Genomic DNA, 110,668 nt, shown 5'->3' on the forward strand with positions numbered 1-110,668 from the left:
CGGTGGAGCTGGCGGCCCCGGGGGCGACGTACGAGATCTGAGCCGCCGCGGCGGTACGACGACGGAGGGCCCGGAACCGATCGGTTCCGGGCCCTCCGTGTCAGGCAGAGGTGCGGCTCACGCCTTCGTGAGGTCCTCGATCTCCTCCTCGGGCTCGCGGCCCGGGGTGGGGATGTTGAACCTGACGATCGCGAAGCGGAAGACCACGTAGTAGACCGCCGCGAACACCAGGCCGATCGGGATGATCATCCAGGGCTTCTCGGCGAACTTCCAGTTCAGTACGTAGTCGATGGCGCCGGCCGAGAACGTGAAGCCGTGGTGCACCCCCAGGGCCCAGGTGACCGTCATGGCGATGGCGGTCAGCACCGCGTGGATCACGTACAGGACCGGGGCGATGAACATGAACGCGAACTCGATCGGCTCGGTGATGCCGGTGACGAACGAGGTGAGCGCGAGCGACATCATCATGCCGCCGACGACCTTGCGGCGCTCGGGCCGGGCCGTGTGCGTGATGGCCAGGGCCACGGCGGGCAGCGCGAACATCATGATCGGGAAGAAGCCGGACATGAACTGTCCCGCCGTCGGGTCGCCGTGCATGAAGCGCTGGATGTCGCCGTGCCAGACGGCGCCCGCGGAGTCCGTGAAGGAGCCGATCTCCTGCCAGGCGACGGTGTTCACGAACTGGTGCATGCCGACCGGAAGGAGCGCGCGGTTGACCACGCCGAAGATGCCCGCGCCGACCGAGCCGAGGTCGGTCATCCACTCGCCGAAGCTGGTGATCGCGTCGCCGACCGGCCCCCAGGCGAGACCGAAGAGGACGCCCATGCCGGTGCCGATGAAGGCCATGATGATCGGGACGAGGCGGCGGCCGTTGAAGAAGCCGAGCCAGTCCACCAGCTTGGTGCGGTGGAACCGCTGCCAGACCACGGCGGATATCAGGCCCATGATGATGCCGCCGAAGACCTTGGGGTCGTTGTAGGTCGCGGCGATGTCGGCACCCTTGGTGATCTTCGCCTCGGTGACCGGGAACGCCTTGAGGACGTTCGTGTAGACCAGGAAGCCGACGAGGGCGGCGAGGGCCGTGGAGCCGTCCGCCTTCTTCGCGAAGCCGATCGCGACACCGATGCAGAACAGCAGCGGCATGTTGGCGAACACGGCGTCACCGGCGTTGGCGAAGACCGTGGCGACCTTGCCCCAGCCGAGGCCGTCGGCGCCGAACACGTCCGGCTGGCCGAGGCGGAGCAGAATGCCGGCCGCGGGCAGCACGGCGATGGGCAGCTGCAGGCTGCGGCCCACCTTCTGCAGACCCTGCAACAGACCGGAGCCCCGCTTCTTCGCGGGCGCCGCCGAGGCGGTGGCCGTACTCATGACTTCCTCCATGTGCGGGTGCTGTCAGGGGGACAGTTGGGGGGTGCGACAGCAACCAGGTGGTCTACACCACTCACTGGTGTAGACCTGTTGTAACACGGTCAAGGCGACATAAGGAACCCACGATTCCTGTGGGGTCGGCCATAACGCCGCATCCACCACGAAAAGCCCCCGGACCACAGGGTCCGAGGGCCTGGCAATCGTATCGCGGAAGGTTCCGCTTCCGTGCCTACGCCTTGGTCTGCTCCTCGTCCAACGCCTCTGCCACTTCCTCCGGTTCACGTCCCGGAGTGGCCAGGTCGAACTTCTTGATCACGAAGAGGAACAAGAAGTAATAAACCACCGCGAAAGCGAGCCCGATCGGAATGATCAGCCAGGGTTTCGTCGCCAGGCTCCAGTTGATGACGTAGTCGATGAGGCCCGCGGAGAAGCTGAAGCCGTCCTTGACGCCGAGGCCCCAGGTGACCGCCATCGAGACGCCGGTGAGCAGCGCGTGGATCACGTACAGCGCGGGCGCGATGAACAGGAAGGAGAACTCGATCGGTTCGGTGATGCCGGTGACGAACGACGTCAGGCCGACCGAGAGCATCATGCCGCCGACGACCTTGCGGCGCTCCGGACGGGCCGCGTGCGTGATCGCGAGGGCCGCGGCCGGCAGCGCGAACATCATGATCGGGAAGAAGCCGCTGGTGAACTGGCCCGCGGTCGGGTCCCCGGCCAGGAATCGGTTGATGTCACCGTGCACGACCGTGCCGTCCGGCTTGGTGTAGTCGCCGAACTGGAACCAGACGAAGGTGTTCAGGAACTGGTGCAGGCCGACGGTGAGCAGCGCGCGGTTGGCCACGCCGAAGATGCCCGAGCCCAGCCAGCCGAGGTCCACCAGCCACTTGGAGAAGCTGGTGAGCCCGTCACCGATGGGCGGCCAGATCCACACGCACAGCCCGGCGAAGACCAGGCCGATGAAGGCCATGATGATCGGCACCAGGCGCCGCCCGTTGAAGAAGCCGAGCCAGTCCACCAGCTTCACGCGGTGGTAGCGCTGCCAGAACCAGGCGGACAGCAGCCCCATGACGATGCCGCCGAACACCCCCGGGTTCTGGTACGCGGCCTGGGCCGGCGTCCCGTCCTCGGCGACGCACACCCCGCTCCACATCCCCGCGCCCGCGAAGTCGGCGCCCGCCGGGCAGTCGTCGGGAAACGCGCGCAGGACCGCGTAGTAGACGAGGAAGCCCGCCACCGCCGCGAGCGCCGTCGACCCGTCCGCCTTCTTCGCCATGCCGATCGCGACGCCGATGCAGAACAGCAGGGGCAGGCCGAGCGAGGAGTCGAGCAGGGCGCCGCCCGCGGCCGCGAAGACCTTGGCCACGTTCGTCCAGCCGAGCCCGTCGTCGCCGAAGACGTCCGGCTGACCGAGCCGGTTGAGGATGCCGGCGGCGGGCAGGACGGCGATGGGGAGCTGGAGGCTGCGGCCCATCTTCTGCAAGCCCTGGAAGAAGCTGTTCCACCACTTCTTCCGCGGCACCGCGGCGGCGTCGGAACTCATCTGCGTTCCTCCCGGAACCAGCCAGGTTTGGCGGTCGTTGAAAACTGGTGTAGACCAGTCGCGGACGGGTAATCGGCACGCCCCCACGAGGGGTCGCACCTTGATCGTCATGATTGGGTACGGCTGCGGTGACCGCCCGCGAAGATGGGCCAACCGTGCGTTAACGTGACAAAGCGGACCTACGGTGTCGTGGCCGCGTCCTTTTCAGAGCAGGGAGAACACCATGGCCAGCAAGGCTGAGAAGATCGTTGCCGGGCTCGGCGGCATCGACAACATCGAAGAGGTCGAGGGCTGCATCACCCGCCTCCGCACGGAGGTCAACGACCCGAGCCTGGTCGACGAGGCGGCCCTGAAGGCCGCGGGCGCGCACGGCGTCGTGAAGATGGGCACCGCGATTCAGGTTGTCATCGGGACGGATGCGGATCCGATTGCCGCGGACATTGAGGACATGATGTAACGCTGCGCTGCGCTGCGCGTGCGTTGAGGGCCCTGTTCTGCTTGCCGGAACGGGGCCCTCACGCGTGCGTGGGCGCCGCAGATCGCGCTGCCGCGCTCGTCCTCAAGCGCCGGACGGGCTATTTCCCACCCACCCGCCCTTCCTGGGGCTCCGCCCCAGACCCCGCTCCTCAAACGCCGGAGGGGCTATTTTTCCCGCCCACCCACCCCATCACGCCCGAAGGGCGAAGCCCCGCCGGCCCCCACTCCGCCCGGAGGACGCAGTCCCACCCTCCCCCCCCACTCCGCCCGAAGGGCGAAAAGGGCGGGCGGGTGGGAAAAAGCCCGTCCGGCGATTGAGGACGAGCCGCGGAGCGGCGATCGGCGGGGGGCCGTCCCACCCGCGCGGGACACCCACCCCCGGCGGGGTCTGTCCCACCCGCACGGGACACCCACCCCAGCGGGGGTCCAGGGGACGGCAGCCGCCCACCCGCGGCGGAGCCGATGATCGATGTGGCGGGAAGGGGCGCCCGCGCGCGGAGCGTGCTGATGGATACAGCGGGGAAGGCCCCGGCAGGGCCCGATAGGCTCGCCCGCATGTCCAGAATTGACGGCCGTACCCCCGAACAGCTTCGCCCGATCACCATCGAACGCGGGTGGAGCAAGCACGCCGAGGGCTCCGTCCTCATTTCCTTCGGCGACACCAAGGTCTTCTGCACGGCCTCCGTGACGGAGGGCGTGCCCCGCTGGCGCAAGGGCAGCGGCGAGGGGTGGGTCACCGCCGAGTACTCGATGCTCCCGCGCTCCACGAACACCCGCGGCGACCGCGAGTCCGTCCGCGGCAAGATCGGCGGCCGCACGCACGAGATCAGCCGCCTCATCGGCCGCTCCCTGCGCGCCGTCATCGACTACAAGGCGCTCGGCGAGAACACCATCGTCCTGGACTGCGACGTCCTGCAGGCCGACGGCGGCACCCGCACCGCGGCCATCACGGGCGCGTACGTCGCGCTCGCCGACGCCGTCGCCTGGGCCCAGGGCAAGAAGCTGATCAAGGCCGGGCGCAAGCCGCTCACGGGCACGGTCAGCGCGGTCTCCGTCGGGATCGTGGGCGGCGTACCGCTGCTCGATCTCTGCTACGAGGAGGACGTGAAGGCCGACACCGACATGAACGTCGTGTGCACCGGCGACGGCCGCTTCGTCGAGGTCCAGGGCACCGCCGAGGCCGAGCCGTTCGCCCGTGAGGAGCTGAACGCGCTGCTCGACCTCGCCGTCGGCGGCTGCGTGGACCTCGCCACGTACCAGCGCGAAGCGCTCGAAGCGATCAAGTAGCGCAGCGCGCGGCCAAGTTGCGGTTTCGGCCGTTCGGCGGGGGAAGGCAACCGTCGAGGCCCGGACGGGCGTTCTTACGAGTGCGGGCGTACGGGCCAAGCCGTGCGCCCGTCCGCACCGGGGAGGGATTTACGCATGGCCGCGCGCCACCGCCGTACCGTTACCGCCATCGCCACCGCTCTGATCGCTGTCACGGCAGGCGCCGGCCTCGTGGCCTGCGACCCCGTCGACAAGGCCATCGACTGCGCCAAGACCGCCGACGACATCCACGACAACATCCAGGACATGCGGGAAGCCGTCCAGGACGCGGCCCTTGAGCCCAAGGACGCCGACAAGTCGCTCGACGACATCGAGGACAACCTCGACGACATCCGCGACAAGTCCGACGACACCGACGTGGACAAGGCCGTCGACCACCTGGAGAAGGCCGTCGACAACATCCGCGACGCCACCAAGGACGGCGGCGACAGGACGCCCGACATGAGCCCGGTCGGCGACGCGGCCAAGGAGCTGACGAACGTCTGCACCGACTGACCCGGACCGGCCGGGCCTCCGGCACGCCGTCACCTGTCACGCCGACGGGACGCGGGGCACGGCGAACAGGGCGGTGATGGGGCCCGATACTGGTCCCATGACCCGCCTCATCCTCGCCACCCGCAACACCGGCAAGCTCACCGAGCTCAAGGCGATCCTCGCCGACGCCGGGCTCGACCACGAGCTCGTCGGCGCGGACGCCTACCCCGACATCCCCGACGTCAAGGAGACCGGCGTCACCTTCGCCGAGAACGCGCTCCTCAAGGCGCACGCCCTGGCCGAGGCCACCGGACTGCCCGCCGTCGCCGACGACTCGGGCCTGTGCGTCGACGTGCTCGGCGGCGCCCCCGGCATCTTCTCCGCGCGCTGGGCGGGCCGGCACGGCGACGACCGCGCCAACCTGGAGCTGCTCCTCGCCCAGCTCGGCGACATCGACGATCCGCACCGCGGCGCCCACTTCGCGTGCGCGGCCGCCCTCGCGCTGCCGGACGGCACCGAGCGCGTCGTCGAGGGCCGACTGTCCGGCACCCTGCGGCACACCCCGTCCGGCACCGGCGGCTTCGGCTACGACCCGATCCTCCAGCCCGACGGCGACACCCGCACCTGCGCCGAGCTCACGCCGGACGAGAAGAACGCGATCAGCCACCGCGGCAAGGCGTTCCGCGCGCTGGCACCAGTGGTCCGCGAACTCCTCGGCTGACCCGGACAGAAAGTGTCCTGAACTCGGCAGGACCGCGATCGGCACATGTCCGGACACGGCGAAGGGCGCCCCACCCGGGGCGCCCTTCGTGCGTGTGCGGCCGGAGGGACTCGAACCCTCACGGGTGTTACCCCACTGGGACCTAAACCCAGCGTGACTGCCAGTTCCACCACGGCCGCGTGCCGGGCCCATCGTAATGGCCGCCCGGCCGAGCCTGCCCGGAGAGTCGGAACTTGCAAGCCACCGCGGCGGGTGGGGTGGTGGGCGGGGAAGGAGTCAGACGCCCAGATCCTTGATGATCTTCGCCACGTGGCCCGTCGCCTTCACGTTGTAGAAGGCGTGCTCCACCTTGCCGGCCTCGTCCACGACGACCGTCGAGCGGATCACGCCGGTCACGGTCTTGCCGTACAGCTTCTTCTCGCCGAAGGCGCCGTACGCCTCCAGGGTCTCCTTGGACGGGTCGCCGACCAGCGTGACCTTGAGGTTCTCCTTCTCGCGGAACTTCGCGAGCTTCTCCGGCTTGTCGGGGGAGACGCCGATGACGTCGTAGCCGGCGGCCGCGAGCACGTCCAGGTTGTCCGTGAAGTCGCAGGCCTGCTTGGTGCAGCCGGGGGTGAGCGCGGCGGGGTAGAAGTACACGATGACCTTGCGGCCCTTGTGGTCCGCCAGGGAGACGTCCTTGCCGTCGGCGTCGGGCAGGGTGAAGGCGGGGGCGGTGTCCCCGGGCTGCAGTCGCTCGCTCATTTACGGTCTCCTCGGGCGCCACGTGCGCGGGCGCGCACGCATAGGGATGTGGTGACGGAGTCGAGCGTAATAGGGGTGCCGTGGGGTGCGGCGAGGGCGGAGCTGACAGACTGTGGAACGACCGGAACGTCCGGGACCAGCACACACCCACGGAGGCAGCGCGGTGGCGGAAGCGGATGCCAGGACCCCTGCGCAGATCGAGGCGGACATCAAGCGCCGGCGCGACCAGCTCGCCGAGACCCTCGACGAGATCGGGGTGAGGGTCCACCCGAAGACGATCGTCGGCGACGCCAGGGCCAAGGTCGCCTCGAAGGTGGACCACTCGCTCGGCCGGGCCTACGTCGGGGCGAATCGCTTCGTCTCCGACGTGCGGCGCCAGCTCGTCGGAGAGGACGGGCAACCGCGCCTGGAGCGGATCGTGCCGGTGGCCCTGGTGGTGGTGGGCGTCGTGGGGTTCTTCACGGTGGGCTCCAAGCGCCGCAAGGGCTGACCCGGGGGCGTACAGGGCGCTCGCGGGCAGGTAGGTTCGGGGCGTGAGTGCCAACACACATGAACCAAGGACCCACGACGACAAGCTGCCGATCCGGATGCTGCACGACCGCGTGCTCGTCCGTCAGGACACCGCGGAGGGCGAGCGGCGCTCCGGCGGCGGCATCCTGATCCCCGCGACGGCAGCCGTCGGCAAGCGCCTGGCCTGGGCCGAGGTCGTCGCCGTGGGGCAGAACGTGCGCACGGTCGAGCCGGGCGACCGGGTCCTGTACGACCCGGAGGACCGGGCCGAGGTCGAGGTGCGGGGCGTGGCGTACGTCCTGATGCGCGAGCGCGACCTGCACGCCGTCGCCGCGGACCGCTTCGAGGGGTCCGAGGACTCGACGGGGCTGTATCTGTAGCCGTGACCTGTGGGGCTGGTGACCATCGTCACCAGCCCCTTTTGCGTGCCTTTTGCTACCTTGGAAGGACCCCGACGAGACGCGCCGTACCGGGATCCGCAAAGACGACGCACCCCTGAAGTCCAGTTTTCGGAGGTGCCGTCATGGCCTGGGTCCTGCTCGTCGTCGCCGGTCTGCTCGAGGTCGGCTGGTCGATCGGCATGAAGTTCACCGACGGGTTCACCCGCCTGTGGCCGAGTGTGTTCACCGGCGCGGGCATCGTCGCCAGCATGTTCCTGCTGTCGTACGCCGCCAAGTCCCTGCCGATCGGCACGGCCTACGGCGTCTGGGTCGGCATCGGCGCCGCCGGTGCCGCGGTCGTCGGCATGCTCGCGCTCGGCGAGCCCGCCACCGCGGCCCGGATCTTCTTCGTGGGCCTGCTCCTGGTCGCCGTCGTGGGCCTGAAGGCGACTTCGGGCCACTGAGCCCGGGGCGGGGCGAGGGCGCGGCGTCAGTCGCCGTTCCGGGCGCCCCGCCCCGTGTTCGTGCCCTGCGTGAGACCGCCCAGGGCGCCCTGCTGCCCGCCGTCGGCCGCCCCGCCGTCCGCGGTGCCGCCGTCGGCCGTGCCTCCGTCGGCGCCTCCGGTCGGCCCCTGGGTCTGGCCCTCGGTCGGCCCCTGGACCTGTCCCTGGTCCTGGCCCTGGGTCGGGCCCTGCGTCTGTCCCTGGTCCTGGCCTTGGGTCTGGCCCTGGTCCTGGCCCTGTGTCTGGCCGCCCTGGTCCTGCCCCGGCGTGGCGCCGCCGTCCGTGGCGCCGCCGTCGGCCGTGCCTCCGGTGTCCTCGTCGCCGGTCGCGCCGCCCGTGTCCTCCTCGCCGGTGTCCGGCTCCTCGGCGCTGCCCGACGGGTCCGGCTCCACCGGCACGTCCGCGCCGGCCTCCAGCTCCAGGTCGAACTCCTTGACGGGCTTGCCCTCCAGGGCGTCCTTGGTGAACTGCGCCCAGACGCGCGCCGGATAGCCGCCGCCGTTCATGCGCGTCTCGCCGAGCGCCCCGTACAGCGGGGTCTGCTTGGCCGTCGTCGGGTCCGCGCCCATGATCGAGACGACGGTCGCCAGCTCCGGCGTGTAGCCCGCGAACCAGGCCGCCTTGTCCTCCTCCGCCGTGCCGGTCTTGCCGGCCGCCGGGCGGCCCGCGGCGAGCGCCGCCGTGCCCGTGCCGGAGTCGACGACGCTGCGCAGCACTGACGTCGTGGTGTCCGCGGCCTCGCGGCTCACCGCGGTCTTCTCGCCGCGCTCCGGCAGCGCGACGTCCTCGCCGTCCTTGGTGATCTTCTCGACGATCGTGTACGAGCCGTGCTGGCCGTGGTTCGCGAGCGTCGCGTACGCCTCCGTCATGTCGAGCACGGACGCCGTGGACGGGCCGAGCGCGATCGACGGGGACGCGGTGAGGTCCGGGGTCTTCTCCGGGACGCCGAGCGCGACCGCGGTGTCCTTGACCTTGTCGGAGCCCACGTCGACGGCCATCTGCGCGTACACCGAGTTCACGGACTTGTCGGTGGCCTGGCGCACGGAGATGTCGCCGTAGTCGACGTCGTCCTCGTTGGCGGGCGCGTACTGGCCGCCGTCCCAGCCCTGCACCGGTCGGCGGTTGTTGCCGTCGTACACCGTGTTCGGCGTGATCGGCTGGCCGGACTGCGTGGTCGAGCCGTTCTGCACGGCCGAGGTGAACACGAACGGCTTGAAGGTCGAGCCGACCTGGTAGTCGCGCCGGGTCGCGTTGTTGACGAACTGCTTGGTGTAGTCGATGCCGCCGTACATCGCGACGACCTTGCCGGTCTTCGGGTCCACGGACGCGCCGCCCACCCGCACGTTCCGGTCGATCTTGCGGGCCTTCTTGTCGACCTTCGACATCACCTGGTCGTCGACGGCCTCCACGAAGGCGTCCTGCTTCGGCTTCTGCAGGGTGGTGGTGATGCGGTAGCCGCCCCGGCTGAGGTCCTTCTCATCGATGATCTTGTTCTCGATGAGGTAGTCGTTGACGGCGTCCTTCACATAGCCGCGCTGCCCGGACAGGCCCGCCGCGCCCTTCGCCTGCTTCGGCATCGGGAACTTCTGCTTCTGCCGGTCGGTGGAGGACAGCCAGCCCTCCTTGACCATGCCGTTCAGGACGTAGTTCCAGCGGCCCTCGGCGTTGGCCTTGTTCTCCGGGTGCGTCGCCACGTCGTACGCGTTCGGGGAGTTCACGAGCGTGGCGAGGTAGGCGCCCTGGGCCACGGACAGGTCCTCGATGTCCTTGCCGTAGTACGCCTGGGCGGCGGCCTGCACGCCGTACGCGTTGCGGCCGAAGTAGCTGGTGTTCAGGTAGCCCTGGAGGATGTCGTCCTTGCTCACCTCGCGGTCCAGCTTGATCGAGATGAAGAACTCCTTCACCTTGCGGGTGACGGTCTGCTCCTGACCCAGGTAGTAGTTCTTCACGTACTGCTGCGTGATCGTCGAGCCGGACTGCTTGCCCTTGCCGGTGACGGTGTTCCAGGCGGCGCGGAGCATCGCCTTCGGGTCGACGGCGGACTCCCCGTAGAAGTCCCGGTCCTCGGCGGCGAGCACGGCGTGCTGCACGTGCTTGGGGACCTTGGACAGCGGGACGTTCTCGCGGTTCGCGCCCTTGCTGTCGCGGGCGAGCTCGGTGCCGTCGGCGTACAGGTAGACGTTGGCCTGCTTGGTGGCCATGGCGTTCGCCGGCGGGATGTCGATGAGCAGATAGCCCGCGGTGAACCCGCCCGCCAGCAGCAGGACCACGAAGATGAACCCGGCGAGCACCATCCGCCAGGTCGGGAAGAGCCGCCGCCAGCCCTTGCGCTTGGGCCGCTTCTTCTTGCCGTTCTTGCCCGGGGGAGTGCCGGGGGGTGTTCCGGGTGCGCCGCCCGCGCCGCTCGGAGCGCCCTCGGACATCGCCGCGCTCGCGCCGGGGCCGTCCTCCGGCTCGCGGGGCGCCCACCCGGGGCGCGGCCGCCCCTGCGCGGCGGCGACGGGCCGGAGCTGCTGGGTGGAGGGGTCGGGGGCGCCCTGCGCCGAGGCGGCGCGGCCCTGCGGTGCGGCGGGCGGCCGGGTGCCGCCGAGAGGCGTGCCCGGGCCGGCGCCGGGGCCGGGCGGCGGGGGAGTGGGGGTGCCCTTGCCGAGGGCGGGGCCGCCCTGCCGGTCGGAGGCGCCGTTCTGCCGCGGCGCGGCACCGCTCGGCCGCCCGCTGGGGCGGAGCTGCTGCGTGGAGGGGCCGCCGTCCTTCGGGGCCGGGGGGCCGCTCGGCCGGTCCTGCGGGGTCGGGGAGCCGCTCGGCCGGTCCTGCGGGGCAGGGGCGCCGCTCGGCCGGTCCTTCGGGGCCGCCGGGCCGTCCTGCGCGGGCCGGGCCCGGTCCTCGCCGGACGCGTGGGATGTGTGGGACGCACGGGGCTCGTGGGACTTGCGAGACGTGCCAGATGCGCCGGACGCATGGGACGCGCCAGACGCGCCAGCCGCATTGGACGCGCCGGATGCACCGGATGTACGGGCCTCGCCGCCGGAAGCAGGGTCGCTCGGCTCCGGCCGGGAGGTCCGCTCGTCCGGACCGCCGGCGGGCCCGTCCTGCCGCGCGGCGGGTTCCCCCCGCCGGGCGGCGGGCTCCTCCTGCCCGTCGCCCGGCTGCCGCTGTGGCTCGTCGCTGCTCATGTCTCGCGGAACTCCCGGTTCGCGTCGTACATCTCGTACGCCTCATACATCCAGTACGCCTCGTACGACCCATTGCACACTGTCACCGCATGCCTTACTGACCAGGCACGCACCGCGCGGCGAAATTGCCTGGCACGGGCGGCCCCGCTCGCACTAGGCTCCTGCGCTTCGGTCCGGATTCGGACCGGGCGCGGTGGCCTTGCACGGGACGAGGCTCTCTGAAAGGGATGTTCGTGGGAACTGGACGGTTCCGCCTGTATGCGGCCGTCGCCGCAGGCAGCTTCCGGCGCTTCGCTACGTACCGGATCGCGACCGTGGCGGGTGTGTTCACCAACACCGTCTTCGGAGTGATCCTGACCTACACCTATATTGCCCTGTGGGACGAGAAGCCTGGACTTGGAGGATACGACCAGGCGCAGGCTCTCACGTACGTGTGGCTCGGGCAGGCCCTCCTGACGACCGTCGCGGTGATGGGCGGCGGCTTCGAGGACGAGCTGATGGCGCGCATCCGCACCGGCGACGTCGCCATCGATCTCTACCGCCCCGCCGATCTTCAGGCCTGGTGGCTCGCGGGCGACCTGGGCCGGGCGCTGTTCCAGCTCCTCGCGCGCGGCGCGGTCCCGATGGCGGTCGGCGGGCTCTGCTTCCAACTGGCCCTGCCGGGGGACCTGTTGACCTGGCTGGCCGCGACGGTCGCCGTGCTGCTCGGGGTGGTGGTCAGCTTCGCGCTGCGCTTCCTGGTGGCGCTCAGCGCCTTCTGGCTGCTCGACGGGGCGGGTGTGGCGCAGATGGCCTGGCTGGCGAGCCTGTTCTTCTCCGGGATGCTGCTGCCCCTGAACGTCTTCCCGGGCACGCTCGGCGAGATCGCCCGCGCGCTGCCCTGGTCCGCGCTGATCCAGGTCCCGGCCGACGTGTTCCTCGGCAAACACCAGGGGGCGGACCTGCTGGCGACGTACGCGTTCCAGGCTGGATGGGCGGCCGTGCTGCTCACGGCCGGGCGGCTGCTGCAGGCCGTCGCGACCCGGAGGGTGGTGGTGCAGGGTGGCTGAGCTGCTGCGACCCGATGAGCAGCGCCCCGATGAGCAGCGGGCCGAGCGGGCCGGGGACCGACCGGGGCCGCGCGGCCTGGCCGACGGCACCCCCGACCGCCCGCTGGCCCGGGCGCGGGACGGCCTGCGCGCCTACCGCATGATCAGCGCGATGTGGATCCGCTCCACCATGGCCTACCGCGCGTCCTTCGCGATGACGGCCCTCGGCAACTTCGCGGCGACCGCGCTCGACTTCGCCGCGATCCTGCTGATGTTCTCCCAGGTCGACGCGCTCGGCGGCTACCGGCTGCCCGAGGTCGCCTTCCTGTACGGCGCCGCGGCCACCGCCTTCGGCCTCGCCGACCTGGCGATCGGCTCGATGGACCGGCTCGGCAGGCGGGTGCGCGACGGCACCCTGGACACCCTCCTGGTGCGGCCCGCGCCGGTGCTCGCGCAGGTCGCGGCGGACCGGTTCGCGCTGCGCAGGCTGGGGCGGGTCACGCAGGGCCTGCTGACCCTCGGGTACGCCCTCCTCGCCCTCGACCTGACGTGGACGCCCCTGAGGGTCCTGCTGATCCCGCTGATGCTGGTCAGCGGCGCGGGCATCTTCATGGCCGTCTTCGTCGTCGGCGGGGCCTTCCAGTTCCTCGCGCAGGACGCCTCCGAGGTGCAGAACGCGTTCACCTACGGCGGCAACACGCTCCTGCAGTACCCGCCGTCCGTCTTCGGCAAGGACCTGGTGCGGGGCGTCACCTTCCTCGTGCCCATCGCCTTCGTGAACTGGCTGCCCGGCCTGTACGTGCTCGGCCGCCCCTATCCGCTCGGCCTGCCGTCGTGGGCCGCCTTCACGCCGCCGCTGGTGGCCGTCGCGTGCTGCGCGCTCGCGGGCCTCGCGTGGCGCGCGGGACTCCGCTCGTACCGCAGCACAGGGAGCTGATACGCCATGGCGACCATGGAGAACAGGGGCGATGGCGTGGTGGACGCCGACTTCATCGCGCTCGACGGCATCGAGAAGGTCTTCGACGTACGCAAGAAGACCGGCTTCCTGCGCCGCGAGCGGCACCAGGTGCGGGCCGTCGACGGGATCACCTTCCGGGTGCCGCGCGGCGAGATGGTCGGCTACATCGGGCCGAACGGCGCCGGCAAGTCGACCACGATCAAGATGCTGACCGGCATCCTCACGCCAAGCGGCGGCCGCCTGCGGGTCGCGGGCATCGACCCGGCGCGCGAGCGCACCCGGCTCGCCCGCCGCATCGGCGTCGTCTTCGGCCAGCGCACCACCCTGTGGTGGGACCTGCCGCTCATCGACTCGTACCGCCTGATGCACCGCATGTACCGGATCCCCGACCGGCGGTACGCCGAGAACCTCGACCGCTGCGTCCAACTCCTCGACCTGGGCGCCCTGCTGGACGTCCCCGTACGCCAGCTCTCGCTCGGGCAGCGGATGCGCGGCGACATCGCGGCGGCGCTCCTGCACGACCCCGAGGTGCTGTATCTGGACGAGCCGACGATCGGCCTCGACGTGGTCAGCAAGGCGAAGGTCCGTGAGTTCCTGCGCGACTTGAACGCAGAGTCGGGCACGACGGTGCTGCTGACCACGCACGACCTCACCGACATCGAGCAGTTGTGCAAGCGCGTGATGGTCATCGACCACGGGCGCCTGATGTACGACGGGCCGCTGGCCGGGCTGCACGAGGTGGGCGAGAGCGAGCGCACCCTCGTCGTCGACCTGGAACGCGAACTGCCGCCCCTGGAGGTCGAGTCGGCGCGGGTCGTGAAGGTGGAGGGGCCGCGGCAGTGGCTGGCGTTCCCGGCGGCGGCGTCGGCCGCGCCGCTGGTCGCCGCCGTGGCGGCGCGCTATCCCCTCGTCGACCTGTCCGTGCGCGAGCCCGACATCGAGGCCGTGATTGCCAAGATGTACGCGGACCGGGCGACCTCGTAGGCTGCCGGTATGACGGACGCCGAGCCCACGCCACCGCCGGAGGAGCCGCCCGCCGCCGGACGGGACGCCTCCGGGCCGCCCGCCGCCCGGCCCGGTCATGCCGAGCCGATCCACACCGAGCCGAGCCACGCCGAGCTGCGGGCCTCCGACGCCGACCGCGAGCGGGTCGCCGAGGTGCTGCGCGAGGCGATGGCCGAGGGGCGGCTCGACCTGGAGGAGTTCGGCGAGCGCCTCGACGCGGTGTATCAGGCCCGTACGTACGGCGATCTCGCGCCCCTCACCCGCGATCTGCCCTCCGCCGTGCCGCCCGGGTCCAAGGTGTCCATGGTCAAGCACGCCGAGGGCGAGGGCTCCGGGGAGATCGACTGGCGCGAGCGGATCGTCGGCGGCGAGCCCTCGTCCACGGGGGCGTTCGCGTTCTGGAGCGGGTTCACCCGCAAGGGCGGGTGGACGATCGGGCGGCTGTTCACGTCGTTCGCGATGTGGGGCGGCGGGGAGATCGATCTGCGCGAGGCGCGGTTCGCGGAGCGGGACGTCGTCATCCGGTGCTTCGCGCTCATGGGCGGCATCCAGGTCACCGTGCCGCCCGAGCTGAACGTCAACGTCAAGGGTTTCGGGATCATGGGCGGCTTCGGGGACGACGCCACCGGGGTGGGCACGCCCGGCTCGCCCCGCGTCACGGTCACCGGGTTCGCCCTGATGGGCGGGGTGAACGTCGAGCGGAAGCTGCGCAAGGCGGTGCGGGCGCGGCAGCGGGCGGAGCGGCGGCGGCTGCATTAGCCCTGCCGGGAGGCTCCCCGCTGCGTCCATTAGCGCGCTCCGCGCGCGGGCGCCCCTTCCCGTAACCAGGGGGCTGCCGCCCCCAGACCCCCGCTGATCGCCGCTTCGCGGCTCGTCCTCAATCGCCGGACGGGCTAAAACTCTGCCGCACCGGCGAAGTAATCAGCCCCTCCGGCGTTTGAGGAGCGGGGGTCTGGGGGCAGAGCCCCCAGTTTCGGGAAGGGGTGGGACTGGGGAAGCCCCCGGCAGGGACAGAACCTCACAGCTCCGCGGCCGACGTGCCCTTCAGGTCGGACAAGTTGAAGGTCTCCGCCATCCGGCGGAACCCGGCGTCGCTGGGGTGGAGGTGGTCCCCGGAGTCGTACCGACGCAGCAGGGCCCGGGGATCGTACGGATCGCGCAGCGCCTTGTCGAAGTCGACGACCTCGTCGAAGACCTTGCCGGCGCGGATCTCGTCGTTGACGGCGCGCCGCACGCCCTCCAGGGCGGGCGTATAACCCCGGTGCCCGCCGAACGGCGTGAGCGTCGCCCCGACGACCCGCAGCCCGCGGGCATGCGCCTGCCGGGTCAGCTCCCGCAGCCCGTCGGCGATACGCCGGGCGTCGGTCTCCTGATTGCGCAGGATGTCGTTGATGCCGAGGGCGATGACGACGGCCTTCACGCCGGTGCGGCTGAGCACGTCGCGGTCGAAGCGGGAGAGACCGCTCGGGTTGGCGCCGGGCCCGCCCCGCACGCCGGGCCTCCCGTCGGACAGGACGCGGTTGCCGCTGATGCCCTGGTTCACGACGCTGTAGCGCGGCGCGCCGGACTCCGCGCGCAGCCGGTCGGCGAGGACGTCGGTCCAGCGGCGGTTGGCGCCCATGGTGGAGGAGATGCCGTCGGTGATGGAGTCACCGATGACGACGACGGTGCCGTCGCTCTCGCTGCTGAGGACGTCGACGGCGGAGAGATAGCGCCAGTACGGGGTCTGCTCGTGGTACGCCGACCCGCTCGGGTCCTCGGTGTGGTCGCCGTCGGCGACGTACGAGATCTGGCGGGCGTGCGGGTGGTACGTCACCGGCCCGGACGCGGCCGGGGAGAACGTCGTGACCAGCAGGTCCGCGTCGTGCGGCACGCGCAGCCGGGCGGCGTCGCTGACGATCTGCCGTCCCGGCGGGATGACCACCGAGGTGTCGCCGCGGAAGGTGAGGCGGCGCAGGCTGTCGACGGCCGCGGCCGGGTTGTTCGAGGCGGCGGCCACGGCGACGGAGGCGTGCGTGATGGTCAGCGGCTGCGTGCCGTACAGGTTCGACAGGGTGATGCGGACGCTCTCGCCGCCGACGCTGGTGTGCACCACGTTGCGCACAGAGCGGCCCGCCATGCCGCGCGTCTCGGTGCCGGGCTCGGCCCCCGCCGGTGAGGCGGACCAGGTGCCGACCCAGGTGCCCGCCGAGGCCGGTGCCGCGGAGTTGCGGGGCCCGCGCGGACTGGCGCTGAGCTGGTCCTTCGCGTCGTCGTCGGCGCCCGTGACGCCGATGTATATGGCGGCCGAAACGGCCACGATGACCGCGAGCAGTGCGGCCAGCAGTGCATAACCGTGACGCTTGGTCATGCGGGCTGTGTCTCCTCGGGCAGGGGGAGCCCGAGGCTCCGGTGTGAACACCCCATGATGCGTCATGGGCCGCGAGGGAGCCGACAGTGCCCCCCTCCGCTCACTCAGACGCCGGGAACTTGTGGTTCGTTCCGGGAGTCGGACTAGAAGGACGGCTGGAAGGACAATGCGTACGAGGGATACGTACGTACGAGCAGCACGGAACGCGACACGAAGACGGGGCGCCAGGGATGGAACGTACGAAGGCGGAGGAATCGGCCGGGACGGGCAGGGAACAGCATGCCCGCGCCGGCCACTCCCCAAGCGCGGCCGGCGGACCGCTCGGCCCCGGCGGCTTCAGCGAGGCGGACGAGGAGAAGCAGCGCGGCGTACGCCGGATGAAGCTGACCGCGACGGGCCTGCTGCTTTTCGTCGCGGTCGTGTACGTGCTCGCGAAGTGGGCGCAGAACACGGGCGCCGGCGCCTGGGCCGGATATGTCGCGGCGGCGGCCGAGGCGGGCATGGTCGGCGCGCTCGCCGACTGGTTCGCGGTGACGGCGCTGTTCCGTCACCCCCTGGGCATCCCCATCCCGCACACGGCGATCATCCCGAAGAAGAAGGACCAGCTCGGCGCGTCCCTGGGCGATTTCGTGGGCGAGAACTTCCTCTCCCAGAACGTCGTCCGCCAGCGGCTGCGCGCCGTCGGCATCGGCAGCCGCCTCGGCGCCTGGCTGGCCGAGCCGCAGCACGCCGACCGCGTGACCGCCGAGCTCGCCACCGCGCTGCGCGGCGCGCTCACCGTCCTGCGCGACTCGGACGTGCAGGCCGTCGTCGGCGAGGCCATCACGCGCCGCGCGGACGCCCAGGAGGTCGCGCCGGGCATCGGCAAGATGCTGGAGAAGGTCGTCGCGGACGGCGGCCACAAGCGGGTCGTGGACCTGGTGTGCGTGCGCGCCCACGACTGGCTGGTGCTGCACGGGGACTCGGTGATGGTCGCGGTGCAGGGCGGCGCGCCCGGCTGGACGCCACGCTTCGTGGACAAAAGAGTCGGCGAGCGCGTCTACAAAGAACTCCTCCGCTTCGTCACCGAGATGCGGGACATGCCCGAGCACCCCGCCCGCGGCGCCCTCGACCGCTTCCTCACCGACTTCGCCTCCGACCTCCAGTCCGACACGGACACCCGCGCGCGCGTGGAGCGCCTCAAGCGCGAGGTGCTCGCCCGCGGCGAGGTCCAGGACCTGATCGCCTCCGCCTGGTCCGCGGTCCGCCAGATGATCGTGGCCGCCGCCGAGGACGAACGCAGCGAACTCCGCCTGCGCGTCCGCGCCTCCCTCCTCTCCCTCGGCGCCCGCATGTCCACCGACGCCCGCCTCCAGGACAAGGTCGACGGCTGGGTCGAGGGCGCGGCGGTGTACGTCGTGACGACGTACCGCAACGAGATCACGTCCCTCATCACGGACACCGTCGCGGGCTGGGACGCCGAACACACCTCGAAGAAGATCGAGGCCCACATCGGGCGCGACCTCCAGTTCATCCGGATCAACGGCACGGTGGTGGGGTCGTTGGCGGGGTTGGTGATCTATACGGTTTCGCGGGCGCTGGGGGGTTAGCCGACCCGCGCGGACCGCGCCGGGGGAGGGGAAGCCCTGTCCGGTTGAACTTGCACAGCTAGGCCGGAAGGGAGAAGCCCTCGGGCGGCGAGCCCTCGACGAACAGCATCCCCACCTGAGCCTTTCCCTCTCGTATCTCCCGGGCCCGGCGGTACTCGGGGGAGTCGTACCACTCCCGGATCCGGTCCATGTCGGGAAACTCGATGACCATGAACCGGGAGGAGTCCCAGGTGCCTTCGACGGGCTCGGGCGTGGAGCCCGCGACCAGGTATCGGCCGCCGTGGCTGAGGATGGACTTCTGGGCCACGGATGCGTAGGCCAGGCCGGCCTCCTCGTCGAGCACATCGACGTTGACAATGACGTAAGCAGGCATGGGATTCCCCGTTCCGTTGGACACGGCGTGTACGTGTCACGGTAGAGACTATGGACACCGCTGCCCTGCTCGGCGGCGCGGGCACCGCCGCCTGGCAGTAGAGCTCAACTGCTCGACTGAGTACGCGTACTCATGCCCGGCCCCACCGGAACCGCCATCGTCGTACACATGAACGCACTGAGCCCTCTGCTGAGCGCATCGAGCCCGCTGCGGAACGCGCTGAGCCCGCTGCGCGGCCGCCCGCCCGCCGAGCGCTGGGCGACGCGCCTGCTCGGCGCGGGTCTGGCCGCCGCCGCGTACCTCCTCTTCCTGCCCTGGGACCTGCGCAACCGCCCCGAGACGCCGGGCGCGATCAACGAGACTTCGCCGGTGACCGACACGGGCATCACGCTCGTGGTGATCACCGTGCTGGCGCTCGCCGCCTATTTCGGCTTCCGCGACCGCCTGCGCTGGACGCTCCCCGTGGTGACCGTCCCGCCCGCCGCCCTCCTCCTTGCTTCCTTCCTCACGCACGAGGAGCAGGACGCCTCGCTCTGGCCGCTGGCGTGGCTGGTCTTCGTGATGGCCGGGGGCGGCGTGGTGCTGGCGGTGGCGGGGTTCGCGCGGCAATTCAGGGGGCACGGTCTTTCGGCATAGTCAGCCGCCGGACGGGGCGGGGGTGTGGCCGCCGGGGGGCGTACGGGGCGTACGGATTGCGGCAGTTGAGGGAGCGGGCGCCGTCGCCCCTGCCGCCCCCGCCACGCCGGTGCCGTACCCACTGCCCTCCCGCACCAGGAAAAGAACCGGCCCCGGCGAGGTGGGAGCGCTCCCGCTCTCCTCACACCTGCTCGCGCGCCGATGGCTGAATAGCAGGACATGCAGCGCGATGACCCAGCCGTCCCAAAGCCCTGCTTTACGACCGGAAGAGCCCGTTACGTCGAGGACAGGCGCCGCCTACGTTGAGGTCCGCCCGATGGCCGGTTGCCCGCTTGGGCACCGCCCCTCTCTCGTACGGAGGTTGACGCATGGCTCCGATCATTCCGGACGGCGAATACTGGATCAAGAACGCGGCGTTCGAGGACCTGTACGTGGACCTGAGCGGGGGCTCCACCTCCCCGAACACCCCGATCATCGGCTGGGATCTGCACAAGGGCACCAACCAGAAGTGGCGCATCACGACCACCAACGGCGTGAACCAGTACGTCATCAAGAGCGCCGCGGGCGACTCGTACGTCTCGCAGGCCGACGTCCGCATCTACCCGCCCCTGATCGCGGGCCAGACCGTCCCGCTCCAGTGGTCGATCGAGCCGGTCGGCGACAACCTGTTCCGCATCGCCTTCGTCTACGCCAACGGCGTCATCAGCCTCCCGTCGGACAGGAGGGGCACGCAGCTCAACCTGGAGGAGTGGATCGGGGAGCGGAACCAGAAGTGGGTGTTCGAGTCGGCGTGACGGTTTGAGTCCCTGGGGGAGCCGACAGGCTGAGGTCCTGGGGAAAGCTCGGCCCCGTGCACCGGGTTGGTGTACGGGGCCGTTTGCGCGTACCGAGTGGGGCCTCGGTCGTAGAGGGCGGCCGAGGGCCGCTGTTGGCGTCAGCCGCGGCGGCGGTCGACGGCCACCCAAGAGGCGAGCGCCACGCTCCCGGCGACGCCGAGGACGGCGGGCCAGGCGCCGACCTTCTTGGCGAGAGGATGCGACCCGGCGAACCCGGCGACGTACGCGGCGCTGAGCGCGGCAGCCGTCTTCGCCCCGGCTTGCTGCCGCCACTGCTGCGCGGCGGCGGCTCCGGCTACGGCGAGGACGGCTCCGCCGAGGGGGCGCTTCTTGGTGAACCGGGCGGTGGCGTAGCCCCCGACGAGGCCGCTCGCGGCCACCGCTGCTGCCGGAATCTTCGCCATGATGGGTCCGCCTCTCGGTGACACGCCCTTGATGTTCCTTGGCCAGAGGCTAACGCGGGGCGATGAGCCGCCGGGCACTGGGATCAGAGCTTCGGCTTCACCGGGGACGGCAGTGCGGCCGCCCACTCGGTGAGGGCGCCAGCCGCGGTCGAGCGCAGCTTGCCCTCGACGGATACCTCGGCCAGGAGTCGGCGTTCGCCGTTCGGAAGGGCCAACTCCCGGTAGTACTGGAGGTCTTCGAAGCCGCTGACCGCGACGTCGTGACTGGTCGCCGCGTACACGAGACGGGGGAGCCGTGCCCAGTAGCAGGCGGTGAGGCGCATCGAGCACGGCTCGCTGCTCGAATACATCACGCCGTCCTCCATGAGGTGGCGCCCGAGGCTCTGGCCCGCGTCGCGCAGGGCCATGACCTCGGCGTGGGCGGTCGGGTCATGCAGCTCGACGACGGAACTCGTCCCTGTGCCGACGGTCTCGCCGTCCACCACCACGAGGGCGCCGAAGGGCGTCTTGCCCTCGTCCTCGAGTGCGCGGCGGGAGAGGTCGATGGCTTGTTCCAGGAACGTGCGGTCCTGCTCGCTCTCCGGGGCATAAGGCAACGGAATCTCCCTCACATGTGGACCGACGGATCCGCATCGCTGAACGGCCCGTCCAGGTTCACGTCGTAGCTGGTCAGTGACGGCCAGTACACGTTACGCGGCCGAAGAATTCGCAAGCGCCTATGTCAGTTCGCGCATGCCTTCATTCCTGTGATCCGGGGGAAGCTTCCGATTTACACTAATGACAGCTCGGAAGAGCTCAGGGGTCAGCCCATAGTACTCCCAAGCGTCATCGATATTGCGCTCTGCAATCTTCGCTGCAAAAGAGCCCCAGCATTGATTCTCGAGCGAGTCGCCAAGCGGAACTTTGCGCTCGCTGATCGCATCAGCAAGCTGCCGAAGTCTATCGGCGTGAACGGCCGTCATGGTTGGCTCCTTAGCGATGCCGTCCTACCTGGGCATCTGAGCGAGCTGACGAACGATGCAATCTCAGCTTCCGCCGTGTTGAGATCGCCTGCAACTCAAGCAACAACGGGATTTGGCGAGATCTCTGTGGTGCAGGAGAGAATGTGCAGCAACATGGGCAACCGATAATACCCGGCACGCCAAGTAAAATGGTTCGGGCGAGAACTGCGCGCCGGGTGGACAGCCCGCCGCGCGTCAGGCCGGTGCTGGACTGGCCGCCGATGGCCCCAAGGCACCCCTGCTCACACGGGACGGAACGATCGATCCACTGCCCACCCGGATTGCGATCCGTCGGACAAGTTGTAGGCCGCCGGGCCAGGTAGTGGATCCGGCCCGGGATGCCGGTGCTACCGCCTGAGGGCTGGGCATTCGGCACACGGAAACGGCGGAGCTCCGGCGCCGCCAGAGCTTCGTCGCTCACCCTGATACTCGGAGAATCCCCCGGTCTCATTCCGGTATATGACGCCGACATCATGTTCCTCGAGGAGTTCGCGAATGTCCGCATCGGGAAGCTCGGGCGAGAGAACCATGAGCCGGAGTGGCTGGCTGTGTTCCAACAAGCGTAGGTATCTGCCCAAGTCCAAGAGTTGTGCGAGGGCGCCTCTGACAGCTTCACGCGACGTACTGTCCGCGGGTTCGTAGAGGGTGTTTTCGCTTTCGTCGTAAAGATCGCTGATGAGTGTGGACGTCTTGTCTTTGACCTCTACCTGTAGATAGCCAACTGAGTGGCCTGCATCGCTCAGTTCACTCTCGTAGCTCTCGCTCAACTCCTCGCGCCGCTGCTCGGCGATGTCCTCGGGTGTGAGGTTGCGATGTTGGTTCCTCCGCTGTCTTCGTTGCACCCTGGCTAGCCGAGTGGCTTCCCTAGCGCGAAAGAAGATGGGTCTAGTCGCTCTTGCCCGAGGGAGCAGGTGGGCTTCGGATCGATGGAACTGGCCAGTTGGGCGCAAGCGAAAGACTATGACGCTTCGCTCTGCCCCGTCCTCATCGAGGGCTTGTCGCAGCTGGTAAGGCTCGCGCTCATCCACCTTGAAGGGACCGACATAGCGATGCGTCCTAGTGCCGGATCCCGGAACCTTCCCTTCGGCGACGAACAAGTGAAGGGTGCGCCCGCGCGAGGCGTGATTGAGCACCGCAGAGTTGCCCTTGCCGTAGAGCCCTCCAAAGGTTTGGTCACCCCGGGTCCCCGCTCCGGTGTACGTGAATATGGGGCCAAGGTCGTCCTCCTCGGCGAGCCAACCGTCGCGGTAGCCGTACGGCTCACCGGCTTTGATGTCAGAGAAGAGGAGTACGGTCGGCGTGGACCTAGATGGACATATCCCGCCTTGGGGACTACCTCCTAGTTTTTGACCGATCTCCGCACGTGTACGGATGACTCCGGGTTCGAATGCGGGTGCGGTTGTCGTCATGACGTAGAGGCTAGTTCGCGTGCTCAACGACGGTGCAGTGAGGGCAACGGCAATGCAGCGTTGCGCTTTGGCTGGCACCGCGAGGCGGGAGACGATGTGGGGCATGGATCAGGGAATAGCCGCGGTGCTGGCAGGTGGCTTCGGCCTAGTGGGAGCTATCGCTGGGGCCTTCGCCGGTGGGATTTGGGCTGTACGAGGGGCCAGGATCGGTGGCACAAAGGCAGTTGAGGCAGCACGCTTGCAAGTTGAAGGCCAGGCCGTTGCTGAGCATCTTCAGTGGGTACGTGGGCAGCGACAGCAGGCCTATGGGCGGTTGCTCGATGCTCAATCTGCGGTCGAGGACACATTGGCCCGAGCGGCGCCGGGGATACGCACAGGCGGTCGGCTATCGGATGAAGCACGCGACGAACTTGCGGAGCGAAGCCTGGCCCTGCAGACGTGTACGAGGCAAATTGCCCTATGGGGACCCGAAGAGGTGATTCGTCTAGCGCATGAACTTGCGGTCACCACGATCGAGGCGACACAAGCTCTCAGGCTCGCGCAAGGAGGCAGTGCTTCAGCTTCAGGAGGTCAGGGTCAGGGGTGGGCCCGCTGGGAGCGCGCTAGCCGGCAGATGACGGAGGCTCACTCCGTGTTCCTAGCGCGAGCAGGGGCGATCATCCGCGACCCCAACCAACCGGTCAACTAGCCCAAGCTCGCTGATTGCATCGCTCCCACAAATATCTGCCAAGCGGGAGCGCTCATGGTGATCTGCGGCCCGAGCGGGGCCTTGGAGTCCCGCACGGCAATACGTTCGGTGTCTGCGGCGACCTCGACGCACTCCCCTCCCATGCCGTTGCTGTAACTGCTCCTGTGCCATCGGACACTTGAGGCGAACCTCATTGGGAGTGCTCCTCCATAACTCTCTTGATCAGCACGGCTGATCGCTGCGGGCTCAATGCCAGCGCCCTGAGGTGATCGAACGCCTTCGTGTAGAGGTCCACGTCCTTGGGGTCCTCGAGATAGACGGAGTCGGTCAAACCCTCCCGATACACCACATCCGGGTCCTCTTGCTCTGGGAAACCAAGAACAGTGAACGACCCCGTCGTGGGATAGGCACCTGCATCGAACGGCAGCACCTGGATCGTTACTGTCCTCAGCTTCGCCATTTCCAGCATACGTTCGAGCTGGCCCGCCATGACCTGTCGACTTCCCACGGCATGCATCAGAGCACCCTGGTGCACGACGGTCCACAAGTCAGGGGCACTGTTGCTCATCAGGAGGCTCTGGCGTCGCATCCGTACATCGACCATGCCCTGGATCTCATCGGCGGTGTGGTCGACCCACGCACGGCTCTGCTCCGAGGCGTACTCAGGTGTCTGGAGCAATCCAGGGACGAACTCGCTGTGGTAGCTGCGCAGGCTAGAGGCGGCCTGCTCCAGACCCACGTACACGGAGAACCATGAAGGCACTGCGTTTCCGTGAGCGTGCCACCAGCCCTTGGTCTTTGACTCCTTCGCCAAGGACTTGAGGAGATCACGCAGTTCATCAGATGTTCCATAGAAGCGACACAGTGCGTCCACGTCAGACGGCTGGACTCGGCCCCGACCCGTCTCCATTCGGTTGACCTTCGAACTGCTCCAGTCCAGCTCCTTGCCTACGTGGCTGCAGGTGAAGCCGTTGTCTTCGCGCAGCTTCCTGAGCTCGATCGCCAGTCGGCGACGGCGCGCGGTCGGGGAACCAGGCATGGCAACTCCTCGTGCTGTAGCGGAAGTTCTATCTCATCGGAAGCAGCGAGGGACGCCAATCACCCCTTAGGGGGAATCCCTTCGTGCATGTTGCACAACGGGATCCGCACTGGGACTCTCTCACTGAGAGTGATGGGCAATCACACAGCGCGGTGTGGCGTGGCGCGCGGGAAGTAGGTGGCGATGATCTGCGTGAGCGAAGGTGCCCGGCGGGAGCCCTGGATGCAGCACTTCTCTGCTGAGCCGCGCGAAGTCGCCGGGCTGCGCCGCACTTTGAAGCTTCGGCTGACTCTGTGGGGGCTGCCGGAGCTGGTCGAAGCGGCCCAGACATGCGTCACGGAGTTGGCGTCTAATGTCATTCGTCATGTGGGCGTCGGCACCGCCGCGTCCCTCACGGTGACCATGCGGGACCCCTACCTCCGGATCGAAATGCGCGACTCCGATGCTCGGGCGCTTCCGACACTCCTTGATGCTGCCCCTGATGGGGAGTCGGGACGGGGAATGACTGTCGTCGACGCGGTGTCCGAGCAGCGGTGGGGTGTCATTCTCTGTGGTGACTCGAAAATCGTGTGGTGCGAGCTGGCGAACGAACCGGGCACCTCTGATGGGCCCGCTGAATCCACGAGAGTGGGGCGAGCGGAAGAACACTTGTTGCTCTACGGCGGCGTTAGTCGGGGGTGGGCGCCAGCTTCAGGGCGTGTCGGTGTCGCGGTGGCGGAGGAGGTCGCGATCGATCTGATCGCCGACCTCCTCCACTGGCTCCGGGCGCATGGGTGTGACCCCGATGAGGCGTTGGATCGGGCGCAGATGCACTTCGAGACAGAGAGCGGAATTGGCGAAGCGGCCAACCACCGGCTCTAGGCGGCTAGTTCGAGGCGATCGCCGAGTACGTCCACACATCAGCCGGCATCTCCTGCTCGAGTTCCCACGTGATCGCCATGGGCTTGGTTCCTTCATGGGAAACGTAGCGGGCCGGTCCGAGGAGCATCCACGGCTCGGCGCCCCCGATATCTGTGTTCTTGTATCGGCGAACAAAGAGCAGGATGTGGCTCCCGCGTTGTGCATGCTCGCGGTACCTGAGACCCGTCGTGGAGTCCTCGTCGGTTGTGCTCTGTGACTCCCAATGGAACCTGGTCGGACTCATCGCGTAGTCCTTGTACCGGACCGTTGGTGAAAAGTCCTTCTCGTCCTTCTCTAGCGTGATGAGCAGTGCGTCAGAGTTAATCTCCTTGGCGTCAACCACACCCTGCGCGAAGGACCCCGGCATCTGCCCCCCGAAGCGGGCCACCCCGAGCGCCGCAAGTATCTCGGAGCGGTTGTAGGAGCTGTGGATTTTCATGGGGAGGTCGCTGTGCGGGCCTTCCAGCGGGAGGGGGAAGTGATCTGCAGTAGCCAGACAGTGGTCGAGGACTTGATGGAGTTCCTCTCTGACAGCCTTGTGCTCACGCAAGGCTGTCAACCCGTCCTGGTATGACGAGTAACCACCAGCCTTGTCCCAGAAGTTGAAGAACAGCATGCGGGCGTAGCCTTGCTCCACTGGACTCAAGGAGTCGTAGGACGGAGCGTCATTGGCTAGCAGCCGCTGGTACATCTCGATACGCTCGCGGTCGTTCACGTGAAGAAAAGAAGGGATGCGCTTCAGCAGTTCCGACTCGCCTTCGGGAGCGGCGTCGGCGAGCAGGTTGGCGCGGCGCAGCAGATTGGTCCACGAGTTGCCGTTGCCTCCGCGGTAGAGCTCCTTGATCTCGCGACCGCTCTCCTCTAGGTAGGCGGCAAGGCGAGTCTCAGCGTACGTGGAGACCTCGCGGGCTAGTGCCGTCACGTTGACGTTCAGCTGCTCCTTGATGTTCTTGATGATGGCCTGCTTGGCCTTGGCTTCCAGGATGATCTGGCAGCCCGACGGAAGCATGGGGAAGTCGTGGGTCAGGTTGTCGAGGAGACGCTTCCTGGTGAGGTTCGTCAGGGCGCGGAACTGGTTCTCGAAGCGGAATTCCTTACGGTGCTGTCCGATGAAGTCGAGAACCGTGAGAACGGCCTTGTCCTCGGTACGGCGTAGCCCGCGCCCCAACTGCTGCAGGAAGACTGTGGCGCTCGCGGTGGGGCGGAGCAAGAGCAGAGTGTCAACATCAGGAATGTCGAGACCCTCGTTGAAAAGGTCGACGGAGAAGATCACTTGAATCTTGCCGACCTTGAGGTCGGTGAGTGCTTGTTCTCGCTCATCTCGACGGCTTTCACCGGAGAGCGCGACGGCGTTGATCTCAGCCCTTTGGAAGTAGCGAGCCATGAAGTGCGCGTGTGCGACAGACACGCAGAACCCGAGCGCGCGCATGGAGCTTGGGGAAGCGATCTTCTCCTGTACGGCCTTCACCACGAGTCGGGCACGTACGTCGTTTCCGGTCAAGACGTTGCTGAGGGAAGCCGAGTCGTAAGAGCCGCGCTTCCACTCCACGGAGCTCAAATCGGTGTTGTCACTAATCCCGAAGTAGTGGAATGGGCTGAGCAAGTCGTTCTCCAGGGCTTCCCACAGCCGCATCTCGGCCGCGATGTGTCCCTCAAAGAACTCATCCTGGATGTTCTTTCCATCCATACGCTCGGGCGTAGCTGTCAGACCAAGCAGCTCGCTCGGTGTGAAGTGATCGATGATCTTTCGGTACGTAGGAGACGTCCCGTGGTGAAACTCATCGATGACGATGACATCAAAATGGTCGTGGGAAAGTCTCTCCAGCGCCCGGGAGTTGAGGGACTGGACGCTTGCGAAGACATGGGTCCAGTCCCTCGGGATCTCGCCGCTGTAGAAGAGCTCGCCAAAGTTCGCATCATTGAGCACGCCCTGATACGTCCGCAGCGACTGGTCCAGGATTTCCTTGCGATGGGCGACGAAGAGGAGTCGTAGATCGCGCCCCATCTGGCGACGGAGCCGCTTGTAGTCGAGCGCCGCCATCACGGTCTTGCCGGTTCCGGTCGCGGCAACTAGGAGGTTGCGGTGGCGGCCACGTACCGAGCGCTCAACTTCCAAGCGCTCCAACATGTCCTTCTGGTGCGGGTAGGCGGTGACTTCAAGGCCGGAGAGAGTGATGGTATTCCTTCCAGTTCCGTGAGTACGCCCACTGGCTTGAGCTAGCGCGCCGTCAAGCCGAGCTGCATCGCCCTCAGGGTCGTACCTCTCGAATGCGGGCTCGCTCCAGTAGGAGTCGAACGTCGCCTCAAACTTCCGCAGGACAGCAGGCGTAGCCACTGATGACATGCGGACATTCCATTCGAGGCCGTCAAGAAGCGCAGCCCTGGAGAGGTTGGAGCTGCCCACGTAAGCGGTGTCGTACCCACTGTTGCGGCGGAAGAGCCATGCTTTGGCGTGCAGTCGAGTGGAGCGCAGTTCGTAGTTGACCTTTACTTGGGCGCCGAACTCGCTGGCCAGGCGGTCAAGTGCCTGCCGCTCTGTCGCACCGATGTATGTGGTGGTGATGACTCGGATGGGAACCCCGCGGTTATGGGCAGCGCGAAGTGACTGCTCAAGAACGCGGATGCCATGCCATTTCACGAAAGCACAGAGGAGGTCAATGCGGTCCGCTGTCGCAATCTCGGCGCGCAACTCGAAGCCGAGGTTGGGGTCTTCGGGGGAGTTGGTGATCAGCGTGGCCTCGGAGAGTGGCGTCTCGGGACGGATCGCGTAAACATCCGGGGCTTCCTGCTCGGCGATAGCGAGCAGTTGGCGTGGGCTTTCGGCTACGAGGTCGACCCACTCGCGCGCGCCAGCCAGAGTGCCGACTGATTCCAAGATGTGGTTGGCCGCGTGCACTCGTTCAGCCTCGGGGAGGTCCTGGAGTACACGGCGCACGGTCTCGGCCACATGCCGAGCGAGGACGTGCGGGGCCGACTCGGACCCGACCACACCGTCGATGGCCCTCCGGCCGTCTCTGCCGAGTTCCTTCAAGCGGTCTTCAAGCCGCAGGGTGATGAGCTGCTCGTACAGTCCAGAGGCCGGCTTGTTGTGACCTGCCACATCAGTCATGCTCTCGTCCCTCTCGTGGAAGACACCACGTTGAAGTTCTACGTCGACGAATTGCTCGCCCTGAATTGCAGCAGCCCGGTGTTCGGCTCGATTGCTGATGCTGGTGCCACTAGGGAGAACACCATCGCCACCTTGGAGGGCTGGAGGGTTCCTTGACTGGATATGGCTGTTTTGGGGTCCTCCTCGATGACCGGGTAGAGGAGGATGGCCCCGCGACGTGGTGTGGCGAACTTCTCTGTCACTGGGTCGGATGTTGGTGGCAGCGCTCCCGCAATGCGGAGAGCCGTTGCTCGGTGCTTCGGGTCACTGATGCTGCCGAAGAGTTCAACACGACGGCGCTGACGGTGTGAGATGGCGAGCGTTCTGCTTCCGCTGATCGAGGCCTCAACGCGGCGCCCAGATGTCTGCTGCGGCGCGATCAGTAACCAGTCGTCGATCAAGTGAGGGGTCTGGCTTAGACCCTTCAGATATTCGAGGTTCGGCCGAAAGGTAGCCGGGTTCCACCACTTGAGTTCACTCAGTACACCCATGAGTGAGCTGTGACTGAGTGAGGCGACGAGCGCGGAAAGTCGGTATGTGCGGCCGCGAGCCTCGTGGTGGTAACTGAACTCCTCAGGGCTGTCGCTGAGTTGATCGAGGAGAGGCAGCCATAGGTTGGTGTTGTGTCTGAGGTCTTGTGGCGCGACCGGGTGTGCGGTCGGTTCGACGATCTGTCCTGGAGAACGTTCCTGCACCAACTCGGCATTGAACATCTTGTTGCGCGCAGACGGTTTGATCCACGGAAGGCGTTGTTCCACAAGGGGAACGATCTCCCTGGGAGTCACCTGGGGGCGTCCATCAACCATCTCGGCGTACAGCGAAAGCTGTTTGCGGAACGCCTCCTCGTCCTGGCAGACGGCCTCAAATGCCTCGTAGAGGTCGGCTGGCTTCCCGCGTCCGTACATCTCCTCGCGCCCGATATAGAGACGAACCAGATCCCGATACCCCGGCCGGAAGCCGAACCACCGACCCATCTGCATCAGGGTGTCCGCCTGCTGTGTCGTGCGCCGGTAATACGTGATTGTGAGCCCCTCCACCGTGAACCCCCGGGACAGCTTCGTGCCGCCCACCAGGATTTTCCAGACGTGCGGAGTGCGGTCGAAATCGAGGTCGAGTTGGGCGAAGTACCGGTCGGTGTCGCCGTTCACCACTACTACGGGGCTACCACCAGAGTTGATCAACTGGCGAGCCCGGCTGACGTAGGGGCGGAGTTCGTCGTACGAAGAGGGGGCGGGGAAGTCTGCGGCCTGGGCCAAGGACACCGCCGCGAAGTCCGCCTCGAAGAGGGCCGCCAAGCGGTCGTGACCCGCCGTGCCCGTGTAACCCGCCTCGTGCCACATGGAGTTGAGGCGGAGAGCCAGGGCGCTGTGGTCGTCCATCTTGACCGACTCGTGGACCAGCATCGTGTGGTGGCGAAACGGGCCGTCCGGAACACCACGGTCTGCGCGGTACAGCTTCAGCGCACCCGACAGAACGAAGGCGTCTATCGCTTCCTGCATGCGGTCGCCCGTGGAGTCGTAGATGCCGCGGACGTGGGCCTTCTCCTGCGAGTTGGCGTTCGTCCTTTCCTCCACCGGGATGACCGAATCGAGGTCGTGGAAGTCCTGGACGCCCATGTACTCGGCTGGACGGGGAAGCGAGATCAGGAAGTCACGGGGGAAGATGTCGTCATCGTCGCCCGGGTCGATGAAGACGTTCGCGAAGGGTGTGGCCGTGTAGCCGACGTACTGGGCTCGGGGAAGCAGGCCCAGGAGGTCGGTTATCAGGCCGTTGATGGCGGTGCGTTTGACCTTGCCCGCTGCCCACTTCTTCGGATCGGTGGTGTTCACCGATGCCTGGTCCGACTCGTCGTCGATGATGAGAGTAGGGATCTCGCCGAGGATGGGGCCGATCTTCTTGAGGTCCTTGACCAGCTTCGTGAGGACCGACTTGTTCTTCTTGACGACCATGACGCGGGCCGCCGCATGGTGCAGGTTCTGCGGATCGTGGAGCGGCCGTGTGCGGTCGCGTTTCTCGAATTCGAGGGCACTGATGCCGCGGGCCAGGCTCTTGTAATCCTCGTCGCGCGAGGTGAGCCGCTCGATGTCGAAGGCGTGCAGGGCGGAGGGGCGGGCGCCATGCGAAACGAACTTGGCCGGCCAGTCCTCGTCGTCCTGATAGTCGATACCGACCAGCGCGTCGGGATCGTTCGGGTCGGCGGCGCCCAGGATGTTCTCCCGGCCGATCAGCTCCATGTCGAGACGCCGCTGGGTCTGGCCGCGCAGCAGGTTCAGGGTGCCGCCGAGGACGATCACCAGGCGGTAGCCCGCGTCGATCGCTTTGGCTGTGACGCCTGTGAAGTTCGCGGTTTTGCCGGACTGGACGTAACCAACCACCAGGCCGCGCGCACCATAGGCCTCCTCGCGGGTGGGATCGGAGAGGCGCTCGACGACGGCGTGTGTGGCCTCGTCGAGCCCGGACACCGCAGTGGCGCTCCAGCCCTTGCGGCGCAGCAGATTCTCGTACGCGGTCCAGTAAAAGGAGCGATTGGCCGAGCTCTCACGCGAGTACCAGGGCTTGAAGTCCCTGCTGATGGTGGCCGGGCCTGGCTCCTTGAAGACCGGGACCGCCGCGTCCAGCGCCTTGCGCAGATCAGCGCCGAAGCCGAGGCGGGTATAGGCATCGGACCGGCGCTCGTCGGTGCGGGCGGGGGCCTCCGACCACGTGGGGTGCGGCTCGAAGTCCCAGGCGCTGAGCCTTCTGCTCCAGAGCGTGATGAGTTCATCGCCGGGGGCGGCGGCGAGCAGCCGGTCGAGGAAGTGGGCCAGTGCGGTGTCGGCGGGCTCGTCGGCTTCAGCGAGCGCAAAGGCCAATTTGGAAAAGTCCTTGGGGCCTCGGCGGCTCATGGCGTCAAGGACTTCGCCGTGCAGGTCGATCAGGGAGTCGCAGGTCACAACGAGATCCTTCAGCGGGCGAGTTCGGAACGGGCTGCGGTCACGAGCACGCTGTTCCACAGCGCGATCTTGTCGGTCTGGTTCGCCCAGACCCGCTCCTTCTGGAAGATCTCGTTGAGCATCAGGTAGAGCATGCTCTTGACGACGGGTGCGTCATTGGAGCCGCCACGCTTACCGCCGTTGAAGGCGTGCCGGTACTCCTTGTTGAGGGTGACGGAGCGGTCCTTGTGGTCGATCTCGAAAAACGAGTCTGCGGAGTCGAGAGCGGCCCAGCGGAAAGTGATCGGATCCTCACCCTCCAACTGTGGGAGTTCGTCCCGGAGGGTCCGCTTCAGCTTCGGGTCCATGCCCTTACCCGGGGGGATGACCGCCTTGCGCTTGACTTCGGTGCGGCGGCGGGCGGCTTCCCGATAGGTGGCTTCGGCCTCCTGGAGGTATGTGGTGAAGCTGTGGCCCTCGGCGTCGATGGCCTTTTCCAGGCCGCGGGCGAAGGCTGGGGTGACCCGCACGCCGTCCTTCTTGACTGTGAGGCTGAAGACGTCATTCGGCTCGGCTGGCAGGTCGATGGCGATCCGGGCGAGGCTGAGGTGGCCCTCGGCGCTGCGCGTCTCATTCCAGCTACCGGCCTGGACGAGCCGGTCGTGCCGGTAGATGTAGAAGCCTTGCCGCTCGGCGAGCGGTCCGATGCCGCGGAAGCTGACCAGTGGGGACTTGGGCGGCCATATGTGCGCGGTGAGTGTGACGTCGCCGATGCCTTCCACGGGCGCGGCGTACTCGCGGGGATAGCCCGCACGGCCGGGTATCCGGTATCCGAAGGGATCGATGGGCTCGACGCCGCGGTGGTCCAGTACTTCCCTGGTCCGGACGTCCTCGACAGCGATGTCGACGTGGAAATCCTCGCGCGCGAGGAATCGGTGGAGATAGAGACCCAGGTGGGTCTCCAGCTTCTCGATAGTGTCGTTGAGGTAGCGGTCGGCCTGGCCCGCGGTGATCGTTTCAAAGGCGCGGACCTGATCCCAGCGCACGATGGTGCCGTTCCAGCCAATGACGCCGTCGTAGCGGTCGACGAGATCCTGGCAGTACGTTGGCTCGACGATGTCGCAGCTGAAGTCAGCCTTCGCACGGGCGGTCAGCCAGCGGCGGCCCGCCGACGGGCTGATTTTAGTGCGGCTGATCACGGTGAGCGCGTCGGCGTGGGAAAGGGAGGCGGCTTTCAGGCCCGCACCGAAGTGGCCGAGGGCAGTGTCCGTGTAGCCTTCGCGGCCGCCAACGGTCATCGCGGTGTCGAGAGTCGCGTCGTTCATGCCGTGGCCGTCGTCGATGACCAGCAGGCTGACCAGCCTGTCGGCGTCACGGAGAAAGCTGACGACGACGTTGCGTGCGCCTGCGTCAATGGAGTTGTCGACTAGGTCGGCGATGGCCGCCTCGAAGCCATAGCCCTGGTGGGTCAGCGATTCGACGGAGCGCGGTGCGGGTGGCAGCCGCTTACTGCCGCTCGTCGGTACATCGAACTGCCAGTCAGCGGACTGCTGGTAGGGCATGGAATTCCTTGGGCGCATACGGGGCATGACCGCGACTGCAGTCGCGGTCATGCCAGGTCAACCTTTTGATTCTGACCGTAGCGCAGCGGCTACGTACAGAGGAGTCAGGCCCGAATACGCGGGGATATTCGGCCTGAAAGAGCGGGCAGGAACTCCCGACGGTTTGGTCAGGTGCGTGATCTCGGGTGAGTAATGCGACCGCCATCAGGCGCTGCCGTCACCGCCGTGGCACTCCCCGTACGCCACCCCCGACCCACACCAACACCCAGCCCCCCGCTCCGGCGGCCACCCCACCGCCCGCCCCCGCGCAGCCAACGTCGTCGCGTACTGCGGCAACAGCGACGGATCGTCCGGGGAAGCGCCCTCCGAAGCCGCGAAGGCTTCGTAGGACGGGACCGTTCCCGTCACGATGCCCAAGTTGGGGGTGCCGGACGCGGCGAGTTCCCGCAGGGAGGACTCTATGGTCGCCAAGTGGGCCTCGTGGGACGGGTATTCGGCCGACAGGGACGGGTACGCCGCCAGGAGTTCGGTGAGTTCTGTCGACGGCCAGTGGAGGACCGCCACCGGGAACGGGCGGGAGAGGGCCTCGCGGTAGGAGCCCAACTCTGCCTGGAGGCGGGTGATTTCGGCTCGGAGTTCGTCCGGGTTCTCCGAGCCCAGGGCCCAGATCCGCTTCGGGTCGTGGAGTTCGTCCAGGGGGACCGGCGTGCGGCCCGCCGCCGCTGCGCGCGAGCGGTGGACGCGGTCCGCCAGGGCGTCCCACGCGTCGTGGGCCTCGCCCAGGAGGCGGCGTACGCGGTGGCGGCCGAAGAGGAGCGGGTGGGCGGGGTACGGGGGTTCGCCGCCGTCGCCCACGGCGGCCTCGCCCGCCGGCAGCAACCGCCCCAACCCCTGCGTGAACGTCTCGTGCGCCTGGTCCAGCTCGTCGTGGGCCTCCAGGGCCTCCGCCACGATCACCCACGGCGCCGCGTCCGCCGGTGCCGTGCCGCGGACTCCCTCGATGATCGCCCTGGCCTCCGCCTCGTGGCCGTACTCCCAGAGGTTCGCGGCCTTCAGGGCGCGGATCAGGGTCGGGTTCTCCGGCGGGTGCGGGGCCGAGGGTGAGATCAGGCGGTCGTAGAGCGTCGTCGCGCGGTCGCGGGCGTCGGCCAGCTCCAAGTGGGCCGCGGCCTGCAGCAGCAGGTGTTCCGCGTCCTCCGGGTAGAGGCCCGCGGTGCGCTCCAGGCGCTCCGCTTCGGCGATGTGGTCGACGTGGTCGGCAGGCGTGTCGGGGCGCATGGGTGACACCGTACTGCCGTTCCCGGGGTGGGGTGTATGGCGTGCAGCGCGGTCGCGTCGGCGCGGGTCCGGTCTGGGTCTGCGTCTGAGGCGCGCGTCTGGCCTGGGACTGGTCCCCGGGTCTGGTCCGGGTCTGGTGCGGGTCTGGTCTGTTGAGGGCTCTGCCCTTATCTTGCGGGCCTCTGCTGGAGGTGGTGGTCCGGTGTCTCGTGTACGGGGGCACGTTCCCGTTGTCGTTCATGGGCTGCGCTCCGCCCGGCGGCGGCCCGTCGTCCGTGCCCTCTGGTACGCCGCCGAACTCACCCTCACCCTCGGCCTCGTCCTGCTCCTCCTCGTCGTCCATCAGCTCTGGTGGACCAACCGCCAGGCCCGCGCCGCCGCCGAGGAGAAGGTCGACACCCTGGAGCGGGAGTGGGGAGAGGGGGAGGGTGAGGGGGAGGGGAGCGGCCAGGGCTCTTCGTCCGGTGGTGGCGGGGCCGGTGCCGTCGGCGACAGCGGGTCCGGCCATGGTGACACCGGCGCCCCCCAGCCCCGGCGCACCCCCGGCCAACGCCCCGCCCAAGGCGCCCCCGCCAGACCCCCTACAGACCACGCCTACGCAGTCCTCCGCATCCCCCGCCTCGGCCTCCGCGCCCCCATCGCCGAAGGCGTCGCCAAGGGCGGGGTGCTCAACAAGGGGTACGTCGGCCACTACCCCCGCACCGCCCAGCCCGGCCGCCCCGGCAACTTCGCGCTTGCCGGGCACCGGAACACGCACGGCGAGCCGTTCCGGTACATCAACCGGCTGCGCCCCGGCGACCGGCTCACCGTCGGGACCCGGGACGCCGTCTACACGTACACCGTCGACAAGACCCTCGACCGGACCTCCCCGCGCGACGGCGGCGTCATCGCGCCCGTGCCGCGCAGCGCCGTCCGACCGGGGCACGGGTACGACCAGGCCGGGTACTACCTCACCCTCACCACCTGCACCCCGGAGTACACCTCCAAGTACCGGCTCGTGGTGTGGGGGAAGCTGACGTCCATGCGGCCCCGCTGAGCGGCCCGGCTAGGCTGCTGCCCCGTGATCAAGCGCCGCCCCCACCTCCTGTGGCTCCTCGTGCCCTTCGTGCTGTACGTGGGGGCGTTGCCCTTCGTCAACCGCGTACGGCCCCTCGTCCTCGGGCTGCCCTTCCTGTTCGCGTGGCTGCTCGCGGCCACGCTTCTCACGCCCATCACCGTCTGGCTCGCCTACCGCGGTGACCAGAAGCAGCGGCGGGCCTCATGAACGCCAACGCCACCGTCGCCACCACCATCTTCGCCGTCTTCATGGTCGCCACCGTCGGCCTCGGGCTGCTCGCCGTACGGGGGAGGAAGGGAGGGGCCCGGGAGAGCTCCCCGAAGGGCGCGCTCGCCGAGTGGTCCGTGGGCGGGCGGTCCCTCGGGACCGTGCTCATCTGGGTGCTGATGGCGGGCGAGGGCTACACCAGTTTCAGCTATCTGGGTGCCGCGGGCTGGGGGTACAACTACGGCGCGCCCGTCCTCTACGTCGTCGCCTACATGTCGTGCGGGTACGCGGTGGGGTACGTCGTAGGCCCAATGCTCTGGGCCTACGCCCGCCGCCACGGGCTCGTCGGCATCACCGACATGGTGGCCCACCGCTACGGCCGCCCCTGGCTCGGCGCGGGAGTCGCCGTGCTCGTGACCGTCTTCCTGCTGCCGTACATCCAGTTGCAGATCACGGGCATGGGCGTCGTCGTCTCGACGATCTCGTACGGCGCCATCAGCCTCAACTGGGCCTATTTCATCGGCTTCGCCGTCACCACGGGGTTCGTCGTCGTGAGCGGGCTGCGCGGCAGCGCCTGGGTGTCGGTCCTGAAGGACGTCCTCGTGATCGGCACGCTCGCCTTCCTCGTCGTGTACGTGCCGCTGCACTACTTCGACGGGTACGGGGACTTCCTCGACCGGGTCGTGCGGGAGAAGGGGGAGTGGCTGACGCTGCCCGGCAGCGGCGGCAGCCCGTACGGCGGGGCCTGGTTCGCGACCACGACCTTCCTCAACGCCCTCACGGTCTGCATTTTCCCGACCACCGTCGCCGGGTACCTCGGCGCCCGCAGCGCCGACGGCCTGCGCCGCAACGCCGTCCTGCTGCCCGCCTACAACATCCTGCTGTTCGTCCCCATGCTGCTCGGCATGGCCGCCCTGTTCGTGGTGCCGGGGCTCACCGGGGCCGGGTCGAACCTGGCGCTGTTCAAGCTGGTCGTGGACTCCCTGCCCGCCTGGGTCGTCGGCCTCGTCGGAGTCGCCGCCGCGCTGTCGTCCATCGTGCCGATGGCCGTGTTCATGCTGGTCATCGGCACGATGTGGGGCAGGAGTGTGCTGTCGCTGCTGCCGCGGTGGGGCGAGCCCGCGCGGCAGAAGCGGGCCTCGCAGGCGGTGGTCGTGGCGGCGGGCGCGGTCGCGCTCGTCATGACGTACACCGCGCCCAACACCCTCGTACGGCTCTCCCTCATCTCGTACGAGGGGATGGCGCAGCTCGTCCCGATGCTGCTGCTCGGCCTGGTGTGGCGGAAGCTGAGCCTGGCGGGGGCCGTGAGCGGGCTCGTGGTGGGGGTGGCGATCGTGTGCGGGCTCGTCTTCACCGAGCACGACCCGGTGTTCGGCGTGAACGCGGGGATCCTCGCGCTCGTGGCCAATCTGGCGGTGGCGCTCGCCGTTTCGTACGCCGGGCCCGCCGACCGGGACAGCCGGCCGGACGCGGACGTGCTCGCGCGGGACCCGATCGAGGCCGAGGCCGAGGCCGAGGGCGGGGATGTCAGCGCGGCGTCCGGCGCGGCTCCCGCGGCAGTACGACGCTAGCCCGGCGTCCCGCGCCGCTCCCGCAGCAGTACGACACTGACCGCCGCGAGCACGGCGAGCCCCGCCGCCACCACCAGCGCCACGTCCGCGCCGTGCGCGAGGTCGCCCGGTGCCGAGCCCGACGCCGTCGCCACCGCGATCATCAGGGCCACGCCCGCCGCCGAACCGATGTAGCGCGCCGTGTTGTTGGCGCCCGAGCCCATCGCGGCCCGCTCGGCCGGCACGGACTCGACCGCGAGCCGGGGCAGGGCCGCGTTCAGCAGGCCGCTGCCCACGCCCGAGAGGAACAGGCCGGGCAGCAGGCGGGTCCAGGAGTCCGCGGCCACCGCGCCGAGCATCGTCAGGAGGGCGACGGCGTGCAGGCCGAAGCCGACGGCCAGTTGGTGCCGCGCGGAGACCTTGCCCGCGAGGCGCCTGGCCTGGAGGGCGACCACCAGGGAGATGCCGGCCCAGTACGCGAACAGCCAGGCCGCGCCCATCGCGGACATGCCGTCGGCCTGCTGCAGAAGCGTCGGCAGGTAGCTGAAGAGCCCGATGACGGAGAAGCCGGTGAACAGGCCGCCCGCGGTCGCCGCGAGGAACGGCGGGCGGCGCAGCAGGCCGAGGTCCAGCATGGGCGTGGCCGAGCGGCGCTCCACGTACGCGAAGGCGCCGGTCAGGAGCACGGCGAGCAGGAGCAGCGCGCCGACGGGCGCGCGCAGCCAGCCGTCGCGGCCCAGCGTGAGCGCGGCGAGCAGCGCCACCAGCGCGAGGCCGAAGGTCAGCGCGCCCGCCAGGTCCGGGCGCCCGTCGCGCGGCGCGCGGGACTCGGTGAGGGCGCGCGGGGACAGGGCGGCGACGGCGAGCCCGAGCAGGCCGAGCGCCAGGTACGGCAGCCGCCAGTTCGCGAGGGTCGCGAGGCTCCCCGCGAACGGCGAGGCCACCGCGATGCCGCCGCTGACGCACGCGCCCCACACGCCCATCGCGCGGATCCGCCCGGGCCCCGCCGGGTACGCGTGCGCGATCAGGCCGAGGCTGCTGGCGAGGATCGCCGCGCTCGCCGCGCCCTGGGCGACGCGCGTGAGCGTGAAGACGAGGGTGGAGTCCGCGAGCGCGCCGAGCGCCGTGGTGAGGCCGAGCGCGACGATCCCGGAGAGGAAGACCCGCCGTCGCCCGTAGTCGTCGGCGAGGCTGCCCGCGACCAGGAGCAGGGCGGCGAGGCCGAGCGGGGCGCCGTTCAGGAGCCAGGCCTGGGCGGAGAGCGGGGTGCCGAGGGCGGCCGCCGTGTCGGAGAGCGTGACCATCGGGGCGCTGTACGTCATCAGCGTCAGGGCGGTCGCGGCGCCGGTGACGGCGAGGGTCGCGGCGGGGCGGCCTCCGGCCCGGGGAGCGGGATGGCCTCCGGCCCGGTGGGCGGGGTGGCCTCCGGCCCGGTGGGTGGGAAGCGTTGACGAGGAGTTAAGTTCATTCATTGAACCTGTTGGCATGCGGACGACCGTAGCATTTGAAGTTCAATGAATGAACCTCATCTCGGTAAAGTGGCTACAGTGGGGGCCATGGCTCTCGGCAAGGACTACGCGGCGCAGCAGTGCTCCGTCGCCCGCGCACTGGAGGTCGTCGGCGAGCGCTGGACGCTGCTCGTCGTCCGTGACGCGCTCTACGGCGTGCGGCGGTACAACGACTTCCTCGTCCACCTCGGCATCCCCCGCGCGGTCCTCGCCGCCCGGCTGCAGACGCTTGTCGACGCGGGCGTCCTGGAGAAGCGGCCCTGCGCGGACGCCCCCCGGCGCCACGAGTACGTGGTGACCGAGCGCGGCCGCGCCCTGTGGCCCACGGTGCGCGCGCTCGCCGCCTGGGGGCGCGACACCTTCGCCGACGGCGTGCCGCTGCGCTACTACCGGCACGCCCAGTGCGGTACGGAGGTCGGCCTCGCGGGGGAGTGCCCGGCGTGCGGACTCCTCGTACCGCTGGAGGACGTGGAGGTGCTGCCCGGCCCCGGGCTCGATATGGACCCGGCCGATCCGGTCAGCCGGGCGCTGCTCGGGCCCCGCAGGCTCCTTCAGCCGCTCCGGCTCGATCCTGTATAAACGGCAGCAGCACATTCGTACGCATACGGCGTACACGTACAAGGACCATGGCAGGAGGTGGTGGTGACGTGAGCGGGAACCCGGTCAAGAACATGATCGGCAAGTGGACCGCCGCGCTGCGCCCCGCCGCCCTGTTCCTCTTCCTCCTCGTCGAGACCGTCCTCGCCGACACGGGCAGCCTCTCCGCCGCCGTCGCGTTCGCCGCGACCGCCGCCGCGGGCTCCGCCCTCGCCCTGTGCTCGCTGCTGTCCGCGCGCTGCGCGCCCGCCGTGCCGCGCACCCGCGTGCGGACCGCCATCCGCGACCGTGAGCAGCGCACCGCGTTCCTGCCGCAGCGCGATCCCGACGCCCGTGGGCGCACCCGCCCGCGAGCACCCGGCCGTCCCCTCCTGACGGCCGCGTAGGGACTCTCAGCAGCTCCGTTCTCTGACCCCGCGCGGGTCGTCATGCCGCCCCCCACGCCTCCGTTGAGGCATTCCCGGCACGACGAGACCCCCGGAGGGCTCACCCATGTCCGTCTTCGCCAGCCTGGTCGCCGACCTCGCCGACCTGCTCGCGCCGCTCTTCCACGGCGCCGCGATGGCCGCCGCCATCGTCCTGGTCACCGCCTGCGTACGCCTCCTCGTCCACCCCCTGTCGCGGGCCGCCGCCCGCGGCCAGAAGGCCCGCGCCAAGCTCTCGCCGCAGATCGCCGAGCTGCGCAAGAAGCACGCCAAGAACCCGGAGAAGTTCCAGAAGGCGCTCATGGAGCTGCACCGCAAGGAGCAGGTGTCCCCGCTGTCCGGCTGCCTGCCAGGCCTCTTCCAGCTGCCCGCCTTCTTCCTGCTCTACCACCTGTTCTCCAGCTCGAGCATCGGCGGCAAGGCCAACGAACTCCTCGACCACAAGCTGTTCGCGGCACCGCTCGGCGGACGCTGGGCGGACGCGCTCGGCGACGGCGGCCCCTTCGGCGCCGCCGGGCTGCTCTACCTCGCGCTCTTCGCCCTCGTCGCCGCCGTCGCGACCTTCAACTACCGGCGTACGAAGCGGCAGATGGCGGGGTCCGCCCTGCCGACGGGGGACGCGCAGGCGCCCGGCGCGAACGCCATGGCCGCCATGACCAAGTACATGCCGTTCATGTCCTTCATGACCCTCTTCACGGTGGCCGTGGTGCCGCTGGCGGCCGCGCTGTACGTCGTGACCAGTACGACATGGAGCGCGGTGGAGCGGGCCGTGCTGTACCGGGACATGCCGACCGGGGCCGGTGCGGTGGGGACCGCCGCCGCGATGTGACGGTCCCCGACGACGCGATGTGACGGTCCAGTACGTGAACGGGGTCTTGCGGAGCGGACGTCCAGCTTGGAGGATCGGCCAAACCTCCGATGGCCGCACCCCGTCGGAGCACCTCCGAACCGGCCGGGCCCCAGCTCGACCAGAGGGAGTCAGACCATGAAGCTGCTGCGAGTCGGTACGGCGGGCGCCGAGCGCCCGGCGCTGCTCGACGCCGGGGGCACCCTGCGCGACCTGTCCGGCACGGTCACCGACATCGACGGCGCGCTGCTCGCCGACGACACCGCGCTCGGCCGCGTCCGCGCCGCCGCCGACGCGGGCACCCTGCCCGCCCTGGACCCGGCCGGGCTGCGCGTTGGGCCGCCGCTCGCCCGGATCGGCAAGGTCGTGTGCATCGGCCTGAACTACCACGACCACGCGGCCGAGACCGGCGCCGAGCCGCCCGCCGAGCCCGTCGTGTTCTTCAAGGCGGCGGACACCGTGGTCGGGCCGAACGACACCGTGCTCGTGCCGCGCGGCTCGGTGAAGACCGACTGGGAGGTCGAGCTCGCCGTCGTCATCGGGCGCACCGCGCGCTACCTGGAGTCGCACGAGGAGGCGCTCGCGCACGTCGCGGGGTACGCGGTCGCGCACGACGTCTCCGAGCGCGAGTTCCAGATCGAGCGCGGCGGCACCTGGGACAAGGGCAAGAACTGCGAGACGTTCAACCCGCTCGGCCCCTGGCTCGTGACGGCCGACGAGGTGCCGGACCCGCAGGCGCTCGGCCTGAGGCTGTGGGTCAACGGCGAGCTGAAGCAGGACGGCACGACGGACCGGCAGATCTTCCCGGTCGCGGAAGTGGTGCGCTACGTAAGCCAGTTCATGACGCTGTACCCGGGCGACGTGATCAACACCGGTACGCCGGCGGGGGTCGCCCTCGGGCAGCCCGAGCCGAAGCCGTTCCTGCGGGCCGGGGACGTGGTGGAGCTGGAGATCGACGGGCTCGGGCGGCAGCGGCAGGAGCTGAAGGGGGCCTGACGCCCCCCGATGGGGGAGGCGGTGAGCGTGTCGCCCGCTACTTTTGTCTGAATTACGCATATTTCCGTGTATGCGAAGAAAACGTTCAGCGTATGTGGCGGCGGCTGTCACCGTCGCGGCCGCCGCCGTCGTCGGCGGTCTGGCCGGGCCGGGGGTCGCCGACCCGCTGCCCGGCGGCCTCGGCCCCTGCAAGGGAACGGCCTGCCCGGAGACGTACCCGGAAACGAACAACGGCCCCGTGACGGGCCGCGACGAGAACATCAACGTGTTCGTCGGCGAGAACATGCTGGTGCGCGAGGCCGCCGCGGAGGCCGAGGGCAAGGTCGTCGTGCTCGGCGACTTCGACATGAACAAGCGCGCCGGGGCCTCCCAGGTCTACAACGTGGGCGTGGCCGGCGTCGGCTCCCGGGTGCCGCCGCCCAACGGCTCCGACTTCCTCACCGCGGGCGGCGACCTGAGAGTCGCCGCCGGGCAGCGGCTGCTCGCGGAGGAGGGCTCGGTCTCCGGAGTCGTACGGTACGGGGACATGCTCACCGGCACGGTCAGGCCGCCCGCGGTCCACGACCCGGACGCGGCCGACGCGTACGCCACCCTGCCCGACCGGCTGACGGCCGCCAGCCAGTGCTACGCGTACGACAACGGGTCGCCCCGCGAGGTCACGGGCTCGGCGGTCAACAACGGCAGCGAGACCGTGTTCACCGGCGACGGCACGTCCGAGATCCAGGTCTTCAACGTCGACTTCGACATGGTCAGCAGGAGCGGCGGCGACCAGGGCATCGTGTTCCGGAACATCCCGGCCGGCGCCACCGTGCTCGTGAACCTCTTCGGCGACGCCCGCACGGTCCGCACCTACAGCGGATCGCTGCCGGGCGGCCTGCGCGAGCGGCTCCTGTGGAACGTGCCCGACGCGAGCTCCGTGCGGTTCGCGGGCAGCGGGCAGTTCCAGGGGAGCGTGCTCGTGGGGTCGCCGGGGAGCGCGACGACGGTGACGCTGCCCGGCATGAACGGCCGCTTCTTCACGGTGGGTTCGCTCACCCACACCTCGCTGGTGGGCGGCGGCCAGGAGATCCACGCGTACCCGTTCAACGGCGACCTGCCGTCGTGCGCGTCACCGTCCCCCACGCCGACGGTGTCTCCAACGGAGTCCCCGGACCCGTCTCCGGACCCGTCGGACAGCGACGATCCCGAGCCTTCTCCGGACCCGTCGGACAGCGACGATCCCGAGCCTTCTCCGGACCCGTCGGACAGCGACGGCCCGGACCCGTCCCCCGACCCGGACCCGGACCCGTCGGACAGCGATGGTCCTGAGCCGTCCCCGGACCCGGACCCGTCTGACAGCGACGGCCCCGAGCCGTCCCCGGACCCGTCCGACAGTGACGATCCTTGGCCCGACCCGGACCCGGACCCGGATCCTTCCGACAGTGACGACCCGTGGCCCGACCCCGACCCGGACCCGTCCGACAGCGACGACCCCTGGCCGAGCCCGGAGCCGTCCAAGTCGTCCGCGCATCCGCATCCGCATCCGCATCCGCACCCGTCCAAGACCCACCACGGCGGTCACCACGACGGTCACCACGACGAGATGGCCGACACGGGCTCGGACACCTCGTCGGGTGAGCTCGCCCTCGTGGGGGCGATCGCCGCGGCCCTCGTCGGCACGGGTGTCGGGTTCGTGGTGATGATGCGCCGCCGCGCCGAGGACCAGTCCGACTGAGCGGATCCGCAGTCGGTGTCAGGACGCGGTGAACCGCTCCAGGGCCGCCACCACCAGCGCGTGATCCGCGACCTGGGGGAGGCCCGAGACGACCACCGTGCCGATGACGCCCGCGCCCTCGACCGCGATCGGGAACGCGCCGCCGTGCGCCGCGTACCGGTCGGGGTCGAGGCGCGAGGACTCCTCGAACGTGCTGCCCTTGGCCCGGAACCGGCTGCCCACCAGGTACGACGAGCAGCCGTACCGCTCGACGACGCGGCGTTTGCGGTCGATCCACGCGTCGTTGTCGGGCGTCGAGCCGGGCAGCGCGGCGTGGAAGAGCTGCTGGCCGCCGCGCCGGATGTCGACGGCGACTGGCGCCGCGCGCTCGCGCGCCATCTCCACGAGGAGACAGCCGAGCGCCCACGCGTCCTCGTACGTGAAGTGAGGGAGCGTCAGACGGCGCTCCTGCTCCTCCAGTTCGGAGATGGAGGGGGCGGCGGGTGCCGCCGGGGCGGTGACGGCTGCCTGCTCGGCGGGGGCCGTCTGCTGTGCGGGCTGCTCTGCCGTCTGCTCTGCGGGCCCCGCGCTCACAGTGTCACCGCCACGCCTTCGTCGGCCGAGCGGCGCGCGGCCTCGATCACGTCGAGCGCCGCGGCGGCCTCGTGCGCGGTGACGGGGTTGGCGCCCTCGCCGCGCAGGGCGGCGGCCACGGCGGCGTAGTACGCGGGATAGTCGCCGGGGAGGGTGGGCTCGGGGCGGCCGCCGCCGGTCAGCGGGGACTCGCCGGCGCCGACGCGGCCCCACAGCGCCTCGGGCTCCACGCCCCACGGTCCTTCGTCCGTGGGCCGCTTGCCCTCGCGCAGCGCGGCCTCCTGCGGGTCGAGGCCGTACTTCACATAGCCCGCGGACGAGCCGAGCGCGCGGAAACGCGGGCCGAGCTGCGCGGTCGTCGCGCTCACGTACAGGTGCGAGCGGACGCCGCCTGCGTGCGTGACGGCGATGAACGTGTCGTCGTCGGCCTGCGCGCCGGGGCGGCGGACGTCCGCCTCCGCGTACACCCGCACCGCCGGGCCGAAGAGGACCAGGGCCTGGTCGACCACATGGCTCCCCAGGTCGTACAGCAGGCCGCCGATCTCCTCGGGGTCGCCGGACTCGCGCCAGCCGCCCTTGGGCTGCGGGCGCCAGCGTTCGAAGCGGGACTCGAAGCGCCATACGTCGCCGAGCTCGCCGTCGGCGACGAGCCTCTGCAGCGTACGGAAGTCGTTGTCCCAGCGGCGGTTCTGGAACACGGAGAGGAGCAGGCCGCGCTCGTCCGCGAGGGCGGCGAGCTCGCGGGCCTCGGCGGCGGTGCCCGCCAGCGGCTTGTCCACGACCACCGGCAGGCCCGCCTTGAGCGCGGCGGTCGCGAGCGGTACGTGCGTCTTGTTCGGGGACGCGACGACGATCAGGTCGAGCTCGTCCGCGCGGGCCCACAGCTCGTCGGCGTCGGCCGCGCAGCGCAGGCCGTCGCCGAACTCGGCGCGGGCCTGGGCCTGCCGCTCGGTGTTCGACGTGACGACCGTGTCCAGGGTCAGGCCCCCGGTGGCGGCGATCAGGGGGGCGTGGAAGACGGAGCCCGCGAGGCCGTAGCCGATCAGGCCCACGCGGAGGTCGTTCTTGCCTTCAGTCATGCTCTCTACTTTGGCAACGGTGTTGCCAAAGTGCAAGCGGTGGCGACAATGGGGGTGTGAACAGGGAGAACAGGCCGGGGGCCGGGGTGAATCTGCCGGGGTTGCGTGGGCACAATGCGGCGCTGGTGCTCGATCTTCTGCGGGGCGCCGGGGGCGCGGGGGTCGGGCGGCCTGAGCTTGCCGAGCGGACTGGGCTTACGCCGCAGGCCGTCAGCAAGATTGTTGCGCGGCTGCGCGGGGACGGGTTGGTGGCCGACGCGGGGCGTCGGGCTTCCACTGGGGGGAAGCCCCAGACGCTGCTTCGGCTTGTCCCTGATGCGGGGTACGCGGTGGGGGTGCACCTGGACCGGGACGCTTTGGTTGCCGTTCTGGTCGACCTGTCGGGGGTCGTCGTCGCCGAGCGGCGGGCTTCGCTGGACTTCGCGGCCGGGGTCGACGCCGTCGTGGAGGCTGCTGTGGGGGCGGTGACCCTGCTGGTCGGGGCACCTTTGGCTGGTGTTGCAGCAGGGGCGCCCGGCACCGGGGGCTGTGCCCACCCGTTCCGCCGTGCGGAACGCCTGCCCACAGCGGTGAGCGGGGATGTCGGCGGGGCGTCGCCCGCAGCGGGGGCGGGGGCGGAAGCGGGGGCCGCAGGTGGGACGCCACTAGCGGGAGCGGGAGCGGTCGGCGGGGCGTCGCCCGCAGGGGGAGCAGGAGTGGTCGGTGGGGTGCCTGTGGCGGGGGCTGCTGTTCTCGGCGTAGGCGTCGCCCTGCCCGGGCCGCTTGACCATGAGGCCGGGGTGTTGCATCGCGTTACTGGGTTTCCGGAGTGGGACGGGTACCCCCTGCGGGACGCCCTCGCCTCGCGGCTCGGGTTGCCCGTTGCCGTGGACAAGGACACCAATGCTGCCGCGCTCGGGCTTGCGCTCGGTGGGGCCGCGGAGTCGTTTGCGTATCTGCATCTTGGGACCGGGCTCGGGGCGGGGCTCGTGCTCGGCGGTGGGCTGTATCGCGGGGCCCGTACCGGGGCCGGGGAGTTCGGGCATCAGGTGCTGCAACTGGACGGGCCGCCGTGCGAGTGCGGTGATCGCGGGTGCGTCGAGGCGCTGTGCCTGGCCGCCGTCGCGCGGGGCGACCTCGACGAGGCCGCGCGCGTGCTCGGCACCGCCGCCGGGAACCTGGTCGCGCTGCTCGACATCGACCTCGTCCTGCTCGGCGGGCGGACCGTCGCCGCCGCCGAGGACCTGTTCGTACGCGGCGTCGGGGCCGTCGTCGCCGAGCGCGCCCGGCGCGAGGGCGCCCGCGCGGCCGTCGGCGTCGCGGTCGCGCCCGGCGGGGAGCGGGTGGTCGCGGAAGGTGCCGCGCAGCTGGTCCTCGCCCCGCTGTTCGGCCGCGCGAGCGTCGCCTTTCCCGCCAATCGGACTTGACGAAGAGTCGGAAGAATCGGCTGTTAGGGGGGAATCGGCCAGCCGAACGGGTCCCTGGGGGCGGCGAGCCCTGTGCGGGGTCGCGCGCGCGTGGCAGGGTCTGGGCCGCGACCCGTTGCTTCCCGGCCCCGCGCCGAGAACCCCAACGGGCCTTGTCCCGCCGTCAGTTCGGCCGTACGGGGTGGAGCAACACCTCCGGCCGGCCGCCAGCAAGGGCCCTCCATGCGACTTCGCAGTTCTCTCGCGGCAGGCGTCGCCGTCGCCGCCACCGTCACCCTCGCGCCCGCCGTGGCCGGGGTGCCGGCGGCCGCGGGCGACCGGCCGGGCGAGAGCGGGCCCGCCGCCCTCCGGCCCACCTGCGCCACCGCCGCGGGCGACGACTTCCCGATCGGTACGCGCATCAGCGGCGGCCCCGCCACCTACGAGCCGGGCGGCGGCTTCCGGCGCTGGTCGCTGGAGTTGACCAACACCACGGGCGAGACCTGCGGCAACGTCCACCCCGTCGTCGTACTCGTCGACGGCAGGAAGGCGCTGCGGCCCCGCCAGATCCTGCTGGAGTTCGACGACGGGGAGCGGCGGCGGCCGGTGCGGTTCGAGCGGACGGACCGGGACGAGCACGTCGGCGTCCTCGGCGACGGGGGCGGTGGCGGTGCGACGGGCGGAGCCCACGGCGGCGACGCGGCCGATGGTGCCCACGAGTCCGGCGCCCCCCACGACCCCGCCGCCTTCCCCGGCTTCACCATCGCCCCCGGCCGCACCGTCACCGTCGGCCTCCGCCTCGCCTTCACCTCCGACACCGCGCCCGACCGGGTCGTGGCGAGCGCCGCCGTCGTGCGGCGCCGTGACGGCGACGGGGACTGGGTGGGCGCGTCCAACGACTACGCGTTCGACATCGTCGAGGCGGGCGGGCCCACCGGTCCGTCCGCCGGCGAACTCGCGAAGACCGGCCCGGGGCGACTGCCCGGGCTCGGGGCCACCGCCGCCGTCTTCCTCCTCGGCGGCACGGCCCTTGTGGTGGGATCTCGGCGCCTTCGGGCCAGAAGGAGCTGAACCAGCCGGTCCCGCCCATCCGGAAAGGCCGAGTCCGTGCCGCCACCAGCCGAAGCAAGTCCGGCGGCACGGGCCCGGCCTTCCCCGTACCGGCAGCTCGTACGGGGTCCCGACGTGCGAACATCGGGCCCGTGGACAACCCCAACGCCGCCCCGCCCGACCACCTGCGCGACCAGGCCCCCGGAGCCCCGATCCGCTCCGGCATCCCCGAGCACGGGCGCATCCCGAAGTACTACGCCGTCAAGGCCCGCATCGCGGAGCTGATCGACGAGCTGGGCGACGGGCAGACCCTGCCGACCGAGCGGGACCTGGCCGAGCGGTACGAGGTCGCGCGCGAGACCGTGCGGCAGGCGCTGCGGGAACTGCTCCTCGAAGGGCGGCTGCGCCGCCAGGGCCGCGGCACCGTCGTCGCCGGGCCCAAGCTGGAGCAGCCCCTGTCGCTCGCCAGCTACACCGAGGGTGTCCGCAGGCAGGGCCGCACCCCGGGCCGCAATCTCATCTCGCTCGACCGCTTCCCCTGCACGGCCGCGCTCGCCGCCGACATAGGGGTCCCGGTCGGTGAGCCCGTCTGGCACATGGAGCGCGTGCTGCTCGCGGACGACGAGCGGGTGGGCCTGGAGTCCACGTACGTGTCCGTGGAGCGGGTGCCGCGCCTGGACCGGGACTTCGAGCCCGACTCGTCCTTCTACGCCTACCTGCGCGAACGGCTCGGCATCTCCTTCGGCGACGCCGACGAGCGCATCGAGACGGTCCTCGCCACCCCGCGCGAGGCGCTGCTCATCGGGACGCCGCCCGCGCTGCCCATGCTGCTGATCCACCGCGTCTCGCGCGACACCGAGGGGCGGCCCTTGGAGCGCGTGCGCACCCTCTACCGCGGCGACCGCTTCTCCTTCACGACGCACCTGGCCGGCGAGGGCTGAACCCAGGGCTGAACCAGGGCGGCTGAACCCGCCCGAACTCCCCCTTCCCGTACGCCCGTCGACCCCTCGTGATTACGGGATGATAACGGGTCTGGGCCAAGCTTGAGCGGCCGTTCACCGTCCCGTTGCCGACCGGCCCCCGCCGGGTCACCCGTCGACAGGAGCGTTGCCGTCGTGAGAGTCATCGTCGTAGGAGCCGGCGTGGTGGGAACCATGCACGCCTGGCACGCAGTGGAGCGCGGCCACGAGGTCGTACAGATCGAGCGCGAGAGCGAGGCCCGCGGGGCGTCGCTCCGCAACTTCGGGCAGATATGGGTCAGCGGCCGCGCGGGCGGCGAGGAGCTGGACACGGCCCTGCGCGCCCGCGAGCTGTGGGAGGAGATCGGCGCCCGCGTGCCGGGCCTGGGCTTCCGCGCCAACGGCTCGCTGACCCTCGTACGGAACGAGCACGAGCGGGCCGTCGCCGAAGCCGCGCTCGGCCGCCCGGACGCCGCCGCCCGCGGCTACAAGCTGCTCGGCGCCGACGAGGCCCGCGCGCTCAACCCGGCGCTGCGCGGCGAGTTCACCGCCGCCCTGTGGTGCGAGCGCGACGCGGCGGTCGAGCCGCGCACGGCCCAACTGCGGCTCCGCGAAGCCCTGTTGGCGTCCCCGCGCTACACGTTCCTGCCGGGGCGCGAGGTCCGCGAGGTCGTCGGTGAGTGCGCGGTGCGCGACGACCACGGCGACGTGCACACCGGTGACGTCGTGGTGCTGTGCACCGGCGCCTGGCTCGGCGGCCTGGTGCGGGAACTCGCCCCCGAACTGCCCGTGCGCCGCGTCCGCCTGCAGATGATGCAGACCGACCCGCTGGGCGAGCCGCTCACCACCTCGGTCGCCGACGCCGACAGCTTCCGCTACTACCCGGCGTACAAGTCGCCGGAGTTGGACGCCCTCAACGCCGGGCAGGCCCAGGAGCCGACCGCCGCCGCCCACAAGATGCAGCTGCTCATGGTGCAGCGCGCCGACGGCGGCCTGACCATCGGCGACACCCACGAATACGAGCACCCCTTCGCCTTCGACACCCTCGAAGACCCCTACGACCACCTCACCGCGGTCGTCGAGGGCTTCCTGGGACGGCCGCTGCCGAAGATCCGGCGGCGCTGGGCGGGGGTGTACGCGCAGTGCGTCGACACCAGCCGGGTCGTCCACCGCGAGCGCGTGCGCGACGGCGTCTGGCTGGTCACCGGGCCCGGCGGGCGCGGCATGACCTGCTCGCCCGCGATCGCCGAGAAGACCGCCGACGAGCTGGGATGGTGACCGAAGTGACTGGAATGACCGACAAGCCGACTGAGAACGTACGACTTGTGGTGCTCGACATGGCCGGGACCACCGTCGCCGACGGGGGCCTGGTCGAGCAGGCCTTCTCCGCCGCCGCGCGCGAGCTCGGCGTCGAGGAGGGCTCGGCCGACCACGCCGCGAAGCTGGAGTACGTCCGCGCCACCATGGGCGAGTCGAAGATCTCCGTCTTCCGGCACCTGTTCGGCGAGGAGGCGCTCGCGCGGCAGGCGAACGTGGCCTTCGAGAAGGCGTACGGGGAGCTGGTGGACGGCGGGCGCATCGCGCCCGTCCCCGGGGCCCGCGAAGCCATCGAGGAGCTGAAGGCCGCGGGCCTGACCGTGGCGCTGAGCACCGGCTTCGCCCGCGTCACCCAGGACGCCATCCTCGACGCCCTCGGCTGGCGCGACCTCGTCGCCCTCACCCTGTGCCCCGCCGACGCGGGCGGCCGTGGGCGGCCCTACCCCGACATGGTGCTCGCCGCGTTCCTGCGCACCGGCGCCGCCGACTCCGTGCGCGAGATCGCCGTGGCCGGGGACACCGCGTACGACATGCGCAGCGGGGTGCGCGCCGGGGCCGGGGTCGTCGCCGGTGTCCTCACCGGCGCCCACGACGCGGCGGCGCTCGCGGACGCCGGGGCCACCCACGTGCTCGGCTCGGTGGCCGAACTGCCCGCGCTGCTGCGGGGCTTCGGGCGATGAGCAGCGGCATACGCTTCGAGTCCGTCTCCGTCGCGTACGGCAAGAACGTCGTGCTCGACGGCCTCGACCTCACGGTGGAGCCCGGCGAGGTCATGGCGCTGCTCGGGCCGTCCGGGTCCGGGAAGACCACCGCGCTGCGGGCCGTCGCCGGATTCGTGCGGCCCGTGTCCGGGCGGGTGTTCATCGGCGGCCGGGACGTCACCGCGCTGCCGCCGCACGGGCGCGGCATCGGCATGGTCGTCCAGCAGTACGCGCTGTTCCCGCACATGCGGGTCGAGGAGAACGTGGCCTTCGGCCTGAAGGCGCAGAAGGCCGCCAAGGCCGAGGTCCCCGGGCGGGTGGCCGACGCCTTGGAGATGACCGGGATGGCCGCGTACGCCAAGCGGTATCCCCGTGAGCTGTCCGGCGGGCAGCAGCAGCGTGTCGCCATCGCGCGGGCGTTGGCCATCCGGCCCGGTGTGCTGCTGCTCGACGAGCCGCTGTCCGCGCTCGACGCGCAGCTGCGGTCCGGGATGCTGGCCGAACTCGCCCGGCTGCACCGGGAGTTGCCCGACGTGTCGATTCTGTACGTCACCCATGACCAAGTCGAGGCGCTCACCCTCGCTGACCGGATCGCCGTGATGGATCGGGCTCGGTTGCGGGACTGCGGGACTCCGCAGGAGCTGTACCGGGCGCCGCGGACCGCGTTCACCGCCTCGTTCGTCGGCAACGCGAATCTGCTTCCGGTTTCTGTGGGGGTCGGCTCGGTTTCCCTGGGTGGGGCCGAGTTGAAGGTGGACACCGGGGAGGTGGCCGCCGGGGTTTCGGCCACGCTGTGCGTGCGGCCGCATCTGGTGGGGCTCGGGCCGGGGCCCAACTCCCTGACCGGGTCGGTCACCGAGGTGCAGTGGCGTGGGGCCACGCATCGGCTGTACGTCGATGTGAGGGGTCACGCCGTGAAGGCGGATGTCCGGGAGCTGCGGGAGCCGCCTGTTCTTGGGGGCGAGGTTACGTTGCACTTTGCGCCGGAGGACGCGGTGCTGTTGGCCGCTGGGGTGACCGATGGGTAGGCCTGCTGAGCGCTTGATTGACGGTGAACCTGGTCGTGGGGCTGTGCCCACCCGTGCCGCCCTGCGGCACGATTGCCCACAGCGGGAGCGGGAACAGGACGGCGGCCCACAGCCGGGACAGACAGGGCAGCCGGGACAGCGGGAACGGCGGGAAGAGCCGCAAAGGCGAGTTCGTGTCCCGGCGTTTGTGTGGGCGTTGCCGCCCGTCGCCCTGCTTGGGCTTGTGTTTCTTTACCCCCTCGCCCTTGTCGTGCAGCAGTCCGTGCAGCCCGACGCCGGGGGGACCTCGCTGCAGCCGTACGCCGATGTCTTCGCCTCCGAGTCGTTTCGGGAGGCGTTGGGGACGACGGTGTGGTTGGCCGTGGGGGCCACCGTCGGGTGTCTGGTGCTGGGGTTCGCGCTCGCGTTGGTCATCGCGTTCGTGCCGTTTCCGGGCGGGAAGGCCGTCGCCAAGTTCATCGACGTCTTCCTGTCCTTCCCGTCGTTCCTGATCACGCTCGCGTTGCTGTTCATCTACGGCACCAAGGGCATGGCCAACGGGTTGTGGACGGACGCGACGGGGGCGGGCGGGGACGGGCCGTTCCAGTTCCTGACCACGCCGTGGGGCGTGCTGCTCGCCGAGATCACGTACTTCACGCCGTTCGTGATGCGGCCGCTGCTCGCCGCGTTCTCCCAGATCGACACGGCACAGCTGGAGGTCGCCTCCTCGCTGGGCGCGCGGCCCCTGCGGGTCGTACGGAAGGTGATCCTGCCGGAGGCGCTGCCCGCGCTCGCCGCCGGCGGCAGCCTCGTCCTCGTCATGTGCCTGAACGAGTTCGGGATCGTCCTGTTCACCGGGGCCAAGGACGTCACGACGCTGCCGATGCTCGTCTACAGCAAGGCGATGCTGGAGTCCGACTACCCGGCGGCCTGCGTCGTCGCCGTCGTCAACATCGCGATCTCCGTGGGCCTCTACGGCCTGTACCGGGTGGTGAGCCGTCGTGCTGGTGCATAGCCGCAAGGGCAAGTGGGCGACCTGGGCGGTCTTCTTCGTCCTGTTCCTGCCGCTGTTCGCGCTGCCGCTGCTCGTGATCGTCGCGGCGTCGTTCGCCGGGCACTGGTCGGGGGCGTTCCCCTCCGACTTCACCGGCGAGCACTACTCCGCCGCCACCCGCGGCGAATCCCTCCAGGCCCTCACCACCAGCCTGCTCACCGCGCTCGGCGCCAGCCTCATCGCGCTAGCCGCGGGCACCTGGGCGGCGCTGGCCGCCGCCGGGCTGAAGCGGCACGGGGACGGCACGTCACGGCTTTCGCGGCTGTGCGGCCGGACCCTGGACACCCTGTTCATGCTGCCCGTCGCCGTGCCGTCGGTGGTCGTGGGCCTCGCGGTCCTCGTCGCCTTCAGCAAGCCGCCGATGATCCTCAACGGCACGTCCACGATCGTCGTCCTGGCGCATGCCATTCTTGTCACGGCGTTCGCCTACCAGTCGGTCTCGGCCGCCATCCTGCGTCTCGACCCGGCGTACGAGCAGGCCGCGGCGTCCCTCGGCGCCCGGCCCGCGTACGTCCTGTGGCGGGTCAAGCTGCCGCTCCTGCTGCCGTCCCTGACCGCGGCCGCGGGCCTCTGCTTCGCCCTGTCCATGGGCGAGCTGAGCGCCACGATGATGCTCTACCCGCCGGACTGGACCCCGCTCCCCGTGCGGATCTACGCGGCCACCGACCGCGGCGCCACCTTCACCGGCGCCGCCCTGGCCGTGGTCCTCATGGCGGCGACGCTGCTCGTCCTCTTCGCCGTCTCCCGGATCCGTACGAAGGCCTCCTACCGCTGACCTCCCCAACTCCCGTCCCCCTGTGTCCCGTTACGACCCGTCAGGAGTACGACACGTCATGTCCCGTCACCCCCGCGTCCCCGTCCGGGCGCTCGCCGCCGTCTCCGGCAGCCTCGTCCTCGCCGGCACCCTCACCGCCTGCGGCGGCGACTCCGCCGCCTCCGACGCCAAGGTCGTCACCGTCTACAGCGCCGACGGCCTCAAGGGCGAGAACGGCGACGGCTGGTACGACAAGGTCTTCAAGGACTTCGAGAAGAAGACCGGCATCAAGGTCAAGTACGTCGAGGGTGGCTCCGGCGAGATGGTGCAGCGCGCCGTCCGCGAGAAGTCCAACACGCAGGCCGACGTCATCATCACGCTCCCGCCCTTCATCCAGCAGGCCGACGAGAAGGGCCTGCTCAAGGCGTACGAGCCGAAGGGGTCCGAGCAGGTCGACGGCGCGAACAAGGCGCCCGACGGCAAGTGGACCTCCGTCGTGAACAACTACTTCGGGTTCATCTACAACAAGAAGGAACTGGGCGGCTCCAAGGCGCCCAAGACCTGGGACGAGCTGACCGACGGCTCGTACAAGAACAAGCTCCAGTACTCCACGCCCGGCGTCGCGGGCGACGGCACCGCCGTGCTCATCAAGGCGATGCACGACTTCGGCGGCAAGGAGCCCGCCATGAAGTACCTGGAGAAGCTCCAGTCCAACAACGTCGGCCCGTCCGCCTCCACCGGCAAGCTCGCCCCCAAGGTCGACAAGGGCGAACTGCTCGTGGCCAACGGCGACGTACAGATGAACTACGCCCAGTCCAAGGACATGCCGAACCTCGGCATCTGGTTCCCGGCGAAGGAGGGCAAGAAGCCCACCACCTTCGCGCTGCCCTACGCGGCCGGGCTGGTGAACAACGCGCCGCACGACGCCAACGCGAAGAAGTTCCTGGACTACCTGCTCAGCCAGAAGGCACAGCAGCAGGTCAGCGCGATCGGCGGCGGCTTCGCCGCGCGCAAGGACATCAAGGCCACCGACGCCAACGCCATCGCCCTCGACAAGCTCATCGACGGCGTCGAGGTCTTCGAGCCGGACTGGGACGACATCTCCGAGAACCTCACGTCGTACGTCGAGGACTGGAAGTCGGCCACCGGCAGCTGAGCACCGTCGCGCCGCCCGCCCGCCTGCTCAGACGGGCGGTAACGAGTCTGGACCAACGCCCCTGCACCGCCAGGGGCGTTGGCATGCCCGCACGCCCTTTCCCTGTCTCCTTCTCCGTTGCGACTTCCCTGGAGGAACCGTGTCCCACGGCCCGTCCCGCCGCTCGCTCCTCGTCTCCGCCGCGTCCCTCGGGGCCGCCCTCGCCGTCTCCGCCGGACCCCTCACCGCCGTCGCCCACGCCGCCGCCAAGAAGCCCAAGGTCCTGATCATCGGGCTCGACGGTGCGCTCCTGAACCGGATCAAGGACGCCGCCGCGCCCGCCCTCAAGTCCCTGATGGCGGACGGGCTCACCGCCCCCAGCGCCCTCTACGCGAACCCCCTCGCGCCCACCTCGTCCGGACCCGGCTGGTCCACCCTCCTCACCGGCGTCTGGCCCGACAAGCACAAGGTGCTCAGCAACGACTTCACCGGCCACGACCTCGCCCGCTACCCGGACTTCATGACCCGGATCGAGGCCGCGAAGCCGTCCCTGAACACGTACGCCGTCTCGTCCTGGGCGCCGATCACGGACACGATCTTCTCGCCGAAGGTCGACGCCCGGGTGTCCACGCCGTCCGCGGAGTACGACACCGGGACCACCGCGCGTGCCGTCGCCCGACTCAAGGACGCCGACCTGGACGCCGTGTTCGTACAGCTCGACAACATCGACCACGCCGGGCACAGCCACGGCGCCGCGAGCCAGGAGTACCTGGACGCCATCCGGACCGCCGACGGCCAGGTCGGCCGGATGGTGGCCGCGGTCACCTCCCGCGCCACGTACGGCGACGAGGACTGGCTGATCTTGGTCACCGCCGACCACGGGCACACCGACGCGGGCGGTCACGGAGGGTCGAGCTGGCCCGAGCGGCAGACCTTCCTCATCGCGCGCGGCGGCGGGGCGACGGCCGGGTCGGTGCGGCACGACGTGCGGATGCCCGACGTCGCCGTCAGCGCGCTCGTCCATCTCGGTGTCCCGGTCGACCCGGCCTGGGGGCTCGACGGCCGCGCGTTCCAGCAGCCGTCGCCGGACGACTTCGATGCGCTGCGGGCGGATCTGAAACCGCCCGTCGACGAGACCGGCGTCGGCGCGGGCGTCATCGGCTTCACGCACACCCCGCCGAGCGGTTGGTCCGTCGACAACACGCGGATGGGCGGCGGCGGCATGACCGAGTGGCGCGGCTGGTCCTTCACGACGGATGAATTCTGGACCAAGACCCAGCGCGACCAGCAGCGCGAACTCAACATCCGCGCGCGGAACGTCTTCGCCGTCGCCGACGGCGACGAGTGGTCCGACAAGTCCTTCACCGGCACCTTCGACTCGACGCTGATCAGCCCCGCGTACGAGGTGCGGGGCGGGGCCGCGGCGACCCTCACGTACACGACGTTCTACCGCCATGAGGCGCCGCAGAAGGGCGAAGTGCTCGTCGCGTACGACGGCGGGGCTCCGGTCGTCGTGAAGACGTACGCCGCCGACACGCCCTCCGTGGTCGAGTCCCTGCGGCTCCGGGTCCCGGCGGGCGCGCGGACCGCTCAGGTGCGGTTCCGCTACACCGGAGGCAACAACTGGTTCTGGGTGATCGACGGGGTGAAGATCAGCGCTTCGTGATTACGCTGGGGGCGCCCGGACACTGGCGTCCCGGCGCCCCCAGCAGCTTCAGTCCGCGCAGACCGCAGGAGTGCACCCCATGGCAGAGCGCAAGCCCATCGAATCGTGGCTCACCGACATGGACGGCGTGCTCATCCACGAAGGCGTGCCGATCCCCGGCGCCGACGCGTTCATCAAGAAGCTCCGCGACTCCGGCAAGCCGTTCCTGGTCCTCACGAACAACTCCATCTACACCGCACGTGACCTCCAGGCCCGGCTGACCCGCATGGGTCTCGAAGTCCCCGTCGACAACATCTGGACGTCCGCGCTCGCCACCGCGAAGTTCCTCGACGACCAGCGGCCGGGCGGTACTGCGTACGTCATCGGGGAGGCCGGTCTCACCACGGCCCTGCACGACATCGGGTACGTGCTGACTGACCACGCGCCCGATTACGTCGTCCTCGGCGAGACGCGGACGTACTCGTTCGAGGCCATGACGAAGGCTGTCCGGCTGATCAACGGCGGCGCGCGCTTCATCTGTACGAACCCCGACGAGACCGGGCCCTCGACGGAGGGGCCGCTGCCCGCCACCGGGGCCGTCGCCGCGCTCATCACCAAGGCGACCGGCAAGCAGCCGTACTTCGCCGGCAAGCCGAATCCGCTGATGATGCGGACCGGGTTGAACGCGATCGGGGCGCATTCCGAGACCAGCGCGATGATCGGTGACCGGATGGACACGGATGTCCTCGCCGGTCTTGAAGCCGGCATGGAGACCTTCCTCGTCCTCACCGGCCTCACGACCCGCGCCGACATCGACCGCCATCCGTTCCGGCCGTCCAACATCGTCGACTCGATCGCGGACCTGGTCGACCGGGTCTGACCCTGCCGGGTGGGCCCCGCGCTGCCTCCGTCCCACCGCGGGTTCCCCACCCGCCCGCCCGTAACTGTCGAACCAGCCGCACCCACCGGCCACGGGCCCCATCCCCCCGCAGGCCCCGGCCCTCGGTCAGGCTGCCTCCGCCCCCGCCCGCCCGTTGCTGTGGGACCGTCGCAACCCAGCGGGAACGTCCACGCAAGTGCCGATCAGTGTTCCTGGCCCCATCCCAACGGGCGGGCGGGGAGCACGCCGCTCGGCGGCGGGAGCGCAGCAGCGCAGGCCGTGGTTGCAGGTGGCCGGGGGCGCGTGGCCTACCGGCCACCGGCCCACCCTCCTGCGCAGCCGCGCAAGCACCACCGAGTACCCCTGGTCCGACAGTCACGGGTGGGTGGGTGGGAAACCCGCCGCGGAGCGGCGGGGCGGTTGCAGCGCGGGCGGTCGTCCCACCTGGTCCCACCCGCTCGGACGGGCGCGTCGGGGATGCGGTGGGCGGTGGGGGGCGGGAACCTGCTGGTACAGGAGGTTCACGATGTGCATACGTTTGCTCGCGGTGCGTGGCGCAGGCGGCATGGCCCTCGCGGCCGCGCTCACCGCGGCCCCCGCGCCCGCGGCCGCCCACGACCAGGATCAGGTGAAGGCCCAGGTCACCCCGGCGAACGCGACGCCGGGCGGTCAGGTGGACGTGCGGGTCACGGGCTGCGAGGGCACCACTGGGGCGGCGGGCTCCGGGGCGTTCACCCGGGACGCCGAGCTGACCGGCCGCGACGGCAAGCAGAACACCCTCTCCGGGACCACCCGCGTCAAGCGGGGCGTCTCGGGGACGTACGAGATCACCGTGACCTGCGACGGCCACCCGCACCAGGGCGTCGGCACCGTCCAGGTCACCGCGGCCCAGCAGACACCCACGGCCCCGGTACACGCCGGAGGCGGCGGCACCGCCCCCCTCACCTCGGCGGCCGCCGAGGTGGAGGAGACCGGCCCGGGCACCCGGCACGCGGTCGTCGGCCTGGTCCTCGCGGGCGTCGCGGCCGTGGCGGTGGCGCTGCGCAGCGCCCGCCGACGCCGCCCGGAGTGACGCCGTGACTCCGCGAGGAGTGCGGCCCGGGGCCCCGCGAGGAGCGAGATCCGCGGCTGCGCCAGGAGTGAAACCCGCGGCCCCGCGACGTGCGAAACCCACGCCCCCGCAAGGCATGAAGCCCGCGGCCCCGCGAGGAGCGAGATCCGCGGCTGCGCCGGGAGTGAGGCCCACGGCCCCGCGACGTGCGAAACCCACGCTCCCGCAAGGCATGAAGCCCGCGCCCCCGCGAGGAGCGATACCGTGACCGGCCCGGACCCGGACAGCGTCCCGCCCCCGCCCGCCCCCGGCGGCACCAGCCGTCTCGTCATGGGTGTCGCCTGGGCCGTCCTGCTGGTCGGCCTGTGGCTGTGGGGCAACGAGCTCACCGACGTACGCGGCGGCCTCTCCGACCCCACGACCGGCGACGTCGCCGCCGTCGGCCGCCCCGCGGGCGTCGATCTGCCGCCCGCGCGCGAGCCCCTGGCCGCGGCCCGCCCGCAGCGCGTGGACGTACCGGCCCTCGGCGTGCGGGCCCCCGTCGTCGCGCGCGGCCTGGACCCCGCGGGCGCCATCGACCCGCCGCCGTACACGCAGCCCGGCGTCGTCGGCTGGTACGGAGGCGGGGTGCGCCCCGGCGCGAAGGGCACCTCCCTGTTCGTCGGCCATGTGGACACCGAGAGCAGACCCGCCGTCTTCTACCACCTCAGCGCCCTGCGCCCGGGCGAGAAGGTGCGTGTGACCAGGGACGACGGGTCACTCGCGGAGTTCACGGTGGACGACGTGCAGGTGCTCGGCCGGGACGACTTCAGCGCGCGGAAGGCCTACGGCCCCCGCGAGGAGGGCCGGGCCGAGCTCCGCCTGATCACCTGCGGCGGCACCTTCGACCGCACCAGCCGCACCTACTCGGCCAATGTGGTCGTGTCCGCCTATCTCACCGGCGCGACCGAACCGTAGTCCGCCGTCTCGCCGGTCCCACTTGTCTCACCCGCCGCAGTCGGCGCCTGCGCGCGGACGGCCGCGCGCAGCCCGAGGCCGCCGAAGACCGCCGCGAACACCGCCCACAGCAGCACGTGCGACGCCAGCGACAGCATCCGGAAGTCCCACAGCAGGGTCGCGCTGACCGGGACCGGATCCGGGTTGTCGGGCAGCGCCCACAGCAGGACGAGGACCGCCACCGCCGTCGCGGCCGCCGCCCCCTGCCGCAGCGGCACGGGACGCGGTGCGAGACGTACGTACACCTGCCACACCAGGAACATGCCGAGTACGCCGATGACGACCGCGCCGAACCACATCTGCTGCCGGTCGCCCACCGTGCCCGCGTCCCCGACCCCGGGCGGGGCCGCCGGATAGCGCAGGGCGGGGAACAGCGAGACGGCACAGAACGCGGCCGCGCAGAACGCGAGGGCCCGCGGCCACGGGTTGCCGCGCGGATCGCGCCGGTGCACGAGGGCGTACGCGACGGCGAACAGCACGCCGATCGCGAGGCCCGCCACGACCAGCGCGACGACCAGGCCCGCGTGCTGCGTGGAGCGCGAGAACAGCTCCTCGTGGTGCTGGACGGCGCCGCCCGCGGGCTCGTGCTCGTGCGAACGGGCCTCCTCCGCGCGGATCGCCCGGTCCATCAGCGGCTCGGCGAGCAGCAGCGAGAACAGGCCCGCGGCGAGCCCGCCGAGCCCCCCGGCCGCGAGACCGCGGCCGAGCAGGGCGAGCACGGGGGAGGGGGAAGGGGACGAGGGAGGAGAGGAAGAAGTTCTGGGAGCGGTTGGGGAGTTCGTGGTCTTCGGGGAATCCGGGGACTGCGGGGACGACTTCGACATGGTGCGTGCGGCCCCGATCAGTGGCAGGGGGCACCGAAGAGGTGCCGGCCGTCGTGCGCGAACTCGTGCAGATAGTCGCCGGTCGCCGAGATCAGCGAGCCGTTGTCCATGAAGACGGCGTACAGCGCGATCAGCGCCACGATCGCCGCGGCCGCGGCGATCAGCCAGTCGCGGGTCTGGATCGTCGCGGACTGTATCGCCGTGCTGTCGCTGTGTGGTGCGCCGTGCGCAGACGTGACAGACATGCCGGTGGGCCTCCTTCTGGGGTTTCCACGCCCCATGGCAGGAGGACGACGGGTCAGTTCCTGACTTCCGTGCGCGCGTGAGCGGTTCGCGCGTACGGTCACAGTGGCGGGACCGTCCCGGGCTCGCACCGGGTTCCTGACAACCGTCGCCTCGATGTATGGACTTGTCGCCCGGAGAGTCCCAGTTGGTCATGGACACTGTCAACCAGTCCGGGCGCCCCTGACGTGGGTACTCGTGTGCACGGCGCGCACTCCGGCGCACGGCGGTCGCGGGCACAACCTGGCCCGGCCAACGACCCGCTCCCCCCGGAGCCGTCGACCGGGCTGGTCCTCGACCGCGCGCGCTCGAGCTGCGGGAGAAACCCGGCGCCGGCACGGGAGGCCTTGGGATGTGGCGGAATGGTCAACTCAGGCCGGGGGCTTGGGCCGTAGAACTGACTCTAGAACGGAAGGCGGCCGCGGCCTAGAGGGGTTTTGACGCCAAGTCGCCTTTTGCATCCGCTGCGTTATTGCCGCAGGTCGCATGGTTACGCATGCTCGCGCACCATTGCGTTCTCGTCGCCTTCTCGTTGCGTTCCCTACGTGCCTTCCCGGGCGCCCCGCGGCGGCTGCGGCCCGCTGCCGCGCAGCGTCGCGTCGTCCAGCGTCCCCTTGATCACCATTCCGGCGGCCACGTCCATCACGAGCCGTTCCCGCCGCGCGTACCTCCGCAGTGCCTCGAAGGCCACGTCAAGTCCGGTTCCCCAGCGCTCGGCCAGTATCCCCTTGGCCTGCTCGATCCGGATCCGGCTGGTCAGCGCGGCCTGCAGCTGCCGGGAGAGGTTGCGATATCCGGTGTACGCGCGGTGGTTGTGCAGCCCGACCGCGGCGGCGTCGGCGAGCGCCTGCGTGAGCGCCAACGCGCTGTCGGCTTCGCCCTCTTGCGGGCCGCCGTCGGACCGTGCCGCGTTCGTCCAGTCCGCCGCGAAGACGTTGAGCACGCCGAGCACCCGCTCCCGGGCCCGCAGCGGCACCGCGAACGTGGCGCCCACACCCCGCGCGCGGGCCCGCTCGGTGAAGGCCGGCCAGCGGGTGCGCGCGTCGGCCGAGGCCAGCCGGACGGGGCGCACGGGGCGGCCGGTGTAGGAGTCCACGCAGGGCCCGCCCAGGTGCTGGGCTTCGAGGAGGTCCCGGGCCAGCTCACCGCCCCGGGCGCTCGCGGCGATGCGGACGCTGCTGCCGCCGTCGGTGTACATCACGCCGGCGGCAAGGGCGTCGAGGAGCTCGGCGCAGTGCTGGGAGACGCGGCGCAGATGGCGATCGGTGTCGAAGTCGTCGGCGACGGTGTCCACGGCTTCCACAAGGACCTGTGCCAGCCTGAGCGCAGAGGTGCGGTCTTGCATGGCACTCCCCTTCTTGGCCGCCCCCCTACGGCCCCACGCCTACCCCGCTTCGGCGTGCTGTAACAGGTCTTCTACAGGTGGGTCGCCCAGATGGGCGGGCCTCGTGGGCCGCACGTAGTTATGTCAGGATTGAGCACCGGACAGTGCACCCAAGGGGGAGTGGATGTACCGCAGAAACACAGGTCGCGGGCGAGGCTTCGCGGCCAGGGGGGTGACGGCGACGGTCGCGCTCGCGGGAGCGGCGCTGCTGCTGTCCGGTTGCTCGTCCTCCGACGGCGACGGCAAGGACGACGAGAGTTCCGGCAGCGGGGTGAGTCAACAGCCCAAGGGCAAGGACCCGTTCTGGGTGAACCCCGAGGGGAACGCCGCCAAGCAGGTCTCCGCGTACGAGAAGGACGGCAAGAAGGACGACGCCGAGCAGATCCGCAAGATCGCCGAGCAGCCGGTGGCCGAGTGGGTCCTCCCCGAGGACCCGGAGAAGCAGACCCGCGGGTACACGGAAGCGGCCGCGAAGGCCGACCGGGACGCCCTGCTGGTGCTCTACAACATCCCGCACCGCGACTGCGGCCAGTTCTCCAAGGGCGGCGCGGCCGACGGCAACGCGTACCGCGCGTGGATCGACGGCGTGGCCAAGGGCATCGGCGACCGCCCCGCCACGGTCATCCTGGAGCCGGACGCGGTGCTGCACATGGTCGACCAGTGCACGCCCCCGGAGTTCCACGAGGAGCGGTACGACCTCCTCAAGGGCGCCGTCGCCAAGCTCAAGTCCCTGAAGAACACGAAGGTCTATCTGGACGCGGGCAACGCGGGCTGGTCGAAGCCGGATTCGCTGTACGACCCCCTGAAGCGCTCGGGCGTCGAGCAGGCCGACGGCTTTTCCGTGAACGTCTCCAACTTCCAGACCACCGAGGCCAGCAAGGCGTACGGCAAGACGTTGTCGGCGAAGGTCGGCAACAAGCCGTTCGTCATCGACACCAGCCGTAACGGCAACGGCCCCTACACCGGGGGTGACGAGAAGGAACGCTGGTGCAATCCGCCGGGGCGGGCCCTTGGCGAGGCGCCCACCACCAAGACGGGTGACGATCTGGTCGACGCCTATGTGTGGGTCAAGCGCCCCGGCGAGTCCGACGGCACCTGCAAGGGTGGCCCTCCGGCCGGGCAGTGGTGGCCTGAGTACGCCTTGGGTCTCGCCAAGTCCAGCGACTAGGAAAGCCCACCTAAGGGGCGCGGGGAACTGCGCGACCGGCCACAACAAAGCCGCAGACGCGTCTGCCGAGTTACTGAGCAGACACGTCTGCGGCTTTTCTAGGGCTGATCGCGCAGTTCCCCGCGCCCCTAACGGGGCTCAGGGAACATGCACCCACTGCGCCTTGCTGGGCGTTCCCTGGTCGTCCGTCACGAAAAGCATGTACCAGCCGGACTCGACCAGGCTGCGGTTCTTCGGGACGGTCACCGTCACCTTGTCGCCGGACTTCTTCATGTCGAGGGCGATGGACGTCTGATCGATGTCCGTCACGTGCGTCGTGGCGCTCGGCCGGATGAGCCGGGCCTTCTTGATCGACGAGGCATGACTCGTCGGGAACGTACCGGAGCCGCCCCGCTTGATCGTCTTGGGGCCCTCGCCCAGCGTCGGCTGGGAGCCGTGGTACAGGTACGGCGGCGTGTAGATCTCCACCCGCTGCTCGAAGACACCGGGCTTCGTGTTGGCCTTGTCGGAGTACAGGGAGTCCGAGCCGAAGAACATCACGCGGCCGTCGGGCAGCAGGATCGAGCCCGAGTGGTAGTTCCGGCCCACGTGCGGGTCGGCGACCTTGTCGAAGGTCTTCGTCCGCGGGTCGTAGAGCCGCGCCTGGTGGATGTTGGAGTCGCCGCGCCCGCGGTAGTCCTCGGAGCCGCCGGAGACCAGGACGGAGTCGTCGGGCAGGACGGACGCCTGCGGATAGCGGGTGCCCTTCTCCAGCTCCGGGCCGTCCTTGAACCTCGGGTCGGCGTCCTTCAGGTCCACGATGCGGGTCTTCGTGGAGGATTCCTTGGACTCGCCGACGCCACCGCCGCCGATCACCATGTAGCGCTGGTCCTGCGCGGGCGGCAGCTCCACGGTGTTGGAGGTCTCCAGGAGATCCGGGTCGCTCATGCCCGGGATCTTCTTGAACTTGTTGGTCTTCAGGTTCCAGATGCCCGGGTCACGGCCGACGTCGTCGGGGCCGTAGCCCGCGTTCGAGCCGGAGTAGAAGAGCCGCCCGTCGGCCATCTGGAAGATCGCCGGGTAGGTCGGGAACTGCCGGATGCCCTTGGTGTACGTCCACTTCTTCGTCTTGGGGTCGTACACCTCGTTCTTGCCCGGCACCAACTGCCCGATCTCGTCCAGGCCGGAGAGGCTCAGCACCTTGCCGTCGGTGAGCGTGGTCAGCGTGGGATACCAGCGGGCCTCGTTCATCGGGTCGACCTTGATGTACTTCTCGGCGACCGGGTCGAACTCGAAGGTGTCCTTGATGCCCTGGAAGTCCTTCTTGTCCAGGGCGAGTTTCTGCGCGATGCCGTACGTGTTGCGGGTGTCGGCGCCGCTGAGGCCCTGCACGCGGTAGTTGTCCTGCGTGCCGGTCTCGTACTTCGCGCCGCTCTGCTGCGCCTCGACGTAGATCCGGCCGAGGCCGGGGTCGTTGCGCAGGAACTTGCCGGTCTGCTTGTCGAAGACCTTCTTCGCGCGCTCGACGACCACCGAGTCCTTCGACACGAACGTCTTGCCGTTCTTCTTGCCGGTGAACTTGGTGCCCGCGGGCAGCGTGATCGGCTTGTCCGGGTTCTCGTTGTGCACGATCATCAGGCCGCCGGCCTTGGTGACGTCACCCTTGAGCTTCTCGTAGCGCTTGGTGCCGCCCGCGATCAGGAGCTTGCCGTCGGCGAGCTGGGTGTGGCCCGTGCAGAACAGGTCGACCGGCGTCGGGATCTTCTTGATGGTGTTGTTGACCGGGTCCCACAGCCGCGTGTCGAACTTCTTGTCGTCGAAGTTCTTCTGGTTGTTGCCCGATCCGGCCACCATCAGGATCTTGCCGGTGTGCAGCAGCGACGCGTGGATCGTGTTCTGCCGGTACTCCTCCGGGAAGTCGATCACCTTCCAGTGGCCGTTGTCGGCCTTGTACTCCGGCTGGTTGATCTTGTAGTTGTGGTACTTCTCGGAGCCCACGCGCCACAGCCAGGGTCCGTTCATTCCGGCCAGGGCTATGACCACCGCCGCGCCTATCGCGATGCGGCGGGCGCGGCGGCGGCTGGACGGGTCTTTCATTGTTCGTGGCTCCCGAGGGCGATCTGCATGGTCTCGTCATTCGAGGCCCAACTGGGCTTCTGCTGCGGCGCGTGCGGCGCCGGCCGCGCGTGCTGCGGCGCGGAGTGCGGCGGGTACTCCTGGGGCGGCTGTTGCTGCGGATGCGGCTGCGCGCCCGGCTGGGCGCCCGCCTGGGCGTGCTGCTGGGCGGCGTGTTGCGGCATCGGCTGCGGCGCGGGCGCGGAGGCGGTCGGCGCGGCGTGCCGCGGCTGCGGGACGTTCTCGGACGGGCCCGCGCCGCCGGAGGCGCCCGCGGGCACGGCGGCCTTCTTCTTCTCCTGCCGCATGCCGTGCCGCCAGGCGAAGATGGGCGCGGCCGTGATGAGCAGCGCGAACGTGGCCCAGATGATCATCGCGGGATGCGCGTGGTCGTACACGTACGCCGCCGCTATGGAACCGGCGAAGACCAGGATGAAGAACAAGTGGATGCGGAACGTGCCGAACAGCGTGTCCGGGCTCGCCGAGTCGCCCTTGGGCGTGACGACGAACTTGGACTTGCGGCGCAGCGCGGCGTCCATCAGGGAGCGCGCGTAGATCGGCGCGGACAGCGCCGACATCACCATGCCCGCGACGCCGCCGGAGCCCTCGGGCTCGTGCGGCGAGACGTTGTGGCGGCGGTTCCAGATGTACAGGCCGATCTGCAGCGCCGAGGCGTTGCCGTACAGCATCAGCCAGATCGTCGGGTCGATGTTCACGCCGGACGCCCCGAGACCCAGGAACAGGGCGCAGCTCAGCGCCGCCAGGATCCAGTTCATCGCGGACATCGGGTAGAAGATGACCATCATCGTGTAGTTGAAGAGGCGGCCCGGCGGCAGCGAGAACGGTGCCTTCCAGAACTGCTTCAGGATGGTCTCGTACGTCCCGCGCGACCAGCGGAGCTGCTGGGTGAAGAAGTCCGTCCAGGCGTTGGGGCCCTCGCCGACGGCCAGCACGTCCGGGGTGTAGACCGACTTCCACTTCTTGCCCGTGGCCGGGTTCTTGGCGCGGTGGATCTCGAAGCCCGTCGCCATGTCCTCGGTGATCGAGTCGTACAGACCGCCGATCTGCTTGAGCGCGCTGATGCGTACGGCGTTGGAGGTGCCGACGAACATCGGGGAGCCGTAGGCGTTGCCGGCGCGCTGGATCAGGGCGTGGAAGAGGAACTGCTGGGACTCGGCGGCCTTGGTGACGAACGTGTCGTAGTTGCCGTACACCTGCGGGCCGATGACGAAGCCCACGTCCGGGTCGCGGAAGAAGCCGAGCATCCGCTCCAGGTAGTTGGGCATCGGGACGTGGTCGGTGTCGACGGAGGCGAAGTAGTCGTAGTTGTCGCCGTGCGCGTCCAGCCAGGCGTTGTAGTTGCCGTGCTTGGTCTTGGCGCGGTGCGGGCCCTTGGCCTGGTTCCACTTCGCGACGCCCTTGCGGGAGAAGTGGTGCACGCCGAGACGCGCGCAGACCGCCTTGACCTCGGGGTCGTCGCCCTCGTCGAGCAGCCAGACGTGCAGGAGCCCGCGGTGGCGCAATTTCACCGCCGCTTCCAGGGTCTTCGTCACCATTTCGATCGGCTCCTTGCCGGGCACGAACGAGGTGAGGAAGGCGACGCGGGTGCCCGTCTCGGGCACCACGGGGACCGGGTCGCGGGCCACGAGGGTGGCGTGCGCGTTGGAAAGGACGTTCATGCAGCGGAAGAACTCGATCAGGCCGATCGAGACGAGCATGACAATGTCGAGCACCGGCAGCCAGTCGTTCGCGACGTAGTCACGCTCCGTCCAGTGCTCGGGCTGGAGCAGCCAGGCGAGCAGGACGAGGGAGAGCAGCGGGGCCGCGCCGAGCATCAGGGCGGCGCGGATGCGGTGGGGTTCCTGGGACAGCAGCGAGCGGTACTGGACCTTGTACGGCTTCGCGGGGTCCGGCTGGGTGAGGGGGCCGGCCAGTCGGCTGTAGTGCTCGTAGTCGTAGCGTGGCAGCGACTTCTTGATGCGTCTGAAGCCGCCCGTCCGGTGCGACGGCACCCGCAACTGGGTCGTCTGAGACGGATCGCTGTTCCGCTGAGACGGGTCGCTGTGCCGCTCGCCGGCCGGCGTCGACGTCATGAGTCATCCCCCCGCACGCGGCCGCCCGCGTGTTCGTCGGTCCTTGTCGCCCGCCCGGTCCCCCTCGACCTTCGCGGACGCATCAGTGGCAGGTCACCCTCGCGTAAGACAGCGAAAGGCGACCTTCCGGTTGCATGATGCCCCCCTCGACATCCGTTCATGAACGCGGGGACCCCCGTCCAGGCGTTCACACGGGCTCTCTGCGGCCGGCGTCCAAGCCCCCCAACTGCCCTGTACCGCGCGCCTCATGAGAGCCGGGCCGTGCCCAGGCTTCCCGTCAGGGTTCTACGCGCCTATGCATGATCGCAAGAGCGAAACAAGCAGTTTACCGGTCATAAGCGGGATGGGGGAGGGCTGTTGAGGCGGGAGCGCTCAGCCGGGTGCGAATGTTACCGAAGTGTTCCCGTATCGCCCGCTCGGCCCGAAGTACGTCCGAGGAGCGCACGGCGTCGAGGATCTCGCGGTGCTGGCGGCAGGTGACCTTGGGGTCCTGCGGCACGTCCACCAGGTCGGTGCGGACCCGGTGGAAGGCGTCCCAGAACGCCTCCAGGACCTCGCTGAGCAGGCGGTTTCCCAGGCACCTGTAGAGGGCGGCATGGAAGGCGCGGTCGGTGTCGGCGCGCACGGCGCCGTCGGGCCCCGCGGCCTCGGCGTCCATGCGGTCCACGAGGGCGTCGAGGTCGGCGAGGTCCGCGGCGGGTATGGAGCCGGCGAGGCGGGCGATGAGGCCGGTCTCGACGGCCTCGCGCAGTTCGAGGAGCTGCAGCAGGCTGTCCTCGCCGCGGTAGTGGCCCGCGACGGTGCGGAACGTGAGGCCCTCGATCATGGGCGCCATCGACATCGGCCCGACATAGGTGCCGAAGCCGTGCCGGATCTCGACGATGCCCATCGCCTGCAGCGCCTTCAGTGCCTCGCGCACCGAGTTCCTGCTGACGCCGAGCCGCTCCATCAGTTCCGGCTCGGTGGGCAGCGGGGACCCGGAGGGCAGCCGCTGGTCGATGATGAGCTTCTTGATCCGCTCCTGGAGGTCGCGTGCCATGGCGCAACCGTAGCGCTCGCGCCCGGCGGGACCCAGGGGTGCGCGGGGGCGCTGGCGGCATCGGGGAGTCGCGTGAACAGTACGAAAAGGCCCTCCGTCGGAACGGAGGGCCTTTCGGTGTCTGTGCGCCGCCAGGGACTCGAACCCCGGACCCGCTGATTAAGAGTCAGCTGCTCTAACCAACTGAGCTAGCGGCGCCTGCTGACCTGGACAACTCTACCGGACTCCCAGGGGTGGTTCTGACCACGGCCGGTCTGCCCCGGTCCGCCCCCGGGGAGCGCCGGGGCGTGCGCCGGAGGGTTCCGGGGCGGGTGCGGGGGATGCCACTCCATCATTCGGACCGTCAACATGCGGTATCCCCGGACAGTTGAGAAGCTGACGGATGTACAGATGCGCTCAGAGCCTTTTCCGGGTCCCTTCACCGACTCCGTCGGGAAAGGCCCGGAGTGTGAGGGGAATCGCATGGAGGCTGCTCCGGTATTCGAGGAATTCGAGCCCGCGAGCGACTGCGGCTGTCCGGGCTGTGTCCACCGGCGGCGCTCCGGCGCGCACGCCCTGCCGCCCCGGCTCGGCGGTCACCCGGCCGCCCACGGCGCGCGCCGGGCGCTCGTCCTCGCGGCCGCCGCGAGCTCCGTCATCGGCCCCGGCCAGATCCTGCCCGCGGTGGCATCCGAGCAGGTGGGAGGGCCAATAGGAGGGCAGGCGGAGGCGCGGGCGGGAGGCGTGGGGCAGCGCCCCGCGCAGCCGGGTGACGCGGTGCGGGCGGGCGGTGCCGCGGCCCGGGCCGGGCTGCCCGGAGCGGACGGCCCCGACACTCCGCAAGGCGGCCGGAGCGCCCTGCACGGAGCGCCCGGCAAGAGCGCCGCGCCCCGCCCCATCACCCGCGCCGAGATCATCGCCCGGGCCAAGCTGTGGGTCGAGGCGAAGGTGCCGTACAGCATGCAGAAGTTCTGGTCCGACGGATACCGGCAGGACTGCTCGGGCTATGTCTCGATGGCCTGGAATCTCGGCGGAAACGAATGGACGGGCAGCCTCGGCCAGTACGCGACGCGCATCTCCAAGGACGAGCTGAAACCCGGCGACATTCTCCTTTTCCACAATCCGGTGAACCCGGAGAGAGGGTCGCACGTGACGCTATTCGGCGGCTGGACCGACTACACCCGCACCCATTACCTCGCCTACGAACAGGCCCGCCCGCACACCCGCAGGCAGGCCACCCCGTACGCGTACTGGACCGACAGCGACCGCTATCTGGCGTACCGCTACAAGGGGCTGCGCCCGACCGGCGACTCCGGGGCCGGGCAGCCCGGCTCCGGCGCGGGCACCGCGGCGCGGTACCCGGGCGCCGGGTACTTCGGCCCCGGCGCCGACAACAAGTACGTCACCCGGCTCGGCGAGATGCTGATCGCCCGCGGCGGCGGCCGCTTCTACCGCACGGGCCCCGGCCCGCGCTGGAGCGACGCCGACCGCAGGGCGACGCGGGCGTTCCAGCGGGCGCAGGGCTGGACCGGCGCCGACGCGGACGGCCTGCCGGGCCCGAAGACGTGGTCGTACCTGGTGGGCGGCAAGGGAAAGGACATTCCGGGCGGAGCGGAAGGTGCCCCGGGTGGCGGCCGGGACGACGGTCGGCCCGGGTCGGCCGGCGCCCCGTCCTTCCCCGGCAAGGCGCACTTCCGGCCGGGCCGGTCCAACGCGTACGTGACGCAGCTCGGCCGGCAGCTCGTCCGCAGGGGCTTCGGCAAGTACTACGCCCAGGGGCCCGGGCCGCGCTGGGGCGAGGCGGACCGGCGCGCGGTCGAGGCGTTCCAGCGGGCGCAGGGATGGCGGGGCGGGGCGGCCGACGGGATGCCGGGGCCGGAGACGTGGCGGCGGCTGTTCGCGTGAGAGGTCCTGGTCTGCGCGTGTGGGGGTCTTGGCCTTCGCGCGCGGGGTCCTCGCGCGGTACGGAACTCATGACGGAGGCACGGATGAGGATGAGGACGAGGCACGGATGAGTACGACGACACAACGGGCGCCGGACTCCGGCGAGGGGGTCGGTCCGGCCGGTCCGTCCGGCCCCTCCGGTCCGTCCGGTCTGCCCGGTCCTTCCGGCTTCTCCGGGCGCCCGCCGCGCCTGATCCACAGCGAGGCCACGACGGAGATCCCCGTCCACCTGCTCTTCCGCGACGATCCCCAGGACATGGGGGCGGTGTCCGTCGGGCCCGCGGTGGTGCGGCGGCGGGAGGCGGTGCTGTCGGGTGGAGGGGGACGTGTGGGGGGTGGCGGTGGCGGGTCGCGGGCGGGCTCTGCGGCTGCGGGTCCGGCGGGTCCGGCGTCCGCGGCGTCCTCGTCCTCCGCGGCGCCCGTCCCCGATGTCGCGGACGCCGGGCTCGTCGAGCGTCGTGCGCGGGTGCTGCCCGGGGCGGCCGGGGTGATCGGTGGCGGTGCGGGCGCGGCCGGGTGTGTGCTCGCGTTGTGGTGGGCGGGCGTGCTGCCCGAGCCGGTGGTGCGCCTGGCCGGGCTGCCCGGGCGCGGCGGGGCCGGGGCGGCCGGGATCTCCGTCGCGCAGTGGGCCGCGCTCGCCGGGGCGGGGGCGCTCGCGCTCTTCGGGTTCGGCGGGCTCGCGCGGGGGCGGGTCGGCGGGGCATGGGTGCTCTCGCTGTTCGGCCGGTACCGGGGGAGCGTGCGGCGCACCGGGCTGCTGTGGGTGAACCCGCTGCTGCTGCGGCGCCGCGTCGACGTACGCCTGCGGCACTGGCGCAGCGAGCCCATGCCCGCCGTGGACCGCGCCGGGGTGGCGCTGCGTGTCGTGGTCCTCGTGGTGTGGCGGGTCAGGGACACCGCGCGGGCGACGCTCGCCGTCGAGGACCACGAGGAGTATCTGCGCGAGTGCGTCGAGGCGAGCACCGCGCGGGTCCTCTCCCGGCTGCCCGCCGACGCGTTCCATGACGACGCGCCGACGCTGCGGGACGCGGAGGCCGTCGGCGCGGCGCTGACGCGGGCGCTCGCGGCGCAGGCGGGGCCGGTGGGCGTGGAGATCTTCTCCGTGCAGCCGACGCGCATCGAGTACGCGCCGGAGGTCGCCGCCGCCATGCACCGCCGCCGGATCGCCGCGCTCGACGCGCGCCACCGCGACAGCGTGCTCACGTCGGTGGTGGACTCCGTGGAGGACACGGTGACCCGGCTGACCACACGGGGCCTCGTCGAACTCGACGACTACGAGCGCAAGGCGCTGGTGAAGGACCTGACGGTGGCGTTCTACACGGGGCGGGGCGGCGACGGCTCCTAGGCGTGCGCGGGGCACGCCGTCGGGTTCCGTGCGCCGGGCCGCCCTGGAGTTCCGTGCGCGACGTCGTCGTAGAGTCCCCGCCCATGACGAAGCTGACGAGACTGGCGGCGGACGCCTGGAAGCTGACCGCACGCGGCCCCCGCGTCGTCCTGGGGCTCGCGGGCCCGCCAGGCGCCGGGAAGTCCACGCTCGCCCGCGCACTGGTCGCCGAGATCGGCGAGGGCGCCGCCTATCTGCCCCTCGACGGCTTCCACCTCTCCAACGCCCAGTTGGAGCGCCTCGGCCTGACGTCCCGCAAGGGCTCGGAGCCGAGCTTCGACGTGCACGGGTACGTGGCCCTGCTGCGCCGGGTCGTCGACGACACCGCGAGTGACATCTACGTACCCGACTACGACCGCACCCTCCACGAGCCCGTAGCGGCGCGCCACCGCGTCCCGCCCGCCGCGCGGCTCGTGGTCACCGAGGGCAACTACCTGGCCTGCGACCTGCCGGGATGGCGGGCGGCGCGGGAGCTGATGGCGGCCTGCTGGTACGTCGACGCGCCACGGGACATACGCCAGGCGCGGCTGGTGGAGCGGCAGTTGGCCGGTGGTCGAGGGGCGGCGGAGGCGCGGGCGTGGGTGGCGGACAACGACGCTCCGAACGGCGAACTTGTGGAGGAATCGCGCGGGCGGTGCGACCGGATCCTCTCCACGATTGGTATGGACATGTTCAACTGCTCGCCATAATCTGAGACTTGGTCTAGACCGCACTTCCCCGCATCACCAGCACATGACACACCCCCCAACCGCCCCAGAGGTACGCAGCAGTCTCGGGAACCGACGGTGCCTCGGCGGCGGGAGGGCGCACGACCGTAAGCGCGCGCACGGCTCAGGGAACACCCCCACGTTCTTCAGGAGCGGCAGCATGCGAAAGAAGATCTCCGCGGCCATGCTCGGGATGGCGACGGTGGGAGCGTTCGTGCTCTCGACCGGCGGCGCCAGCAGCCATGGCTACACCGACCTGCCAGCAAGCCGACAGATCAACTGCGCGAAGGGCGTGGTGACCGGCTGTGGCGCGATCCAGTACGAACCGCAGAGCGTCGAGGGCCCCAAGGGCTTCCCGGCGGGCGGACCGGCCGACGGAAAGATATGTTCCGCCGGCATCGCGGGCTTCAGCTCGCTCGACAAGGCGCGCACACCGGGCGGCGCCGCCTGGCCGACCACGAAGGTATCGGCCGGTCAGAGCTACAGCTTCCGCTGGCAGTTCACGGCCCGGCACCGCACCACGGACTTCAAGTACTTCATCACCAAGCAGGGCTGGAACGAGGGGCAGCCGATCACGCGGGCGGCGCTCGACACCCAGCCGTTCCTCAACGTGCCCTACGGCGGCCAGCAGCCGCCGGCGACGCTGTCGCACAGCGGCACGATCCCGGGTGGCCGCAGCGGTCACCACGTGATCGTCGCGGTGTGGACCGTCCACGACACGTCGAACGCGTTCTACGCCTGCTCGGACGTCCAGTTCTGAGAGGCCTCGTTCCGAGGGGCCCCGGGAGTCCGGCCACCCCCCACGGGTAAGTTCTGCGCACGCCGTACGCCACGGTGACGGCGTGCGCAGACTCTCCACTTCTGACGGCACGTCAATTACCGTGCGCCGTCATGGAATTCGACGGCACAGTCGCGGAACTGGTGCGGGCGCGGTGGGGCGATCACCGTCCCGGGCTGCGCTTCGAGGACCTGGTGCTCAGCCACCACCAGGTCGCCGCGGGCGCCGCGGCGCGGGCCGCGCTCCTGCGCGACCTGCTGAGCGCGCGCCGCGAACCGCACATCGGGATCCTGCTCGACAACACCCCCGAGTACCCGCTGTGGCTGAGCGCCGCGGCGCTGGCCGGGGCGGCCGTCGCCGGGATCAACCCGACGCGGCGCGGCGCCGAACTCGCTCGCGACATCCGGCACACCGAGTGCCAGGTCCTGCTGACCGAGCGGGCCCACCTGCCGCTGCTCACCGGCCTCGACCTGCCGGGCGTACGCGTCCTGGTCACCGACACGGCCGCGTACGCGGAACTGCTCGCGCCGTACGAGGGCGCCGATCCTTCGGTGTCCGCGGGCGTCTCCCCGGCGAGCCGGATGCTCCTCTACTTCACCTCCGGGTCGACCGGCGCGCCCAAGGCCGCCCTGTGCAGCCAGCGGCGGCTCGCCGCGGCGGGCCGCTCCCTCGTGGCGCACTTCGGCGTGCGGCCCGACGACGTGCACTACATCTGCATGCCCATGTTCCACGGCAACGCGGTGATCGCCGACTGGGCGCCCGCGCTCGCCGCCGGTGCCGGGATCGCGCTGCGGCGGCGCTTCTCGGCGTCCGGATTCCTCGACGACGTACGGGACTTCGGAGCGACGTACTTCACGTACGTGGGCCGTGCCGTGCAGTACATCCTCGCCACGCCCGCCCGCGCCGACGACCGCGAACACACGCTGCGCGTCGGCTTCGGCACGGAGGCCGGGGCGGTGGACGCGCGGCGGTTCGAGGAGCGGTTCGGGGTGCGGCTCGTCGAGGGGTACGGGTCGTCGGAGGGCGGCGCGGCCATCCAGCGCACGCCGGGGACGCCGGACGGGGCGATCGGGCGGGCCGCGCCCGGGGACGACCTCGCCGTCCTCGACCCCGGCACGGGCGCGGAGTGCGCCGCCGCCGAGTTCGGGCCCGGCGGGCGGCTGCTCAACGGGGACGCCGCGATCGGCGAGCTGGTCAACCGGGGGCGGAGCCCCTTCGAGGGCTACTGGCGCAATGCCGCGGCCGACGCGGAGCGGGTGCGCCGCGACGGGTGGTACTGGACCGGGGACCTCTTCTACCGTGACACCGAGGGGTACTTCTACTTCGCCGGGCGCGCGGACGACCGGCTGCGGGTCGACAGCGAGAACCTCGCGGCCGCCGTGATCGAGGCGATCCTCGCGCGCTGGGAGCCGGTGGTGGGCGTCGCCGTGTACGCCGTGCCGGACCCCGTCGCCGGAGACCAGGTCATGGCCGCGCTCGCCCTCCGCGAGGGGGTGTCGTCCTTCGACCCGCTTGCCTTCTCCGAGTTCCTGCTGGCGCAGGAGGACTTGGGGACGAAGATGGCGCCCCGCTTCGTGCGGGTCCTGACCCGGTTGCCCGTGACCGCCACGAACAAGGTGGCGCGGGGGGTGCTGCGGGGGGAGGGGTTCCGTTGCGCGGTCGGGGGTGGTGGGGGCGGGGTGTGGTGGCGGCCGCGGGGGAGCGGGGCGTATCGGGTGTTCACGGAGGCTGATGTGGCGGGGGTTGTGGGGGAGTTCAGGGAGAGGGGACGGGAGGGCTTGCTTGAGTAGTAGAGGGCGGGTGGGTGGGGGAAAATCCCGCCGCGGAGCGGCGGGATTAACGTGCACCCATGCAACGGGACAGCATGTGGGCCGCCCTGCGAAGACGGGACTACCTCCGCAGAACCGCTCCCTGGAGGTCGGCCGCGTACGTGACAGGCGGGGCTTTCCTCGGCGCCCCCCTCCTAGGGGTACTCGCGGCCGGCCTGGCCACAGGCGTGGCCCTCAGCGTCGTGGCCGTAGGCCTGCCCCTCCTCGCCCTCCTGGCCCTGGCGGGCGTACCCGTGGGCGCCCTGGAACGACGCAGGCTGCGCCTCGTGGACCCGGCGCCCGCGCCGAGCCCCCACCTCCCCCCGAGCACCCCGGGCCTCACGGCCTGGCTCCGCCTGCGCGCCCGCGAACAGGCGACCTGGCGCGAGCTGGCGTACGCCGTCCTGATGGCGTTCGTCCTGTGGCCCCTGGACCTCGCGGTCGCGGCCTGCACCCTCGCCCTGCCGTTCCTGCTCGCCGCGGCCCCCGCCCACCTCGCCCTGACGGGCGGCCCAGACGACGGCGGCGTACGCCCGGGCAAGCTCTGGCTGGTCGAGAGCTACCCGGCCGCCTGCGGCACCGCGGCCCTCGGCCTCGCCCTGCTCCTCGTCCTCCTCTATCCCCTCGGCGCGTACGCCGCCGCCCGCGCCGCCCTCGTCCGGCTGATGCTCGCCCCGCGCGAGGCGGAGGCGCAGGCGCGGCTCGCCGAGGTGACCCGCTCCCGGGCCCGCCTGGTCACCGCCTTCGAGGCCGAACGCCGCCGCATCGAACGGGACTTGCACGACGGCGCCCAGCAGCGACTGGTCGCGCTCAGCATGGCGCTCGGCCTCGCCCGGCTCGACGCCGACCCGGGCGGCCCGCTCGCCGCCCGCCTCGCCGCCGCGCACACCGAGGCCGACGCGGTCCTCGCCGAGCTGCGCGAACTCATCCGCGGCATCCACCCCCAGGTCCTCGCCGACTACGGCCTGCCCGCCGCCGTAGAGGACGCCGCCGACCGCTCACCCGTCCCCGTCGACATCGACACCGACCTGCCCCGGCTGCCCGAACCCGTCGAGTCGGCCGCGTACTTCGCCGTCCGCGAGGCCCTCGCCAACGTCGCCCGGCACAGCGGCGCCACCCGCGCCGCGGTCCGCGCGCGGTACGCCGGCGGCGCCCTGCGCCTGACCGTGCGCGACGACGGCACGGGCGGCGCCGACCCCGCGCGCGGCACCGGGCTCACCGGCCTCGCCGACCGCCTCGCCGTCCTCGATGGCACACTGACCGTCACCAGCCTGCCCGGCGGCCCCACCGTCCTGACCTTGGAGATCCCGTGCAGCCCGCGCCCACCGGAACCCGTCGCGTAGTCCTCGCCGAGGACAGCGTGCTGCTGCGCGAGGGCCTCGTCGGCGTACTCGGCCGGTTCGGGCACGAGGTGCTCGCGGCGGTCGGCGACGCAGACGCGCTGCGCGAGGCCGTGGCGACGTACGAACCGGACGTCGTCGTCACCGACGTGCGCATGCCGCCCGGCTTCCAGGACGAGGGGCTGCGCGCCGCGATCGCCCTGCGCGCGGAGCGGCCCGGCCTTCCGGTGCTCGTGCTCAGCCAGTACGTCCAGCGGTCGTACGCCGCCGAGTTGCTGGACACCGGGGACGGCGGCGGCGTCGGGTATCTGCTGAAGGACCGGGTCGGGCAGGTCGAGCAGTTCGTCGACGCGTTCACGCGGGTCGCGGAGGGCGGCACGGTCGTCGACCCCGAAGTCGTACGCCAGTTGCTGCGGCGGCGGCGCGATCCGCTGGAGCGGCTGACGCCGCGCGAGCGAGAGGTGCTCTCGCTGGTCGCGGAGGGCCGGTCCAACGCGGCGATCGCCGCCGAACTCGTCGTCACCGAAGCGGCGGTGGGCAAGCACGTCGGCAACATCCTCGCCAAGCTCGACCTGCCGCTCACCGAGGGAACGCACCGCCGGGTGCTCGCGGTCCTGGCGTATCTGCGGGCCTGAACGCCCGTATCTTCGTACGCCTCTCCGTACCCTTCTCCGTACGCTTTGACGTGTACCCCTCGACTACGATCTCGGCATGAGCGTCTCCGACCAAGCGCCACCAGAACACCCGGAACGCACCGGACTCACCCCGCGCCAGGCCCGGCGGCTGCGCATCGCCGCGGCCTCGCTGCTGATGGCCGCGGTCGCGGTGCTGCTCGGGATCCGGCTCGCGAGCCGGTCGTCGGTCCTGGTCGTCGGCGTGTACGGACTGCTGCTCATACTCTGCGGCCTGGTCATCGAGCTCAGCAGGCGCGGGCGGACCAGGCTCGGCAGCTACCTGATGGGGGCCGGTCTGGTCGCGGCTCTGGTCATGGATGTGGTGGTGCTTTCCTGACGTCGGTGCTGTTCTGACACCGGTGCCGTTCAGACGTCGGTGAACCTCAGCACCGCCGGTGCACGTACCCGTCCTCCCCAGCTGGCCGCACATCCCGGTCCCGCAGAACAATGGACAGCTTCTCGCCCCAGCGGCGGCACGCCGCCTCGTACCCCTTCGTCTCGTACTCGATGTCGAAGACCTTCCGGTCGTACGCCGCCGCGAACGCCCCGCACTCGTCGTACTGTCCGCACTCCTCGACGACCGCGAAGTCGAACCCGATCCGCTTGCTCTGCTTGTCGAGGAGTTCCGCGGTGTTCTTCTGGGCGATCGCGAGCCCCTGGTCGTGTGCCCGGCGGACGAGGAGCCGCGCGAACGCCGCCGCGTCGGCGGTGTCGAGGCGGTCGTCGGAGCGGGCGTAGGAGTCGAGGTTGTCGGGCTCGACCGCGTCGAACCCGGCGCGCGCGCAACCGTCGATCCAGGGGCCGACGACGCCGAGCAGCTCCTCGCGCTTGGCGGCGGTGGAGATGTCGAGCAGCGGCTCGTCCCAGTCCTCGTCGATCACCGGCTCCCCGTCGTCGTCGCGCAGGATCAGACCGGGGTGCTTGTCCCGCCACCAGTCGGCGGCCTCCTTGCCCGGCTGGGCCTGGAAGGCATTGACGTAACAGATGTTGTAGCGGCCGGGGACGGGCTTCGCCGAGCGGTCGCGGGAGACGGCGCGCACGCCGTCGGGGGGTGGGTAGGCGCCGCCCAGTTGGTAGTCGAACGCGGCGTCGGGGGTTGGTGGGCGCGGGGTGTCGGTGTCCGTGGGGTTGTTGGTGTCTGCGGTCGAGCAGCCCGCGAGCATCGCGAGGGCGGTCGCCGCGGTGGCGAGGGTGAGGGCGGTCAGTGGGGCGGTGGTGCGAGGTGCGCGGAGGGCGCGGTGGGCGCGGGGCATCTGACCGTCCTGGTGTTCCGTGCTTGCTGTTTCCCTGGTGAGGTGCGCTTTTAAGTGTGCGCTTGATGACGGTGCTTGGGGAATTTCCTAGACGTGGACAGCGTCCTGTTCCTGGCCACGCACCAGTCGTGCGAAATCTTCTTCGCCGTCATGCTGCGGCATTTGGAGGCGGTGCGCGCCGCACTCGACGCGGGCGACGCGGCCCTTGCCGCTCGGCGGGTCGCCCCGCTTCCCATCATCGTGAGCACACTGGTGCGACAGTTCGACGGCCTCGCGACGCTGACGCCCGCCGCATTCGACGCGATACGCACGGAGCTGGGCAGCGCGAGCGGATTCCAGTCCGCTCAGTTCCGGGAGGTCGAATATCTCTGTGGGCGGCGGGACACGCGTTTTCTGAACATCGAGGGATTCACAGAAGGCGACCGGGCGCGGAGGCCGAAGGCCGATTTCCCACGACGGAGCCGCACGAGAACACGAAGCTCGTCCGACACATAAAGCCCGTCCGGCGCTTGAGGACGAGGGAGGCCGCAGGGGCAGGCCGACCGACGCACCCGCCCCATGTTCGCCAAGGTGTCAGCAGCTTGTCAGAGCCGTGCCGAGAACATGACGGTACGGGCGGGGAGCGCGCGCTCCTGCATCGAGCGCCGGTCCCGGCCGCCCCGCTGACGACTCGGATACGGAGTGTGCGACGTGTCGAACCCTTTTGAGGACCCGGACGGAACCTTCCTCGTGCTGGTGAACGACGAGGGCCCGCGGGACGAGGCCCTTGCCTACGTCGAGGAGCACTGGACGGACATGCGCCCGAGCAGCCTGCGCGAGTCGACGGGCCGCGGCACCGCGCGATCCGCAACCTCATGCTGCAGTCCTGCGCGCCGCGCGTGCTCCAGCCCGTCATGGACGGCGTGCACCGGCACACCCGCGAACTCGTCGCCCGCGCCGTCGAGTCGGGCGGCGCCGACTTCGTCACCGACGTCGCCGACCACATACCGATCCACACCATGGGCGACCTCATGGACATCCCGTACGCCGACCGCCCGCGCCTGGTCGAGTGGAGCACCCAGACGCTGCCCCGGCACGACAGCGCGGACAGCGAGATGGAATCGCTGATGGCGCGCAACGAGATCCTGCTCTACCTCACCGCGCTGGCCGCCGAGCGGCGCAAGAACCCCGGCGAGGACGTCTTCAGCGTCCTCGCCACCACCGAGGTGGACGGCAAGCCGCTGACCGAGGACGAGATCGTCTTCAACTGCTACAGCCTCATCCTCGGCGGCGACGAGTCCACCCGGATGGCGCTCGTCGGCGGCCTCATCGCGCTCGCCGAGAACCCGGTCCCGCGCGGCGGCTCTACTCCAACTTCGTACACGGCTACAGCGGCCTGCCCGTCGCCTTCACGGCGGAGCCGGCCAGGGAAGGGACGGACGGCGATGCGTGACGAGAGGCGGACGACGGGAGGCACGACGCTGGCCGTGCTGCACGTCGACGGGGACTTCGCGGCGGAGGGGGACTTCAGCTCCGGCCAGATGGGTAAGGGGGCCGGAAGCGGAGGATCCGACTCCTGGGAGGCAGTGCGCGTACGGGCCGACGAGCTGATCGCCGAATGCGGCGCGGTGCTCGTCCGCGGCCTCGGCATCGCCGACGCCGCCGCCTTCCACCGCACGGTCACCCGCTTCGGCGACTCCCTCATCGACAGCTACCGCGGCGGCAACACCCCGCGCGCCACGGTGTCCGACGGCGTCTTCACCTCCACCGAGTACCCGGCGCGCTACGACATCTCCTTGCACAACGAGATGTCGTACGCCGCCCAGTGGCCGACGCGGCTGTACTTCTGCTGCCTGGACGCCCCCGACACCGGCGGCGCGACCCCGGTGTGCGACGGCGAGGCGCTGCTCGGGGGCCTGTCGCCCGAGGTGCGCGCGCGGTTCGCGGACGGCGTCGTCTACCACCAGTTCCTGCACGGCGGCTTCGGGCTCGGCAAGTCCTGGCAGGCCACCTTCGAGACCGAGGACAAGGCGGTCGTCGAGGAGTTCCTGACGGCCTCCGAGGCCGAGTTCGAGTGGACGGACGACGGCGGCCTTCGGGTGCGCCAGCACCGGCCCGGCATCCGCGAGAACCCCCGCACCGGCCGCGACACCTGGTTCAACCAGGCCGACCAGTGGCACCCGTCCAACCTGCCGCCGGAGGAGGCCGAGACCCTGCTGTCCCTGATCGACAGCTACGACGAACTGCCGCACTGGATCACCTACGCCGACGGCGCGCCGCTCACCGACGAGGACCTGGCCGAGGTGCGCGCGGCCCAGCGCGCGCACCGGATCGCGGAGCCGTGGGCGGCCGGCGACATCATGATCGTCGACAACATGTCCGTCCTGCACGGCCGGGAGGCCTTCACCGGCTCGCGCAAGGTGGTGGTGTCCATGACCTGAGCCGCGGGGCCCGCCCCACGGGGAAGCGGGCCGCGCGCCAACGGGGGAGCGGGCCGCGCGCAGCCTCGCGGCTCGACGGACGGAGAGCGGCGTCCGCGGCCCGCCATGGTGTACGCGGCACAGGGCGCCGACGCGATCCTGGTCGGGGAGTCCGTGGTGACGGGGGACGACAGCAGGAAGGCGGTGGCCGAACTGGTGGAGGCTGGGCGCAGGCGCCTCGGCGGCGGGCGTGGCGGGATGGTGGCCTCTCCGTGACGGTGGGCGCAGGACTCGGCTTCCCGGCCCTGGGCCCACCCCTGCGAAGTCTCCGCTTCTGACGGTCACCCGACCTCGTCCCTGACTCTTCTGGTCCCTCAACTTCCCTGATTCCGGCGCTTCGTCGTGACCGTCGCCCAGCGGTCCAGGAGCGCGGCCGCGGCTCCCGAGTCGATGGCGTCGGCCGCTCGTTCCATGCCGTCCGCGATGCGTTCCGTGACCGGGCGGCTGCTGGGTTCGAGCGCCGCGAGCCCCGCGGCGGCCGACAGCAGCACCGCGTCCCTGACCGGCCCCCGCGCCCCCGCGAACAACTCCCGGGCCACGCGAGCGTTGTGTGCCCGGTCACCGCCGCGCAGCGCGTCCGCGCCGGCGTAGGCCAAGCCGATGTCCCGCGGGTCGAAGGACTCCTCACGCACCTCGGAGCCGGAGACCGACCAGACAGTGGAGGTAGTCGTGACCGTCAGCTCGTCCATCCCGTCGTCACCCCGGAAGACAAGCGCCGAGACACCCCGCCGCGCCAGCACCCCCGCGAGCAGCGGCGCGAGCCGCGCGTCGGCCACGCCCACCGCCCGGGCCACGGGCGAGGCCGGATTCGTCAGCGGACCCAGGATGTTGAACACGGTGCGGATGCCGAGCTCGCGGCGCGGACCGGCCGCGTGCCGCATGGCCGGGTGGAACAGCGGCGCGAAGCAGAAGGTGATGCCCACCTCCGCCGCGACGTCCGCGATCTCCGGCGCGGGCAGGTCGAGCGCGACCCCCAGCTCCTCCAGGACATCGGCGGAGCCGCACGCGGAGGACGCCGAGCGATTGCCGTGCTTGACGACGCACGCCCCGGCGCCGGCCGCGACGACGGCCGACATCGTGGAGACGTTGACGCTGTTGGAGCCGTCGCCGCCGGTGCCGACGATGTCGAGCGCGGGCCCGGCCACGGCCAGCGGCACGGCGCGGGCGTACATGGCGTCGACCAGACCGTCGATCTCCTCGACCGTCTCGCCCTTGGCGCGCAGCGCCACCATCAGACCCGCGAGCCGCGCGGGCCCCGCGGCGCCCGACATCACCTGATCCATCGCCCAGGCGGTCTCCCCAGCGGTCAGATCCCTGCGGCTCAGCAGCGCGTTCAGCAAGTCCGGCCAGGTACGGCCCGGTTTCTCATCGGCAGTCACGTCGGCAGCCACGTCGGCAGTCACGGAATTCTCCTCGAAGAAGAAGAGCGAGCTCGTCCTTTTCGTGCTGGCTTTTCGTTCTGGCCTTCATTCTGGGGAGTGGCGGGCGCACCCTCCAGACCACTTTCCGAGGAGCCGTACGGGCCAATTACAGAAACAAGGTCAAATTCAGCACAGCACACCGGAGTTCACGAAAGAACGGGGAGGGGCCATGGCCCTGCACATGACGGTGGACGTCGTCAGGGAATCCAAGCAGTCCCTGACCTCCCAGATACAGCGTTTCATCAGGAAGGAGATAGCGGAGGGCATTCTGCACCCCGGCACCCGGCTGCCGTCCAGCAGGCGCCTCGCGGACGACCTGGGCGTCTCGCGCAGCGTGGTCGTCGAGGCGTTCGGGCAGCTCGTCGCCGAGGGCTATCTGGAGGCGGTGCGGGGCGCGGGCACCCGCGTGGTGGAGCACCTGGACGCCGCGCCCGCGCAGGTCGTGCCCGCGCTGCTCAACGAGGGCCCCGATGCCCACCCGCCCGGCGTCCGCTGGGACCTGAGACCCGGCGGCCGGAACTTCGCCGCGTTCCCGCGCCGCGAGTGGCTGAACTGCTACCAGCGCGTCCTGAACCGCGCCGACGCCACCGACCACGGCTATCCGCCGCCCCCGGGCGAGGCCGGCCTGCGCCTCGAGCTCGCCCACTGCCTGGGCCGCCTCCGGGGCGTGCGCACCGGCGCGGACCAGGTGATGGTGGTCGCCGGATTCGCGCAGACGCTGGCCCTGGTGTGCGTGGTCCTGGCCCAGGAGGGCGTGGACGCGCTCGGCATCGAGGACCCGGGCCACGCCGGGCAGCGGCAGTTCGTGCGCGACAGCGGACTGCGGCCGGTGCCGCTGCCGGTGGACGCGGAGGGCATCGACGTGGACGCACTGGTCGAGTCCGGCGCCCGAGCCGTCCTGATCACGCCCGCCCACCAGTTCCCCACCGGCGTCACGCTGTCCGCCCGGCGGCGCGAGGCCCTGGCCCGCTGGGCGCGCGAGATCGGCGGCTGGGTGATCGAGGACGACTACGACGGCGGGCTCTGGTACGAACAGGGCGGCATCCGCCCGCTCGCCTTCCAGCGCCAGGCCCCCGACCACGTGGTGTACGCGGGCACGGTGAGCAAGACCCTCGCCCCCGGCCTGCGGCTCGGCTGGATCGCCGCGCCCCGGCCGATGCTGGACAAGCTGCTGCGGGTGCGCGCCCGGCAGGACCTGGGCACGGACACGCTCACCCAGCTCGCCTTCGCGGAGCTGCTGCGCGGCGGCCTGTTCGACCGCCATCTGCGCCGCCTCAACGCCCGCGGCCGCGACCGCCGCGAGGCGCTGGACGAGGCGGTGCGCAGACATCTGCCCGGGGCCAGGGTCATCGGCCGCGCGGCGGGCCTGCACGCGTACATAAGGCTGCCCCGGCACACCGACGAGGCCGCGGTGGTGGCCGGGGCACGCGCCCGGTCGGTCCTGGTGCGCGGGGGCGCGGCCTTCCACGCCCGGCCGGGCACCGCCGCCCCCGCGCTGGTCGTGGGCCATGTGCACCTGCCCTGCTCGGGCATCACGGAGGCGGTGCGGGAGATCGGAGAGGTGGTCAGGGGGCGGTGACGGAGAGCCCGGGGGTGAACCGACGCGTGCTCTGCGCGAGGAAGTTCTCCATCATCGTCAGGCCGCCGTTGGTCATGATGCTCTCGGGGTGGAACTGCACGCCCTCGACGGGCAGTTCCCGGTGCCGCAGCCCCATCACATAGCCGTGGTCGAGGGCGGTGGCCGTCGTCACCAGCTCGTCGGGCAGCGGTTCGGCGACGACCAGCGAGTGGTAGCGGGTGGCTTCGAGGGTGTGGCCGAGGCCCTGGAAGATCCCGGCGCCGTCGTGCCGCACCGTGCTGGTGCGCCCGTGCATCACCTGCCCGGCCACCTCGACCCGGCCGCCGTACGCGAGCGCGATCGCCTGGTGCCCCAGGCACACGCCGAGCAGCGGCACCCGCCCCGCGAACTCCCTTACCAGCTCGACGTGTCCGGACTCGGACGGATGCCCGGGGCCGGGCCCGAGCACCACGGCGTCGGGCGCCGTCGCGGCCAGCTCGGCGGGGGAGCGGGTCAGGGAGCGCACGACCCGGGTCTCGGCACCGAGGGTGCGCAGATACTGGTCGATGATGTGGACGAAGCTGTCGTAGGCGTCGATCAGCAGAACTCTCGTACCCTGAAAGCTGTTCACGACAGCAACTCCTCACCGGTCAGGGCCCAGTAGGCCGCCCCCATCTTCGCCAGCGTCTCGCGCCACTCGGCCTCCGGCTCGGACTGGGCGACCATGCCGGCCGAGCTCTGCGTGGAGTAGGTGTGCCCGTCGTACTCGACCGTGCGGATGCACAGCGCGAGTTCGCTCCAGCCGCGCACGTCGACGAGGCCGACGGCGCCCGCGTAGGCGCCGCGCCGCTCCCGCTCCAGGCCGTCGACGATCTCCATGGCGCGCACCTTGGGCGCCCCCGTCATGGTGCCCGCGGGGAACGTCGCGCGCACCGCCTGCCAGGTGTCCACCCCGGCCTCAAGACGTCCGGAGACCGTCGACACCAGGTGGAAGACGTGGCTGAAGCTCTCCACGGCCATCAGCTCGGCCACCGGCTGGGTGCTCGGCACGGTCACCCGCCCGATGTCGTTGCGGCACAGGTCGACCAGCATGATGTGCTCGGCCTGCTCCTTGACGGACTCGCGCATCTCCTTGACGCGGCGCTGGTTCTCCTCCTCGTCGGGGCCGCGCCGCGCCGTGCCCGCGATGGGGCGCATCACGATCTCGTCGCCCTCGATCCGGAAGAACAGCTCCGGGCTCGCGCCGATCAGCGTGTGGCCCGCACGCGGCATCAGATACATGTACGGCGAGGGGTTGCGGGCGCGAAGCCGCCGGTAGAGGTCGACGGGTGTCAACGCGGTGCGGACGTCGATGCGGTGGCCGATCTGGATCTGGTAGATGTCGCCGACCCTGATGTGCTCCAGGCACGTCCGGGCCCAGCCGAGGAACGTCTCGCGGCTCACGCTGTCCCGCACGGACCGCGGCGCGGGAGCCTCGGGCACCACCGGCTCGCGCGCCCCTGCGGCCGCCCGCGCCGCTTCCCGGGCCCACGCGGCGAGGTCCCGGGCGGGCACGGCGACGGCGTCCCCGAACGCCCGGCTCTCGGCCCGCAGATGACGCACCGTCCCGTCGGCCACCTCGTACCAGACGGTGTCCCGGAACAGGGTGAGCGTGATGTCCGGGCCGCCCGGCCGCTTGGTGCGGGCGGGCAGCTCCTCCATGTGCCAGGCGGATTCGTACGCGAGGGTCGTCAGGAAGCCGAACGCGAAGGCCGTCTCGGGCACCTCGGTGTCCAGCTCGAACAGCCGCTGCGCGCGGGCGAGGGCGTCCCAGACCTGGTCGGCGGCGGCGAAGCGCAGCCGGTGCACGCCGGGGGCCGGGTCCTCCGGGTGGTCCCCGCGCAGCCCGGCCGCCAGCGCCGCGCCGGCCAGCGTGCGGGTGAGGGCGGGCGGTCCTTCGAGGTCGACGTAGCCGTCGTACACCCGTATCTCCGCGAGCCGCCCGAAGCCGACGACGGCCGAACGGCGGTCCTGGTCGGCGCCGTCGACGCTCTCGAACAGGAACACGTCGTCCTGGCCGAGGGCCTCGCGCAGCGGGACGTACAGGTCAAGGGGGTCGTGGCGGGGCAGCTCGGCAGCGGTCACCCGCACGCCGACCGTCGTTGTTTCCGGCATGGTGAACTCCCTTTCACCGGCGGTGAATCCACTGATTCCGTAAGCGAAATGAGTGAACCAGCGGCGACGCGCGCCGTGCCAGACCAATTGCCCGCCCCCGATGCGGACCAATACCGAATCGCTTGACCCCGACGAGGGCGCACGGATTCAGTTGTGGCACGTTTCCGTTCCTCCTGTCCCATGTCCGTACGGGGAAGGCAGTCATGAAAGACAGCACGAGAGACAGCAAAAGGGAAAGTGAAGCGAAGAACCCGGCCGCCGAATCCTGGCGGGAGTTCCCCGCCCGGCAGCAGCCCGACTGGCCGGACCCCGGCGAACTGGCCGCCGTGACCCACGAGCTGACCGTCGCGCCGCCGCTGGTCTTCGCCGCCGAGTGCGACCTGCTGCGCCGGCGCATGGCGGCGGTCGCCCGGGGCGAGGCCATCCTGCTCCAGGGCGGCGACTGCGCCGAGACCTTCGAGCGGGCCACCGCCGACGCGATCCGCGGCAAGCTCCAGACGCTGCTGCAGATGGCCGTGGTCCTCTCGCACGCCACCGCGCTGCCCGTCGTCAAGGTCGGCCGCATGGCCGGGCAGTACGCCAAGCCCCGCTCCAGCCCGGTGGAGGAACGCGACGGCGTCGTGCTGCCCTCGTACCGCGGCGACGCCGTCAACGGCCTGGAGTTCACCGAGCGCGCCCGGATCCCGGACCCGCGGCGGCTTCGCACGATGTACGAGGCGTCGGCGCGCACACTCAACCTGGTGCGCGCCCTGACCACGGGCGGCTTCGCCGACCTGCGCCAGGTGCACGCCTGGAACGAGGGGTTCGTCGCCGCGTCCGACGCGGGCGCGCGCTACGAACAGCTCGCCGACGAGATCGGCCGCAGCCTGGCGTTCATGGGGGCGTGCGGCGTCGACACCCGGGAGCTGGCCACCGCCGAGTTCTTCGTCGGCCACGAGGGGCTGCTCCTGGACTACGAGGCGGCGCTGACCCGCACCGAGCCCGGCAGCGGTCGCGCCTACGCCACCAGCGGCCACCTGCTGTGGATCGGCGAGCGCACCCGCGACCTGGACGGCGCCCACGTCGAGTACTTCTCCCGCGTCGCCAACCCCATCGCCGTCAAGCTCGGCCCGACGACGACGCCCGACACCGTCCTGTCCCTCCTCGACCGGCTCGACCCGGACCGCGAGCCCGGCCGGCTCACGTTCGTGGTGCGCGCGGGCGCCGACCGCGTGCGCGACCTGCTGCCCACCCTGGTGGAGAAGGTCAACGCTGAGGGCGCCCTGGTGGCCTGGGTCAGCGACCCGATGCACGGCAACACGACGACCGCGCCCAGCGGCCACAAGACCCGGCGGTTCGACACCGTCCTCGACGAGGTGCGCGGATTCGTGGAGGCCCACCAGGAGCTCGGCACGCACCCCGGCGGCATCCACGTCGAGCTCACCGGCGACGACGTGACCGAGTGCGTCGGCGGCGGCAACGCCGTCCTGGAGGAGGACCTGCCGCACCGCTACGAGACGGCCTGCGACCCCCGCCTCAACCACACCCAGTCACTCGACCTGGCGTTCCTGCTGGCCGAGAGGTATCGGGCTCGGCCCGCGCCGGGGGATGCCGGGCTCAGGCCGCGCGGAGTGCTTCCTCGATGATCCCGAACGGCGGCTCGTCCGCCAGGTAGAAGTGCCCGCCGGTGAGCGTCCGCAGCGAGAAGGGGCCCCCGGCCGACTCCCGCCAGGAGGAGGCCTGTTCGACGGTCACCCGGGGGTCGGCGGCGCCGAGGAGCGCCGTGACGGGGCAGTCGAGGAGCGCGCCCGGCTCCCCGGCATAGCCCGCGACCATGCGGAAGTCCGCGCGCACATACGGCATCACGAGCTCCATGAAGACCGGGTTGTCGAGCAGTTCCGCGTCCGTGCCGCCGAGCCGGGTCATGAGGCGCAGGACGGCCTCGTCGTCCACGGCCGCGGCCCGCTCGGGGGTGCCGTGCGCGGTCTGCGGGCCGCGGGAGGATGACGCGAAGAAGTGGCTCACACGGGCGCCGTCGGCCTGCCAGCGCAGGGCCACCTCGTGGGCGACCAACGCGCCCATGCTGTGCCCGAAGAACGCGGTGGGCCGCCCGTCCGGCAGCGGCCGCAGCTCCTCGGCGATGTGCCGGGCCATCAGCTTCAGATCCGTGGCCGGCGGCTCGGCGATGCGCTCGGCGCGCCCCGGATAGCTGACCGTGTGCACCTCGACGTCCGCGAGCGCCTTGCCCCAGGAGCGGAAGAAGTACGGCGAGCCACCGGCGTGCGGGAAGCACACCAGGCGGCCCGCCGCGAAGGGCCGTGACTCGACTGCCTGCGTCCACACCATGCTGTCCCCCTGAGCGGTACACGAAGAGCGGTCCACGAACCGGCGTGCGACGGCACACCGGTCGGCCTCCCATGATTCCACCGGCCGCTAACAGCCGTATGACCGAGCCGGACCCCTGACCTGTGATGTCCGGCACCCTCGCCTGTCAGCCCCCTGTCAGAAGCTTCCCGGAATCCTGCCGAAGGAGAGGCACGCCCTCAGCGCCTCGCGCGGAGCCCGGCCCGCGCCCCCGTGGCGCCCGCCGCCCGACCCCGGCGAGTCCGTACCCCGCAAGACGGTGTGGGCGGAGCTGGACCTGCCGTAGGTTCACGGCTGCGTGCCGCGGGCGATGCCGAGCGTCGACAGCAGGTCCTCGTGCAGTTCCATCCAGACCGCGTGGCAGGAGGCGAGACCGACCCCCGCCACCCACTGGCCCTCGCCCGCACGGGCGCGGTTCAGGGCGGCGGAGAACCGCTCGTCGTAGCCGCCGAAGCGGGCCAGCGCTTCGGTCAGGCTGTCGATCAGCGGGGTCAGCTCGCCGCCGATCACCGTGAGTTCGTCTAGGACCCGGGCGTCCCACGCCGGGTCGCTGTGGTCGTTGGACGCAAGGCGGGCATCCTCGGTGGGCCGCAACTGCCAGTCGGTGCACGCCTGCACCAGCCGTCCGTTCAGGACTTCGAACGCCTTGTGCGCCTGCTCTACGGTGGTCCGGGCGCCGGATTCCGCCAGCTCTCCGGCAAGTTTCCGGGTGTCCTCGGCACGGCCGCGTTCGGTGAGCGTCCAGCCGCCGGTACCCCCGAACTCGACGTGCGTCACCCACCCGTAGGCTTCGAAGTCCGCCAGCAGTTCGCCGACCGTGTCCTGGTCGATGCTGGTGCGCCGGGAAACCGCCGTGCCGTCGGCGATCCCGGTCACCCGCACGGCGTGCAGGACGAGCAGATCCGGTGCTGAGGCGTGCGTCATGGCAGCGAGCATTCAGGCTGGTGCTCGCAACGTCAACGTCAACGTGGACGGAGGGACAGCCGTGCTCATCGACCTGGCCGACGCCGAACCCGGGACGTCGGGAGGCAAGGCCGCCGCGCTGGCCCGGCTCCTCGACGCGGGTCTGCCGGTACCACCCGGGTTCGTGGTGCCGACCTCCGCGTATGAACAGGGCCTCTCCCCGGCACTGACCGGCGAGCTGGCCCGAGCACTCACACGCATCACCGAGGACGGGTACCAGGACGGGTACGTCGCCGTGCGCTCCTCCGCGACCAGCGAGGACACCGCCGCGGCCACCGCCGCGGGACAGCACGACACCTTCCTGGGCGTCAGCGGCCCCGATCAGGTCGCCGACGCGGTCCGCGGGTGCTGGACCTCGTTGTGGTCCGAGCGTGCCGTGGCATACCGGCACCGGCAGGTGGATGCGGATGCGGCCGCGGATTCGCCTGCGATGGCGGTCCTCGTGCAGCGCCTGATGGACGCCGACGTCGCGGGGGTGATGTTCACCGGCGCCGACGTCCGCGTCGAGGCGTCCTGGGGACTGGGGGAGAGCGTGGTCAGCGGCCACGTCACGCCGGACTCCTGGACGGTGTCCGGCAGCACCATCACCCGGCGAACGCTCGGCACGAAGAAGACACGGATCGACCGGGACCACACCCGGGTGATCACCCGCGACGTGGAGCCCGCCGACCAGGAACGCTTCTGCCTCACCGACGAGGAAGTGACCCGGCTCGTACAGCTCGGCCGAAGGGCAGCCGAGCTGCTGGGCGGGCCGCAGGACATCGAGTGGGCGATCACCGGCTCCCGGATCTGGATCCTCCAGGCCCGCCCGGTGACCAGCGCCCTCCCTGCCGGACCGCAGGCGTCCGTGGACACCGCCGGGGTCCGCACCGGTACGCCCGGAAGCCCCGGCTCAGCCACCGGCCCGGTCCGTGTGGTGCGCGGCCCCGGCGATTTCGTACGCGTGCGGCCCGGCGACGTACTCGTATGCCGGACCACGGACCCGGCGTGGACCCCGTTGTTCGGTGTCGTCGCCGCGGTCGTGACCGAGACCGGCGGCCTGCTCTCCCACGCCGCGATCGTGGCGCGGGAGCTGGGACTCCCGGCCGTCCTGGCTCTTGAGGACGCGACGACGGTCCTGCCCGACGGTGCGACGGCCGAGGTGGACGGAAGCACCGGCCGGGTCGCGCTCCGCGGCCGAGAAATCGGCTGAGAAACGCGAAAGGGCTTCTCGGAAATCCGAGAAGCCCCAGGTCAGCGACCTATTCGCAAGTGCGCCGCCAGGGACTCGAACCCCGGACCCGCTGATTAAGAGTCAGCTGCTCTAACCAACTGAGCTAGCGGCGCCTGCTGACTCGAAAATAATACCTGGTCCCGGGGGGTGCTCCGGACCCGCCCGGCCCGGCGGGGCTAGATCGCCAAGGAGAGCAGCACCGGCGCCGCGTTCCTGTTCAGGGTGTCCGCGGCGGCGCGCAGCCGGTGGGCGTGCTCGACCGGCAGCGAGAGGGCGAGGGAGCCGACGGTGGCGCCCGCGGTGATGGGGACGGCGGCGCAGACCGTGCCGACCGCGTACTCCTGGAGGTCGAGGACCGGGACCGTGGGGGCCTGGGCGTCGAGGTTGTTCATCAGGACGCGTTCGCTGGTGATGGTGCGCGAGGTGAGGCGGGGCATCTTGTGCCGGGACAGGTGTTCCCTGCGGGCGTCCAGGTCGAGCTGGCCGAGCAGGCTCTTGCCGACGGCGCTGGCGTGCGCCGAGACCCGGAAGTCCACCCATTCGTTGACCTTGGGCGTGCGCGGGCCGTCCGCGACGTCCATGACCCGGATCTCGCCGTCCACGTACCGGCTCACGTAGACCGCGGCGCCGATCGTGTCCCGCAGGCCGCCGAGGGTGTGCCGGAGCTTCTCGCGCAGGGCGGGGGCGCGGTCGTGCGCGGAGCCGAGGCGGGTGAGCGAGGCGCCGGTCACATACGCCCCGTCGGTGATCTGCTCGACGTACCCCTCGCGGCGCAGCATGCGCAGGAGCGGGGCGAGCTGGGTGGTCGGTATCTTCGTGCGGCGGGCCAGCTCGTCCTCGGTGATGCCCGTGGCCCGGCCGGCGACTGTCTCCAGCACCCGCAGGGCCTTCTGCACCAATTGGTGGGCCGTCGTCGACTCGCGCTGCAGCGCCACGGCTTCCCCCTGATCGCTGATCCTGATGGAACGGTTCCGGACAGCTCGACACCGACCACGATAGCCGCCAAGTGCCCGTGGGGGAGGGAGTGTTGGTCATAAGAGTGGCGCGATTCCGGCTCGGTGAGCAGGAACGCGCCACTCTGGCATATGCCAACGACATGCACCGGCGGGCGGACGCTCAGAGCACGGCCGAAAGGAACTCCCGCGTCCGCTCGTGCTCCGGCTCGGTGAAGATCTTCTCCGGCGGGCCGGACTCGATCACCCGGCCCGAGTCGAACATCAGCACCTGGTCCGAGATGTCCCGGGCGAAGTTCATCTCGTGGGTCACGCACAGCATCGTGATGTCGGTGGTGTGCGCGATGTCCCGCAGGACGTCCAGGACGCCCGCGACCAGCTCCGGGTCGAGCGCGGACGTCACCTCGTCCAGGAGCAGCACCTGCGGCCGCATCGCGAGCGCCCGGGCGATGGCGACGCGCTGCTGCTGGCCGCCGGAGAGCTGCGTCGGGTAGGCGTCGCACTTGTCGCCGAGCCCCACCATGTCGAGCAGGTCGCGGGCGCGCTGCTCCGCCTCGTCCTTGGACAGGCCGAGCACGGTGACCGGGGCCTCGGTGATGTTGCGCAGGACCTTCATGTTCGGGAAGAGGTTGAACTGCTGGAAGACCATCCCGATGTTCTTGCGGACCTCGCGCACGTGCTTCTCGCCGGCGGGCACGAGCTTGCCGTTCTTCTCCTCGTGCGTCAGGTACTCCCCGCCGACCTTGATCGTGCCCTCGTCGGGCTTGAGCAGGGTCATGAGGAGCCGCAGGATCGTCGTCTTGCCGGATCCGGACGGGCCGATCAGCGTCACGTGCTTGCCGGAGTCGACGGAGAAGTCGAGTTCGTCCAGGACGGTGTTGGACCCGAAGCGCTTGATGACCTTGTCGAAGCGGATCAGCTCGCTGCCGTCCACCGCCGGGTTGGGCTGGTCTTTGGTGAGGTTCGTGTCAGCGGACAAGACGGCGCTCCAGGGCTCGCATGAGGAGGGAGGACGGATAGGCGATGAGGATGAAGGCGACACCGACGACGGTCAGGGCCTCCGTGTACTGGAAGGTCTGCGCGGCCTCCAGGCGCGAGCGCTGCAGCAGCTCGAGGACGCCGATGCTGGCGAGCAGCGGTGTGTCCTTGAGCATCGCGATGACGTAGTTGCCGAGCGCGGGGATCACGCGGCGGATGGCCTGCGGCAGGATCACCGCGGTCCAGGTGCGCGTGTACGACAGGCTCAGCGCCTTGGCCGCCTCCCACTGGCCGACGGGCACGGCCTCGATGCCCGCGCGGTAGACCTGCGCGGTGTACGTCGAGTAGTGCAGGCCGATGGCGAGGGTGCCGGTGGTCTCGGCGGAGTACTGGATGTCCCATTCCGGCAGCACGAAGAACAGGAAGAACAGCTGCACGAGCAGCGGTGTGTTGCGGATGAACTCGGTGATGATCCCGACGGGCCAGCGGATGAAGCGCGTCGGCGCCCGGAAGGCGAGGGCCCACACGAGCCCGAGCGAGAAGGAGATCAGCGAGCCGAGCGCGAGGACCTGGAGGGTGACGAGCACGCCGTCCCAGAAGTGCGGCATGAAGTCGGCGACAGCGCCCCAGTCCCACTTGTCCGTGCCGTTGTTCATCGGGACACACCCCCACCCGTGACGCCCGTACTGCTCAACTCATCGGACTTCGCGGACGGCTGACGGAACCTCAGCCACTGCCCGAGGCCCTGGCGCGGCTCCGGGAACTGCCCGATCCCAGCCTTGGTCTTGCGTTCGAGGAGCTTCATGCCGCGCGTGAGCAGGAACGCGAGCACGAAGTAGATGACCAGCGTGATCGAGTAGATCTGCGCGCTCTCGGTGGTCGCGAGCCGCACCAGGTACGCGGCGAAGGACACGTCACCGATGCCGAGCATCGAGACGAGCGCGGTGCCCTTCAGGAGCTCGATGAGCAGGTTGCAGAACGACGGGATCATCTCCGGCACCGCCTGCGGCAGCAGGATGAGCCGCATCCGCTGCCACGGCGTGAAGCTCAGCGCGACCCCCGCTTCGCGCTGCGCGGGCGTCACCGCGTTCAGGGCGCCGCGGACGATCTCGGCGCCGTACGCACCGTACGAGAGACCGAGCGCGAGCACCGCCGCCCACATCGGGACGAGCGCCCAGCCCGCGAGCTGCGGCAGGACGAAGAAGATCCAGAACATCAGCACGAGGGCCGAGGTGCCGCGGAAGACCTCCGTGTAGAACCCGGCGAGGAACCGCACCACCCACAGCCGGTGCGTGCGGGCCATGCCTATGCCGAAGGCCACGACGGTGGCGAGGGCGGCGCTGTACACGGTGAGCTGGATGGTGATCCAGATACCGGGAAGGACCCAGTGTTCCCACAGTCCCGCTGTCATTTGCACAGCTCCTCTGCGGTCAGGTCGGTCATCTCGGCCTTGGTGAAGCCGAACCGCTTGAGGACGCGGAAGAGCTCCCCGCTCTTCTTCATCTTGTGGATCTCCACGTTGAAGGCGTCACGCAGCTCGGTGTCCGTCGGCCGGAACGTGAAGCCGCCGCCGTCGACGTGCTTCTCGCCGTCGATGACCGGCGCGAAGGGCTTGGTGGCCTCGACCTTCCGGCTCTTCCGCACGACTTCGCGCGCGGTCAGGGCGGTGCCTCCGAAGACGTCGATGCGCCCGGCCTCGACGGCGTTCATGCCCGCGACCTGGTCCTGGAAGATGGAGATCTCACTCTCCTTGTACCCGGCCGCGACGGCGTAGCCGATCTCGGCGTACCCGGTGCCCGTGCCGAACTTGGCCTTCTTCTTCACGACGTCCTGGTACGTGTGCAGACCCTTCGGGTTGCCCTTGCGCACGATGAACGAATCGAGCATCTGGTACTCGGGATCGGAGAAGATCACCTGCTGGCACCGCTCTTTGTTGATGTACATCCCCGCGGAGACGACATCGAACTGCTGGGTCGTGAGCCCGGGGATCAGCGAGCCGAATTCCGTCGCGACGGGCTGCACGCTGTCGACGCCGAGCCGCTTGAAGATGATCCTGGCGAGCTCCACCGCCTCACCCGTGAAGTCACCATTGTCGTCGATGTACCCGTACGGGGCCTCGCCCGCGATACCGAGCCGCACCATGCCCTGCGACTTCAGCCGGGCCAGCGTGTCGCCCGTGGGCACCCGGCTGCACGCGCTGGCGCCGAGCGCGCCGGCGGCGCCCAGGACGGCGGCCGAGGCGAGCAGTGATCTCCGGCGCACGCCCGGGGCGCGCGCGCTCTCTGTCTTGTTTGGGTTCCTCAATGGTGGAGCCATGGGCGCGCGGCTACCCGACCCGACGCGAGATATGCCGTTGAATTCGAGCCCCTGATCCGATCGTTGTGCTCTTGACGCGGGCGTCGCTCCGGGGAGGACCATGGGGCCCATGGCAGACCGATACATCGAAGTCTCCCTCGCCAAGCGAGGAGTTCGGGCCACGGCGAAGCTCCTCGACGACCGGGCTCCGGTCACCTGCGCGGCGGTCTGGGACGCGCTCCCGCTGGGCGGGGACGTCTACCACGCGAAGTATGCCCGGAATGAGGTCTACGCCCTGTTCCCGCCCTTCGCCCCCGAAGAGCCCCCCCTGGAAAACCCCACCATCACCCCCATCCCCGGCGACCTGTGCTATTTCACCTTCTCCGGCACAGAACTGGGCACCAAGTCCCACGGCTACGAAACAGCCCAACAGGGCACCATCGTCGACCTCGCCCTCTTCTACGAACGCAACAACCTACTGATCAACGGCGACGTGGGCTGGGTCCCCGGCATCGTCTGGGGCCAGATCGTGGACGGCCTGGACGCGATGGCCGAGGCGTGCAACGACTTGTGGAGGACGGGGGCGCTGGGGGAGACCTTGAACTTCAGGCGGGCGTGAACGTACTAGCCCGTCCGGCGTTTGAGGACGAGCCGCGAAGCGGCGATCGGCGGGAGCTGTCCCACCCACCCGGGACCCCCACCCCGGGGGTCCAGGGGGCGGAGCCCCCTGGTTACGGGAAGGGGCGGGGTTGGGGAATGCCAAGCGCAGCGCCCAACCCCTGAGCCACCCGAAGAACCAACGCGTCAGCGTGCCGCGCGCCCACGATCTGCACCCCGACCGGCAGCCCATCCCCATCCACCCCACAGGGCACCGTCGCAGCGGGCTGCTGCGTCAGATTGAAGGGGTAGGTGAACGGCGTCCACCCAGTCCACCGCCGAAAGCCAGACTTCCCCGGCACCTCGACCCCCGCCTCGAACGCGGTAACAGGCAACGTAGGCGTCACCAGCACGTCGTACGTCGAATGGAACAACCCCATCCGCCTCCCCAGCCCCATCCGCACATCGACCGCGGCCAGATAGTCGAGCGCACTGAACCGCGCCCCCTGGGCGCACACCTCCCGCAGCCCCGGGTCGAGCAGCTCGTGCTGCGCGGGCGACAGATGCTGCACGACCCGGGCGGCCCCGCTGAACCACAGCGTGTGAAAGGCCTCGACGGGATCGGCGAAGTCGGGATCGGCCTCTTCGACGTACGCACCGAGCGAAGCCAGCTTGCCCACAGCATCACGCACCGCCGCGGCCACCGCGGGCCGCACCGCGACCTGCCCGCCGAGCGACGGCGAGTAGGCCACCCGCAGCCCGCGCACCCCGCCGCCGAGCCCGTCCCGGAAGCTGCCCGCGGCAGGCCCCAGGTGCGACCAGTCGCGCGCGTCCGGCGCGCCGATCACGTCCATCATCAGGGCGGCGTCGGCCGCGTCCCGCGTCATCGGCCCGACGTGCGCGAGCGTCCCGAACGCCGAAGCCGGATACAGCGGCACCCGCCCGTACGTAGGCTTGAACCCGAAGATCCCGCAGAAAGCGGCGGGGATCCGCACGGACCCACCACCGTCCGTGCCGAGCGAGAGCGGCCCCGCCCCGAGCGCCACGGCCGCCGCGCTGCCGCCGCTGGAGCCGCCCGCGGTGCGCGAGGTGTCGTACGGATTACGGGTCACGCCGTGCCGCGGGCTGTCCGTCACGCCCTTCCAGCCGAACTCCGGAGTGGTCGTCTTGCCGACGAACACCGCTCCGTGCTCGCGCAGCCGTGCCACCGACGGGGCGTCCTCGTTCCAAGGGCCCTTCTCCGAGACGCACTTGGAGCCGCGGAAGGTGGGCGCGCCGCGCTGGAGCAGGATGTCCTTCACGGTGACCGGCACCCCGTCGATCAGACCGGCCGGCTCGCCGCGCCGCCAGCGCGCCGCGCTCTCCTCGGCGAGCGCGAGGGCGCCTTCGTGGTCCAGGCGGACGAACGCGTTCACGGCCGCCTGGACGTCCTCGGCCCGGCGCAGCACCGCACGGGTGACATCCACGGGGCTGAATTCGCCCTTGCGGTAGCCGTCGACGAGTTGTACGGCGGTGAGGTCCGTGAGCTCGGTCATGCGTGCTCCTCAGGAAACGGGGTCGGGGCACTGGCTGGTCTGGTCTTGGCGACCAGAAGTGATCAGTGCCCAGGGACATACCCACGTTTCTTGTCGACCACGTTCGCCAGCGGCCGCCCCGCCTCCCACTGCCCGTACAACGTCACGAACTGCGCGCCGAGTTCGTCCCGCCAGCCGACCGTGTCGCCGCTCATGTGCGGGGAGACGATCAGCCCCGGGGCGGCCCACAGCGGGCTGTCCGCGGGCAGCGGCTCGCGCTCGAACACGTCGAGCGCGGCGCCCGCGATCCACCGCTTCGACAGGGCGGCGGCGAGGTCGTCCTCGACGACGAGCTGGCCGCGGCCCACGTTGATGAAGCACGTCGACGGCTGCATGACGCCGAAGCGGCGCTCGTCGAACATGCCGCGGGTGTCGTCCGTCAGGGGCGCCGCGCACACCACCCAGTCGGCGCGCGCCAGCAGCCGGTTGAGGTCGTCCGGGCCGTGCACACCGGCTCGCGCGGTGCGCCCGACGAGGGCGGGCGCGATGCCGAGGGCCTTCAGGGTGCGGGCGATCGCGCGGCCGATCGGGCCCGAACCCACCACGCACGCGCGCGTGCCCGCGATCCGCCGGGTCTCCCGGTGCAGCCAGGTCCGCTCGCGCTGGAGGTCGAGGGTGCGCGGCAGATCCTTGGCCATGGCGAGTACGAGGGCGGCCACGTACTCGGCGATCGGCTGGTCGAAGACGCCCCGGGCGTTGGTCACCACGGCGTCGGACGCGGCGAGTTCGGGGCACATCAGGTGGTCGACGCCCGCGCTCGCGGTGTGCACCCAGGCGGGCCGCGGCCCCTCGCCGGGCCAGGCGTGGCGCACCGCGTGCGAGCTGAAGTCCCACACCAACAGCACGTCGGCCTGCGGGAGTTGGTCCGCGAGGGTGTGCTCGTCGGCGTGCAGGACGCGAGCGCGGCCGGTGAGGGAGCCCAGGCGGGGCGGGGGCGCGGGGGCGGGCGCGTCGAGGACGAGGACGGTGGGGATCTCGGGCGCGTCGGGGGCGGCGGGGGGCGCGGGGCTCTCGCCGGGCGCCGCGGGCCGCGCGGGGCCGCTCCGGGGTACGCCGCCCGGGGAGGCGGTGCTTCCGGACGCCCTGCCCTTTCCCGAGGAGCCGCTGCCGACCCCCGTACGACCGGAGGCACCGCCGTCGGACACGGCCGGAAAATCGTCGGCCGACACGGCCGGGAAACCGTCGGCGGACATGGCAGAGAAACCGTTTCGCAACGAGAGCCCGCTTCCCTGGGAGAGCGTCAGGACGACTGCCGCAGCGTCCAGCCGGCCGACGTTCTCAGCCGTCTGAGATGTGCGGATTGACCACGCTCGCACCCCAACCTACCTTCGTCAACAGAAGCACTTCAGTACAGGCACCACAGAGGCGGGCACGCTGCGTGCTCCCCCTCTCGCGCACGGTGTGCTCGCCGCACACACATCCCGTCCCGACGTCCCGGCGCGTCGCGCCGCCAGCTCCACTTCCGGCCCCCGGCCGGCCCTGTCCCTGCACGCACGAACTTAGGGCCTGCTCATGGACGTCTCTTTCCTCGGCGGACCACACCCGCAGCGCGGTGTAGGTGTCGTCGCCCCTTTCGACTTCGCCCTGGACCGGGAGCTGTGGCGCTGGGTCCCGGACGAGGTCTCCCTGCACCTGACGCGCACGCCGTACGTGCCCGTCGAAGTCAGCCTGGACCTGGCGCGCCTGGTCAGTGAGCACGAGACGCTGGCTGAAGCGGTACGCGCGCTGACGGCCGCCGAGCCCGAAGTCCTCGCCTACGCCTGCACCTCGGGCAGTTTCGTCGGAGGCCGGGCGGGCGAGCGCGCGATGTGCGAGGCCATGTCGCGCGAGGGCGCGGTGGCGTCGGTGACGACGTCCGGCGCGCTGCTCGAAGCGCTCGAAGAGCTGGACGCGCGGCGCATCGCCCTCGTCACGCCCTACACCTGGTCGGTGACCCAGTCCCTGGAGGAGTATCTGGCCGAGGCCGGCGTCCTGGTCACCGGCCGCGCCTACCTGGGGCTGACCCGGCACATCTGGAAGGTGCCGTACCGGGACGTCGCCGACATGGCGCGGCGGGCGGCGAGCGGACGGGTGGACGCCCTGTTCATCAGCTGTACGAACCTGCCGACCTACGACGTCATCCCGCAGCTGGAGGCGGAGCTGCGGATGCCGGTGATCTCGGCGAACCAGGTGACGATGTGGTCGGCGCTGCGCAGGCTGGGTACGCGTGCGGTAGGGCCCTACCAAGCGCTGATCAACGCGGGCGCGCGGCCGGGGACCGCGGAGTTCGGCCCGCTCGACGCGCTGTCGGCGCCCGCGTACGAGGCGGTCGAGGCCGTGGACCAGTCGGCGTACGAGACGTTGGAGCCGTCGGCCGCGGCGCCCTCGGACAGCCTGCCCGACCCGCCCGGAGGACCGGTCGGGCCGGGCGAGGCCACGGGCCCCGCAGGACCGACCGCAGAACCAGAAGGAGGCTGGACTTGACCGCACTCGGATTCCTCTACCCGGGCCATTCCGCCGAGGACGACTACCCCCGCATGGAGCAGATGCTCGGCTCCGACATCCGCCTGCAAGTCGTCCACACGGACATCGGCGAGGACGCGCACCGCGTGGACGCGCTCCTGGAGATGGGCTCCGCGGCACGGCTCGCCGCCCCCGTCGAGGAGCTGCGGCTGACCGGCGCGGAGGCCGTGGTGTGGGCGTGCACCAGCGGGAGCTTCGTCTTCGGCTGGGAGGGGGCGCACGACCAGGTGCGCGCGCTGGCGCGAGCGGCGGGCCTCCCGGCGTCCTCGACATCCTTCGCCTTCGCCCATGCGGTACGTGAGGTGGGGGCGGGGCGCGTCGCCGTCGCGGCGACCTACCCCGAGGACGTGGCCGCCCACTTCTCCGCCTTCCTCAAGGCGGCGGGCGTCGACGTCGTGGCCATGCGGGGGAGCGGAATCATCACGGCGGCGGAGGTGGGCACGTGGGGCCGGGACGAGGTGTTCGCCCTGGCCCGCGCGGGCGACCACCCCGACGCGGACGCCGTCCTCCTGCCCGACACCGCTCTCCACACCGCCGCGTACATCCAGGACCTGGAGGCCGCACTCGGCAAGCCTGTCCTCACCGCGAACCAGGTCACCGTCTGGGAGGCCCTCCGCCTGGCCTCCCGCCGCGTGAACGCCCCCACCCTGGGCGCCCTGTTCACAAAGGAACCCCTAGTCCAGGCCCCCCGGGAGTAGCCCTGGCGTGGGCGCCCCACGCAAACCACCGCCCCGCCGTCCGCGCACGCACCGCCTGTTCCCGCCCACCCGGCCCCGCCTGCATGGGGACCTGCCCCCGGCACTGACCGCCCGCCTGCCCTACGCCGCCCCCGGCGCCCTGCCGTCCGCGCACGCACCGCCTGTTCCCGCCCACCCGCCCCCGCCTGCATGGGGACCTGCCCCCGGCACTGACCGCCCGCCTGCCCTACGCCGCCCCCGGCGCCCTGCCGTCCGCGCACGCACCGCCTGTTCCCGCCCACCCGCCCCCACCTCGCAGTGGAACCCCACCCGGCACTGAACGCCCACAGCCCCACCCCAGCCCGCTCATGCTCAGCCCGTCCAGCGCCTGAGGACGAGTGCGCAGCGCGATCGCTGGGGGGAAGGGACGCAGCCTGCTGGATTCGGGCAGGGGCGGGACTGGGGGAGCCCCGCAGGGCCCTCAGTCGTGCACCTGGATCACCGGTTGCCGAGGTCGGCCTCCAGGGCCCGGACGTACGCTGGACGGACAGAGCACCACACCACACGCACTAGGCGGGGATCATGAGCGCTCTAGGGGAGAACGTCAGGAAGCATCGGCGGCTACGTGGCCTCACTCAGGAGCAGTTGGCCTACGCTGCCGACCTCGCGCCCTCCACTGTCGCCAAGTTGGAACAGGGCGGAAACGTCCGCATCGAAACCCTTCACATTCTGGCTCGCGCGCTGCATGTGAAGACCTCTCAACTCATGGCATCCGACACACCGGAACCAGTTCGCGGCGAGGATCCGACCCGCGTGGGGCTGGCCGAATTGCGGAGTGCGCTCACGCCACCCCTGGGAATCGCGGACGACCCTGGCGAAACGCCGAATGAGGAACCCAACCTTCCCGCACTCTTGGAAGTCATCCGCGCCGGCTCAGCGGCGTACGACTCAGACAACTTCGGTTCCGTGGCCGGCAAGGTACCTGAACTCATCCGGGACGTGAACTCGGCTGTTGCCTACTTCGACAGCGGCGAGGAGCATGCACAGGCTCTGTCTGCCCGCGCGGAAGCGTACTTGTTGGGTGGCCGCTACCTGACACAGGTTCGGCAATACGACCTCGCCTATCACGCGCTGTCCGGTGCGATTCAGGATGCGCGAGCAGTGCGGGACATGAATACGGCCGGGTATGCAGTGGTCATCATGTCATGGCTGCTACTCCGGCAAGGGCGATTCGATGACGCGGAGCGAGCGGCTGTCGAAACAGCGGACCACCTGGAACCGCGAATCTCGAAGGCGCCCCCGGAACGGCTTGCCGTATGGGGATGGCTCGCCCTGCAAGCGGCTGCTGCTTCCGTCCGCAACAACCGCCCTGACGAGAGCGCCGAAGCCCGCCGGATTGGCGAGTCTGCCGCCGCTGCCTTGGGCCGGAATCCAGGTGCACGGCACCGGTTCGGACGGTTCGATATCGCGGTTGCAGGGATGAAGGGTCTGGAGGACGAGCTGATTTCGGAGAATGGCGACCCTCTCCGTGTGATTGATGAGTCCACCGGAAAGGCCCGGTTCTCGGATCACGCCATGAAGGCCGCCCGCATCGCTGAGACCGACAAAGAATGGAACCGGCACCGGCTCACCGTGGCGACGGCGTACACCAAAGTCGGGGAGCACGACAAGGCGCTCGACCGGCTGACGGCCGTGGACTATGCGAACCCTCAGTGGCTCCGGCATCAGCGCATGGCGCAAGACGTCATGGCGGCGATCGTCCGGCGCCGGAAGCACAAGCTCACCTCTGAGATGCGCACGATGGCGAATCGCCTGGGGGTGTTGGGCTAGCGACGGCCAGCTACTACGCAGCGCGGCAGCTGGGGGCGACCTTGCTTCCAACCACCGCTCTACTTCTGTGGATTGGCCCGCCCAGCGGCCATAGCTTCTCGGTATCCCGATGGCGAGCAGACCAGGGGTCGAGATGGTTCACAGAACGGAAGCCGATCATCAGCGCAGGCGGGACCTTGCCGACGCATCAGCGGGGGTGACTCGCCTGATGCCGTGGGTGACGGACGACGGCAAGCGCGTCCATCTCTCCACGGACGGTGAGGGGTGGCTGTCAGCGCTCGCTGACGACGTGGAGGCCGTCCAACTCTCCATAGGTGACGAGTTGTTGGCTCATGCGCGCCAAATGCTGGGCGTCCGGAAGGTGTCGAGTGTCGAGCTGCACTTCCTGGCGTCCCGCCTGTCGGAGGCCCTCAGCGACGCGCTGAGGGTCGCGGAGAGCCGGGGGCAGCGTCTGGGCGTGCCACATGAAGACGACCCCGGAGAGGACGGGGAAGGCCCCGACGCCATCAACGCCTACGAGGAGACACAGTGAATGTCATCCTGAGCAACAGCCGTGGCGGTGGCGACCCGCTGCCGGGCGAGCCGTGGCCCGGACCGCCGCTCCCTCCCACTCCTGATGGGGGCCCTGGAACTCCTGACCCGCCGCAGCCGAAGGCGCATTGAGGTGGGCCAGTGAACGCCGACATCAGCAAGCAACGCTCTGCCCGTGCAGAGCTGGGGCGTGTGCTCATGTCGAACGGGATCCTGTCGTCCGACTGGGCGCCCGCGTTTTCCGCGGTGCCGCGCTCCGCGTTCCTGCCGGAACTCATGTGGCCCTTCGGCATGAGCACAGCGCGGAGTGTCGCGGTCAACAAGGCGGACGACCCTGCCGGGTGGGAGCGGTATGCCGACTCTGACGCGCCTGTCGTCACGCAATGGGACAACGGCAAGCACACGGGAACGCGGACCGGGACAGTGCCGACCAGTTCCGCGTCCATGCCGAGTGTGGTGTTCTCCATGCTGCGGGATCTGGATGTGCAGTCCGGAAACCGGGTCCTGGAGATCGGCACGGGCACCGGCTGGAACGCCGCGCTGCTCGCCCACCGGCTCGGGGCGCACAACGTCGTCACGGTGGAAGTCGACGAGACCGTGGTCGCTGCCGCACGCACGGCTCTCGAACGGTTCGGGGCACCCGTGCGCGTAGTGTGCGGGGACGGCTATAAGGGCTGCGCCGAAGCAGCACCGTACGACCGGATCATTGCCACCTGCGGGCTCCGGTCCATCCCCTTCGCGTGGGTGGAGCAGAGCCGGCCAGGCGGCGTCATCGTGGTCCCGTGGGGCACGCACTACAGCAACGAAGACGCGGTGGCCCGCCTGGTCGTCGCCGACGACGGCCGGAGCGCGTCCGGGACCTTCACAGGCCCCGTGGAGTTCATGAAGCTGCGCTCCCAGACCCGCCCGCCGGTGGAGCACGCCGAGTACGTCACGGGCCCCGTGGCCGACGCGGACGAGTCGTCCACCGAGGTCACCGAAGCGCAGCTTGTGGGGGAGCGATTCAGTCCCCTGCGGTTCGCGCTGGGGCTGCGCGTCCCTGACTGCTGCGAAGTGGTCGCCGACCAGCGCGGGGGAGCGCGGCCCGTGTGGTTCTACGGGCTGACCGACCGCTCATGGGCGTGCGTGATGTTCCGCTGCGGCGCTGCGGCGCGCGTCTGGCAGTCGGGTCCCCGTCGGCTGTGGGGCGAGGTGGAAGCCGCCGTTCGCTGGTGGGAGGAGCAGGGGCGGCCGGGGGCCGACCGCTTCGGCCTCACCGTAGGCAGCGACGGCCGCACGACGGCATGGCTCGACTCACCGGAGCACCCGGTGAGCATCGTTGGCTGACAGGCCGCCAACCCCTCTGACACCCCGTCCGTGCGCCCTTCCATGGCCGCATGGGCGGGGCTTCATTGTCCGGAACTCCTACTGACGAGCATCGGGGCTTCCCGAAACTGGGGGCTCTGCCCCCAGACCCCCGCTTCTCAAACGCCGGAGGGGCTGAAGCTTTCGCCGGAGGGGCTGAAACTTCGCCGGTGCGGCACGGTTTTAGCCCGTCCGGCGTTTGAGGACGAGCCGCGAAGCGGCGATACGGGGGTCCAGGGGGCGGTAGCCCCCTGGTTTCGGGAAAGGGGTGGGACTGGGGCGCCCCCGCGAGGCCCCCCGGCCCGCACCCGGGGAGCAACCCACCCCAGGGAATAACCGGAGCCCCCCTCCTGTTGCACCCACCCGTACCCCGAACGACGTACGGACGGACAGCAGGAGGCCCCGGTGGCAGTGGCAGTGGACGAGCGCGGCGGAGAGACCCCCGACGCGGCAGCGGAAGGAATCCGCGCCGAACGGCACGGCACCGCCCCCACCCCTCTCTCCGTCCTAGACCTGGTGACCGTGGGCGCAGGCCGCACCGCCACCGACGCCCTGCGCACCAGCGTCACCCTGGCCAAGCAGGCCGAATCCCGCGGCTTCCACCGCCACTGGGTGGCCGAGCACCACTCCATGCCGGGCGTCGCCTCCTCCTCGCCGGCCGTGATCCTCGCCCACCTGGCAGCCCACACGACCCGCATCCGCCTCGGCTCCGGCGGCGTCATGCTGCCCAACCACGCCCCGCTGGTCATCGCGGAGCAGTTCGGCACCCTGGAGGCCCTGGCCCCGGGCCGCGTCGACCTGGGCCTCGGCCGCGCCCCGGGCACGGACGGCGCCACCGCCGCGGCCCTGCGCCGCTCGGACCAGCTCAACGAGGGCGCCGACGACTTCCCCCAGCAACTCGCGGAGCTGACCCGCTTCCTGGACGACGACTTCCCCGACGGCCACCCCTACGCCCGCATCCACGCGGTCCCCGGCCCCGTCCAGTCCACGTCCCCCGGCGGCGTCCAGTCCCCGCACCGCCCGCCGATCTGGCTGCTCGGCTCCTCCGGCTTCAGCGCCCGGCTCGCGGGCATGCTGGGCCTGCCCTTCGCCTTCGCGCACCACTTCTCCGCGCAGAACACGATCCCGGCCCTGGACCTGTACCGGGAGTCGTTCCGCCCCTCCGCCGTCCTCGACGCCCCGTACGCCCTCATCGGCGTCTCCGCGCTCGCGACCGACGACGAGAACGAGGCCCGCCGCCAGGTCATGGCCGCCGCCCTGAACATGGTCCGGCTGCGCACCGGCCGCCCCGGCCTGGTCCCCACCCCCGAGGAGGCCGAGGCCCACCATTTCACCGAAATGGAGCGGGACTTCATCACGAGCTGGAACGCCAACGTCGTCCACGGCACCGCCGACCAGGTCCGCACCGGCCTCGACGAGCTCGCCAAGCGCACCGGCGCCGACGAGCTGATGCTCACGGCCAACGCGCACAGCGGCGACGTACGCCTGCGCAGCTACGAACTCGTCGCGGACGCCTACGACCTGCCCAAGCCGGCCTGACCGCGGCTCCGAATGCCGCAACGGAAGGTGCCGCCTCCGACGGGGGTGGAGGCGGCACCTTCACGCGGCCCACGACAGACGTGAACTCGGCGCGTACATACGGCCGTTGGCGCACCCACCGCCTCCGCCACCCCACGCCCGGGGTCCCGCATTCGCTTGCCTAACCTGTCGCCATGGACATGGACACCCGGCTGCTGCGCTCCTTCACCGCCGTCGCCCAGGAGGGCGACCTCCCCCGCGCCGCCGAACGCCTCTTCGTCCCGGGGCCCGCGCTGATCCGGCAGATCAGGCAGCTCGAGACCCGGTTGGGAACGGAGCTGTTCACGCGGTCGGGCGCCGGGGTGACCCTGACGGACGCGGGCGCGGCGCTCGCGGCCGCCGCGCCCGCCGTGCTCGACGCCTGGGACGGGGCGCTGCGGGCCACCCGGGGCGCCGCCGCGCGGGCGGACCGGATCCTGCGGGTCGGCTTCGTGGCCGGCGGCGCGAACGGGCTGACGCGGCGGATCGTCGCCGAGTTCGTGCGGCGCAGGCCGGGCTGGCGCGTGCAGTTGACGCGGGCCGCGTGGGGCGACCCGACGGCGGGCCTCGCGGGCGGCACGGCCGAAGCGGCGCTGCTGCGGCTGCCGTTCCCCGGCCAGGAGGCCCTGGACATCGAGGTGCTGCTGACCGAGCCGCTCTGGGTGGCGCTGCCCGCCGGGCACCGCCTCGCCGGCCAGGAGGAGGTCGACTTCGCCGAACTCCTCGACGAGCCCTTCGTCGCGGCCCCGCCGGAGTCCGGCTGGTGGCGCGACCACTGGCTCGCGGCGGACGAACGGGACGGCCGCCCGGCGAAGATCGGCGCCGTCGCCCACACCCCCGACGAGTGGCTGACTGCCATAGCGGGCGGCCACGGCGTCTCCCTCACCGTCGAGGCCACCGCCCGCCTCGACGACCACCCCGACGTGACCTACCGCCCCGTGCGCGGTGTCAGCCCCGGCGAGATCGGCGTGGCCTGCCCCCGGAGCACCCAAGTCCCGCAGGTGGTACGGGACTTCGTCCAGGCATGCGTGACGGCACGCGACGAGCCGAACCCCGCGACGTAACCGTACGCATCAAGAACCCTTACGAACCCTCGTCCGTGAGAAGCACGGAGATGCGCTCCGCCGCCACCGGCCGCGAGTAGAGCCACCCCTGCCCGGTGTCGCACCCGATCCTGCGCAGCCGCTCCGCCTGCCCGGAGGTCTCCACGCACTCCGCGGTGACGGTGAGCCCGAGGCGGTGGGCGAGCTGCACCAGCGCCTCGACGATCACCTCGTCGGCGGGGTTGATGTGCGCGGCCGCCTCGCCGTACTCGCCCTCGTCGTACTGGAAGCCCCGGACGAAGGAGCCGTCCAGCTTCAGCACGGAGACCGGAAGCCGGCTCAGATACGCCAGGTTCGAGTAGCCCGTGCCGAAGTCGTCGATGGCGATGCGTACGCCCATGTCGCTGAGCGCCTGCAGGGCCTGCAGCGGGCGGCCCGCGGAGCCCATGACAGCGGACTCGGTCAGCTCCAGCTGCAGCAGCCGCGGCGGCAGGCCCGTCTCGGCGAGGATCTCGGCGACGTCCGCGACCAGGTCGGAGTCCCACACCTGGCGCACGGCGACGTTGACGCTCACGAACAGCGGCTCCCTGTCGGGGTGTTCGAGCTGCCAGCGCCGGGCCTGCCGACAGGCGGTCCGCAGCACCCAGCGGCCGAGCTGCACGATCGAACCGTCTTCTTCAGCAAGTCCGATGAACCGATTCGGCGTGAGCAGCCCGAACTGCGGATGCTGCCAGCGCACCAGCGCCTCGACCCCGCGCACCCCGCCGCCGTCCAGGCCCACCAACGGCTGGTAGTCCAGGACGAATTCGTCGCGCTCGACGGCGGGACGCAGCGAACTGGCCAGCGCCTGCCGGGTCATGCGGTGGGCGTTGCGCTCGGGGTCGAACAGCGTCCAGCGGGCCTTGCCGTCGGCCTTCGCCCAGTACAGCGTGGTGTCCGCGGCCTGCATCAGGCCGGTGGTCGTGGTACCGGCGGCGCGTCGCTCGACGACGCCGATGGAGGCCGACAGGGACAGCCGCTGCCCGGACAGGTCGAAGGGCTCCTGGAGCGCCCGCAGGGTCGTCTCGGCGAGCTCGGTGAGCTGATCCGTCCCCGTGGAGTCCTCCACGAGCAACGCGAACTCGTCCCCGCCGAGCCGCGCGACCAGCGGCGCCGACGCCCTGCCGTACCCGGCCTCGTCGGCGAGGGCGGTCAGCCGCTCGGCGACGGCGGCGAGCAGCCGGTCGCCGACGCGGTGGCCGAGGGTGTCGTTGACGGCCTTGAAGCCGTCCAGGTCCAGATAGCACAGGCCGATGCGGCCGGTGCTCGTGTCGTCGTACGCGCCCGCCTCCAGGGCGACGGCGAGCCGCTCGAAGAACAGCGCGCGGTTGGGCAGCCGGGTCACTGGGTCGTGCATCTGCAAGTGCCGCAGCCGGGCCTGCAGATCGCGGCGCGCGCTGATGTCGGCGACGGCCAGCAGGACGGCGCCCGCGCCGTACCGCTCGCTTCCGCCAGGCATCGGCGAGGCGGTGATCTGGGTCCACAGCGAGTGCCCGTCGGGGTGTTTCAGGCGGCGCGTACAGCGCAGTTTGGCCTGCCTGCCGCGGAGCACCTCGCGGTACGCGTGCCAGGTGCGGGCGTCGGACGCGAGGTCCACCAGGTCGGCGGCGACCCGGCCGGTGAGGTCGGCGGGGTCGGCGCCGAGCAGATCGGCCAGCGCGTCGTTGGCGCTGACGACCAGGCCCTCGCGGTCCACGACGGCGAGGGCCAGGGGGGCCGCGGCGAAGGCGGCGCGGTAGTCGGCGGTGTACTGGGCGAGGGGGCCGGTCGGGCCCGGTTGGTGACGCTCTGTGACGACAGGCCAGGCTCGGCCGGGTGCTGCGACCGCTGTGGCGGTCGGCCCTTGAGAGGTTCCGTTCACCGCTTGCTCCCGCAGTGCAATTGATGTCGAGCAGGTCGATGGGCCCCGAATCCTGGCGGGTCTGGGGAGGCGGCCGGCCGGTTGGCGGGCGGCCGACGGGGCCGCGAAAGTGTGCCGATCATAGAGGCAGGCCGTCGGGGCGTTCCAGCCGTGGCACGGTGAAGGGGCGTTCCGGAAGCCTCCGGCAGATCGTTTCTGCTCGGCCCTTTACGGGCTTATCTGCGCCCCGACCAGTTGTGACAGTCGGTGAGCGGCCGGAGTGTCGCATCCTGGCCGTTCGTCACTCGGCCGGGTCAGACAAACTGGGCGAACTTCAACAAAACATCACAGGGTGGGTGGGGAGTCTCGCATTCCGCACCGGGAGGTAGACGTGGAGCGTCAGCTCCCCCCTTGGATGCTCACCCGTGCAGGGGAATGGCCGCGCCTGCGCACCGCGGGAATCCTCTTCACCTGCCTGACCGCGATGGCCGCCACTTCACTGGTCGCGGGACCGGCGATCGCCCAGGGCACGGCGGGCCCGTGCGCCCTGCGCCGCACGCCCGCCCACCACTCGGAGGGCCTGGACACGTGGAACGCCGCCTACCCCCGGCCGTCCCGCGCCCTCGACGCCGTCATGGTCTTCCTCTCCTTCCCGGACTCCCCGCCGCTGACGACGCCCGAGGAGCTGGCGGCCGACTACTTCCCGGCCACGAGCGAGTTCTTCGAGCGAGCTTCATACGGACGGTTCACACTGCGCCCACACCCGCAACCCGAATGGGTGGAGATGCCGCAGGATTCCGCGGCGTACGCCATAGAGCGGGACTGGAATCCGCAGCGCCGCGCCGCCTACCTGCGGGACGCGGTGGCGGCGGCCGATCCACACGTGGATTTCTCGGCGTACGACATCGTCTACTTCGTGGCCGACCCGGACGCCCCCGGCGTGGACTCGGACGCGACGAAGGTGGTGAATTTCGACCACCCCATGCACGCGGACGACACCCCGATCCGCCGCATCGTCACGGTCTTCGAACGCCACCCGCCGGACCGCAACGTGCTGGCCCACGAGACGGGTCACGTCTTCGACCTGCCGGATCTCTACCACCGCCCCACGGACGGCAAGGGCGACTGGGACACCCACGTCGGCGACTGGGACGTCATGGGCAGCCAGTTCGGCCTGGCCCCGGAGCTGTTCGGCTGGCACAAGTGGAAGCTCGGCTGGCTGGCCCCGCGGCAGGTGGTGTGCGTGGCGGGCGGCCCGCGCCGGCTCACCCTGGACCCGCTCTCCGCGCCCCCCGCCCGCAGCGGGACGACCGCCACCAAGCTGGCGGTCGTCCGCACCGGCCGGGGCAGCGCGGTAGCCATCGAGGCCCGCGGCGCCCTGGGCAACGACCGGGGAACGTGCAGCGAGGGCGTACTGGCGTACCACGTACGCAACGAGACGGCGTCGGGCCGGGGCCCCATCGAGGTGATCGACGCCCACCCCGACTCGGCCGCGTGCGGCAACGACTCGGTCTACCCACCGCTCGCGGACGCGCCGGTACGGGCGGGGGAGAGCTTCACGGTGCCGGAGGACGGGGTCAGGATCGAGGTGGAGGACAGGACGGCGTCGGGCGCGTGGACGGTGAAGGTCACGCCGACGTGACGGGCCACACGGGGGGCCGGGCCGACCGAAGAAGGGGGTGTGGGGGCTTCGCCACCCACAACGCGCGGCGAAGCCGCGCAGAAAACACGAAAGCGAGGCCGGTCCACGTTTCTCCGTGGACATGCCTCGCTTTCGCTGTCGTGCGCCGCCAGGGACTCGAACCCCGGACCCGCTGATGCTGCATCTCCCGGGGGATGACCCCCGGACCCCCAGCCGACTTCGGTGGTTGCTGCCGAGAGCGATCCAACAGCGAAGGCCCCCCGTGATCACGGAGGGCCTTGCCTGTCTGTGCGCCGCCAGGGACTCGAACCCCGGACCCGCTGATGCTGCATCTCCCGGGGGATGACCCCCGGACCCCCAGCCGACTTCGGTGGTTGCTGCCGAGAGCGATCCAACAGCGAAGGCCCCCCGTGATCACGGAGGGCCTTGCCTGTCTGTGCGCCGCCAGGGACTCGAACCCCGGACCCGCTGATTAAGAGTCAGCTGCTCTAACCAACTGAGCTAGCGGCGCCTGCTGACGTCGTAGACCTTAGCACCCTGATCGCTGCGAGGAAAAATCGATATACGCACCGCAGACGCGCTCGCGGCCCGGGCCGCGCGGACGCAGGCCCAGAGGACGACATCGGGCCCCGGGAGCCATGGGCGGCGGCTGTCCGGGGCGACCAGCCAGCGTGATCCGAGCCGGTCGTCGGGGTCAGGACCGGCCGAGAGGGGCGGCACGGTGACGGCGTCGCCCGCGCCGTGGCAGAGCAGTGCGGGCACGGCCGGGCCCCACTCCTCCCAGGCGAGCAGCGACGGCAGGCGCCGGGCGGTGCCGGGGGCGGCGAAGAGCAGCATGCGGCCGCGGTGGGCGGCGACGGGCCCGGATCCGGGTCCGTCGTGCCACAACCGGTCGACCATCCGCCGCCCGAAGACGGCGGGCACGCTCACCACGTCGAAGACGGTGCCGCAGGACAGCACGGCCGGGGCGGTGGGCCGCGCCCGCCAGCCGGTGAGCAGCCCCTGCGGATACGTTTCAGCAGAGGCGAGCCAGGCGGCGCCCTCGGGGGTGACGTCGCAGGCGTTGGCGGGAACGGTGATGTGGCGGGGGAGGCGGCTCATGCCGCATACATCTACCGGTGGTGAGTGCCCGGGTTCACAGAGTTGCGGGAAACCGTGACGGTGGCCTGCGCGATGGGGTACCTTGCCCCACCGGCATATGCCGCACGATCTTGTTCCGCGAGGGCCTCAGCCGGCCGGGTGGGGTCCGGAATCCGCGCCGGCACCGCCCGGGCCGGTCCCGCCGCGCATCAGCTCGCGGCCGAACTCGATCATCTTCTTCGCGTAGTCCTCGGTCCACTGGGCGCGATCGGCGATGGCGGCCGTGGTGAGCCGGTCGAAGCGGCGCGGGTCGGCGAGCTGGGCGGCGGCGATGGCCTGGAACTCGACGGAGCGGTCGGTGGCCGCCCGGAAGGCGAGGGTCAACTCGGTGGCCCGGGCGAGCAGTTCGCGCGGGTCCTCGATCGACTCCAGATCGAAGAAGTGCTCGGGGTCGGCGGTGGCTTCCGCGGGCTCGAAGAGGAGCGGTGCGGGGCGCATGCGC

102 protein-coding genes, 4 tRNA genes, 1 pseudogene and 2 riboswitches (2 of these 109 cut by a window edge) are annotated in these 110,668 nt (G+C 70.7%); of the genes and pseudogenes, 62 read left to right on the forward strand and 45 right to left on the reverse strand.

The window, feature by feature from the left end; all coding sequences use genetic code 11:
- A protein-coding gene (locus AC0KTA_RS23500) for an MBL fold metallo-hydrolase (RefSeq protein ID WP_481050198.1) crosses the window boundary here: on the forward strand, positions 1-41 show its 3' end. 712 nt of this gene lie to the left of the window's left edge; 41 of the gene's 753 nt are visible here — the last part of the coding sequence; its start codon lies off the left edge, out of view; its stop codon occupies positions 39-41.
- Between the two features lie 76 nt (positions 42-117).
- On the opposite strand, the gene AC0KTA_RS23505 is transcribed toward AC0KTA_RS23500, so the two are convergent.
- Complete coding sequence (locus AC0KTA_RS23505) at positions 118-1,368, reverse strand: PTS transporter subunit EIIC (RefSeq protein ID WP_481050199.1); 1,251 nt, start codon at positions 1,366-1,368, stop codon at positions 118-120.
- A 229-nt stretch (positions 1,369-1,597) separates the two neighbouring features.
- On the reverse strand, positions 1,598-2,911 hold the full coding sequence (locus AC0KTA_RS23510; protein WP_481050200.1) for a PTS transporter subunit EIIC: 1,314 nt from the start codon (positions 2,909-2,911) through the stop codon (positions 1,598-1,600).
- Between the two features lie 223 nt (positions 2,912-3,134).
- Here AC0KTA_RS23510 and AC0KTA_RS23515 point away from each other — a divergent pair, with 223 nt between their 5' ends.
- The 4 genes from AC0KTA_RS23515 (at position 3,135) to rdgB (ending at position 5,909) form a co-directional block, all read left to right on the forward strand.
- A complete protein-coding gene (locus tag AC0KTA_RS23515) occupies positions 3,135-3,368 on the forward strand; it encodes a PTS sugar transporter subunit IIB (RefSeq protein ID WP_189730386.1) in 234 nt (77 codons plus the stop codon).
- Between the two features lie 575 nt (positions 3,369-3,943).
- A complete protein-coding gene (rph, locus tag AC0KTA_RS23520) occupies positions 3,944-4,675 on the forward strand; it encodes a ribonuclease PH (RefSeq protein WP_481050201.1) in 732 nt (243 codons plus the stop codon).
- Positions 4,676-4,810: 135 nt separating this feature from the next.
- On the forward strand, positions 4,811-5,209 hold the full coding sequence (locus AC0KTA_RS23525) for a hypothetical protein (protein WP_481050202.1): 399 nt from the start codon (positions 4,811-4,813) through the stop codon (positions 5,207-5,209).
- A gap of 97 nt (positions 5,210-5,306) precedes the next feature.
- Complete coding sequence (gene rdgB, locus AC0KTA_RS23530) at positions 5,307-5,909, forward strand: RdgB/HAM1 family non-canonical purine NTP pyrophosphatase (RefSeq protein WP_481050203.1); 603 nt, start codon at positions 5,307-5,309, stop codon at positions 5,907-5,909.
- A 95-nt stretch (positions 5,910-6,004) separates the two neighbouring features.
- Here rdgB and AC0KTA_RS23535 read toward each other — a convergent pair.
- Together AC0KTA_RS23535 and bcp are read right to left on the reverse strand one after the other, a co-directional pair.
- A tRNA-Leu gene (locus tag AC0KTA_RS23535) sits at positions 6,005-6,088 on the reverse strand.
- 97 nt (positions 6,089-6,185) lie between these two features.
- The gene (gene bcp, locus AC0KTA_RS23540) at positions 6,186-6,653 is read right to left on the reverse strand and encodes a thioredoxin-dependent thiol peroxidase (RefSeq protein ID WP_481050204.1); all 468 of its coding nucleotides are present in this window, start codon (positions 6,651-6,653) and stop codon (positions 6,186-6,188) included.
- Positions 6,654-6,816: 163 nt separating this feature from the next.
- On the opposite strand from bcp, the gene AC0KTA_RS23545 reads away from it, so the two are divergent.
- From AC0KTA_RS23545 to AC0KTA_RS23555, 3 genes are all read left to right on the forward strand, one after another.
- Positions 6,817-7,143, forward strand: a complete 327-nt coding sequence (locus AC0KTA_RS23545; protein WP_481050205.1) for a DUF3618 domain-containing protein — start codon at positions 6,817-6,819, stop codon at positions 7,141-7,143.
- A gap of 97 nt (positions 7,144-7,240) precedes the next feature.
- Positions 7,241-7,543 (forward strand): GroES family chaperonin, encoded by a 303-nt coding sequence (locus AC0KTA_RS23550; protein ID WP_106967814.1) that lies wholly within the window; start codon positions 7,241-7,243, stop codon positions 7,541-7,543.
- Positions 7,544-7,586: 43 nt separating this feature from the next.
- Positions 7,587-7,657: riboswitch (guanidine-III (ykkC-III) riboswitch) on the forward strand.
- Positions 7,658-7,686: 29 nt separating this feature from the next.
- On the forward strand, positions 7,687-8,007 hold the full coding sequence (locus tag AC0KTA_RS23555) for a DMT family transporter (RefSeq protein ID WP_481050206.1): 321 nt from the start codon (positions 7,687-7,689) through the stop codon (positions 8,005-8,007).
- Between the two features lie 26 nt (positions 8,008-8,033).
- On the opposite strand, the gene AC0KTA_RS23560 is transcribed toward AC0KTA_RS23555, so the two are convergent.
- On the reverse strand, positions 8,034-10,340 hold the full coding sequence (locus AC0KTA_RS23560) for a transglycosylase domain-containing protein (protein WP_481056534.1): 2,307 nt from the start codon (positions 10,338-10,340) through the stop codon (positions 8,034-8,036).
- Positions 10,341-11,446: 1,106 nt separating this feature from the next.
- Here AC0KTA_RS23560 and AC0KTA_RS23565 point away from each other — a divergent pair.
- From AC0KTA_RS23565 to AC0KTA_RS23580, 4 genes are read left to right on the forward strand one after another with little or no spacing between them, the layout of a single operon-like run.
- Positions 11,447-12,268, forward strand: a complete 822-nt coding sequence (locus AC0KTA_RS23565) for an ABC transporter permease (protein WP_481050207.1) — start codon at positions 11,447-11,449, stop codon at positions 12,266-12,268.
- Positions 12,261-13,184 carry an ABC transporter permease gene (locus AC0KTA_RS23570; RefSeq protein WP_481050208.1) on the forward strand — a complete coding sequence of 308 codons (924 nt, stop codon included), beginning with the start codon at positions 12,261-12,263 and terminating at the stop codon, positions 13,182-13,184. The genes AC0KTA_RS23565 and AC0KTA_RS23570 overlap by 8 nt, the downstream gene beginning before the upstream one ends.
- Before the next feature lie 6 nt (positions 13,185-13,190).
- A complete protein-coding gene (locus tag AC0KTA_RS23575) occupies positions 13,191-14,189 on the forward strand; it encodes an ABC transporter ATP-binding protein (RefSeq protein WP_481050209.1) in 999 nt (332 codons plus the stop codon).
- Between the two features lie 9 nt (positions 14,190-14,198).
- A complete protein-coding gene (locus AC0KTA_RS23580) occupies positions 14,199-14,969 on the forward strand; it encodes a DUF1707 SHOCT-like domain-containing protein (RefSeq protein ID WP_481050210.1) in 771 nt (256 codons plus the stop codon).
- Between the two features lie 259 nt (positions 14,970-15,228).
- Here AC0KTA_RS23580 and AC0KTA_RS23585 read toward each other — a convergent pair whose 3' ends face one another.
- Positions 15,229-16,560, reverse strand: coding sequence for an SGNH/GDSL hydrolase family protein (locus AC0KTA_RS23585; protein WP_481050211.1), 1,332 nt, complete (start codon positions 16,558-16,560; stop codon positions 15,229-15,231).
- A gap of 230 nt (positions 16,561-16,790) precedes the next feature.
- Between AC0KTA_RS23585 and AC0KTA_RS23590 the strand changes: the two genes are divergently transcribed.
- Positions 16,791-18,149, forward strand: a complete 1,359-nt coding sequence (locus AC0KTA_RS23590) for a DUF445 domain-containing protein (protein ID WP_481050212.1) — start codon at positions 16,791-16,793, stop codon at positions 18,147-18,149.
- Between the two features lie 58 nt (positions 18,150-18,207).
- On the opposite strand, the gene AC0KTA_RS23595 is transcribed toward AC0KTA_RS23590, so the two are convergent.
- Positions 18,208-18,522: a DUF1330 domain-containing protein gene (locus AC0KTA_RS23595; RefSeq protein WP_481050213.1), complete on the reverse strand. Its 315-nt coding sequence runs from the start codon at positions 18,520-18,522 to the stop codon at positions 18,208-18,210.
- Positions 18,523-18,690: 168 nt separating this feature from the next.
- Here AC0KTA_RS23595 and AC0KTA_RS23600 point away from each other — a divergent pair, with 168 nt between their 5' ends.
- Both AC0KTA_RS23600 and AC0KTA_RS23605 read left to right on the forward strand, forming a co-directional pair.
- Positions 18,691-19,158, forward strand: a complete 468-nt coding sequence (locus tag AC0KTA_RS23600) for a hypothetical protein (protein ID WP_481050214.1) — start codon at positions 18,691-18,693, stop codon at positions 19,156-19,158.
- Between the two features lie 368 nt (positions 19,159-19,526).
- The gene (locus tag AC0KTA_RS23605) at positions 19,527-19,952 is read left to right on the forward strand and encodes an RICIN domain-containing protein (RefSeq protein ID WP_481050215.1); all 426 of its coding nucleotides are present in this window, start codon (positions 19,527-19,529) and stop codon (positions 19,950-19,952) included.
- A gap of 140 nt (positions 19,953-20,092) precedes the next feature.
- On the opposite strand, the gene AC0KTA_RS23610 is transcribed toward AC0KTA_RS23605, so the two are convergent.
- The 6 genes from AC0KTA_RS23610 to AC0KTA_RS23635 all read right to left on the reverse strand — a co-directional run bounded on the left by AC0KTA_RS23610 (position 20,093) and on the right by AC0KTA_RS23635 (position 24,535).
- The gene (locus AC0KTA_RS23610) at positions 20,093-20,398 is read right to left on the reverse strand and encodes a hypothetical protein (protein ID WP_481050216.1); all 306 of its coding nucleotides are present in this window, start codon (positions 20,396-20,398) and stop codon (positions 20,093-20,095) included.
- Positions 20,399-20,481: 83 nt separating this feature from the next.
- Positions 20,482-20,994, reverse strand: a complete 513-nt coding sequence (locus AC0KTA_RS23615; RefSeq protein WP_481050217.1) for a nucleoside deaminase — start codon at positions 20,992-20,994, stop codon at positions 20,482-20,484.
- 120 nt (positions 20,995-21,114) lie between these two features.
- Positions 21,115-21,360: a hypothetical protein gene (locus AC0KTA_RS23620; protein ID WP_481050218.1), complete on the reverse strand. Its 246-nt coding sequence runs from the start codon at positions 21,358-21,360 to the stop codon at positions 21,115-21,117.
- Positions 21,361-21,746: 386 nt separating this feature from the next.
- On the reverse strand, positions 21,747-22,808 hold the full coding sequence (locus AC0KTA_RS23625; RefSeq protein WP_481050219.1) for an SRA domain-containing endonuclease: 1,062 nt from the start codon (positions 22,806-22,808) through the stop codon (positions 21,747-21,749).
- 684 nt (positions 22,809-23,492) lie between these two features.
- The gene (locus AC0KTA_RS23630) at positions 23,493-23,690 is read right to left on the reverse strand and encodes a DUF397 domain-containing protein (protein ID WP_481050220.1); all 198 of its coding nucleotides are present in this window, start codon (positions 23,688-23,690) and stop codon (positions 23,493-23,495) included.
- A complete protein-coding gene (locus AC0KTA_RS23635; RefSeq protein WP_481050221.1) occupies positions 23,687-24,535 on the reverse strand; it encodes a helix-turn-helix domain-containing protein in 849 nt (282 codons plus the stop codon). The genes AC0KTA_RS23630 and AC0KTA_RS23635 overlap by 4 nt, the downstream gene beginning before the upstream one ends.
- A gap of 222 nt (positions 24,536-24,757) precedes the next feature.
- Here AC0KTA_RS23635 and AC0KTA_RS23640 point away from each other — a divergent pair, with 222 nt between their 5' ends.
- On the forward strand, positions 24,758-25,396 hold the full coding sequence (locus tag AC0KTA_RS23640) for an ATP-binding protein (protein ID WP_481050222.1): 639 nt from the start codon (positions 24,758-24,760) through the stop codon (positions 25,394-25,396).
- A gap of 4 nt (positions 25,397-25,400) precedes the next feature.
- On the opposite strand, the gene AC0KTA_RS23645 is transcribed toward AC0KTA_RS23640, so the two are convergent.
- The 4 genes from AC0KTA_RS23645 to AC0KTA_RS23660 all read right to left on the reverse strand — a co-directional run bounded on the left by AC0KTA_RS23645 (position 25,401) and on the right by AC0KTA_RS23660 (position 34,335).
- Positions 25,401-28,544: a DEAD/DEAH box helicase gene (locus AC0KTA_RS23645; RefSeq protein ID WP_481050223.1), complete on the reverse strand. Its 3,144-nt coding sequence runs from the start codon at positions 28,542-28,544 to the stop codon at positions 25,401-25,403.
- Positions 28,545-28,582: 38 nt separating this feature from the next.
- Complete coding sequence (locus AC0KTA_RS23650; RefSeq protein ID WP_481056535.1) at positions 28,583-31,468, reverse strand: Z1 domain-containing protein; 2,886 nt, start codon at positions 31,466-31,468, stop codon at positions 28,583-28,585.
- A gap of 59 nt (positions 31,469-31,527) precedes the next feature.
- On the reverse strand, positions 31,528-33,057 hold the full coding sequence (locus AC0KTA_RS23655; protein ID WP_481050224.1) for an ATP-binding protein: 1,530 nt from the start codon (positions 33,055-33,057) through the stop codon (positions 31,528-31,530).
- Positions 33,058-33,261: 204 nt separating this feature from the next.
- On the reverse strand, positions 33,262-34,335 hold the full coding sequence (locus AC0KTA_RS23660) for an SEC-C domain-containing protein (protein WP_481050225.1): 1,074 nt from the start codon (positions 34,333-34,335) through the stop codon (positions 33,262-33,264).
- A 202-nt stretch (positions 34,336-34,537) separates the two neighbouring features.
- Between AC0KTA_RS23660 and AC0KTA_RS23665 the strand changes: the two genes are divergently transcribed.
- From AC0KTA_RS23665 to AC0KTA_RS23675, 3 genes are read left to right on the forward strand one after another with little or no spacing between them, the layout of a single operon-like run.
- Positions 34,538-35,371, forward strand: coding sequence for a class E sortase (locus AC0KTA_RS23665; protein ID WP_481050226.1), 834 nt, complete (start codon positions 34,538-34,540; stop codon positions 35,369-35,371).
- 24 nt (positions 35,372-35,395) lie between these two features.
- On the forward strand, positions 35,396-35,599 hold the full coding sequence (locus AC0KTA_RS23670; protein ID WP_481050227.1) for a DUF3311 domain-containing protein: 204 nt from the start codon (positions 35,396-35,398) through the stop codon (positions 35,597-35,599).
- Positions 35,596-37,170: a sodium:solute symporter family protein gene (locus AC0KTA_RS23675; protein ID WP_481050228.1), complete on the forward strand. Its 1,575-nt coding sequence runs from the start codon at positions 35,596-35,598 to the stop codon at positions 37,168-37,170. The genes AC0KTA_RS23670 and AC0KTA_RS23675 overlap by 4 nt, the downstream gene beginning before the upstream one ends.
- On the opposite strand, the gene AC0KTA_RS23680 is transcribed toward AC0KTA_RS23675, so the two are convergent.
- Positions 37,167-38,621, reverse strand: coding sequence for an MFS transporter (locus tag AC0KTA_RS23680; protein WP_481050229.1), 1,455 nt, complete (start codon positions 38,619-38,621; stop codon positions 37,167-37,169). The two genes, AC0KTA_RS23675 and AC0KTA_RS23680, sit on opposite strands and share 4 nt — an antisense overlap.
- An 84-nt stretch (positions 38,622-38,705) precedes the next feature.
- On the opposite strand from AC0KTA_RS23680, the gene AC0KTA_RS23685 reads away from it, so the two are divergent.
- From AC0KTA_RS23685 to AC0KTA_RS23705, 5 genes are all read left to right on the forward strand, one after another.
- Positions 38,706-39,236, forward strand: coding sequence for a winged helix-turn-helix transcriptional regulator (locus AC0KTA_RS23685; protein ID WP_481050230.1), 531 nt, complete (start codon positions 38,706-38,708; stop codon positions 39,234-39,236).
- A gap of 92 nt (positions 39,237-39,328) precedes the next feature.
- Positions 39,329-39,640 (forward strand): DUF6412 domain-containing protein, encoded by a 312-nt coding sequence (locus tag AC0KTA_RS23690; RefSeq protein ID WP_481056536.1) that lies wholly within the window; start codon positions 39,329-39,331, stop codon positions 39,638-39,640.
- A gap of 106 nt (positions 39,641-39,746) precedes the next feature.
- Positions 39,747-40,508 carry a YidC/Oxa1 family membrane protein insertase gene (locus AC0KTA_RS23695; RefSeq protein ID WP_481050231.1) on the forward strand — a complete coding sequence of 254 codons (762 nt, stop codon included), beginning with the start codon at positions 39,747-39,749 and terminating at the stop codon, positions 40,506-40,508.
- 156 nt (positions 40,509-40,664) lie between these two features.
- Positions 40,665-41,522 (forward strand): fumarylacetoacetate hydrolase family protein, encoded by an 858-nt coding sequence (locus AC0KTA_RS23700; protein ID WP_481050232.1) that lies wholly within the window; start codon positions 40,665-40,667, stop codon positions 41,520-41,522.
- 70 nt (positions 41,523-41,592) lie between these two features.
- Positions 41,593-43,236 (forward strand): choice-of-anchor A family protein, encoded by a 1,644-nt coding sequence (locus tag AC0KTA_RS23705; RefSeq protein ID WP_481050233.1) that lies wholly within the window; start codon positions 41,593-41,595, stop codon positions 43,234-43,236.
- Positions 43,237-43,254: 18 nt separating this feature from the next.
- On the opposite strand, the gene AC0KTA_RS23710 is transcribed toward AC0KTA_RS23705, so the two are convergent.
- Positions 43,255-43,704 (reverse strand): heme-degrading domain-containing protein, encoded by a 450-nt coding sequence (locus AC0KTA_RS23710; RefSeq protein WP_481056537.1) that lies wholly within the window; start codon positions 43,702-43,704, stop codon positions 43,255-43,257.
- Positions 43,705-43,805: 101 nt separating this feature from the next.
- Positions 43,806-44,888: a Gfo/Idh/MocA family protein gene (locus AC0KTA_RS23715; RefSeq protein WP_481050234.1), complete on the reverse strand. Its 1,083-nt coding sequence runs from the start codon at positions 44,886-44,888 to the stop codon at positions 43,806-43,808.
- 56 nt (positions 44,889-44,944) lie between these two features.
- Between AC0KTA_RS23715 and AC0KTA_RS23720 the strand changes: the two genes are divergently transcribed.
- The 13 genes from AC0KTA_RS23720 (at position 44,945) to AC0KTA_RS23780 (ending at position 58,783) form a co-directional block, all read left to right on the forward strand.
- The gene (locus AC0KTA_RS23720) at positions 44,945-46,294 is read left to right on the forward strand and encodes an ROK family transcriptional regulator (protein ID WP_481050235.1); all 1,350 of its coding nucleotides are present in this window, start codon (positions 44,945-44,947) and stop codon (positions 46,292-46,294) included.
- Between the two features lie 222 nt (positions 46,295-46,516).
- Complete coding sequence (locus tag AC0KTA_RS23725) at positions 46,517-47,344, forward strand: hypothetical protein (protein WP_481050236.1); 828 nt, start codon at positions 46,517-46,519, stop codon at positions 47,342-47,344.
- A 131-nt stretch (positions 47,345-47,475) separates the two neighbouring features.
- Complete coding sequence (locus AC0KTA_RS23730; protein ID WP_481050237.1) at positions 47,476-48,264, forward strand: GntR family transcriptional regulator; 789 nt, start codon at positions 47,476-47,478, stop codon at positions 48,262-48,264.
- Positions 48,265-48,438: 174 nt separating this feature from the next.
- A complete protein-coding gene (locus tag AC0KTA_RS23735; protein WP_481050238.1) occupies positions 48,439-49,560 on the forward strand; it encodes a TIGR03364 family FAD-dependent oxidoreductase in 1,122 nt (373 codons plus the stop codon).
- Positions 49,561-49,574: 14 nt separating this feature from the next.
- Positions 49,575-50,279 carry a phosphonatase-like hydrolase gene (locus tag AC0KTA_RS23740; RefSeq protein ID WP_481056538.1) on the forward strand — a complete coding sequence of 235 codons (705 nt, stop codon included), beginning with the start codon at positions 49,575-49,577 and terminating at the stop codon, positions 50,277-50,279.
- Positions 50,276-51,328 carry an ABC transporter ATP-binding protein gene (locus AC0KTA_RS23745; protein WP_481050239.1) on the forward strand — a complete coding sequence of 351 codons (1,053 nt, stop codon included), beginning with the start codon at positions 50,276-50,278 and terminating at the stop codon, positions 51,326-51,328. Before AC0KTA_RS23740 ends, AC0KTA_RS23745 begins: the two co-directional genes overlap by 4 nt.
- 61 nt (positions 51,329-51,389) lie before the next feature.
- Complete coding sequence (locus tag AC0KTA_RS23750; protein WP_481056539.1) at positions 51,390-52,322, forward strand: 2-aminoethylphosphonate ABC transporter permease subunit; 933 nt, start codon at positions 51,390-51,392, stop codon at positions 52,320-52,322.
- Positions 52,309-53,136 carry an ABC transporter permease gene (locus AC0KTA_RS23755; RefSeq protein ID WP_481050240.1) on the forward strand — a complete coding sequence of 276 codons (828 nt, stop codon included), beginning with the start codon at positions 52,309-52,311 and terminating at the stop codon, positions 53,134-53,136. The genes AC0KTA_RS23750 and AC0KTA_RS23755 overlap by 14 nt, the downstream gene beginning before the upstream one ends.
- A 58-nt stretch (positions 53,137-53,194) precedes the next feature.
- The gene (locus AC0KTA_RS23760; RefSeq protein ID WP_481050241.1) at positions 53,195-54,271 is read left to right on the forward strand and encodes a 2-aminoethylphosphonate ABC transporter substrate-binding protein; all 1,077 of its coding nucleotides are present in this window, start codon (positions 53,195-53,197) and stop codon (positions 54,269-54,271) included.
- A gap of 139 nt (positions 54,272-54,410) precedes the next feature.
- A complete protein-coding gene (locus tag AC0KTA_RS23765) occupies positions 54,411-55,916 on the forward strand; it encodes an alkaline phosphatase family protein (protein WP_481050242.1) in 1,506 nt (501 codons plus the stop codon).
- A gap of 79 nt (positions 55,917-55,995) precedes the next feature.
- Positions 55,996-56,775: an HAD-IIA family hydrolase gene (locus AC0KTA_RS23770; RefSeq protein WP_481050243.1), complete on the forward strand. Its 780-nt coding sequence runs from the start codon at positions 55,996-55,998 to the stop codon at positions 56,773-56,775.
- 526 nt (positions 56,776-57,301) lie between these two features.
- Complete coding sequence (locus tag AC0KTA_RS23775) at positions 57,302-57,847, forward strand: hypothetical protein (protein WP_481050244.1); 546 nt, start codon at positions 57,302-57,304, stop codon at positions 57,845-57,847.
- A 309-nt stretch (positions 57,848-58,156) separates the two neighbouring features.
- Entirely contained in the window at positions 58,157-58,783 is a 627-nt protein-coding gene (locus tag AC0KTA_RS23780; RefSeq protein WP_481056540.1) for a class F sortase, read from the forward strand.
- Here AC0KTA_RS23780 and AC0KTA_RS23785 read toward each other — a convergent pair.
- The 3 genes from AC0KTA_RS23785 to AC0KTA_RS23795 form a co-directional block, all read right to left on the reverse strand.
- The gene (locus AC0KTA_RS23785; RefSeq protein ID WP_481050245.1) at positions 58,756-59,541 is read right to left on the reverse strand and encodes a CbtA family protein; all 786 of its coding nucleotides are present in this window, start codon (positions 59,539-59,541) and stop codon (positions 58,756-58,758) included. The genes AC0KTA_RS23780 and AC0KTA_RS23785 overlap by 28 nt on opposite strands.
- A gap of 122 nt (positions 59,542-59,663) precedes the next feature.
- A complete protein-coding gene (locus AC0KTA_RS23790) occupies positions 59,664-59,891 on the reverse strand; it encodes a CbtB domain-containing protein (RefSeq protein ID WP_481050246.1) in 228 nt (75 codons plus the stop codon).
- A 34-nt stretch (positions 59,892-59,925) separates the two neighbouring features.
- Positions 59,926-60,074: riboswitch (cobalamin riboswitch) on the reverse strand.
- A 395-nt stretch (positions 60,075-60,469) separates the two neighbouring features.
- Positions 60,470-61,273: an ANTAR domain-containing protein gene (locus AC0KTA_RS23795; RefSeq protein WP_481050247.1), complete on the reverse strand. Its 804-nt coding sequence runs from the start codon at positions 61,271-61,273 to the stop codon at positions 60,470-60,472.
- Positions 61,274-61,436: 163 nt separating this feature from the next.
- Between AC0KTA_RS23795 and AC0KTA_RS23800 the strand changes: the two genes are divergently transcribed.
- Positions 61,437-62,480 (forward strand): glycoside hydrolase family 6 protein, encoded by a 1,044-nt coding sequence (locus AC0KTA_RS23800; RefSeq protein WP_481050248.1) that lies wholly within the window; start codon positions 61,437-61,439, stop codon positions 62,478-62,480.
- Positions 62,481-62,618: 138 nt separating this feature from the next.
- On the opposite strand, the gene glxA is transcribed toward AC0KTA_RS23800, so the two are convergent.
- From glxA to AC0KTA_RS23820, 4 genes are all read right to left on the reverse strand, one after another.
- A complete protein-coding gene (gene glxA, locus AC0KTA_RS23805) occupies positions 62,619-64,556 on the reverse strand; it encodes a radical copper oxidase GlxA (protein WP_481050249.1) in 1,938 nt (645 codons plus the stop codon).
- Positions 64,553-66,667: a glycosyltransferase family 2 protein gene (locus AC0KTA_RS23810; protein ID WP_481050250.1), complete on the reverse strand. Its 2,115-nt coding sequence runs from the start codon at positions 66,665-66,667 to the stop codon at positions 64,553-64,555. The genes glxA and AC0KTA_RS23810 overlap by 4 nt, the downstream gene beginning before the upstream one ends.
- A gap of 325 nt (positions 66,668-66,992) precedes the next feature.
- Positions 66,993-67,706: a FadR/GntR family transcriptional regulator gene (locus AC0KTA_RS23815; protein WP_481050251.1), complete on the reverse strand. Its 714-nt coding sequence runs from the start codon at positions 67,704-67,706 to the stop codon at positions 66,993-66,995.
- A gap of 124 nt (positions 67,707-67,830) precedes the next feature.
- Positions 67,831-67,904: transfer RNA gene (locus AC0KTA_RS23820), tRNA-Lys, on the reverse strand.
- A gap of 264 nt (positions 67,905-68,168) precedes the next feature.
- On the opposite strand from AC0KTA_RS23820, the gene AC0KTA_RS23825 reads away from it, so the two are divergent.
- The 8 genes from AC0KTA_RS23825 (at position 68,169) to AC0KTA_RS23860 (ending at position 76,657) form a co-directional block, all read left to right on the forward strand.
- On the forward strand, positions 68,169-69,590 hold the full coding sequence (locus AC0KTA_RS23825) for a peptidoglycan-binding protein (protein WP_481050252.1): 1,422 nt from the start codon (positions 68,169-68,171) through the stop codon (positions 69,588-69,590).
- A gap of 106 nt (positions 69,591-69,696) precedes the next feature.
- The gene (locus tag AC0KTA_RS23830) at positions 69,697-70,974 is read left to right on the forward strand and encodes an SPFH domain-containing protein (protein WP_481050253.1); all 1,278 of its coding nucleotides are present in this window, start codon (positions 69,697-69,699) and stop codon (positions 70,972-70,974) included.
- 83 nt (positions 70,975-71,057) lie between these two features.
- On the forward strand, positions 71,058-71,702 hold the full coding sequence (locus AC0KTA_RS23835; protein WP_481050254.1) for a nucleoside/nucleotide kinase family protein: 645 nt from the start codon (positions 71,058-71,060) through the stop codon (positions 71,700-71,702).
- 178 nt (positions 71,703-71,880) lie between these two features.
- A complete protein-coding gene (locus AC0KTA_RS23840; protein ID WP_481050255.1) occupies positions 71,881-72,480 on the forward strand; it encodes a lytic polysaccharide monooxygenase auxiliary activity family 9 protein in 600 nt (199 codons plus the stop codon).
- 131 nt (positions 72,481-72,611) lie between these two features.
- Entirely contained in the window at positions 72,612-74,288 is a 1,677-nt protein-coding gene (locus AC0KTA_RS23845; protein WP_481050256.1) for an AMP-binding protein, read from the forward strand.
- Positions 74,289-74,347: 59 nt separating this feature from the next.
- Positions 74,348-75,649: a sensor histidine kinase gene (locus AC0KTA_RS23850; RefSeq protein ID WP_481050257.1), complete on the forward strand. Its 1,302-nt coding sequence runs from the start codon at positions 74,348-74,350 to the stop codon at positions 75,647-75,649.
- The gene (locus AC0KTA_RS23855; protein WP_481050258.1) at positions 75,616-76,281 is read left to right on the forward strand and encodes a response regulator; all 666 of its coding nucleotides are present in this window, start codon (positions 75,616-75,618) and stop codon (positions 76,279-76,281) included. The genes AC0KTA_RS23850 and AC0KTA_RS23855 overlap by 34 nt, the downstream gene beginning before the upstream one ends.
- Positions 76,282-76,357: 76 nt before the next feature.
- Positions 76,358-76,657, forward strand: a complete 300-nt coding sequence (locus AC0KTA_RS23860; protein WP_481050259.1) for a hypothetical protein — start codon at positions 76,358-76,360, stop codon at positions 76,655-76,657.
- A 46-nt stretch (positions 76,658-76,703) separates the two neighbouring features.
- Here AC0KTA_RS23860 and AC0KTA_RS23865 read toward each other — a convergent pair whose 3' ends face one another.
- Positions 76,704-77,573 (reverse strand): endo alpha-1,4 polygalactosaminidase, encoded by an 870-nt coding sequence (locus AC0KTA_RS23865; protein ID WP_481050260.1) that lies wholly within the window; start codon positions 77,571-77,573, stop codon positions 76,704-76,706.
- 93 nt (positions 77,574-77,666) lie between these two features.
- Between AC0KTA_RS23865 and AC0KTA_RS23870 the strand changes: the two genes are divergently transcribed.
- The 4 genes and pseudogenes from AC0KTA_RS23870 to AC0KTA_RS23885 all read left to right on the forward strand — a co-directional run bounded on the left by AC0KTA_RS23870 (position 77,667) and on the right by AC0KTA_RS23885 (position 80,248).
- Positions 77,667-78,068 carry a tryptophan 2,3-dioxygenase family protein gene (locus AC0KTA_RS23870; RefSeq protein ID WP_481050261.1) on the forward strand — a complete coding sequence of 134 codons (402 nt, stop codon included), beginning with the start codon at positions 77,667-77,669 and terminating at the stop codon, positions 78,066-78,068.
- A gap of 195 nt (positions 78,069-78,263) precedes the next feature.
- Positions 78,264-78,395: pseudogene (locus tag AC0KTA_RS23875) on the forward strand (MbtH family protein); the annotation flags it as partial.
- 32 nt (positions 78,396-78,427) lie between these two features.
- Entirely contained in the window at positions 78,428-79,993 is a 1,566-nt protein-coding gene (locus AC0KTA_RS23880; protein WP_481050262.1) for a TauD/TfdA family dioxygenase, read from the forward strand.
- Positions 79,994-80,098: 105 nt separating this feature from the next.
- Positions 80,099-80,248: a hypothetical protein gene (locus AC0KTA_RS23885; protein WP_481050263.1), complete on the forward strand. Its 150-nt coding sequence runs from the start codon at positions 80,099-80,101 to the stop codon at positions 80,246-80,248.
- Between the two features lie 98 nt (positions 80,249-80,346).
- Here AC0KTA_RS23885 and trpD read toward each other — a convergent pair whose 3' ends face one another.
- Positions 80,347-81,435 carry an anthranilate phosphoribosyltransferase gene (gene trpD, locus AC0KTA_RS23890; protein ID WP_481050264.1) on the reverse strand — a complete coding sequence of 363 codons (1,089 nt, stop codon included), beginning with the start codon at positions 81,433-81,435 and terminating at the stop codon, positions 80,347-80,349.
- A 187-nt stretch (positions 81,436-81,622) separates the two neighbouring features.
- On the opposite strand from trpD, the gene pdxR reads away from it, so the two are divergent.
- Positions 81,623-83,032 carry a MocR-like pyridoxine biosynthesis transcription factor PdxR gene (pdxR, locus tag AC0KTA_RS23895; RefSeq protein ID WP_481050265.1) on the forward strand — a complete coding sequence of 470 codons (1,410 nt, stop codon included), beginning with the start codon at positions 81,623-81,625 and terminating at the stop codon, positions 83,030-83,032.
- Here the strand turns inward: pdxR and AC0KTA_RS23900 are convergent.
- Together AC0KTA_RS23900 and AC0KTA_RS23905 are read right to left on the reverse strand one after the other, a co-directional pair.
- The gene (locus AC0KTA_RS23900; protein WP_481050266.1) at positions 83,019-83,642 is read right to left on the reverse strand and encodes an anthranilate synthase component II; all 624 of its coding nucleotides are present in this window, start codon (positions 83,640-83,642) and stop codon (positions 83,019-83,021) included. The two genes, pdxR and AC0KTA_RS23900, sit on opposite strands and share 14 nt — an antisense overlap.
- Positions 83,639-85,165, reverse strand: coding sequence for an anthranilate synthase component I family protein (locus AC0KTA_RS23905; RefSeq protein ID WP_481050267.1), 1,527 nt, complete (start codon positions 85,163-85,165; stop codon positions 83,639-83,641). The genes AC0KTA_RS23900 and AC0KTA_RS23905 overlap by 4 nt, the downstream gene beginning before the upstream one ends.
- Positions 85,166-85,368: 203 nt before the next feature.
- On the opposite strand from AC0KTA_RS23905, the gene AC0KTA_RS23910 reads away from it, so the two are divergent.
- Positions 85,369-86,790: a class II 3-deoxy-7-phosphoheptulonate synthase gene (locus AC0KTA_RS23910; protein WP_481050268.1), complete on the forward strand. Its 1,422-nt coding sequence runs from the start codon at positions 85,369-85,371 to the stop codon at positions 86,788-86,790.
- Here the strand turns inward: AC0KTA_RS23910 and AC0KTA_RS23915 are convergent.
- Together AC0KTA_RS23915 and AC0KTA_RS23920 are read right to left on the reverse strand one after the other, a co-directional pair.
- Entirely contained in the window at positions 86,762-87,490 is a 729-nt protein-coding gene (locus AC0KTA_RS23915; RefSeq protein WP_481050269.1) for a thioesterase II family protein, read from the reverse strand. The genes AC0KTA_RS23910 and AC0KTA_RS23915 overlap by 29 nt on opposite strands.
- A 306-nt stretch (positions 87,491-87,796) precedes the next feature.
- Positions 87,797-88,432, reverse strand: a complete 636-nt coding sequence (locus AC0KTA_RS23920) for a transcriptional regulator (RefSeq protein ID WP_481050270.1) — start codon at positions 88,430-88,432, stop codon at positions 87,797-87,799.
- Between AC0KTA_RS23920 and AC0KTA_RS23925 the strand changes: the two genes are divergently transcribed.
- Entirely contained in the window at positions 88,431-89,663 is a 1,233-nt protein-coding gene (locus AC0KTA_RS23925) for a PEP/pyruvate-binding domain-containing protein (RefSeq protein WP_481050271.1), read from the forward strand. The genes AC0KTA_RS23920 and AC0KTA_RS23925 overlap by 2 nt on opposite strands.
- A gap of 60 nt (positions 89,664-89,723) precedes the next feature.
- Here AC0KTA_RS23925 and AC0KTA_RS23930 read toward each other — a convergent pair.
- From AC0KTA_RS23930 to ehuB, 6 genes are all read right to left on the reverse strand, one after another.
- Positions 89,724-89,797: transfer RNA gene (locus AC0KTA_RS23930), tRNA-Lys, on the reverse strand.
- A 63-nt stretch (positions 89,798-89,860) separates the two neighbouring features.
- Positions 89,861-90,619: an IclR family transcriptional regulator gene (locus tag AC0KTA_RS23935; RefSeq protein WP_481050272.1), complete on the reverse strand. Its 759-nt coding sequence runs from the start codon at positions 90,617-90,619 to the stop codon at positions 89,861-89,863.
- A gap of 181 nt (positions 90,620-90,800) precedes the next feature.
- A complete protein-coding gene (gene ehuA / locus AC0KTA_RS23940) occupies positions 90,801-91,616 on the reverse strand; it encodes an ectoine/hydroxyectoine ABC transporter ATP-binding protein EhuA (protein ID WP_481050273.1) in 816 nt (271 codons plus the stop codon).
- Positions 91,606-92,271 carry an ectoine/hydroxyectoine ABC transporter permease subunit EhuD gene (gene ehuD / locus AC0KTA_RS23945; RefSeq protein ID WP_481050274.1) on the reverse strand — a complete coding sequence of 222 codons (666 nt, stop codon included), beginning with the start codon at positions 92,269-92,271 and terminating at the stop codon, positions 91,606-91,608. Before ehuD ends, ehuA begins: the two co-directional genes overlap by 11 nt.
- The gene (gene ehuC, locus AC0KTA_RS23950) at positions 92,268-93,026 is read right to left on the reverse strand and encodes an ectoine/hydroxyectoine ABC transporter permease subunit EhuC (RefSeq protein WP_481050275.1); all 759 of its coding nucleotides are present in this window, start codon (positions 93,024-93,026) and stop codon (positions 92,268-92,270) included. Before ehuC ends, ehuD begins: the two co-directional genes overlap by 4 nt.
- Positions 93,023-93,931 carry an ectoine/hydroxyectoine ABC transporter substrate-binding protein EhuB gene (ehuB, locus tag AC0KTA_RS23955; protein ID WP_481050276.1) on the reverse strand — a complete coding sequence of 303 codons (909 nt, stop codon included), beginning with the start codon at positions 93,929-93,931 and terminating at the stop codon, positions 93,023-93,025. Before ehuB ends, ehuC begins: the two co-directional genes overlap by 4 nt.
- Positions 93,932-94,040: 109 nt before the next feature.
- On the opposite strand from ehuB, the gene AC0KTA_RS23960 reads away from it, so the two are divergent.
- Positions 94,041-94,529 carry a DUF3830 family protein gene (locus AC0KTA_RS23960; protein WP_481050277.1) on the forward strand — a complete coding sequence of 163 codons (489 nt, stop codon included), beginning with the start codon at positions 94,041-94,043 and terminating at the stop codon, positions 94,527-94,529.
- Positions 94,530-94,641: 112 nt separating this feature from the next.
- Here the strand turns inward: AC0KTA_RS23960 and AC0KTA_RS23965 are convergent, their stop codons facing one another.
- Positions 94,642-96,042, reverse strand: a complete 1,401-nt coding sequence (locus AC0KTA_RS23965) for an amidase (protein WP_481050278.1) — start codon at positions 96,040-96,042, stop codon at positions 94,642-94,644.
- 62 nt (positions 96,043-96,104) lie between these two features.
- Positions 96,105-97,274 (reverse strand): D-2-hydroxyacid dehydrogenase, encoded by a 1,170-nt coding sequence (locus AC0KTA_RS23970; protein ID WP_481050279.1) that lies wholly within the window; start codon positions 97,272-97,274, stop codon positions 96,105-96,107.
- Between the two features lie 319 nt (positions 97,275-97,593).
- On the opposite strand from AC0KTA_RS23970, the gene AC0KTA_RS23975 reads away from it, so the two are divergent.
- The 7 genes from AC0KTA_RS23975 (at position 97,594) to AC0KTA_RS24005 (ending at position 105,586) form a co-directional block, all read left to right on the forward strand.
- Positions 97,594-98,544 (forward strand): maleate cis-trans isomerase family protein, encoded by a 951-nt coding sequence (locus AC0KTA_RS23975; protein WP_481050280.1) that lies wholly within the window; start codon positions 97,594-97,596, stop codon positions 98,542-98,544.
- The gene (locus tag AC0KTA_RS23980) at positions 98,541-99,281 is read left to right on the forward strand and encodes a maleate cis-trans isomerase family protein (protein ID WP_481050281.1); all 741 of its coding nucleotides are present in this window, start codon (positions 98,541-98,543) and stop codon (positions 99,279-99,281) included. Before AC0KTA_RS23975 ends, AC0KTA_RS23980 begins: the two co-directional genes overlap by 4 nt.
- 561 nt (positions 99,282-99,842) lie before the next feature.
- Positions 99,843-101,090 (forward strand): helix-turn-helix domain-containing protein, encoded by a 1,248-nt coding sequence (locus AC0KTA_RS23985; protein ID WP_481050282.1) that lies wholly within the window; start codon positions 99,843-99,845, stop codon positions 101,088-101,090.
- A gap of 208 nt (positions 101,091-101,298) precedes the next feature.
- Positions 101,299-101,622, forward strand: a complete 324-nt coding sequence (locus AC0KTA_RS23990; RefSeq protein WP_481050283.1) for a hypothetical protein — start codon at positions 101,299-101,301, stop codon at positions 101,620-101,622.
- A 197-nt stretch (positions 101,623-101,819) separates the two neighbouring features.
- Positions 101,820-102,947 (forward strand): methyltransferase domain-containing protein, encoded by a 1,128-nt coding sequence (locus tag AC0KTA_RS23995; RefSeq protein WP_481050284.1) that lies wholly within the window; start codon positions 101,820-101,822, stop codon positions 102,945-102,947.
- 429 nt (positions 102,948-103,376) lie between these two features.
- Positions 103,377-104,504, forward strand: coding sequence for an LLM class flavin-dependent oxidoreductase (locus AC0KTA_RS24000; protein ID WP_481056541.1), 1,128 nt, complete (start codon positions 103,377-103,379; stop codon positions 104,502-104,504).
- 173 nt (positions 104,505-104,677) lie between these two features.
- Entirely contained in the window at positions 104,678-105,586 is a 909-nt protein-coding gene (locus tag AC0KTA_RS24005) for a LysR family transcriptional regulator (RefSeq protein ID WP_481050285.1), read from the forward strand.
- A 19-nt stretch (positions 105,587-105,605) separates the two neighbouring features.
- Here AC0KTA_RS24005 and AC0KTA_RS24010 read toward each other — a convergent pair whose 3' ends face one another.
- Complete coding sequence (locus AC0KTA_RS24010; protein ID WP_481050286.1) at positions 105,606-107,465, reverse strand: putative bifunctional diguanylate cyclase/phosphodiesterase; 1,860 nt, start codon at positions 107,463-107,465, stop codon at positions 105,606-105,608.
- A 394-nt stretch (positions 107,466-107,859) separates the two neighbouring features.
- Between AC0KTA_RS24010 and AC0KTA_RS24015 the strand changes: the two genes are divergently transcribed.
- On the forward strand, positions 107,860-109,086 hold the full coding sequence (locus tag AC0KTA_RS24015) for a M6 family metalloprotease domain-containing protein (protein ID WP_481050287.1): 1,227 nt from the start codon (positions 107,860-107,862) through the stop codon (positions 109,084-109,086).
- A 437-nt stretch (positions 109,087-109,523) separates the two neighbouring features.
- Here the strand turns inward: AC0KTA_RS24015 and AC0KTA_RS24020 are convergent.
- From AC0KTA_RS24020 to AC0KTA_RS24030, 3 genes are all read right to left on the reverse strand, one after another.
- Positions 109,524-109,597: transfer RNA gene (locus tag AC0KTA_RS24020), tRNA-Lys, on the reverse strand.
- Complete coding sequence (locus tag AC0KTA_RS24025; RefSeq protein WP_481050288.1) at positions 109,588-110,187, reverse strand: bifunctional DNA primase/polymerase; 600 nt, start codon at positions 110,185-110,187, stop codon at positions 109,588-109,590. The genes AC0KTA_RS24020 and AC0KTA_RS24025 overlap by 10 nt, the downstream gene beginning before the upstream one ends.
- Positions 110,188-110,313: 126 nt before the next feature.
- Positions 110,314-110,668 carry the 3' portion of a hypothetical protein gene (locus tag AC0KTA_RS24030; RefSeq protein WP_481050289.1) on the reverse strand. It continues 32 nt past the right edge of the window, so 355 of the gene's 387 nt are visible here — the last part of the coding sequence; its start codon lies beyond the right edge, outside the window — the gene reads right to left on this strand; it ends in the stop codon at positions 110,314-110,316.

This window comes from Streptomyces sp. Y309 (assembly GCF_056712025.1).

What these genes read in the sequence shown, in the direction of transcription:
- AC0KTA_RS23685 (WP_481050230.1), top strand. Translation starts at nt 38,706, where the DNA reads ATGGCTCTCGGCAAGGACTACGCGGCGCAGCAGTGCTCCGTCGCCCGC.
- AC0KTA_RS23740 (WP_481056538.1), top strand. Translation starts at nt 49,575, where the DNA reads ATGACCGACAAGCCGACTGAGAACGTACGACTTGTGGTGCTCGACATG.
- AC0KTA_RS23810 (WP_481050250.1), bottom strand. Translation starts at nt 66,667, where the DNA reads ATGACGTCGACGCCGGCCGGCGAGCGGCACAGCGACCCGTCTCAGCGG.
- pdxR (WP_481050265.1), top strand. Translation starts at nt 81,623, where the DNA reads ATGGCCCTGCACATGACGGTGGACGTCGTCAGGGAATCCAAGCAGTCC.
- AC0KTA_RS23825 (WP_481050252.1), top strand. Translation starts at nt 68,169, where the DNA reads ATGGAGGCTGCTCCGGTATTCGAGGAATTCGAGCCCGCGAGCGACTGC.
- AC0KTA_RS23645 (WP_481050223.1), bottom strand. Translation starts at nt 28,544, where the DNA reads ATGACTGATGTGGCAGGTCACAACAAGCCGGCCTCTGGACTGTACGAG.
- AC0KTA_RS23835 (WP_481050254.1), top strand. Translation starts at nt 71,058, where the DNA reads ATGACGAAGCTGACGAGACTGGCGGCGGACGCCTGGAAGCTGACCGCA.
- AC0KTA_RS23600 (WP_481050214.1), top strand. Translation starts at nt 18,691, where the DNA reads ATGAACGCACTGAGCCCTCTGCTGAGCGCATCGAGCCCGCTGCGGAAC.
- AC0KTA_RS23555 (WP_481050206.1), top strand. Translation starts at nt 7,687, where the DNA reads ATGGCCTGGGTCCTGCTCGTCGTCGCCGGTCTGCTCGAGGTCGGCTGG.
- bcp (WP_481050204.1), bottom strand. Translation starts at nt 6,653, where the DNA reads ATGAGCGAGCGACTGCAGCCCGGGGACACCGCCCCCGCCTTCACCCTG.
- AC0KTA_RS23635 (WP_481050221.1), bottom strand. Translation starts at nt 24,535, where the DNA reads ATGCCTGGTTCCCCGACCGCGCGCCGTCGCCGACTGGCGATCGAGCTC.
- ehuC (WP_481050275.1), bottom strand. Translation starts at nt 93,026, where the DNA reads ATGACAGCGGGACTGTGGGAACACTGGGTCCTTCCCGGTATCTGGATC.
- AC0KTA_RS23660 (WP_481050225.1), bottom strand. Translation starts at nt 34,335, where the DNA reads ATGCGCCCCGACACGCCTGCCGACCACGTCGACCACATCGCCGAAGCG.
- AC0KTA_RS23650 (WP_481056535.1), bottom strand. Translation starts at nt 31,468, where the DNA reads ATGAGCCGCCGAGGCCCCAAGGACTTTTCCAAATTGGCCTTTGCGCTC.
- ehuB (WP_481050276.1), bottom strand. Translation starts at nt 93,931, where the DNA reads ATGGCTCCACCATTGAGGAACCCAAACAAGACAGAGAGCGCGCGCGCC.
- rph (WP_481050201.1), top strand. Translation starts at nt 3,944, where the DNA reads ATGTCCAGAATTGACGGCCGTACCCCCGAACAGCTTCGCCCGATCACC.
- AC0KTA_RS23515 (WP_189730386.1), top strand. Translation starts at nt 3,135, where the DNA reads ATGGCCAGCAAGGCTGAGAAGATCGTTGCCGGGCTCGGCGGCATCGAC.
- AC0KTA_RS23845 (WP_481050256.1), top strand. Translation starts at nt 72,612, where the DNA reads ATGGAATTCGACGGCACAGTCGCGGAACTGGTGCGGGCGCGGTGGGGC.
- AC0KTA_RS23575 (WP_481050209.1), top strand. Translation starts at nt 13,191, where the DNA reads ATGGCGACCATGGAGAACAGGGGCGATGGCGTGGTGGACGCCGACTTC.
- AC0KTA_RS23985 (WP_481050282.1), top strand. Translation starts at nt 99,843, where the DNA reads ATGAGCGCTCTAGGGGAGAACGTCAGGAAGCATCGGCGGCTACGTGGC.
- AC0KTA_RS23795 (WP_481050247.1), bottom strand. Translation starts at nt 61,273, where the DNA reads ATGCAAGACCGCACCTCTGCGCTCAGGCTGGCACAGGTCCTTGTGGAA.
- AC0KTA_RS23640 (WP_481050222.1), top strand. Translation starts at nt 24,758, where the DNA reads ATGCAGCACTTCTCTGCTGAGCCGCGCGAAGTCGCCGGGCTGCGCCGC.
- AC0KTA_RS23590 (WP_481050212.1), top strand. Translation starts at nt 16,791, where the DNA reads ATGGAACGTACGAAGGCGGAGGAATCGGCCGGGACGGGCAGGGAACAG.
- AC0KTA_RS23995 (WP_481050284.1), top strand. Translation starts at nt 101,820, where the DNA reads ATGTCGAACGGGATCCTGTCGTCCGACTGGGCGCCCGCGTTTTCCGCG.
- AC0KTA_RS23910 (WP_481050268.1), top strand. Translation starts at nt 85,369, where the DNA reads ATGAAAGACAGCACGAGAGACAGCAAAAGGGAAAGTGAAGCGAAGAAC.
- AC0KTA_RS23885 (WP_481050263.1), top strand. Translation starts at nt 80,099, where the DNA reads ATGGTGTACGCGGCACAGGGCGCCGACGCGATCCTGGTCGGGGAGTCC.
- AC0KTA_RS23915 (WP_481050269.1), bottom strand. Translation starts at nt 87,490, where the DNA reads ATGGTGTGGACGCAGGCAGTCGAGTCACGGCCCTTCGCGGCGGGCCGC.
- AC0KTA_RS23705 (WP_481050233.1), top strand. Translation starts at nt 41,593, where the DNA reads ATGCGAAGAAAACGTTCAGCGTATGTGGCGGCGGCTGTCACCGTCGCG.
- AC0KTA_RS23690 (WP_481056536.1), top strand. Translation starts at nt 39,329, where the DNA reads ATGATCGGCAAGTGGACCGCCGCGCTGCGCCCCGCCGCCCTGTTCCTC.
- AC0KTA_RS23680 (WP_481050229.1), bottom strand. Translation starts at nt 38,621, where the DNA reads ATGAATGAACTTAACTCCTCGTCAACGCTTCCCACCCACCGGGCCGGA.
- AC0KTA_RS23780 (WP_481056540.1), top strand. Translation starts at nt 58,157, where the DNA reads ATGGGTGTCGCCTGGGCCGTCCTGCTGGTCGGCCTGTGGCTGTGGGGC.
- AC0KTA_RS23620 (WP_481050218.1), bottom strand. Translation starts at nt 21,360, where the DNA reads ATGACGGCCGTTCACGCCGATAGACTTCGGCAGCTTGCTGATGCGATC.
- rdgB (WP_481050203.1), top strand. Translation starts at nt 5,307, where the DNA reads ATGACCCGCCTCATCCTCGCCACCCGCAACACCGGCAAGCTCACCGAG.
- AC0KTA_RS23840 (WP_481050255.1), top strand. Translation starts at nt 71,881, where the DNA reads ATGCGAAAGAAGATCTCCGCGGCCATGCTCGGGATGGCGACGGTGGGA.
- AC0KTA_RS23970 (WP_481050279.1), bottom strand. Translation starts at nt 97,274, where the DNA reads ATGTCCGCCGACGGTTTCCCGGCCGTGTCGGCCGACGATTTTCCGGCC.
- ehuD (WP_481050274.1), bottom strand. Translation starts at nt 92,271, where the DNA reads ATGAACAACGGCACGGACAAGTGGGACTGGGGCGCTGTCGCCGACTTC.
- AC0KTA_RS23655 (WP_481050224.1), bottom strand. Translation starts at nt 33,057, where the DNA reads ATGCCCTACCAGCAGTCCGCTGACTGGCAGTTCGATGTACCGACGAGC.
- AC0KTA_RS23630 (WP_481050220.1), bottom strand. Translation starts at nt 23,690, where the DNA reads ATGAGGTTCGCCTCAAGTGTCCGATGGCACAGGAGCAGTTACAGCAAC.
- AC0KTA_RS23580 (WP_481050210.1), top strand. Translation starts at nt 14,199, where the DNA reads ATGACGGACGCCGAGCCCACGCCACCGCCGGAGGAGCCGCCCGCCGCC.
- AC0KTA_RS23585 (WP_481050211.1), bottom strand. Translation starts at nt 16,560, where the DNA reads ATGACCAAGCGTCACGGTTATGCACTGCTGGCCGCACTGCTCGCGGTC.
- AC0KTA_RS23695 (WP_481050231.1), top strand. Translation starts at nt 39,747, where the DNA reads ATGTCCGTCTTCGCCAGCCTGGTCGCCGACCTCGCCGACCTGCTCGCG.
- AC0KTA_RS24025 (WP_481050288.1), bottom strand. Translation starts at nt 110,187, where the DNA reads ATGAGCCGCCTCCCCCGCCACATCACCGTTCCCGCCAACGCCTGCGAC.
- AC0KTA_RS23990 (WP_481050283.1), top strand. Translation starts at nt 101,299, where the DNA reads ATGCCGTGGGTGACGGACGACGGCAAGCGCGTCCATCTCTCCACGGAC.
- AC0KTA_RS23860 (WP_481050259.1), top strand. Translation starts at nt 76,358, where the DNA reads ATGAGCGTCTCCGACCAAGCGCCACCAGAACACCCGGAACGCACCGGA.
- AC0KTA_RS23760 (WP_481050241.1), top strand. Translation starts at nt 53,195, where the DNA reads ATGTCCCGTCACCCCCGCGTCCCCGTCCGGGCGCTCGCCGCCGTCTCC.
- glxA (WP_481050249.1), bottom strand. Translation starts at nt 64,556, where the DNA reads ATGAAAGACCCGTCCAGCCGCCGCCGCGCCCGCCGCATCGCGATAGGC.
- AC0KTA_RS23830 (WP_481050253.1), top strand. Translation starts at nt 69,697, where the DNA reads ATGAGTACGACGACACAACGGGCGCCGGACTCCGGCGAGGGGGTCGGT.
- AC0KTA_RS23880 (WP_481050262.1), top strand. Translation starts at nt 78,428, where the DNA reads ATGCTGCAGTCCTGCGCGCCGCGCGTGCTCCAGCCCGTCATGGACGGC.
- AC0KTA_RS23550 (WP_106967814.1), top strand. Translation starts at nt 7,241, where the DNA reads ATGCTGCACGACCGCGTGCTCGTCCGTCAGGACACCGCGGAGGGCGAG.
- AC0KTA_RS23625 (WP_481050219.1), bottom strand. Translation starts at nt 22,808, where the DNA reads ATGACGACAACCGCACCCGCATTCGAACCCGGAGTCATCCGTACACGT.
- AC0KTA_RS23745 (WP_481050239.1), top strand. Translation starts at nt 50,276, where the DNA reads ATGAGCAGCGGCATACGCTTCGAGTCCGTCTCCGTCGCGTACGGCAAG.
- AC0KTA_RS23920 (WP_481050270.1), bottom strand. Translation starts at nt 88,432, where the DNA reads ATGACGCACGCCTCAGCACCGGATCTGCTCGTCCTGCACGCCGTGCGG.
- AC0KTA_RS23925 (WP_481050271.1), top strand. Translation starts at nt 88,431, where the DNA reads ATGGCAGCGAGCATTCAGGCTGGTGCTCGCAACGTCAACGTCAACGTG.
- AC0KTA_RS23975 (WP_481050280.1), top strand. Translation starts at nt 97,594, where the DNA reads ATGGACGTCTCTTTCCTCGGCGGACCACACCCGCAGCGCGGTGTAGGT.
- AC0KTA_RS23865 (WP_481050260.1), bottom strand. Translation starts at nt 77,573, where the DNA reads ATGCCCCGCGCCCACCGCGCCCTCCGCGCACCTCGCACCACCGCCCCA.
- AC0KTA_RS23775 (WP_481050244.1), top strand. Translation starts at nt 57,302, where the DNA reads ATGTGCATACGTTTGCTCGCGGTGCGTGGCGCAGGCGGCATGGCCCTC.
- AC0KTA_RS23960 (WP_481050277.1), top strand. Translation starts at nt 94,041, where the DNA reads ATGGCAGACCGATACATCGAAGTCTCCCTCGCCAAGCGAGGAGTTCGG.
- AC0KTA_RS23525 (WP_481050202.1), top strand. Translation starts at nt 4,811, where the DNA reads ATGGCCGCGCGCCACCGCCGTACCGTTACCGCCATCGCCACCGCTCTG.
- AC0KTA_RS23565 (WP_481050207.1), top strand. Translation starts at nt 11,447, where the DNA reads ATGTTCGTGGGAACTGGACGGTTCCGCCTGTATGCGGCCGTCGCCGCA.
- AC0KTA_RS23605 (WP_481050215.1), top strand. Translation starts at nt 19,527, where the DNA reads ATGGCTCCGATCATTCCGGACGGCGAATACTGGATCAAGAACGCGGCG.
- AC0KTA_RS24015 (WP_481050287.1), top strand. Translation starts at nt 107,860, where the DNA reads ATGCTCACCCGTGCAGGGGAATGGCCGCGCCTGCGCACCGCGGGAATC.
- AC0KTA_RS23505 (WP_481050199.1), bottom strand. Translation starts at nt 1,368, where the DNA reads ATGAGTACGGCCACCGCCTCGGCGGCGCCCGCGAAGAAGCGGGGCTCC.
- AC0KTA_RS24005 (WP_481050285.1), top strand. Translation starts at nt 104,678, where the DNA reads ATGGACATGGACACCCGGCTGCTGCGCTCCTTCACCGCCGTCGCCCAG.
- AC0KTA_RS23770 (WP_481050243.1), top strand. Translation starts at nt 55,996, where the DNA reads ATGGCAGAGCGCAAGCCCATCGAATCGTGGCTCACCGACATGGACGGC.
- AC0KTA_RS23610 (WP_481050216.1), bottom strand. Translation starts at nt 20,398, where the DNA reads ATGGCGAAGATTCCGGCAGCAGCGGTGGCCGCGAGCGGCCTCGTCGGG.
- AC0KTA_RS23850 (WP_481050257.1), top strand. Translation starts at nt 74,348, where the DNA reads ATGCAACGGGACAGCATGTGGGCCGCCCTGCGAAGACGGGACTACCTC.
- AC0KTA_RS23725 (WP_481050236.1), top strand. Translation starts at nt 46,517, where the DNA reads ATGCGACTTCGCAGTTCTCTCGCGGCAGGCGTCGCCGTCGCCGCCACC.
- AC0KTA_RS23715 (WP_481050234.1), bottom strand. Translation starts at nt 44,888, where the DNA reads ATGACTGAAGGCAAGAACGACCTCCGCGTGGGCCTGATCGGCTACGGC.
- AC0KTA_RS23595 (WP_481050213.1), bottom strand. Translation starts at nt 18,522, where the DNA reads ATGCCTGCTTACGTCATTGTCAACGTCGATGTGCTCGACGAGGAGGCC.
- AC0KTA_RS23905 (WP_481050267.1), bottom strand. Translation starts at nt 85,165, where the DNA reads ATGCCGGAAACAACGACGGTCGGCGTGCGGGTGACCGCTGCCGAGCTG.
- AC0KTA_RS23800 (WP_481050248.1), top strand. Translation starts at nt 61,437, where the DNA reads ATGTACCGCAGAAACACAGGTCGCGGGCGAGGCTTCGCGGCCAGGGGG.
- AC0KTA_RS23965 (WP_481050278.1), bottom strand. Translation starts at nt 96,042, where the DNA reads ATGACCGAGCTCACGGACCTCACCGCCGTACAACTCGTCGACGGCTAC.
- AC0KTA_RS23815 (WP_481050251.1), bottom strand. Translation starts at nt 67,706, where the DNA reads ATGGCACGCGACCTCCAGGAGCGGATCAAGAAGCTCATCATCGACCAG.
- AC0KTA_RS23510 (WP_481050200.1), bottom strand. Translation starts at nt 2,911, where the DNA reads ATGAGTTCCGACGCCGCCGCGGTGCCGCGGAAGAAGTGGTGGAACAGC.
- AC0KTA_RS23675 (WP_481050228.1), top strand. Translation starts at nt 35,596, where the DNA reads ATGAACGCCAACGCCACCGTCGCCACCACCATCTTCGCCGTCTTCATG.
- AC0KTA_RS23700 (WP_481050232.1), top strand. Translation starts at nt 40,665, where the DNA reads ATGAAGCTGCTGCGAGTCGGTACGGCGGGCGCCGAGCGCCCGGCGCTG.
- AC0KTA_RS23790 (WP_481050246.1), bottom strand. Translation starts at nt 59,891, where the DNA reads ATGTCTGTCACGTCTGCGCACGGCGCACCACACAGCGACAGCACGGCG.
- AC0KTA_RS23560 (WP_481056534.1), bottom strand. Translation starts at nt 10,340, where the DNA reads ATGGTGCTCGCCGGGTTCATCTTCGTGGTCCTGCTGCTGGCGGGCGGG.